This is a genomic window from Olsenella sp. HMSC062G07, from assembly GCF_001811895.1.
GTDB classification, from domain to species: Bacteria; Actinomycetota; Coriobacteriia; order Coriobacteriales; family Atopobiaceae; genus Olsenella_F; species Olsenella_F massiliensis.
The window spans coordinates 147,970-258,618 of the sequence record NZ_KV806951.1 but is presented as its reverse complement, the minus strand read 5'-3'; the positions used below and the strand labels follow the sequence as shown (position 1 = coordinate 258,618).

The 110,649-nt window shown below is 63.0% G+C and carries 99 protein-coding genes and 2 tRNA genes (1 of these 101 only partly in view); 23 read left to right on the top strand and 78 right to left on the bottom strand.

Features of this window, described 5'->3' with window-relative positions:
- Window positions 1–134 precede the first annotated feature (134 nt).
- On the top strand, window positions 135–1,289 hold the full coding sequence (locus HMPREF2826_RS04335; RefSeq protein WP_070639518.1) for a coiled-coil domain-containing protein: 1,155 nt from the start codon (window positions 135–137) through the stop codon (window positions 1,287–1,289).
- Between the two features lie 378 nt (window positions 1,290–1,667).
- Here HMPREF2826_RS04335 and HMPREF2826_RS04330 read toward each other — a convergent pair whose 3' ends face one another.
- The 5 genes from HMPREF2826_RS04330 to HMPREF2826_RS04310 form a co-directional block, all read right to left on the bottom strand.
- Complete coding sequence (locus HMPREF2826_RS04330; RefSeq protein ID WP_070639516.1) at window positions 1,668–2,426, bottom strand: amino acid ABC transporter ATP-binding protein; 759 nt, start codon at window positions 2,424–2,426, stop codon at window positions 1,668–1,670.
- A gap of 46 nt (window positions 2,427–2,472) precedes the next feature.
- Complete coding sequence (locus tag HMPREF2826_RS04325; RefSeq protein ID WP_070639514.1) at window positions 2,473–3,354, bottom strand: amino acid ABC transporter permease; 882 nt, start codon at window positions 3,352–3,354, stop codon at window positions 2,473–2,475.
- On the bottom strand, window positions 3,351–4,010 hold the full coding sequence (locus HMPREF2826_RS04320; RefSeq protein WP_058270712.1) for an amino acid ABC transporter permease: 660 nt from the start codon (window positions 4,008–4,010) through the stop codon (window positions 3,351–3,353). The genes HMPREF2826_RS04325 and HMPREF2826_RS04320 overlap by 4 nt, the downstream gene beginning before the upstream one ends.
- A gap of 334 nt (window positions 4,011–4,344) precedes the next feature.
- On the bottom strand, window positions 4,345–5,337 hold the full coding sequence (locus tag HMPREF2826_RS04315; protein WP_070639512.1) for a glutamate ABC transporter substrate-binding protein: 993 nt from the start codon (window positions 5,335–5,337) through the stop codon (window positions 4,345–4,347).
- A gap of 541 nt (window positions 5,338–5,878) precedes the next feature.
- Window positions 5,879–6,811: an undecaprenyl-diphosphate phosphatase gene (locus HMPREF2826_RS04310; protein WP_070639510.1), complete on the bottom strand. Its 933-nt coding sequence runs from the start codon at window positions 6,809–6,811 to the stop codon at window positions 5,879–5,881.
- A gap of 413 nt (window positions 6,812–7,224) precedes the next feature.
- Between HMPREF2826_RS04310 and HMPREF2826_RS04305 the strand changes: the two genes are divergently transcribed.
- Window positions 7,225–7,674 (top strand): universal stress protein, encoded by a 450-nt coding sequence (locus HMPREF2826_RS04305; RefSeq protein ID WP_070639508.1) that lies wholly within the window; start codon window positions 7,225–7,227, stop codon window positions 7,672–7,674.
- A gap of 12 nt (window positions 7,675–7,686) precedes the next feature.
- Here the strand turns inward: HMPREF2826_RS04305 and HMPREF2826_RS04300 are convergent, their stop codons facing one another.
- Window positions 7,687–8,580: a DMT family transporter gene (locus HMPREF2826_RS04300; RefSeq protein WP_070639506.1), complete on the bottom strand. Its 894-nt coding sequence runs from the start codon at window positions 8,578–8,580 to the stop codon at window positions 7,687–7,689.
- 228 nt (window positions 8,581–8,808) lie between these two features.
- On the opposite strand from HMPREF2826_RS04300, the gene HMPREF2826_RS04295 reads away from it, so the two are divergent.
- Window positions 8,809–11,805, top strand: a complete 2,997-nt coding sequence (locus HMPREF2826_RS04295; protein ID WP_083307253.1) for an insulinase family protein — start codon at window positions 8,809–8,811, stop codon at window positions 11,803–11,805.
- A gap of 66 nt (window positions 11,806–11,871) precedes the next feature.
- Here the strand turns inward: HMPREF2826_RS04295 and HMPREF2826_RS04290 are convergent, their stop codons facing one another.
- Window positions 11,872–12,702, bottom strand: a complete 831-nt coding sequence (locus tag HMPREF2826_RS04290) for a 4Fe-4S binding protein (protein ID WP_070639504.1) — start codon at window positions 12,700–12,702, stop codon at window positions 11,872–11,874.
- Window positions 12,703–12,872: 170 nt separating this feature from the next.
- Here HMPREF2826_RS04290 and HMPREF2826_RS04285 point away from each other — a divergent pair, with 170 nt between their 5' ends.
- Entirely contained in the window at window positions 12,873–14,339 is a 1,467-nt protein-coding gene (locus HMPREF2826_RS04285; RefSeq protein WP_070639502.1) for a glycoside hydrolase family 30 protein, read from the top strand.
- Window positions 14,340–14,465: 126 nt separating this feature from the next.
- On the top strand, window positions 14,466–15,233 hold the full coding sequence (gene gpmA / locus HMPREF2826_RS04280) for a 2,3-diphosphoglycerate-dependent phosphoglycerate mutase (protein ID WP_070639500.1): 768 nt from the start codon (window positions 14,466–14,468) through the stop codon (window positions 15,231–15,233).
- A gap of 101 nt (window positions 15,234–15,334) precedes the next feature.
- On the opposite strand, the gene HMPREF2826_RS04275 is transcribed toward gpmA, so the two are convergent.
- The 7 genes from HMPREF2826_RS04275 to HMPREF2826_RS04245 form a co-directional block, all read right to left on the bottom strand.
- Complete coding sequence (locus tag HMPREF2826_RS04275; protein WP_070639498.1) at window positions 15,335–15,739, bottom strand: flavodoxin domain-containing protein; 405 nt, start codon at window positions 15,737–15,739, stop codon at window positions 15,335–15,337.
- A 9-nt stretch (window positions 15,740–15,748) separates the two neighbouring features.
- A complete protein-coding gene (locus HMPREF2826_RS04270; RefSeq protein WP_070639496.1) occupies window positions 15,749–16,432 on the bottom strand; it encodes a DUF3793 family protein in 684 nt (227 codons plus the stop codon).
- A gap of 416 nt (window positions 16,433–16,848) precedes the next feature.
- The gene (locus HMPREF2826_RS04265; protein ID WP_070639494.1) at window positions 16,849–19,086 is read right to left on the bottom strand and encodes a DEAD/DEAH box helicase; all 2,238 of its coding nucleotides are present in this window, start codon (window positions 19,084–19,086) and stop codon (window positions 16,849–16,851) included.
- A gap of 42 nt (window positions 19,087–19,128) precedes the next feature.
- Window positions 19,129–20,550 (bottom strand): ATP-binding protein, encoded by a 1,422-nt coding sequence (locus HMPREF2826_RS04260; protein ID WP_083307251.1) that lies wholly within the window; start codon window positions 20,548–20,550, stop codon window positions 19,129–19,131.
- A complete protein-coding gene (locus HMPREF2826_RS04255) occupies window positions 20,547–22,442 on the bottom strand; it encodes a TerB N-terminal domain-containing protein (protein ID WP_148138332.1) in 1,896 nt (631 codons plus the stop codon). Before HMPREF2826_RS04255 ends, HMPREF2826_RS04260 begins: the two co-directional genes overlap by 4 nt.
- 105 nt (window positions 22,443–22,547) lie before the next feature.
- Window positions 22,548–25,040, bottom strand: coding sequence for an ABC transporter permease (locus HMPREF2826_RS04250; RefSeq protein ID WP_070639490.1), 2,493 nt, complete (start codon window positions 25,038–25,040; stop codon window positions 22,548–22,550).
- 7 nt (window positions 25,041–25,047) lie between these two features.
- On the bottom strand, window positions 25,048–25,806 hold the full coding sequence (locus HMPREF2826_RS04245; RefSeq protein WP_083307250.1) for an ABC transporter ATP-binding protein: 759 nt from the start codon (window positions 25,804–25,806) through the stop codon (window positions 25,048–25,050).
- A gap of 260 nt (window positions 25,807–26,066) precedes the next feature.
- On the opposite strand from HMPREF2826_RS04245, the gene HMPREF2826_RS04240 reads away from it, so the two are divergent.
- Both HMPREF2826_RS04240 and HMPREF2826_RS04235 read left to right on the top strand, forming a co-directional pair.
- Complete coding sequence (locus HMPREF2826_RS04240) at window positions 26,067–27,020, top strand: substrate-binding periplasmic protein (RefSeq protein ID WP_070639487.1); 954 nt, start codon at window positions 26,067–26,069, stop codon at window positions 27,018–27,020.
- Between the two features lie 24 nt (window positions 27,021–27,044).
- On the top strand, window positions 27,045–27,716 hold the full coding sequence (locus HMPREF2826_RS04235; RefSeq protein ID WP_070639485.1) for an amino acid ABC transporter permease: 672 nt from the start codon (window positions 27,045–27,047) through the stop codon (window positions 27,714–27,716).
- Between the two features lie 111 nt (window positions 27,717–27,827).
- Here HMPREF2826_RS04235 and HMPREF2826_RS04230 read toward each other — a convergent pair whose 3' ends face one another.
- Window positions 27,828–30,305 carry a phosphoketolase gene (locus tag HMPREF2826_RS04230; RefSeq protein WP_070639483.1) on the bottom strand — a complete coding sequence of 826 codons (2,478 nt, stop codon included), beginning with the start codon at window positions 30,303–30,305 and terminating at the stop codon, window positions 27,828–27,830.
- Between the two features lie 442 nt (window positions 30,306–30,747).
- On the opposite strand from HMPREF2826_RS04230, the gene HMPREF2826_RS04225 reads away from it, so the two are divergent.
- Window positions 30,748–31,767, top strand: a complete 1,020-nt coding sequence (locus HMPREF2826_RS04225) for a LacI family DNA-binding transcriptional regulator (protein ID WP_070639481.1) — start codon at window positions 30,748–30,750, stop codon at window positions 31,765–31,767.
- A gap of 19 nt (window positions 31,768–31,786) precedes the next feature.
- On the opposite strand, the gene HMPREF2826_RS04220 is transcribed toward HMPREF2826_RS04225, so the two are convergent.
- The 19 genes from HMPREF2826_RS04220 to gndA form a co-directional block, all read right to left on the bottom strand.
- Window positions 31,787–32,794 carry a LacI family DNA-binding transcriptional regulator gene (locus tag HMPREF2826_RS04220; RefSeq protein WP_070639479.1) on the bottom strand — a complete coding sequence of 336 codons (1,008 nt, stop codon included), beginning with the start codon at window positions 32,792–32,794 and terminating at the stop codon, window positions 31,787–31,789.
- 151 nt (window positions 32,795–32,945) lie between these two features.
- A complete protein-coding gene (locus tag HMPREF2826_RS04215; RefSeq protein ID WP_070639478.1) occupies window positions 32,946–34,562 on the bottom strand; it encodes a xylulokinase in 1,617 nt (538 codons plus the stop codon).
- Between the two features lie 88 nt (window positions 34,563–34,650).
- Window positions 34,651–36,147 carry an L-arabinose isomerase gene (gene araA / locus HMPREF2826_RS04210; protein WP_070639476.1) on the bottom strand — a complete coding sequence of 499 codons (1,497 nt, stop codon included), beginning with the start codon at window positions 36,145–36,147 and terminating at the stop codon, window positions 34,651–34,653.
- Window positions 36,148–36,229: 82 nt separating this feature from the next.
- Window positions 36,230–37,213, bottom strand: coding sequence for an ABC transporter permease (locus HMPREF2826_RS04205; RefSeq protein ID WP_083307248.1), 984 nt, complete (start codon window positions 37,211–37,213; stop codon window positions 36,230–36,232).
- Between the two features lie 12 nt (window positions 37,214–37,225).
- Entirely contained in the window at window positions 37,226–38,728 is a 1,503-nt protein-coding gene (locus HMPREF2826_RS04200) for a sugar ABC transporter ATP-binding protein (protein ID WP_070639474.1), read from the bottom strand.
- 12 nt (window positions 38,729–38,740) lie between these two features.
- Window positions 38,741–39,688, bottom strand: a complete 948-nt coding sequence (locus HMPREF2826_RS04195; protein ID WP_070639472.1) for an ABC transporter permease — start codon at window positions 39,686–39,688, stop codon at window positions 38,741–38,743.
- Window positions 39,689–39,770: 82 nt separating this feature from the next.
- Window positions 39,771–40,967: a sugar ABC transporter substrate-binding protein gene (locus tag HMPREF2826_RS04190; RefSeq protein WP_083307247.1), complete on the bottom strand. Its 1,197-nt coding sequence runs from the start codon at window positions 40,965–40,967 to the stop codon at window positions 39,771–39,773.
- 375 nt (window positions 40,968–41,342) lie between these two features.
- The gene (locus HMPREF2826_RS04185; protein ID WP_070639470.1) at window positions 41,343–42,512 is read right to left on the bottom strand and encodes a UxaA family hydrolase; all 1,170 of its coding nucleotides are present in this window, start codon (window positions 42,510–42,512) and stop codon (window positions 41,343–41,345) included.
- Window positions 42,509–43,654, bottom strand: a complete 1,146-nt coding sequence (locus HMPREF2826_RS04180; protein ID WP_070639468.1) for an HAD hydrolase family protein — start codon at window positions 43,652–43,654, stop codon at window positions 42,509–42,511. The genes HMPREF2826_RS04185 and HMPREF2826_RS04180 overlap by 4 nt, the downstream gene beginning before the upstream one ends.
- A 126-nt stretch (window positions 43,655–43,780) precedes the next feature.
- Entirely contained in the window at window positions 43,781–44,875 is a 1,095-nt protein-coding gene (locus tag HMPREF2826_RS04175; protein WP_070639466.1) for an iron-containing alcohol dehydrogenase family protein, read from the bottom strand.
- A gap of 57 nt (window positions 44,876–44,932) precedes the next feature.
- The gene (gene eda / locus HMPREF2826_RS04170; protein ID WP_083307246.1) at window positions 44,933–45,595 is read right to left on the bottom strand and encodes a bifunctional 4-hydroxy-2-oxoglutarate aldolase/2-dehydro-3-deoxy-phosphogluconate aldolase; all 663 of its coding nucleotides are present in this window, start codon (window positions 45,593–45,595) and stop codon (window positions 44,933–44,935) included.
- Between the two features lie 83 nt (window positions 45,596–45,678).
- Window positions 45,679–46,248 carry a hypothetical protein gene (locus HMPREF2826_RS04165; RefSeq protein WP_070639462.1) on the bottom strand — a complete coding sequence of 190 codons (570 nt, stop codon included), beginning with the start codon at window positions 46,246–46,248 and terminating at the stop codon, window positions 45,679–45,681.
- Window positions 46,249–46,262: 14 nt separating this feature from the next.
- Window positions 46,263–46,979, bottom strand: coding sequence for an HAD family hydrolase (locus HMPREF2826_RS04160; protein WP_070639460.1), 717 nt, complete (start codon window positions 46,977–46,979; stop codon window positions 46,263–46,265).
- Between the two features lie 95 nt (window positions 46,980–47,074).
- Window positions 47,075–48,055, bottom strand: a complete 981-nt coding sequence (locus HMPREF2826_RS04155) for a D-isomer specific 2-hydroxyacid dehydrogenase family protein (protein ID WP_070639458.1) — start codon at window positions 48,053–48,055, stop codon at window positions 47,075–47,077.
- Window positions 48,055–48,549, bottom strand: coding sequence for a PTS sugar transporter subunit IIB (locus HMPREF2826_RS04150; protein ID WP_070639457.1), 495 nt, complete (start codon window positions 48,547–48,549; stop codon window positions 48,055–48,057). Before HMPREF2826_RS04150 ends, HMPREF2826_RS04155 begins: the two co-directional genes overlap by 1 nt.
- 4 nt (window positions 48,550–48,553) lie before the next feature.
- The gene (locus HMPREF2826_RS04145; RefSeq protein ID WP_070639455.1) at window positions 48,554–48,970 is read right to left on the bottom strand and encodes a PTS sugar transporter subunit IIA; all 417 of its coding nucleotides are present in this window, start codon (window positions 48,968–48,970) and stop codon (window positions 48,554–48,556) included.
- A 10-nt stretch (window positions 48,971–48,980) separates the two neighbouring features.
- Complete coding sequence (locus HMPREF2826_RS04140; protein ID WP_083307244.1) at window positions 48,981–49,916, bottom strand: PTS system mannose/fructose/sorbose family transporter subunit IID; 936 nt, start codon at window positions 49,914–49,916, stop codon at window positions 48,981–48,983.
- 29 nt (window positions 49,917–49,945) lie between these two features.
- Window positions 49,946–50,740 (bottom strand): PTS mannose/fructose/sorbose/N-acetylgalactosamine transporter subunit IIC, encoded by a 795-nt coding sequence (locus tag HMPREF2826_RS04135; RefSeq protein WP_070639453.1) that lies wholly within the window; start codon window positions 50,738–50,740, stop codon window positions 49,946–49,948.
- 130 nt (window positions 50,741–50,870) lie between these two features.
- Window positions 50,871–52,301, bottom strand: coding sequence for an NADP-dependent phosphogluconate dehydrogenase (gene gndA, locus HMPREF2826_RS04130; protein ID WP_070639451.1), 1,431 nt, complete (start codon window positions 52,299–52,301; stop codon window positions 50,871–50,873).
- A 264-nt stretch (window positions 52,302–52,565) separates the two neighbouring features.
- On the opposite strand from gndA, the gene HMPREF2826_RS04125 reads away from it, so the two are divergent.
- Window positions 52,566–53,441 (top strand): MurR/RpiR family transcriptional regulator, encoded by an 876-nt coding sequence (locus tag HMPREF2826_RS04125; protein WP_070639448.1) that lies wholly within the window; start codon window positions 52,566–52,568, stop codon window positions 53,439–53,441.
- A 176-nt stretch (window positions 53,442–53,617) separates the two neighbouring features.
- On the opposite strand, the gene HMPREF2826_RS04120 is transcribed toward HMPREF2826_RS04125, so the two are convergent.
- Together HMPREF2826_RS04120 and HMPREF2826_RS04115 are read right to left on the bottom strand one after the other, a co-directional pair.
- The gene (locus tag HMPREF2826_RS04120) at window positions 53,618–54,289 is read right to left on the bottom strand and encodes a transaldolase family protein (protein ID WP_070639447.1); all 672 of its coding nucleotides are present in this window, start codon (window positions 54,287–54,289) and stop codon (window positions 53,618–53,620) included.
- A gap of 50 nt (window positions 54,290–54,339) precedes the next feature.
- On the bottom strand, window positions 54,340–56,754 hold the full coding sequence (locus HMPREF2826_RS04115; protein WP_070639445.1) for a glycyl radical protein: 2,415 nt from the start codon (window positions 56,752–56,754) through the stop codon (window positions 54,340–54,342).
- 351 nt (window positions 56,755–57,105) lie between these two features.
- Here HMPREF2826_RS04115 and HMPREF2826_RS04110 point away from each other — a divergent pair, with 351 nt between their 5' ends.
- Entirely contained in the window at window positions 57,106–57,816 is a 711-nt protein-coding gene (locus HMPREF2826_RS04110) for a DUF4125 family protein (RefSeq protein WP_168163979.1), read from the top strand.
- Between the two features lie 12 nt (window positions 57,817–57,828).
- Window positions 57,829–58,737, top strand: a complete 909-nt coding sequence (locus tag HMPREF2826_RS04105) for a glycyl-radical enzyme activating protein (RefSeq protein WP_070639443.1) — start codon at window positions 57,829–57,831, stop codon at window positions 58,735–58,737.
- A 437-nt stretch (window positions 58,738–59,174) separates the two neighbouring features.
- On the opposite strand, the gene HMPREF2826_RS09090 is transcribed toward HMPREF2826_RS04105, so the two are convergent.
- The 13 genes from HMPREF2826_RS09090 to HMPREF2826_RS04040 all read right to left on the bottom strand — a co-directional run bounded on the left by HMPREF2826_RS09090 (window position 59,175) and on the right by HMPREF2826_RS04040 (window position 70,987).
- Window positions 59,175–59,687, bottom strand: a complete 513-nt coding sequence (locus tag HMPREF2826_RS09090) for a DUF956 family protein (protein WP_168163978.1) — start codon at window positions 59,685–59,687, stop codon at window positions 59,175–59,177.
- Between the two features lie 128 nt (window positions 59,688–59,815).
- Complete coding sequence (locus HMPREF2826_RS04095; protein ID WP_070639439.1) at window positions 59,816–60,802, bottom strand: PTS system mannose/fructose/sorbose family transporter subunit IID; 987 nt, start codon at window positions 60,800–60,802, stop codon at window positions 59,816–59,818.
- A gap of 15 nt (window positions 60,803–60,817) precedes the next feature.
- Window positions 60,818–61,618 carry a PTS mannose/fructose/sorbose transporter subunit IIC gene (locus HMPREF2826_RS04090; RefSeq protein ID WP_070639437.1) on the bottom strand — a complete coding sequence of 267 codons (801 nt, stop codon included), beginning with the start codon at window positions 61,616–61,618 and terminating at the stop codon, window positions 60,818–60,820.
- Window positions 61,619–61,648: 30 nt separating this feature from the next.
- On the bottom strand, window positions 61,649–62,638 hold the full coding sequence (locus HMPREF2826_RS04085) for a PTS sugar transporter subunit IIB (protein WP_070639436.1): 990 nt from the start codon (window positions 62,636–62,638) through the stop codon (window positions 61,649–61,651).
- Between the two features lie 372 nt (window positions 62,639–63,010).
- Entirely contained in the window at window positions 63,011–63,934 is a 924-nt protein-coding gene (locus HMPREF2826_RS04080; protein WP_070639434.1) for a DUF4037 domain-containing protein, read from the bottom strand.
- Window positions 63,934–64,818, bottom strand: a complete 885-nt coding sequence (locus HMPREF2826_RS04075; protein ID WP_070639432.1) for a tetratricopeptide repeat protein — start codon at window positions 64,816–64,818, stop codon at window positions 63,934–63,936. The genes HMPREF2826_RS04080 and HMPREF2826_RS04075 overlap by 1 nt, the downstream gene beginning before the upstream one ends.
- Window positions 64,815–65,561: a DeoR/GlpR family DNA-binding transcription regulator gene (locus HMPREF2826_RS04070; RefSeq protein WP_070639430.1), complete on the bottom strand. Its 747-nt coding sequence runs from the start codon at window positions 65,559–65,561 to the stop codon at window positions 64,815–64,817. Before HMPREF2826_RS04070 ends, HMPREF2826_RS04075 begins: the two co-directional genes overlap by 4 nt.
- Before the next feature lie 147 nt (window positions 65,562–65,708).
- Complete coding sequence (locus tag HMPREF2826_RS04065; RefSeq protein ID WP_070639429.1) at window positions 65,709–66,182, bottom strand: hypothetical protein; 474 nt, start codon at window positions 66,180–66,182, stop codon at window positions 65,709–65,711.
- Window positions 66,183–66,434: 252 nt separating this feature from the next.
- Window positions 66,435–67,328, bottom strand: coding sequence for a PTS system mannose/fructose/sorbose family transporter subunit IID (locus HMPREF2826_RS04060; RefSeq protein ID WP_070639427.1), 894 nt, complete (start codon window positions 67,326–67,328; stop codon window positions 66,435–66,437).
- A 2-nt stretch (window positions 67,329–67,330) separates the two neighbouring features.
- Complete coding sequence (locus HMPREF2826_RS04055) at window positions 67,331–68,194, bottom strand: PTS mannose/fructose/sorbose/N-acetylgalactosamine transporter subunit IIC (RefSeq protein WP_070639425.1); 864 nt, start codon at window positions 68,192–68,194, stop codon at window positions 67,331–67,333.
- 98 nt (window positions 68,195–68,292) lie between these two features.
- Complete coding sequence (locus HMPREF2826_RS04050) at window positions 68,293–68,790, bottom strand: PTS sugar transporter subunit IIB (protein ID WP_058270666.1); 498 nt, start codon at window positions 68,788–68,790, stop codon at window positions 68,293–68,295.
- Window positions 68,791–68,876: 86 nt separating this feature from the next.
- The gene (locus tag HMPREF2826_RS04045; RefSeq protein ID WP_070639423.1) at window positions 68,877–69,302 is read right to left on the bottom strand and encodes a PTS sugar transporter subunit IIA; all 426 of its coding nucleotides are present in this window, start codon (window positions 69,300–69,302) and stop codon (window positions 68,877–68,879) included.
- A 194-nt stretch (window positions 69,303–69,496) separates the two neighbouring features.
- Complete coding sequence (locus HMPREF2826_RS04040) at window positions 69,497–70,987, bottom strand: tyrosine-protein phosphatase (RefSeq protein WP_070639421.1); 1,491 nt, start codon at window positions 70,985–70,987, stop codon at window positions 69,497–69,499.
- A gap of 579 nt (window positions 70,988–71,566) precedes the next feature.
- On the opposite strand from HMPREF2826_RS04040, the gene HMPREF2826_RS04035 reads away from it, so the two are divergent.
- A complete protein-coding gene (locus tag HMPREF2826_RS04035; RefSeq protein WP_070639419.1) occupies window positions 71,567–72,241 on the top strand; it encodes a Crp/Fnr family transcriptional regulator in 675 nt (224 codons plus the stop codon).
- Here HMPREF2826_RS04035 and HMPREF2826_RS04030 read toward each other — a convergent pair.
- A complete protein-coding gene (locus HMPREF2826_RS04030) occupies window positions 72,213–73,958 on the bottom strand; it encodes a DUF438 domain-containing protein (protein ID WP_210388967.1) in 1,746 nt (581 codons plus the stop codon). The two genes, HMPREF2826_RS04035 and HMPREF2826_RS04030, sit on opposite strands and share 29 nt — an antisense overlap.
- Window positions 73,959–74,150: 192 nt before the next feature.
- Entirely contained in the window at window positions 74,151–75,068 is a 918-nt protein-coding gene (locus HMPREF2826_RS04025; protein WP_070639417.1) for a serine O-acetyltransferase, read from the bottom strand.
- Between the two features lie 452 nt (window positions 75,069–75,520).
- Here HMPREF2826_RS04025 and HMPREF2826_RS09400 point away from each other — a divergent pair, with 452 nt between their 5' ends.
- The gene (locus HMPREF2826_RS09400; RefSeq protein WP_070639415.1) at window positions 75,521–76,369 is read left to right on the top strand and encodes a tyrosine-type recombinase/integrase; all 849 of its coding nucleotides are present in this window, start codon (window positions 75,521–75,523) and stop codon (window positions 76,367–76,369) included.
- 231 nt (window positions 76,370–76,600) lie between these two features.
- Here HMPREF2826_RS09400 and HMPREF2826_RS04015 read toward each other — a convergent pair whose 3' ends face one another.
- The 6 genes from HMPREF2826_RS04015 to HMPREF2826_RS09080 form a co-directional block, all read right to left on the bottom strand.
- Entirely contained in the window at window positions 76,601–77,503 is a 903-nt protein-coding gene (locus HMPREF2826_RS04015; RefSeq protein ID WP_083307241.1) for a dihydrodipicolinate synthase family protein, read from the bottom strand.
- Window positions 77,504–77,635: 132 nt separating this feature from the next.
- Window positions 77,636–78,550, bottom strand: coding sequence for a phosphoglycerate dehydrogenase (locus tag HMPREF2826_RS09085; protein WP_083307240.1), 915 nt, complete (start codon window positions 78,548–78,550; stop codon window positions 77,636–77,638).
- A complete protein-coding gene (locus HMPREF2826_RS04010) occupies window positions 78,551–79,444 on the bottom strand; it encodes a PTS system mannose/fructose/sorbose family transporter subunit IID (RefSeq protein ID WP_083307239.1) in 894 nt (297 codons plus the stop codon). It lies immediately after the preceding gene.
- A 1-nt stretch (window position 79,445) separates the two neighbouring features.
- Entirely contained in the window at window positions 79,446–80,201 is a 756-nt protein-coding gene (locus HMPREF2826_RS04005; protein WP_070639413.1) for a PTS mannose/fructose/sorbose/N-acetylgalactosamine transporter subunit IIC, read from the bottom strand.
- A 16-nt stretch (window positions 80,202–80,217) separates the two neighbouring features.
- Entirely contained in the window at window positions 80,218–80,712 is a 495-nt protein-coding gene (locus HMPREF2826_RS04000; protein WP_070639411.1) for a PTS sugar transporter subunit IIB, read from the bottom strand.
- Between the two features lie 5 nt (window positions 80,713–80,717).
- Window positions 80,718–81,131, bottom strand: coding sequence for a PTS sugar transporter subunit IIA (locus HMPREF2826_RS09080; RefSeq protein ID WP_168163977.1), 414 nt, complete (start codon window positions 81,129–81,131; stop codon window positions 80,718–80,720).
- 216 nt (window positions 81,132–81,347) lie between these two features.
- Here HMPREF2826_RS09080 and HMPREF2826_RS03995 point away from each other — a divergent pair, with 216 nt between their 5' ends.
- Both HMPREF2826_RS03995 and HMPREF2826_RS03990 read left to right on the top strand, forming a co-directional pair.
- Window positions 81,348–82,505 carry a helix-turn-helix domain-containing protein gene (locus tag HMPREF2826_RS03995; RefSeq protein ID WP_070639409.1) on the top strand — a complete coding sequence of 386 codons (1,158 nt, stop codon included), beginning with the start codon at window positions 81,348–81,350 and terminating at the stop codon, window positions 82,503–82,505.
- The gene (locus tag HMPREF2826_RS03990; RefSeq protein ID WP_070639407.1) at window positions 82,492–82,983 is read left to right on the top strand and encodes a PTS sugar transporter subunit IIB; all 492 of its coding nucleotides are present in this window, start codon (window positions 82,492–82,494) and stop codon (window positions 82,981–82,983) included. The genes HMPREF2826_RS03995 and HMPREF2826_RS03990 overlap by 14 nt, the downstream gene beginning before the upstream one ends.
- 83 nt (window positions 82,984–83,066) lie before the next feature.
- Here HMPREF2826_RS03990 and HMPREF2826_RS09650 read toward each other — a convergent pair whose 3' ends face one another.
- On the bottom strand, window positions 83,067–83,231 hold the full coding sequence (locus HMPREF2826_RS09650) for a hypothetical protein (RefSeq protein ID WP_246824684.1): 165 nt from the start codon (window positions 83,229–83,231) through the stop codon (window positions 83,067–83,069).
- Between the two features lie 804 nt (window positions 83,232–84,035).
- Complete coding sequence (locus tag HMPREF2826_RS09255) at window positions 84,036–84,284, bottom strand: hypothetical protein (RefSeq protein WP_148138331.1); 249 nt, start codon at window positions 84,282–84,284, stop codon at window positions 84,036–84,038.
- A gap of 590 nt (window positions 84,285–84,874) precedes the next feature.
- Here HMPREF2826_RS09255 and HMPREF2826_RS03975 point away from each other — a divergent pair.
- On the top strand, window positions 84,875–85,990 hold the full coding sequence (locus HMPREF2826_RS03975; RefSeq protein ID WP_168163976.1) for a tyrosine-type recombinase/integrase: 1,116 nt from the start codon (window positions 84,875–84,877) through the stop codon (window positions 85,988–85,990).
- On the opposite strand, the gene HMPREF2826_RS03970 is transcribed toward HMPREF2826_RS03975, so the two are convergent.
- Window positions 85,954–86,268, bottom strand: coding sequence for a hypothetical protein (locus tag HMPREF2826_RS03970; RefSeq protein WP_148138330.1), 315 nt, complete (start codon window positions 86,266–86,268; stop codon window positions 85,954–85,956). The genes HMPREF2826_RS03975 and HMPREF2826_RS03970 overlap by 37 nt on opposite strands.
- A 483-nt stretch (window positions 86,269–86,751) precedes the next feature.
- Between HMPREF2826_RS03970 and HMPREF2826_RS03965 the strand changes: the two genes are divergently transcribed.
- Both HMPREF2826_RS03965 and HMPREF2826_RS03960 read left to right on the top strand, forming a co-directional pair.
- Window positions 86,752–87,345: a tudor domain-containing protein gene (locus tag HMPREF2826_RS03965; protein WP_070639401.1), complete on the top strand. Its 594-nt coding sequence runs from the start codon at window positions 86,752–86,754 to the stop codon at window positions 87,343–87,345.
- Between the two features lie 96 nt (window positions 87,346–87,441).
- The gene (locus HMPREF2826_RS03960) at window positions 87,442–87,918 is read left to right on the top strand and encodes a hypothetical protein (protein WP_070639399.1); all 477 of its coding nucleotides are present in this window, start codon (window positions 87,442–87,444) and stop codon (window positions 87,916–87,918) included.
- Here the strand turns inward: HMPREF2826_RS03960 and HMPREF2826_RS03955 are convergent.
- Genes HMPREF2826_RS03955 through HMPREF2826_RS03940 form a run of 4 tightly spaced genes read right to left on the bottom strand, consistent with a single transcriptional unit; the run spans window position 87,905 to window position 94,671 of the window.
- The gene (locus HMPREF2826_RS03955; RefSeq protein WP_070639397.1) at window positions 87,905–89,503 is read right to left on the bottom strand and encodes an AlbA family DNA-binding domain-containing protein; all 1,599 of its coding nucleotides are present in this window, start codon (window positions 89,501–89,503) and stop codon (window positions 87,905–87,907) included. The genes HMPREF2826_RS03960 and HMPREF2826_RS03955 overlap by 14 nt on opposite strands.
- A gap of 36 nt (window positions 89,504–89,539) precedes the next feature.
- Window positions 89,540–90,937: a restriction endonuclease subunit S domain-containing protein gene (locus tag HMPREF2826_RS09250; protein ID WP_148138329.1), complete on the bottom strand. Its 1,398-nt coding sequence runs from the start codon at window positions 90,935–90,937 to the stop codon at window positions 89,540–89,542.
- A complete protein-coding gene (locus HMPREF2826_RS03945; RefSeq protein ID WP_210388966.1) occupies window positions 90,927–92,912 on the bottom strand; it encodes a type I restriction-modification system subunit M in 1,986 nt (661 codons plus the stop codon). Before HMPREF2826_RS03945 ends, HMPREF2826_RS09250 begins: the two co-directional genes overlap by 11 nt.
- Before the next feature lie 25 nt (window positions 92,913–92,937).
- Complete coding sequence (locus tag HMPREF2826_RS03940; RefSeq protein ID WP_070639393.1) at window positions 92,938–94,671, bottom strand: DUF262 domain-containing protein; 1,734 nt, start codon at window positions 94,669–94,671, stop codon at window positions 92,938–92,940.
- A gap of 410 nt (window positions 94,672–95,081) precedes the next feature.
- On the opposite strand from HMPREF2826_RS03940, the gene HMPREF2826_RS09645 reads away from it, so the two are divergent.
- From HMPREF2826_RS09645 to HMPREF2826_RS03925, 3 genes are read left to right on the top strand one after another with little or no spacing between them, the layout of a single operon-like run.
- Window positions 95,082–95,636 (top strand): hypothetical protein, encoded by a 555-nt coding sequence (locus tag HMPREF2826_RS09645; protein WP_246824683.1) that lies wholly within the window; start codon window positions 95,082–95,084, stop codon window positions 95,634–95,636.
- A complete protein-coding gene (locus HMPREF2826_RS03930) occupies window positions 95,521–96,693 on the top strand; it encodes a relaxase/mobilization nuclease domain-containing protein (RefSeq protein WP_371440584.1) in 1,173 nt (390 codons plus the stop codon). The genes HMPREF2826_RS09645 and HMPREF2826_RS03930 overlap by 116 nt, the downstream gene beginning before the upstream one ends.
- A gap of 29 nt (window positions 96,694–96,722) precedes the next feature.
- A complete protein-coding gene (locus tag HMPREF2826_RS03925; RefSeq protein ID WP_070639387.1) occupies window positions 96,723–97,256 on the top strand; it encodes a hypothetical protein in 534 nt (177 codons plus the stop codon).
- On the opposite strand, the gene HMPREF2826_RS03920 is transcribed toward HMPREF2826_RS03925, so the two are convergent.
- On the bottom strand, window positions 97,253–98,413 hold the full coding sequence (locus HMPREF2826_RS03920; RefSeq protein ID WP_148138327.1) for a hypothetical protein: 1,161 nt from the start codon (window positions 98,411–98,413) through the stop codon (window positions 97,253–97,255). The genes HMPREF2826_RS03925 and HMPREF2826_RS03920 overlap by 4 nt on opposite strands.
- 196 nt (window positions 98,414–98,609) lie before the next feature.
- Window positions 98,610–100,376, bottom strand: coding sequence for a VaFE repeat-containing surface-anchored protein (locus HMPREF2826_RS03915; RefSeq protein WP_070639383.1), 1,767 nt, complete (start codon window positions 100,374–100,376; stop codon window positions 98,610–98,612).
- Between the two features lie 124 nt (window positions 100,377–100,500).
- On the opposite strand from HMPREF2826_RS03915, the gene HMPREF2826_RS03910 reads away from it, so the two are divergent.
- A complete protein-coding gene (locus HMPREF2826_RS03910; RefSeq protein WP_070639381.1) occupies window positions 100,501–101,298 on the top strand; it encodes a helix-turn-helix domain-containing protein in 798 nt (265 codons plus the stop codon).
- A 151-nt stretch (window positions 101,299–101,449) separates the two neighbouring features.
- On the opposite strand, the gene HMPREF2826_RS03905 is transcribed toward HMPREF2826_RS03910, so the two are convergent.
- The 11 genes from HMPREF2826_RS03905 to HMPREF2826_RS03860 all read right to left on the bottom strand — a co-directional run bounded on the left by HMPREF2826_RS03905 (window position 101,450) and on the right by HMPREF2826_RS03860 (window position 110,146).
- Window positions 101,450–102,697, bottom strand: a complete 1,248-nt coding sequence (locus tag HMPREF2826_RS03905; protein ID WP_246824682.1) for a phosphopentomutase — start codon at window positions 102,695–102,697, stop codon at window positions 101,450–101,452.
- Between the two features lie 53 nt (window positions 102,698–102,750).
- Window positions 102,751–103,914: an alanine racemase gene (locus HMPREF2826_RS03900; protein WP_070639377.1), complete on the bottom strand. Its 1,164-nt coding sequence runs from the start codon at window positions 103,912–103,914 to the stop codon at window positions 102,751–102,753.
- Between the two features lie 18 nt (window positions 103,915–103,932).
- Window positions 103,933–105,039 (bottom strand): aminotransferase class V-fold PLP-dependent enzyme, encoded by a 1,107-nt coding sequence (locus HMPREF2826_RS03895; protein WP_070639375.1) that lies wholly within the window; start codon window positions 105,037–105,039, stop codon window positions 103,933–103,935.
- A 25-nt stretch (window positions 105,040–105,064) separates the two neighbouring features.
- The gene (locus HMPREF2826_RS03890; RefSeq protein WP_210388965.1) at window positions 105,065–105,415 is read right to left on the bottom strand and encodes a DUF2620 family protein; all 351 of its coding nucleotides are present in this window, start codon (window positions 105,413–105,415) and stop codon (window positions 105,065–105,067) included.
- Window positions 105,416–105,492: 77 nt separating this feature from the next.
- On the bottom strand, window positions 105,493–106,782 hold the full coding sequence (locus HMPREF2826_RS03885; RefSeq protein ID WP_070639373.1) for a YhfT family protein: 1,290 nt from the start codon (window positions 106,780–106,782) through the stop codon (window positions 105,493–105,495).
- Between the two features lie 14 nt (window positions 106,783–106,796).
- A complete protein-coding gene (locus tag HMPREF2826_RS03880) occupies window positions 106,797–107,249 on the bottom strand; it encodes a PRD domain-containing protein (RefSeq protein WP_148138326.1) in 453 nt (150 codons plus the stop codon).
- Between the two features lie 59 nt (window positions 107,250–107,308).
- Window positions 107,309–108,223: a GntR family transcriptional regulator YhfZ gene (yhfZ, locus tag HMPREF2826_RS03875; RefSeq protein ID WP_148138325.1), complete on the bottom strand. Its 915-nt coding sequence runs from the start codon at window positions 108,221–108,223 to the stop codon at window positions 107,309–107,311.
- Window positions 108,224–108,662: 439 nt separating this feature from the next.
- Window positions 108,663–108,739, bottom strand: a tRNA-Asp gene (locus HMPREF2826_RS03870).
- A gap of 74 nt (window positions 108,740–108,813) precedes the next feature.
- Window positions 108,814–109,479, bottom strand: coding sequence for a hypothetical protein (locus HMPREF2826_RS09575; protein ID WP_210388964.1), 666 nt, complete (start codon window positions 109,477–109,479; stop codon window positions 108,814–108,816).
- A complete protein-coding gene (locus HMPREF2826_RS09570) occupies window positions 109,428–109,934 on the bottom strand; it encodes a hypothetical protein (RefSeq protein WP_210388963.1) in 507 nt (168 codons plus the stop codon). Before HMPREF2826_RS09570 ends, HMPREF2826_RS09575 begins: the two co-directional genes overlap by 52 nt.
- Entirely contained in the window at window positions 109,910–110,146 is a 237-nt protein-coding gene (locus tag HMPREF2826_RS03860; protein WP_070639368.1) for an excisionase family DNA-binding protein, read from the bottom strand. Before HMPREF2826_RS03860 ends, HMPREF2826_RS09570 begins: the two co-directional genes overlap by 25 nt.
- A 93-nt stretch (window positions 110,147–110,239) precedes the next feature.
- On the opposite strand from HMPREF2826_RS03860, the gene HMPREF2826_RS09565 reads away from it, so the two are divergent.
- Window positions 110,240–110,649 (top strand): hypothetical protein (locus HMPREF2826_RS09565; RefSeq protein WP_210388962.1); only part of this gene is annotated, 410 nt, incomplete at its 3' end.
- Window positions 110,616–110,649, bottom strand: a tRNA-Met gene (locus tag HMPREF2826_RS09560); it runs 165 nt beyond the window's last position. The two genes, HMPREF2826_RS09565 and HMPREF2826_RS09560, sit on opposite strands and share 34 nt — an antisense overlap.

The following is a 110,649-nucleotide window of genomic DNA, read 5'->3' as shown; positions in this document are numbered from 1 at the left end:
GGCCGCCTGCCCGCGGGATGGCCGCCTGCCCGCGAGCCTCCCTTGGCCCCCGTGGCACGTGACGGCCCGCATCGGTAGAATGGTGCCGTCACGCACGCACGCCTGAGAGCAGGCATATCGCAAGGGACCCCGACATGACCGCCAACAGAACCCGAGTCCGCCGCCCCTCTCTGCTAGGTCGTGTGGCCCTGGTCGTCGCCTGCGCCTGCGCGGTCCCCGCCGCCGTTGCCCTGGCGGAGCCCGCCCGTCTTGAACAGGACGAGGCGGCCGCCCAGCAGCGGATAGAGGACACCGCCAGGGCCTATGACGACGCCACGCGGCGCGTCGAGGAGCTGCAGCGGCAGATTGACGAGAGTGCGGCGCACATTGACGCAATCAACTCCCGGCTCCCAGACGTGCGCAGAAGCGCAGCCGAGGGCCTGAGGGGCCAGTATCGGCTCCAGGAGGGGTCGCTTGACCTGATGGGGATGATTCTCGACGCCGACAGCCTGAGCGACTTCATCGAGTCAATGGCGTACGTCTCGTCCATCACCTCGCACAACGCCGCAAAGGTGCGCGAGCTCGTGGACCTCACGCACGAGATGGAGGCGACGCGCCAGGAGCTCGAGGACCAGCGCGCCGAGGCGAGCCAGCGGCAGAAGGACGCCCGCGATGCCCTCGACCAGGCTGTGACGGCCCGCAAGGAGCTCCAGAGGCAGGTCGAGGAGCAGCAGGCCAGGGAGGCGGCCGAGGCACGCGCCGCCATCGAGGAGGCGTCAGCCGCCGCCGCGCGGCAGCAGACCTTCACGAACGCCTCGGGCGCCGCCACCACCATAGAGGTCCCCCGGGACGAGCCCGCGCCCGGCCCCGACGCACAGGGAAATGGCGACGCGCAGAAGCCCAAGGTCCCCGGTGGCTCTGACGCCGCCGACGTGAGCTGGCCGGCGGACAAGGCCGCCTTCGTGGACCAGTGGACCGCCCGCATCGACGCATTCTTGGCAGGGTCGCCCCTGGCGGGACACGGCAGGACCTTTGCCGAGGCCGCCTGGGACAACGGCGTGGACCCGCGCATCTCGCCCGCCATATCAAACACCGAGAGCACGAAGGGGCGCTACTGCTTCAGGCCGCATAACGCCTGGGGCTGGGGAAGCTCGAGCTGGCCGGACTGGGACACCGCCATCCGCGCTCACGTGCGAGGCATCGCCCGGGGCTACGGCGGGTACCTGACGCTGGACTTTGCCCGCAAGTATTGCCCGCCCACCTACCAGTCGTGGTACGCGACCACGTTGTGGAGCATGCAGCAGATCTAGACCCGACGGCAGCAGCCTCGCCATCCGTTTTTACGGCCACGGGCCGACGTCGCATCGGTCGGTGTGCCCTTAGCCAAAACACGCGCCGCTGCCCTTAGCCAAAACACGACGCTTATATCAGAATAAGGGGAAAAATTCCATTTTATTGATATATATGTCGTGTTTTGGCTAAGCACGCGTCATGCTCAGCCGCAATCGCCTGATAATCGGCAATCTGGGGCGCCGACCAGCGCCAACCAGGACGCTTCACGACCGCAGCAACCCGCAGCCAGGACGCTTCACGACCGCGGCAGCCCGCAACCAGGGCGATTCGGGCACATGCGCCGCGGTCGGCCCCAGGCTCAGGGCGTCTCGCGCAGGCTCCCGGTCAGCTCCCGGTCAGTGTCCCTGGATGGAATCAATGAAGTCGCGAGCCCGCTCGGTCTGAGGACGCGTGAAGAACGCCTCGGGCGTGCCCTCCTCCAGAATCTGGCCGTCGGCCATGAAGACCACGCGGTGGCCGACCCGACGGGCGAAGCCCATCTCGTGGGTGACGACGACCATGGTCATGCCCCCCTGTGCCAGCCCCACCATGACCTCCAGAACCTCGTTGATCATCTCGGGGTCAAGGGCGCTCGTGGGCTCGTCAAAGAGCATAACCTTGGGATGCATGGCCAGGGCGCGGGCGATGGCGACGCGCTGCTGCTGGCCGCCGGAGAGTTGCGCCGGCACCTTGGCCGCCTGCTCGCGCACGCCCACGCGCCCCAGCAGCTCGAGCGCGTCCCTCTCGGCCTCCTTGCGCGGCACCCCCAGAACCTCCACCGGCCCCATGGTCACGTTGTCAAGGATCGTCCTATGGGCAAAGAGGTTGAAGCTCTGAAAGACCATGCCGATCTCGGCGCGCATGGCGGCGAGCGCCTTGCCCTCCTGGGGAAGTGGCGTACCCTCGATGAGAATCTGGCCGCCGTCGATGGGTTCGAGCCGGTTGATGGTACGACAGAGCGTGGACTTGCCGGACCCCGACGGCCCCACGACCACGACCACCTCGCCCGCGTGGACGGCAAGGCTGACGTCCTTGAGGACGTGCAGGTCTCCAAAGTGCTTGTCAACGTGACGCAGCTCGATGACCGGCGTCTGCTCGATGGTCTCAGGTGTCATGGCGCTCCTTTGCTTGCCCGGTACGACGCGAGGCGGGCGGCGCAGCCTACAGGGACGTCTCGCCGGCTCGCGTGACGAGCGTGACGCCACTTCGGGCGGCGATAAAGGCGGCGAGCTTGTTAATCAGGTAGTTGAGCACGACGTAGATGACGGCAACGACAAGGTAGACCGAGACGAGCGCCGTGTAGTTGTTGATGAGCACGCGGGCGTCCTGCATCAGGTCGGGATAACTGACCACGTAGGCCAAGGTGGTGTCCTTGACGACCACGACGAGCTGCGAGACGAGCGTGGGGATCACGAAGCGGATGGCCTGGGGCAAAAGAATTTTTGCCATGATCTTGCCCCTGCTCATGCCCAGCGAGAGGGCCGCGTCGACCTGTCCCTGGGGGACGGCGTTGACACCTGCCCGAAAGACTTCGGCCAGCACGCCCGAGGCGGCAAGTCCCACCGGAAGCGTGATCATCCAGAAGGACTGAAGCTTGACGCCATATTGCGGCACCACGAGAAAGAAGAAGTAGATTAGAAGCAGGCTCGGCACGCCGCGAAAGAAGTCGATGACCACGCGCGAGAGCACCTCGACGACCCGGACGCCGCAGGTGCGCCCCAGCATGAGGACAAGGCCCAAAACCAGGGAGAGGATGCCGGAAGCTGCGGCGACCTTCAGGGTCCCCACGAACCCGTTGGCCAAAAAGGCCCAGGTGGTGGAGCGCGTGAAGAAGAGCCAGTACCGCGGGGAGAACTGCCCCTTCAGATAAAACTGCCTGAGCACCACGGCGACGAGCGCCGCCACGAGGATGACGCCCACGACCGTGCAGACGCGCATGAGGCGTCGCGTCCGGGGGCCGGGCACCTCGAAGAGAACGTCGCGGATGGCCGTGGGGGCAAGTCCGGCGCTCCCGGGGGCGCGCCCCGTGTCCTGGGCGCTCATCGGAGTATCCTCACGCGCCGGTCTATGCGATTGCCCACCCAGCCGATGACGACGGACGTGAGCGCATAGCCGAGCGCGCTGATGGCGAAGGCGGCGATGCCGCCCGTGGTGTGCGTGTTGATGGTGCTCACGAGGCCCGTGAGCTCGTTGGGGCTCAGCGGCACCTGCGACCCGAGCGAGGTGGTGAGCATGACGGCGATGAGCAGGTTGGTCATGGGGAGCACGACGGAGCGCAGCGCCTGGGGAATCACCACCTGGCGCATGATCTGACCAAAGCCAAAACCCAGCGAGCGCGCCGCCTCAATCTGGCCCACCTGGATGGTGTTGATGCCGCTCATGAAGTTCTCGCTGCCAAACGCGGAGGCCACGAGCGATACGACCACGATGACGCTGGTGAGGTAGTCGAGCACCAGGCCCAGATGAGGCAGGGAGTACACCACCAGCACCAGCAGCGACACGCCAGGGATGTTGCGAAAGACCTGCACGTAGCCGTCGCCGAGCACGCGCAGGGGCTTGATGGGACACACGCGCATGACGGTGACCACCAGGGCAAGCGCCATGGCGACGAGGTAGGAGACGGCGGTCATGCCCCACGTGGTCAGCAGGGCCGTCAGATATCGCCCTCCGTATTGGGAGATGAGCTCAGCGAATCCCATATGTCACCTTCCCCCCGCCTCGTGTCTCTCGGCCCCCTTGGGACGCGCACCCGCACGCACGCGCCCGCACGGCGCGAGAGCTCGGGCGCCCGCAAGCGCGATCGGTGCCTTGGGCCACAGTAGCACGCCTGCCCCGCCGCAGCGCCCTTGCGAAGCAACAGCTCAATAGAACGTTACATAAGGGCGGCTCCCGCAGGTAGGTACGGGAGCCGCCCTCGCCACAGGCAGCGCGTTCAGACCTGTGCAGAGATGCTGCCAGACGGAACCAGAGCCAGGCGTGCGCAGAGCCGTCGAGCCTGCGCCGGACGCGCCCGCACGCACGCCATGCGCCGCACTAGGCGATCGCCGGGGGCTGCGGCGCCGTCGCCTGGCCGGTGCGGTTGCCGATGCAGATCTTCCACAGCTTCTCCCAGCTGCCGTTGTCCTCGACGTCCTGAAGGAAGGCGTTGACGAAGGCGACGCCGTCCGAATCGAGCGGCAGGCCGATGCCGTAGGAGTCGTTGGGTCCAAAGGGCTCGCCGACAAGCTTGAAGTCGTCCGGCTGCTTTGCGACGGTGCTCTCCTGCATGGTGCGATCGACGACGTAGGCGTCCACGCGACCCTGCATGAGGGCCTCCTGCGCCTCGGCGCTCGTCTTGAAGAGCTGCTGCTTGGCGTCGGGACAGGTCTGGGTCATGATGTCGGGACCCGTCGATCCGGACTGGACGGCGACGTTCTTGCCCGCGAGGTCCTCGACGCCGTTGATGTCGGCATTGTCCTTGGCCACGAGGATGCCCTGCCGCGAGTTGTAGTATGGGCCCGCGAACGAGATGACCTTCTTGCGGTCGTCCGTGATGGAGTAGGTGGCGAGCACGCAGTCAACCTGGTTGTTCTGCAGCACCGACTCACGGGTGTCCGAGGTGACCTTCGTGAGCTCAAACTTGGCCTGGTCGCCCAGGACGTAGCGCGCCAGAAGCTGGGCGAGGCCGGCGTCAAAGCCGTAGAGCTTGCCGTCCGTGTCGTCAAGCTGCGAGAAGAGCGTGGACGTCTCCACGCCGCCCACCAGGAGTCTGCCGCGGTCCTTGACGGCCTTGGCCCATGCGCTGGCCTCGACGGCGGAGGCGTCGGCGACGGTGCCGGCGTCCAGCAAGCTCGCGAAGGCAGCGGTGTCGATGGAAGTTGCCGCCGACGTGGTGCCGGCGTCGCCCGACGGCGCGGGGGCAGATCCGCCATCGCCGGAGCAGGCCGCAAGGGCGAGGGCCGCAGCACCGGTGAGGGAGGCTCCGACAAACGAGCGACGCGTGAGGGCAACGCCCGCAACGGAGGAGGGCTGGCTGTTCTTGCTCATGTGACACACCTCTTCTGTCGAGTCCAACACGGGAGCCAGGCATCGATCCCGGCAGCGACCGCCTGCTGGCAAACCCCGCCCATCAAGGCGTCAGCCTGTCGTCAGACGCGCGGGGGGCAGCCGACGGACGACCGCGTGATTTCCCGTTCGATACGGCGGATATACCCCCTCATGGCATAACCGATACAAAAAATCTCACGATTACGGGCAAACAACGTCACCCACATGGGCGTCCATGCGGACGACTCCCGCGCGAGCGCCTCCGCGGGCGCCTCCCTTGGACGCGCCCCAGGCCGCATGCTCATCGTGCCTTTCGGCTCAGTTTTGGCGCGAATTTCGGCGAAAAGCGAGTCAATTCGCAAGATGAGCGCCGCTGCGGGGCGCGCTGCAGGCGGAGGCGCCGCTGCGGGGGCGCGTCGCGGGCAGGCGCGCTACGGGCAGGTGCGGAGAGGAGCGCGGCATCGACGACACGGTAGTGCGCGAGACGTGCGCGACGTCGCCTTACGAGGCGTGCGAGCCCCCGTCCGGCGTCGCCGCACGGTCACGCCATCAGAAAATAGCCTATGACGGCCACGCCGAGAGCGATGCGATACCACCCGAAGGGCCTGAAGTCGTGGCGCTTGACGAATCCCATGAGGAAGCGAATGGCGGCAAGCGACACCAGAAAGGCCACAAGGCAGCCCACGAGCAGAATCAAAGTCTCGTCCGGGGCAAACCCGTTGCCCTTGAGGACATACTTGACCAACCTGAGCCCGCTGGCCCCTACCATGACGGGCACGGCCAAGAAGAAGGTAAACTCAGCCGCCACGGCACGGGAGCAGCCCAGAATGAGGCCGCCGATGATCGTGGACCCCGAGCGCGAGGTGCCGGGCACGATCGAGAGGACCTGGAAGAGCCCTATGCCGATGGCCGTGCCCCAGCCAAGCTCCTGAAGCGACCTCACGCGCGCGCGGGCGTCCGCAAGCTGCCCGGCGCTGGTCGCGTGGCTTGCGCGCGCACCGACGACGTCCGCGGGGGCCGCAAGGTGCGCGGGCGCAGGGCCCACGGGAAGCTTGGCCTCGCGAGCTCGACGACCTTCGATGACGATGAAGGCCACGCCGTAGACGATGAGCGCCGCCGCGATGACGAAGGGGCTGCCCAGGTGCCTCTCCATCCAATTGTCCAACGGTATGCCGATGACGGCGGCGGGCAGGCAAGCGACGACGATCTTCGCCCAGAGAGACCAGGTGAAGCGCCGCTCCTTCTTGCTCTTGTCCCCGGCAAGGGGGTTGAGGTCGTGAAAGAACAGGACGACCACGGCCAGGATGGCGCCCAGCTGTATGACCACCAGAAACATGTCCCAGAAGTCCTGACTCACACCAAGGCTGACAAACTGGTCAAGCAGAAGCATGTGCCCCGTGGACGAGATGGGCAGCCATTCTGTAACGCCCTCGACGACGCCGTAGATGGCGGCCTTGATGAGTTCGAGCAGCACGTATGCCTCCTAGCGGCGAAGATGCGGACGGCGGACAAGCAACGTCCCGGAGCGGCCCTTACGCCTCAGGCACGTCTTCGCAGGCGGAATGGGGCCTGCCGCCTCTCATGATGACGCTCGCCGCAGGTGCAGGCACGGGATGGCAGACACGCTCACAGCCCCGCCACATCGAACGAGGGAGCCCGCGACAGCGCCACAGACATGCGGCAGGGCCGAGCGCTCGCCCTGTCCGCCCGGACGTTCCCCGCCTGCCGAGCCCTGCCCGCAAAGACCCGTCCGCCGCTCGCGGAGGGAGGGCGGCGCGCCGGGGCGTCATGTGCCGGGGCAGGCGTCCCCATGGGTAGACTCTCCGGTAAGGCCGCTCCCTGGGAGGGTCTTGACGCGGCTGACGGATACGACCTCAGGAGGCTCGCATGACTGACTACAGGCGACTGGGCTATGACAAGATCTTCGTCACGCTGGACGGGACCGAGACGCAGGACAAGGTCCTTGAGCGCGCCGTCATCATGGCGGCAAACAACAACTCGGAGCTCTACATCGGCCACGTGATCGACTCCACCGCGCTCGAGACGGCCGGCACCTACCCCACCGAGCTCATCCAGGACCTCGAGAGGGGATTTCGCGACTCCATCGCCGACGCCGTCCGGCAGGCCGAGGACGAGGGCCTCATCAAGAAGGTAGAGGTCATCGTCAAGGCCGGACGCATTCGCGAGACCCTCAAGGACGAGATGATCGACGTGATCCACCCCGACCTCATCATCTGTGGGGCCCGCGGGCTCTCGTCGATCAAGTACGCGCTGCTGGGGTCCATCTCGACCTTCCTCACCCGTAACGCAAAATGTGACACGCTGGTCATCAAATAGGGATGCCATGCGCTAGGCGGTCAGGAACACCATGAGGATGATCATGGCAAACCCCACGAAGTCCGTGGGGAGAAACTGCGTGCCCACGATGAGCACCGTGCTGAGCGTGGCGACCACGGGCTCCGAGGTGCCGAGCATCACGCCCCTGACGGACCCCACCCGATTGACGCCTCCCAGGTAGAGCGAGAAGGCGCCAAAGGTGCCGAAGAGCATGGAGAACGCGACGATTGACCAGCCGACCAGGTCGAGGTCGGGCATGCCCTCCCAGGGACGCACCACCGGGCAGAGCAGGATGCCGCTCATGAGAAATGCCAGGCCGTTGACCGTGAAGTTGCCCCAGCGACCGATGAGCCTGAGCGGCTGAATGGCGAGAAACGTCGCGGCGAGCGCACACGCAAGACCCCAGAGCAGGCCGCCCAACGGCAGGTGCAGGGAGCCGGGGTTACCGCCCGTGGCCAGCAGAAAGGTCCCCCCAAAGGCGAGCGCGGCGCCCAGGGCCTCCCGTCGGCGCGGCAGACGCCGATTGACCAGGCAGACGTAGACCATGGTCAGAAGGACGCCCAGGTTCTGGAGGACCGTGGCCGTGGCCGAGTTGCTCGCGTTGATCGCCTGCATGTAGGCCACCTGCGAGAAGAGGATGGAGCAGACGGCAACTGAGAGGATGGCCAGCAGCTCACGACCGCTGTGCAGGACCTCCCCAACCTTGCCCGGCGTGCGCAGGTGGGCCAGCGCGAGGAAGAGCCAGCAGGCGGTCAGCTGCCGCACGCACACGAGCCAGAGCGGGCTCACGCCATAGCGGCTCATGAGGAGGCCCGAGAGGGTCCCGTTGAGGCCCCAGCAGGTGCCTCCCGCCAGCACCATCAGCGTTCCCATCAGCATCCGGCGCCCGTCGAACCTCGTCGCCACCGTCCGTCCCCCTCTCTCGTCCCTGACGCATGCCCGGCCCGTGAGCCGCTGATTATCCTACGTCGCGGACGGGCATCCTACAATGAGCGCACGAGAGATACGGACGATGACGCCTCTCTTGCCCCCACCCTGGCCCTGCGGCACCCGCGAGCGGACCTCACGAGCCCTTGCGCCCGGACGTCCCCGCGCCGGCGCCATCTTGTCACAGACTTTGCGAGAGGAACCCTCATGCCCCAGCACCAGCAGCCCCTGGACGTTCTGCACGCCCTGCCCGACCTCGCGGTGGGAACCCGTCACGCGGGATTCACCGTCACCGGCGTCGAGCCTCTCGCCGAGCTCGAGGGCACGGCCTACGTGCTGCGCCACGACGGCACGGGCGCGCGCCTCATGTGGATCGCGACGGCCGACACCAACCGCTCCTTCTCCATCGCGTTCAAGACGCCTCCCGCCGATGACACGGGCGTCTTTCACATCCTGGAGCACTCGGTGCTCTGCGGAAGCGACCGCTTTCCCGTGAAGGAGCCCTTCGTCAGCCTCATCAAGACTTCCATGCAGACGTTCCTCAACGCCCTCACCTTCCCGGACAAGACCATGTATCCCGTGGCATCCACCAACGTCCAGGACCTTGAGAACCTCATGGACGTGTACCTGGACGCTGTGCTGCACCCCGCCATCTACCGGCGTCCCCGCATCTTTGAGCAGGAGGGCTGGCACCTGGAGCTGGCCGGAGGCGCAGAGGGGGGTCAGGGCGACGCCGCAGTCGGGGGCGAACAAGGAGGCGCGATCGGACGCGAGCGTCTCGTGTACAACGGCGTCGTCTATAACGAGATGAAGGGCGCCCTCTCCGACCCCGACGAGGTCCTCATGGAGGCGCTCATGCGCCAGCTCTTTCCCCGGAGCGCCTACGGCTTTGAGTCGGGCGGTGACCCAAGGAGCATACCCGACCTCAGCTACGAGGACTTCCTGGACACCCATGCCCGCCACTACGACCTCGCCAACAGCTACACCATCCTCTACGGAGACCTTGACATCGAGCGCGAGCTCGCCTTTGTGGGCGCGCGCTTTGACGCGGCGACGCCGCGGGCGGCAGGCGCTCCCAACCCCCTGCGCATGCAGGAGCCCGTGGCCCCGGCGCCCCTGACGATCACCATGGCGACGACGCCCGACAACGCCTCGGTGGGCGTGGCCTACGTGCTGGGCACGGCGGCTGACCGCGAGCTCGTGCTGGCGACGAGCGTGCTGATTGACGCCCTGTGCGGCTCCAACGAGGCGCCCCTCAAGCGCGCGGTCCTTGACGCGGGGCTTGCGGACGACTTCAGGGCCATCCTCATGGACTCCCTGCTCCAGCCCCTCGTGGTCTTTGAGCTCAAGGGGGCGAGAAAGGGAGCGGCGGCGGCGTTCCAGCCGCTGCTCGAGAAGGTCTGCCGCGAGCTCGCAGAGGGCGGCATCGAGCGCGGGCGCCTTGTGGCCTCGCTCGCCCAGACCGAGTTTGAGCTGCGTGAGGGCGACTGGGGCTATCCCGACGGCGTCGCCCGCTCCATCCTCGCGATGGCGAGCTGGCTCTACGACGACGAGCGCCCGGTGGACTACCTGCGCTACCAGGACGCCATCGACGCCATGCGCGCCCGCCTTGACGAGGGCTACTTTGAGGGCGTGCTCCGAGGCCTCGTGCTCGAGAGCCGTCACCACGCCCAAGTCGAGCTGGTGCCCGTGGACGATGAGTCCGCAGGGGACGACGCCCGACGCCGCGAGGCACGGCTGGCAGAGCGTGCCGCGCGCCTGGGCTCCGACGAGCGACGGGCGATACATGACGAGGTCGCCGCGCTGCGCGCGGAGCAGGAGGCGCCGGACAGGCCGGAGGACCTCGCAAAGCTGCCGCGCCTGGGCATCAAGGACATCGCCGACGCCCCGCGCGAGACGCCCCCCGAGCAGGCGGACGCCCCCCTCCCCTGCCTGTACCACGACCTGGCCACGCACCGCATCGATTACGTCTACCACTACTTTGACCTGCGCCGCCTTGAGGCGGCGGACCTCCCCTACGTGGGCCTCCTCACGGAGCTGCTGGGAAACCTGGACACCGCCTCGCACACGGCATCCGAGCTTGACACCCTGGTCGAGGAGAAGCTGGGCAGCTTCTCGGTGTTCACGGACAGCTACGGCAGGGACGACGACCCGCTCTGCGCCCGCCCGGTTTTGACCGTCGCCGCGAGCGCGCTGTCCGAGAACGTCGGCTCGCTCGCTTCCCTGCCTGCGGAGATCTGGGGCACCACCTCGTTTGCCGACACCGGCCGCATCTTTGAGCAGCTGCAGCAGCGCCGTGTGGCCCTGGGGCAGTACTTTGCCTCCTCAGGTCACAGCGCGGCCCTGGCACGGCTCTCCACGCACTTCTCCAACGCCGCCAAGGCGACGGACCTCATGGGGGGCGTGAGCTACTACCTCTTCCTCAAGGACCTGCTGGAGGCGTGGGACGAGCGCAAGGACGCGCTAAGGGAGCGGCTTGAGGGGCTGAGCCGACGCGTCTTCACCTCCGACGAGGTGGTCGTAAGCTTCACGGGCCCGCGTGAGGACCTCGAGGCCTTCTGGGCGGCAGGGGGTGCCCTGGGATTGGCCCCCGCCGGCAAAAGCGCGGCGCGCCACCGTCTTGACCTGGGGAAGCCGCGACAGGAGGACGAGGCCGTGGTCATTCCCGCCAACGTCTGCTTCGTGGCCGCCGGCGCCCCCCGGGCCAGCCATGACGCCGTGAGCCTGGGAGCCTGGCAGGTCGCGGACAGGGCCCTCTCGTTTGACTACCTCTGGAACAAGGTTCGCGTGAAGGGCGGGGCCTACGGGGTGGGCTTCAGGCGGACGACGTCGGGGCTCAGGCAGTTCTGGTCGTTCCGCGACCCCGGCGTGACGGACACGCTCGCGCGCTACGACGCGGCCGGGGACTGGCTGGCATCGTGGGACGGCTCGACCGAGGAGCTCGAGGGCTATGTGGTCTCTTGCGTGGCCGGCCACGACGGGCCCCTGAAGCCGCGCCGCCTGGCACGCCGACAGGACGGCGAGCACCTCATGGGACGCCCCGCAGGCTGGCGCGACCGAATTCGCGCACAGATCCTGGCGACGCGCGCTGCCGACCTGCGCGACGCGGGAAGGGCGCTGAGCGACCTCAAGGACAGTCGCAGCGTGTGCGTGTTTGGCCCTCAGGAGGCCGTCGGGACGTTTGCGCGCAGGACCGTCATCTAGCGGGCATCGCATCCCTTCTGGCCTCGTCGGCCGCGGCAGGGCGCCTCCTCGTTTCACGCCCTGCCGCTATCCCGTGACGACGAGCGGCTCGGCGGTTCGCCGGTAGTTCCTCTCCAGGTACGCCCTGTGCGAGAGGAACGCCGCGTCCGTGAACGACTTTGCCCTCTGGGGGCACAGGCGCACGCAGGCCTGGCACTTGATGCAGACGCCCGCCGCCGCGGTGGGGTCCTGCGCCGGGATCGTGCCCATGGGGCAGGCGGCGGCGCAGATGCCGCAGCGGTCGCAGCGCCCCAGGTCGGTGACGGGCAGAGCCCTGAGGAACTTTGCCGGCGCACCGTCCAGGCCGAGCGGCACGTAGTAGGGTCCCACCGCGCCAAGCCCGACGGCGGACGCATCGAGCGTCCGCAGGCCCCTCACGGCGGCGGCGGCCCCCCGCACGAGCTCCTTGATCGCATCGTCGTCCGCCCGGGTGGGATGCTCAAGGCCGATGTCCGCAAAGGCATGGCGCGTGGGGATGGCGGCCGCCCCCGCCACGCAGAAGCCCGCCTCCTCAAGCACGCTCACGAGCTCTGCCAGAGAGCTGTCAAAGCTGCGGTTGCCAAAGGTCACGAGGGCGAGCGCGCGTGCCCCGCCCCCGTCGAGCGCGCGGCGCCAGTCCGGAAGGATCTTGTTGGGCACGCGGCCCGCGTAGGTGGGGCTCGCAACCACCACCAGGTCGTCTGCCGAGAAGTGACGGTCCCTCTCACGCTGGCGGGGCGTGGTGAACGAGTCCGAGATTGGCGCCCCCAGGCCAAGCTCGCCGGCGAGCGCCCTGCCAACGGAGAGCGCAAGCTCCCTGGTACCGCCCGTGGGACTAAAGAACAGGCAGGTCAGACGCTGCGGCTGTGCAAGGCTCATGGCTGCTCCCCCGAGGCTGGACGATGGGGTCGCGGCGCGGCGGCCCCTCTCGTGGCAGTGTAGCGCGAGCCTCTCACCCTCTCGGCGCGTCGTCGGCCGGCGGGGCTGCTACCATGAGCCTCAGGCCAACGCCCCGTGCCCCCTGCCCACGCTCGCCCCTTGGGAGTCACATGCGCCTCTTTCCTCAGCCGCCTGCGGCACCGACGATGCGCCGCTATCAGTCGCAACATGCCGACCACCTGCGCCCGTCCGCCCTCGCTCTCGCCCCCGACGACGGCACCGAGACCAACCTCATCAAGGTGTATCCCGACGTCCTGCGCCAGGAGGTCCTGGGCTTTGGCGTCGCCGTCACCCAGGCGAGCGCGCACGTCTTTGCCGGCATGCCCGAAGACGCCCAGGAACGGCTGCTCGACGCCTGCTTCGGCCCTGACGGCGCGGGCTACACGCTCTGCCGCACACCTATCATGAGCTGTGACTTCTCGACGGCGCCCTATGACTACCACAGCGGCCTGCTTGACGCGGGCAACAGGCGTCTGGACTTTTCCGCAGATGACGCGGGCATCGTCCCTGTGCTCAGACGCATCAGGGACAGACGGCCCGAGCTTGAGCTCGTCGCCACGCCCTGGAGCCCGCCCGCGTACATGAAGACCACGCTCAGGCGAACGTTCGGCGGTCGCCTGAGGCCTGCCTTCCATCAGCGCTGGGCAGACCTGATGGCCCGCTACGTGGAGCATATGGGCGAGCGAGGCATTGCCGTGACCCGTCTGACGGTGCAGAACGAGCCCGAGGCCGTGCAGACCTGGGAGTCGTGCCTCATGGACGGCCGCCAGGAGGCTCGCTTTGCGACGGAGGCGCTCCGACCCGCGCTGGAGTGCCGGGGCCTGGGCCGCGTTCGCATCCTGGGCTGGGACCACAACAAGCAGCGAGCCGTCGAGCGGGCGCGCACGGCCTTTGAGGACGCCGACAACCCCGACGCCCTTGACGGGCTCGCCCTGCACTGGTACGCCGGCGACCATTTTGAGGCCGTCCGTCACGTGCGTGACACCTGGCCGCACAAGGAGCTCCTCGCCACCGAGGCCTGCGAGGCCTTCCGCGGCTCCGGACGCGGGCTCTCGGCGGACGACGAGCTGTCCGCAGCCGAGCACTATGCCCATGACCTGCTGGGAGACCTCAACGCGGGCGCGGGCGCCTGGCTGGACTGGAACATGCTCCTCGACGAGAGGGGCGGGCCCAACCACGTGGGCAACTACTGCGCGGCGGCGGCGTTCTTCGACATGACGGGCGGGGGCTTCGGGGGCACGTGCGCGGACGGGCTGCAGCTGACGGACACGCTCGCCTGGGTCAGTCACGTGACGCGCTTCGTGAGGCCGGGCGCCCGCGTGGCGCTCGTCTCGCGCTGCGCAAACGACGTGGAGGCGACGGCGGCGGTCAACGAGGACGGTAGCCTCGTGGTGGTGCTTCTCAACCGCAGGGGGCACGACGCCTTCCACAAGCTCTGCATCGCCGGAACGCGCGACCTCCCCTCGCGCTGCGCGCCGCTGAGCCTGCCCGCTCGCTCGATCACCACGCTGGTGCTCGAGGGGGCCTGCGGCCCCGCGACGCGCGCCGCGTCAGGACCGCCCCCGGGAACGCGCTGATTCTCTGGCCCATGGGAGCCAAAAGGTGTTGTAATAGAGGCAGCATGCGGCTCTTGCCCGCCCGCCGGGCGAAAGCCTCAGACTCGACGGACTCAAGACGCGAGTTCCAAGACGAAAGGAGCCACCATGGCCGAGAACGATGGACGTATGCATCTGGTGATCGTGCGCCACGGCGAGAGCGAGTGGAACCTCAAGAACCTCTTCACCGGCTGGACGGACGTGGACCTCACCGACACCGGTCGCACCGAGGCGGCGGCCGGCGGCAAGGCCCTGCGCGAGGGCGGCTTTGACTTTGACGTGTGCTACACGTCGCTGCTCAAGCGCGCCATCCACACCCTCAACATCGTCCTTGACGAGATGGACCGCGCCTGGCTGCCCGTGTACAAGACCTGGCGTCTGAACGAGCGCCACTACGGCGCCCTCCAGGGACTCAACAAGGCCGACGCCGCCGCCGAGCACGGCGACGAGCAGGTCAAGATCTGGCGCCGCTCCTTTGACATCCAGCCGCCCGCGCTGAGCGCCGGCGACGAGCGCGATCCCCACACCCAGGCCATGTTCCGCGACGTCCCGCGGGAGGACCTTCCCTACACCGAGTGCCTCAAGGACACGATCGCGCGCGCCTGGCCGTACTTTGAGCAGGAGATCAAGCCTCAGCTCGAGGCCGGTAAGCGCGTCCTCATAGCCGCCCACGGCAACAGCCTGCGCGCGCTGGTGATGCAGTTTGAGCACCTCACGCCCGAGCAGATCCTTGAGGTCAACATCCCCACCGGCATCCCCTGCTCCTACACCTTCGACAAGGACTGGAACGTCATCGACAAGCACTACATCGGCGACCCCGAGACCATCGCCAAGAAGATCGAGGCCGTGGCCAACCAGGGCAAGGCCAAGAAGTAACCCTGCCGAGCGCATGTAGGCCACAGCGACAAGGAGGCCCCCGCCCACCGGGCGGAGGCCTCTCGCGTCATCTGACGGCTCGCGGCGTGCCGCCCACGCCCCTACCCCGCGAGGCGCCCGGCCAGCTCGGCAAGCTCTTCCAGGTCGTCTGCCTCGGGCTCAAGGTGCACGATGCAGCTTCCCACCACGTTGACCCCGGCGTCCTCCGCGCTCGAGACCCAGCTTTCCATCCATTCGCCGCACCCCCAGTCATAGCTGCCGAACAGCGCGACGGGCCGCTGCCCCAGGCGGGGGACGCAGGCGTCCCAGACCTCCTCGAAGTCGGGGTCCAGCTCCTCGCTGCCCATGGCGGGGCAGCCAAACGCCAGGGCGTCGTAGGCTCCCACCATGTCGGCCGAGAAATCCGCCACGTCAAAGACGTCGGCGGACGCGGCCTCGGCGAGGGCCTTGGCCATGGCCTGCGTGTTGCCCGTCTGACTCCAGTACACGATTGCCACCTTGCTCATGCTTCCTCCTCAGAACGACGTGCTGCCAGGTACATGCTTGCGAGAGGCAAGCAGCGTTGCCAATGAGGCGCCTGCGGCGTAGCGGCGCTTGAGCTGCGCCTCGCAGCGCTCCAGGCGCTCAAAGAGCCGACGGGCGGCGGCCTCGTCACCGTAGGCGCGCCAGGGGCCGCGGCAGGTCTCTTGACCGCCATGCAGATAGCCCATGACGTCTTCCAGCGGATAGCCCAGGACCAGGCCCAGCTCATGAGGAAAGTCCGTGCGCTCGCGCCGGTAGTAGGCGGCGAGCCGCCTGGCCAGCGACCCCATGAGGCCTGCGGGGCTCTGCGTGGGGTGACGGTACGCCGCAAGCAGCCTGCGGTTCTCGGGCCGCGTGAGCAGCTGGGCCACGGCACGCTCGCTGTAGGCCAGGAACATGACCCGGTCCCTGACTCGCTCCAGCGCGAGGAGGACCAGCCCGTAGCGCGCAAGCTCGCGCGCGTAGACGTCGATGACCTCGGCGAGCTCGCGGGAGGGCGAGGCCGCCGACGCGCTTCTCAGGGAGAACAGCGCCGCAGGCTTCTGCCCGCCTATGACGCCTGCGGCCGACCGGACGAAGGTGCGGGCAAAGGCGTGGCAGAGCGCGCTCTGAGAGGCGCTGCACCCGGCGAGCGGCATCGGCGTGCAACACACGGTCATGGCCTCGCGCCCGCTCATGTGACCTCCTCGACGTGACGCTCCCGTTTGGCGGGAGCCGTGGGGACAAGATGCGCCGCCAGCACGGGAGAGGGGGATGCTGGCGGCGCTTTGGGACCCGTGCGCAGCGGGGAGAGGGTCCGCCGCACCAGGTAGGGGAAAACGAGGTCGTAAAAGTTAACTACCATTTACTTACAAGACAAATGTAAACCATGACTTACTTTTTGCAAGCCCCAACGCCTTGCAGACGCCATCCCCTGCGTTTATCCATGAGTCCTCCACAACAAGGGGCGCCCGCCAAGACGGCACGCACGCGCCGATCGACTCCAAGGAGGCGCAGGGGGCGGGCACGTCTCGTCTTAACGTTCTTTGACGTCCGCGAGAACGGCTTCGCCTGGCCGCCTCGCGCTTTCGCCGCACGGGTCCGTCCGGGCCCGCTACCACCCCAGGACGCGCTCCCGAGCCCCGTTTACGTCCAAGACGCCCTCGGCAAACCCCTTGCGCACCAACTTTGGGGGAAGATGCTCGTCATACTTGTCAAAGACGGGAAGCTCACCGGGAAAGAGCAAACACGCAGGGTCGATAGTGGCCGAGAAGGCCTCCTGCAGGGCCCCCACGAGTTCATCCTTTCCTGCGGCTATCCTAAACTGCAGGTAGTAGGGACGGCAGGCGTCCACGCCCTTGATGCCCAGGCTGGTCGGCATCCTGAGCTTGAGCACGCGCTCCAGCGCCAGAAACGCGTAGGTTCCCAGCCAGGGGAAGAGGGCCCAGGTGTCGCCGCCCAGGTTGACGAGGGGGTGCTCCGCGACGCCGCCCTCGCGTGCCTCAAGGCGGGCGGCGCCCAGGCGTGAGCGCGCGTTGTCGCGCAGGTAGGCATAGTCGCGCGGCTCCCTGAGCACCTCCCTCATGCGTTCGAGGACGTGCGTGTGAATGTCGCCGGGGCATTCGCCAAAGTAGGCGGGGACCTTACCCTTGACCTCCGTCACGTACACCAGGCGCTTTTTGTGGTCGATCTCCTCCACGATCCAGACCCTGCCGGCAAGGGCGAGCTTCTCGCCTGCCGGCGGCGGCTGCACGACGGTGCCCAACTCCTGGGACTCCGAGCGCACGGCGTACTCCTCGCTCTCGACGAAGACGCCGTAGAAGCGAAAGTCGTTGACAACGCGCTCCCCGGCCAGCCCCACGATGAGCCCGCCGGTCTCGGTGCGCTCTATCTGGTCGGTGGAGACGAGATGGCGCAGCAGGACGCGATAGTCGTCAAGGCTGACCTTGGCAAACGGCGACAGCGAGAGGACCCGTGCCGCCAGGCTGGCGGGAGTCTGCTCGCCGTCTGCCGCCAGCGTCGCCATGGTCTGGTGATAGAGGAGGCTGTAGAAGCGTCGCCGCTCGCGGGGAGGCTCCACCCAGCGCTCTTCCAGATACAGCTGGACGAGGGCGATGCCCTGGAGCAGCTTCCATGGCAGGCGCTCGGGCAGGAGGCTGCGCGGCTCGTTTTGGTCCTCGCGCATGACAAACCACATCTCGGGCGGCTGGCCGCGCCGCCCCGTGCGCCCCATGCGTTGCAGAAAGGCCGAGACCGTGAACGGGGCGTCCATCTGGAAGGCCCGCTCCAGCCGCCCGATGTCAATGCCCAGCTCGAGCGTGGAGGTCGTGCAGGTGGTGAGGCTCAGGTCGTCCGCTCGCATGAGCTCCTCGGCAGACTGGCGAAGGCTAGAGGAGAGGTTGCCGTGATGGATCAGAAAGCGGTCGGGCTCGCCGTTTGCCTCGCAGTATGAGCGCAGGGTGGACGTGACGGCCTCGCACTCCTCGCGCGAGTTGGCAAAGACAAGGCACTTTCTGCCGCGCGTGTGCTCAAAGACGTAGGCGAGGCCAGGGTCCGCCAGTGCGGGCGCAGGGGGGCCGTCGACGTCGGGCGCAGGAGGTGCCGGCTCCCGCAAGATGGGCGCCTGACTGGCGGCCTGCGGGCCCGAGGTGTAGAAGTGCTCCATGGAAAGGCGCCAGGTCTGGCCCGCCTCGCGCACCTGGGGCACCACGGTGGGCCGCCCCGTACCCGCCCCCAGGATTCGCGCCGTCGCCTCGGCGTCGCCGATGGTGGCCGAAAGCCCGACGCGACGCGGGCTCACCCGCGCAAGGCGCGAGAGGCGCTCCAGCAGGCAGAGCGTCTGCGCGCCGCGGTCGCCCCTCAGCAGGGAGTGGACCTCGTCTATCACCACAAAGCGCAGGTCGCCAAAGAGGCTGGGGATGGCGGCGTGACGACGGAGCAGCAGGGCCTCCAGGGACTCGGGCGTGATCTGCAGGATGCCCGAGGGGTGCTTCATGAGCTTGGCCTTGTGCGAGGACGAGACGTCGCCGTGCCAATGCCACACGGGGACGCCGCCCTGCTCGCAGAGGTCCACAAGACGATAGAACTGGTCGTTTATCAGGGCCTTGAGCGGCCCCACGTACAGGCAGCCCACCGTGGGGGACGGTCTCTCCCAGAGCTGGGTCAGGATGGGAAAGAAGGCCGCCTCGGTCTTGCCGGAGGCCGTCGCGGAGGTGAGCAGCACGTTGGCGTCGGTGTTGAGGATGGCGTCGGCGGCGGCCACCTGGATCGCGCGCAGCGACTCCCAGTCGTGCTCGTACACGAACTCGCGGACGAACGGCGCGAGACGGTCAAAGATGCGAACGTCCGGCATGGCACGGGCCTTTCTGGTCAAGATGGGCGGCGATGATCCCCGCTAGATGGTAAACTCGGCGTAACCTGCGGCGGCACCCGGCCCGGCGACGTCCCTCTCGTCCGGGTTCGCCAGCGTTCTGAGGGCCCCCGACCCCAAAAGCCCCTCCACGGTCGCGTCGGCATCCTGGCACATGATGTCGAGCATCTCGATGAAGTCGCGAATGACCTCGCGCGGCGTCACAAGCGTCTCGGCCCCCACGCGCGAGAGCTCCACCTCGAGGAACCGAGCCAGGTCGTCCTCGCCCAGGCGCCGTTCGTAGCCAAAGAGCCCCGCATGAATGTCCGCGAGCTTCTCCACCAGCACCAGCAGCTCCTCGGGCGCGAGCGGCGTCAGCCGTATGACCGGCGCCATGAGGTCCACCCTGCCCTCCCGGCCAAGGCGGCCCTGAGTCAGGCGGCTGCGCAGCGCCTCGTACGAGTAGAGGCCGCGCCGGCGGTCCTCCACGCACTGGGGCGTGCCGCTCATGATGACGCCCAGGTGCGACGCCCGCCCCTGCAGCGTGTCGTTGTACATGGTCAGGATCTTCTCGTAGTTGTACTGGCGGCTGATGGCGTTGGGAATCTTGTACAGGTTGACCAGCTCGTCAACGAGCACCACCAGGCCCTCGTACCCCGCTTTGCGCAGGAAGCACGCAAGGAGCTTTATGTAGTCATACCAGTCGTCGTCGCCGATGGTCACGCTGACGCCCAGGTCGGCGCGGGCCTCGGCCTTGGTGCGGTACTCGCCGCGAAACCAGCGGACCACGTTGGCCTTGGTGTCGTCGTCCCCCGCGAGCTGGGCGTCAAAGTACGCCGCGAGTACCTTCGCGAAGTCAAAGCCGTGCACCATCTCGTGCAGCTGGTCCACCACCACGAAGATGCGCCTGCGCACCTCGTCGACAAAGCGAGGGTCGTCGGGCAGCGTGCCCGCGGCCGCCACCTCAGACTGCACGCCCGAGATCCAGCGGTCGAGGATGAGCGTCAGCGCGCCGCCCTCGGGCCGCGTCCTGGTGGACAGGTTGCCGATGAGCTCGCGGTAGGTGGCCAGCCCCTGACCCCTACCGCCCTGAAGGCGGCGCTCGGGCGAGAGGTCCGCGTCTGCCACGACGAAGTTTTTGCCCATGGCATGGTTGCGAATGGTCTGGAGCAAGAAGCTCTTGCCGCTGCCGTAGCGCCCCACCACGAAGCGAAACGAGGCCCCGCCGTCCGCCACGATGGCAAGGTCCCTGAGCAGGGCGTTGATCTCGGGCTCCCGCCCCACGGTAATGTAGGGCAGGCCGATGCGCGGCACGACGCCCCCCTTGAGGGAGTTGACGATCACCGTGGCTATGCGGCGGGGCACGCGGGGGTGTGCGGCTCCCGGCGTCGCGCACGTCGCCCCTGGCCCCCCGCCCCTGGTCGTCGCGCCCCCGGCGCCGAGCGTGACATCCTTGTCGCCCCTCATGACAGCAGCTCCCTCACCTCAACGACGTAGTCTTCCACGAGCCTGGGCGTGTCGTCCTCAAAGGCGACGACGGTGTCGCCCACGACGTCCAGAAACGCCTCGTTTATCGTATCAAGTTCGAGCGACATCACGACGCCCTCCCGCGCCAGCTCGCAAAGGGCGTCATCGTCGGGCGGCTGCCGAAGCAGCGCGCCCACGATCCGGCGCTGCGTGGGCGAGAGGGCCACGGCGCCGCCTTCGGGGGCGGCCGGCCTCGACGCGGTACCGAGGGCAGCCGGGCCGGAGGCGGCCTCGCTGGCGACAGCCGCTCTCGGCTCGTCGCCGAGAGCGGACGGGGCGAAAGCGGTCGCGGCGACCGGCCGTGAGGGGCCTTCCTCCCGCTCCTCGTCAGTCAGCAGCGCCTCTCTCGTCCGCCCCGCCGAGGCGCGAATCCGACCGAGCGCCCCGCGGTCGATCGTCACCCGAGCCGCACGGGCAGCGGCGCGACGAGAGAGGCAGGCGTCCATCTCGTCCTCGATGATCCTCTGCACGAACTTGGGCGTCGCCCTGGGCTTCGGGGCGGGAAGGTCGCCCGTCCTCTCGCGCAGGGCCACGTCGACGGCATGCAGGACCGCCCCCAGCCTGCGGCTGGGGGCGTGCGCCTCGCAGGGCCGTCGCAGCGTCCAGCGCCCGTCTTGGCACGCGAAGACCTCCCCCGACGGCAGGCTCACGCGCGCGTCGGGATGACGCGCGGCCTCCCAGAACACGGCCGCTGAGAACATGAGGTACGGATGCGTGACGGGCGCGCCGAACAGCCCCTCGACGAGGTTGGTCCTGCGCCTCACGCGACAGTGGTCCACCAGGCGGGCGAACACGGCGGGCAGGACGTCCGCCAGGACGTCGCCATGGAGCCGCATGGCCCTGGACCTGAGGATGTGGTAGGTGGACGCGGCGTCCAGCGCCCGTACCAGGTCATTCCGCGAGAGCAGCGCCCGGTCGGACGCGACGGCGCCCTGGGCACGCGCGACGTCGTCCCAGCCCACGGGTCGCCCGCCGCGCTCCTGCGCGAGCAGCGCCGACTGGGCGCGCGCCAGGACGCTCACGGATGAAAGGAGGCCTCGCCCCTCTCCCGTCACGCTCCCCAACGCCTCCGGGGTCAGGGCGGCGCGCACGTCCGCGGCGGACAGCTCGTGATAGACCGCGTAGTCTCGCATCCAACGCGGCAGATACCGCACGAGCGCCGCGCCCTCTGTCGCCTGACCATAGCCTTCGAACAGCCGTCCGAGCTCGTGCAGCGTCGCTGCGCCCGGGGCCGCCCCCACGCCACAGATGAGCTCGTAGGCATGGATGAACACGAAGGTGAGGGGCGCCCGGGGAAGCTCGCCTGTGCGAAAGAGCGCCCTCCAGGTGAAGTAGCCGCGCAGCACCGCGTCCGGCAGGTCCTCGTACGTGGGATAGTAGCTCACGAAACTGCCATGAAAGGGCAGGTCGTCCTCATAGGCCGCCATGAGGGCGGCCTGCCGGTAGAAGAGCGCGGCGCCCCCGTGGCAGCGCCCGTCCTGCCCCCGCTCGCGGGCAAGTGCGCGCATCCTGCGCAGGTCATCAGGCAGCTCGACCGACGGGGGCGGGGACGCCTGCGCAAACGGAGTCGCCAGCCACGACGGACGAGGCCTTTGGCCAAACGGCGCAGCGGCGCAGGCGTCGGCGGCGCCCCCTCCGCGCGTCCGGGGCGCGCGAGTCCCTCCCGCATCCTGCGTCGCGTCCCAAGACGCCCGCTCGCGGGAGGCCTTCAGCAGCTGCCTGCCGGTGCGGAGGATGGGCTCGTCCTGATAGGTCGGACCCCTGAGCACCTCCGCCTGCGCCGGCCTGAGGTTGGCCATAAGCTGTTGGATCAACTCGTCGGCCCGTGGCACGAGAGGGTCCTCTCCCTATACGTACGCATGTTCTGGTCAAAGTATAGAACATGCCGCGCCAGGGGGCGAGCTGCCGCGCGGATGGCCGTCGCGCGGATGGCCGTCTCACTCCTGCACCTTGAGCGCCTCCGAGAGAGGGACCCTTCGTATGTGCAGCACATGCAGGAGCACCACCAATGCGTACGCGACGAGCTCCATCCCCAGCGTGAGGGCGAGGACGGGCGGCGGCACCACAAAGGGCAGGTACCCGGGATAGTCCGCCAAGGCGCGGCGCATGAGACGCTCGGCCAGCCAGAGCGCGAGGGGCATCGTCAGGACGAGGGACGTCACGACCGCGATCGTGATGGAGCGCAGGTAGAGCCTGCGAATCTCGGACTCGTGATAGCCAAAGACCTTCATGTAGCTGATGTGGCGGGCGGAGCGGTCGATGACCGTCTTGGTGAGCAGATAGATGAGCAGCAGGGACACGACGACGGCCAGACCGGTGAGCATGCGCCCGATGTTTCCCATCGAGGTGACGATCTGATCGCCCACCTTGCGCGCCTGCGCGGGCGTCAGCTCGCCCGCCACATAGCGCTCGTCAAGCGACAGGCTCTCGTCGGAGGCGTAGCCGTTGAACTCGTCTTTGTCCCGCTCAAACGCCTCCGCCCAGGTTGACTGGCTCATGTACACGTTCATGTCCGTGTCGCTTCCCGCGATCACGTCGGGTGCGAGCGTGTAGGTCCTGTCGGCGTAGGGGTCCCTGAAGGTGTACTGCGAGCCAGGTCGAACGTCGCACTTGGACGCCAGGCCCCGCCCCATGACGATCTTTCCGCCGGACACGTCAAACTTCCAGTAGGAGGAGTTGACGCGAATGCCGTAGACGCTCACCTCCTCCTCGCCGGATGACCCCGCGCGCGGGACGCGCAGCGTCATCACCGAGAACTTCTCAGCCTCGCTGACGTCCTTTGGCGCGTTATGCCTGCTGTTGAGGGGATGGCCCGCCCGCACGCGCGGGTCGTCTGCGATGAGGGAGGCGCGGCGCATGAGGTCAAGGTAGCGCTCGCGGGACAGCTCGCGGGCCGGATCTTGAAGGTCCTGCAGCTCTTTGAGCGCAGCGGCGCCGTCCTGCTGCTCCTGGCTCACGTCTATCTCGAGCGGCGCCTTGAGCAGGTAGAGGTGACCTGCGGGAATCGCCCTGGCCGCCTGCTCGCCCGAGTACCTGATCGTGGGAAGCATCATGTTCCCAAAGACGAGCACGAAGCTCGAGAACAGGATGCCCCCAAAGAGCACCACAAAGTGCGAGAGGTTGCGCAGAAGGACGCGGGCGCGAAAACGGCTGACAAAGCCCCAGGCCCTGGGCAGCGGCAGGCCGCCGCGACGCGAGTTGTGACCCACCTCGCCGCGCAGAAAGGCCAGAGGCGTGGCGCCAAGCTTGCGCATGACCCCCGCGAACGTGATGACGAGGAGAATGGTCAGCGGCAAGACCGTCGTCGTCGCAAGCAGCTCGGGAAAGAAGAACGTCTGATACGGCGGCAGATCGTACGAGGTGTAGTACAGCGTGGCATACGGCCTCGCCAGAACGCCATAGCCCAACAGGTTGCCGGCCGCGGCGGCCATGACGCCCACGGCCATCGGCAGCGCAAGATAGTGGCGAACGAGCTCGCCCTTGCGATAGCCCGAGGCCAGAAGCGTCCCGATGACGGGTGCCTCCCCCTCGATGGTGGCGTCGGTGAGCACCGCGAAGGCAAAGCTCGCCACCACCAGCAGGATGACGCCCGCCGTCGCGTACATGGTCTGGTCGCCCACGAGGTCGTCGTCGGCATAGGTGAGCCCGGCGTTGTCCGTGCGGTCATGAAGTTCCGTCACGCGCGCACCGTGGTCGGACAGGGCCTTGGCCACGTCCCGCTCATGGTCGTCACGCTCCTTGAGCGAGAGGTCCCGCTCGTCAAAGATGCCGGCGTAGTGATAGGTGATCGACCCCTTGAGCCGATCGAACGCCTGAGGCGTCACCTGCGCGACCGTGAAGGTCAGGCCATCAAAGATCAGGTCGGTGTTCTTGACCATGAGCGCCTGGTAGTCAGGAAGCGCGACGAGGCCGCAGATGGTGAGCTCGCGGCCGGAGACGCGGACCGTGTCGCCCACGCGCAAACCGTTGTTGTCGCAGAAGGTGCGCGAGAGGGCTATCTGGTCGTCCGCGACGGGCGCCGAGCCATCGACGTAGCTGGCCGTGTCAATCTCGTCACGATTCTTGAACAGGCGCACGGTGGCCGAGACGTCCTTCGTGGCGCCCTCCTGGCGCGCGGCGGCGTCCCTTCCGGTGGCGCTCAGCGCGACGTCCGAATAGAAGCTCCGGTAGATCCGGCTGCCTGGGCCCACGTCCTCGGCGGCGGCCAGGGCCTCGTCAGACGCCTCGAACTGCGTGCAAAGGGAGTAGTCCTCGAGCCGGCAGCTCGCCTTGTCGTTGGCGAGGACGCGCTCGATGGAGCGGGCCGCCACCAGATACCCCGAGATGACGGCAATGGTGAGCGAGATGAGCAAAAAGAGCGCCGCATACTTGCCGGGGTTGTGCGCGAGCTCGCGGGGCAGGCGCTTGGCGAGGGGGGATACGGAGGCCATGGTCCGACTACCATTCAAGGTCGGCGGCAGGCACGAGCCGGTCGTTGCGCCGGTCGCTGGCGATCCTGCCGTCACGCAGGTGCAGGATGTGATGGGACATGAGACGTATGGCCTCGTTGTGCGTGACGATGACCATGGTGGTGCCGTAGTCCTGGTTGACCCTCTCCATGAGCTCGAGGATCTCCTTGGACGTCTTGTAGTCAAGGGCCCCGGTGGGCTCGTCGCACAGCAGGAGCCCCGGCTTCTTCACCAGGGCCCGTCCGATGGCGCAGCGCTGCTGCTGCCCTCCCGAGACCTGGTTGGGAAACTTGCCGCGGTGCTCCCAGAGCCCCAGTTTGCGCAGTAGCTCGTCAATGTCCAGGGGGTCGTCCGCTATGTGCGCGTTGACCTCTATGTTCTCGCGCATCGTGAGGTCGGGGACCAAGTTGTAGAACTGAAAGACAAAGCCCAGCTCGCGACGACGATACTCAAGGAGCTCGCGACTGGACAGCCGACAGATGTCTTGCCCCGCGACGTCGATGCTCCCCGCGTCGGCGCGCTCCAGGCCCCCCAGCAGGTTGAGAAAGGTTGACTTGCCCGACCCGGAGGGACCAAAGAGCACGCAGACCTCCCCGCGCAAGACGTCCACGGCAATGCCGTCGAGCACCTGCGCATGGGCGTCTCCCTGCCCGTAGCCCTTGGAGAGCCCACGCACGCACAGATAGCCCGCCGAGGGCCCTGCGGGGACGTCGCGCGACGCCCGCCCTTTGCTGACCTCACCTGTCATCTGCATCACCTGCCACCAAGACACGACGCGCCCATGACGGGACCGACGGCCATTGTGCGCCGCCCGAACATTTATTAGTCTAGGTTTACTTTATTGGGCGCAAATTGTAAAGCATGGCTAACTATTATTTTTTGCGTGCGGAAGAATCGACGTCCTTTCAAGAGGCTGGACATGCATGCCGCACACGTTTCTCCAGGGCCGCATATATGTGTAGACTAGGGTTGTCATCAATGGCTGCACAGCTTGGCAAGGAGATTGGTATGACCTGGAGCAATGGCGTAAGCGGATGCGAGACGCAGAACACGTGCGACGGGGGGCGCCGGCCCATGAGTCGTCGGTCCTTCCTTGGCCTCGTCGTGGCGGGAACGAGCCTTGCGCCCCTTACGCTTGCCGGGTGCGGCGGCGCGCAAGGCTCCGGCGCGGAGCCGCAGGGCGGTGCGGCGACGTCCTCGGACGTCTCGGGCCGACATCTGACCTTTGTGGGCGATGACGCCTTTGCGCCCTATCGTTACCTCAAGCTGCAGCAGGACGGCACCCAGAAGGTCGAGGGGCTCGACATCGCCGTGGCCGACGAGATGTCCAAGCGCCTGGGCTTCAGCTATGACTTCGAGGCGCAGGACTTTGCGGCGACCCTCGCCTCCGTGCAGTCCAGCGACAGCTCCTTCACCATGGCCATGTCCGCCAACGAGGAGCGCACGAAGACCTATGACTTCACGCGCGGATATTACCAGCCGCGGGTGGGCGTCCTTGCCAACGGCGACGCCGTCACGAGCATTGGCGCCCTCAAGGGCAAGAGCATCGCCTGCACCACGGGAACCGTGCAGAACAAGTTCGTGACCTCCGTCATGCCCGACGCCGACGTGCACACCTATGACGGGGGTGACCAGTGCCTGCAGGAGGTGCTGTCGGGCCGCATCGACGCCTACGTGTGCGACGGTGCCGAGGGCCAGGCGATGGTCAAGGCCAACCCGGGCCTGTCGCTCGGGCTCCTGGACCGCGCCGAGACCAAGGACTACGTGGGCGTCTATCGCGTCATGGCCCTCAAGGGCGCCTCGTTCGTCGAGGCGTTTGACGGCTGCATAGGCGACATGATCGCCGACGGCACGATCGACAGGCTCATCGAAACCTACGTGGGCGCCGACTTCACCTGGGGCGACGCGGCGCCGGACGAGATGGGGACATCGACCGTCGGCGGGTCCGGCAGCTCCAACTAGCCGCGCGGGCTCGCGACGACAGGCATGGACCTGACGATCCTACAGCCCTATGAGCCCCTGTTCGCACGCGGGCTGCTCGTGACCCTTGAGGTGACGGGCCTCTCGCTCGCGCTCGCCTTTTTCCTGGGATTTTGCATCGCGGTGCTCAAGGTCCTGCCGTGTCGCCCCTTGCGCCTGGCGCTGGACCTCTACACCTCCGTCTTCAGGGGCGTCCCCCTCATCGTGCTGCTCTTCATTGCCTACTTTGCCACGCCGCAGCTCACGGGATGCAAGATAGGCATGGTCGAGGCGTCCGTCCTCACGCTGGGGCTCAACGGCTCGGCAACCGTGTCCGAGACCGTGCGCGGCGGCATCGAGGGCGTGGACGCCGGTCAGTACGACGCCGCACGGGCCCTGGGCATGGGCTACGTGCCCATGATGATACGGATCATCATCCCCCAGGCGCTACGCTCCGTCGCCCCGGCCCTCGTGAACGAGGTCATCACCGTGCTCAAGGGCTCCTCGCTCGTTGCCACGATCGGCCTCATGGACATGATGCGCGCGGCCCAGAGCGTGCAGGCGCTCACCTACCGTGCGTTTGAGCCCTTTGTGGTGGTGGCGCTCGCGTATTACGTGATCGTGATGGCGCTCGTGGCCGCGAGCAGAGGGCTGGAGAGACGCCTTCAGGGTCCACAGGACGGGGCCGTGCGGGCATGACGCAAGGGGTCGCCGGGGACGTCAGCCCCGGCGACCCCTCCTCTGTTCAGGCTGCCCTCTGGTCAGGTTGCCTGCCGGCCCTAGGCCCCTCGCAGGGACCTCTGTCCGTCACTACTCGTTGTCGCCGCCCGTGGCCTTGGTGGCGCTCGTCACCTGACCGGCGTCGCTCGCGTCACGCCACTTCCAGTCGGTGAAGTCGGGGTGGTCATAGCCCTTGTCAACCGCAAACTGGAAGGCCTCCTGGCGGAACCGCTCCCAGGCGGCGATCTGGTCGGCCCAGCGCTCGGCGTCGAGGACGCGCAGGGCGTCGGCGGCCAGCGCCCAGCGGTCCATGTCGTTCAGGCGCAGCATGTCAAACGGCGTCGTCGTGGAGCCCTGCTCCTGGTAGCCGTGGACGTGGAAGTTGTCGTGGTTGGGGCGCTCCCAGATGAGGCGGCGCACCGTGCCGGGATAGGCGTGGAAGGCAAACAGGACGGGCCTGTCGGCCGTGAAGAGCCTCGTGAAGGCCTCGTCCGACAGGGCCTCGTCGTTCTCGGACACGTTCTGGATCTTGAGCAGGTCCACGACGTTCACCAGGCGGGCCTTGACGCCCAGGCCGTCCAGGAGGTCGAGCGCGGCCATGGTCTCCTGGGTGGGCACGTCGCCGCAGCAGGCCAGAACGATGTCGGGCTCCTCGCCGTCTGCGGTGTTGGACGCCCAGGACCACTCCGCCGCGCCCGCCGCGAGCTCGGCGCGCGCGTCGTCGAGCGACAGCCACGTGGGCGCGGGCTGCTTGCCCGCAAAGATGGCGTTGACGCAGTTGGTTGACTGGTAGGCGCGCTCGCCCACGGCAAGGAGGAGGTTGGCGTCGGCCGGGTAGTAGACGTTGACCACGTGGTCGTTGTTAAAGCTCTTGTTGAGCAGGATGTCCACGAAGCCGGGGTCCTGGTGCGAGAAGCCGTTGTGGTCCTGGCGCCACACATGACTGGAGAGCACCATGTTGAGACCCGAGATGGGCTTGCGCCAGGGAATGTGGCGCACCGTTGCCTCGAGCCACTTGCAGTGCTGGTTGACCATGGAGTCCACGATGTGGACGAAGCTCTCGTAGCTCGACCAGAGGCCGTGGCGCCCGGTGAGGAGGTAGCCCTCGAGCAGGCCCTCGCACTGGTGCTCGGAGAGCTGCTCGATGACATTGCCCACGGGCGAGATGTGCTCGTCGTTGGCGGGGTCGTCGTACACGCCGCCGCCAAACCACTGCTTGTCCGTGACCTGGTAGCTGGGTTGGAGGCGGTTGGACGCCGTCTCGTCGGGACCAAAGATGCGGAAGCTGTCACGGTTGGCGTTGATGAGCTCGGCCGTGTACTCGCCTAGGACCTTGGTCGCCTCCGTGGCACCAAAGCCATGGCCCTTCTCGGCCACGGGCACCTCGTACGCGCGGACGTCCGGAAGCTTGAGCTCGCCACGGATGACGCCGCCGTTGGCGTTGGGGTTGGCGCCCAGGCGCAGCTCGCCCGCAGGCATGTAGGCACGGACCTCGGGACGGATGGCGCCCGCCTCGTCAAAGAGCTCGTCGGGGCGATAGCTCTCCATCCAGCCCCGCAGGATCTCAAAGTGCGCCTGGGTGTCGCGCGCGGAGGCAAGGGGCACCTGATGGGCGCGCCAGCTGCCCTCGGTCTTCTTGCCGTCGATCTCCTTGGGGCAGGTCCAGCCCTTGGGCGTGCGGAAGATGATCATCGGGTAGAACGGGCGGCTCGCGTCGCCGGCGGCGGCGCGGCGCTTGATGGCGCAGATCTCGTCGAACACGGCCTCGAGGAGCGCCGCGAAGCGAGCGTGGATGGAGGGGAAGTCCTCCTCGTCAAAGCCCGCCACGAAGTTGTAGGGATGGTAGCCCATGCCGCGGAAGAACTCGTCGCGCTCGCCGTCCGAGATGCGCGCAAGGATCGTGGGGTTGGCGATCTTGTAGCCGTTGAGGTGCAGGATGGGCAGGACGATGCCGTCCGTGAGCGGATCCATGAACTTGTTGGTCTGCCAGGACGTGGCCAGAGGGCCGGTCTCGGCCTCGCCGTCGCCCACCACGGCGACCGCCAGGAGGCTGGGGTTGTCGAGCACGGCGCCATAGGCGTGGGAAAGAACGTATCCCAGCTCCCCGCCCTCATGGATGGAGCCGGGGGTCTCGGGCGCGTAATGGCTGGGAATCCCGCCGGGGTACGAGAAACGCCGGAAGAACTTCTGAAGGCCGGCCTCGTCGTCGGTGATGAGGGGGTAGGTCTCGGCATAGGTGCCGTCGAGCAGGCTCTGGGCGGTGCCGGCAGGCCCGCCGTGGCCGGGACCCATGAGGAAGACCGTGTTCTGGCCGTGGTCATGGATCAGACGATTGACATGACCAAAGAGGAAGTTGACGCCGGGGGTGGTGCCCCAGTGGCCCACGAGGCGGTGCTTGACGTCCTCGCGGGAGAAGTCGCCGCGCATCAGAGGATTGTCCCTGAGGTAGATCTGACCCACGGACAGGTAGTTGGCGGCGCGCCAATAGCGATTGACCCAACTGAGCTCGTCCGCGTCGACCGGCTCGTTGAGCTTGTGCCAGGGGGTCCCAAGAACGGGTTGTGTCATGCGTGTCTCCTTTGCTCTCAGCCCGCGGCGGCGCCGCGTGCGTGATGGTGGCCTGCGTATGCGGTGATCCTGCATGTCGTGACGGCGCGGTGCGCGCGACGTCCGTTTTGCGTTTCGCGTGGCGCCCGTTTCGCGCTTCGTGTGGCACACTGCCCGGTCGCGCGCGTGCCGCCGGCCCGCTTGCGTCGCCTCGCTTGTCGCCTTGCGCCGTCTCGTTCGTCACCAGTATAATGAGTAAAACGTTTTACTTACGTAAAAGATGAACCTCGCGCGTAATGAGTGAGTAAGGAGGATTGCCCGGCACGTGCGCCTTGTGCCCCTTTGCCGGCTCGCGCCCCCCCAGGGTCTCAGGCGGTTAGCTCGCCGCAGGGAGCCGCCGACGGTGCAGGTGCCGTCGCGTCGTCGTTACGTGCGCAGGCCCACCCAAGGAGGCGATGGCGCTATGGCAAAAGTGACCCTCAAGGACATCGCACGCGAGGTCGGGCTGTCTACCACCGCCGTTTCGCTCGTGCTCAACGGACGTCCCAACAGCCTTTCCGAAACGAGCCGCAGCCGCATCAAGGAGGTGGCGCGCCGCAAGCGCTACGTGCCCAACCAGATCGCCCGCAGCCTGGTGACGCAGCGCACGGACACCCTGGGGCTCATCGTCCCCAACATCCAGAGCCGGTTCTTCTCGTCGCTTGCCAGCAGCCTCGAGAGGCGCTGCCGCGAGCATGGGTATGCCCTCTTCATCACCAACTCGGAAAGCTCCGCGAGCGACTCCGAGCTCGTGAGGCTGCTCGTCAACCGACGGGTGGACGGCATATTCATCGTGGTGTCCGATGAGCTCTCGCCCGACGACGACCTCGTGTCATCCCTCTCGCAGCTGCCCATACCCTACGTGATGGTTGACCGCGTGGTCGAGGGCGTCTTGGGAGACCGGGTGCGCTTCAACAACGAGGCCGGTGGCCATCGGGCGACGGCCTACCTGCTTGACCAGGGGCATCGTCGCATCGCCTGTCTGGTCAACAAGCGATCCAACACGGGCCTCGAGCGGCTTGAGGGCTACGAGCGCGCCCTTCGCGAACGGGGCTTGGAGCCCGACCTTGCCCTGGAGCTCCAGACCGACTACTACATAGACGACGCGTTTCGCGCCGCGCGAAGGCTGGTGGGAAGCGACGTGACGGCCGTGTTTGCCAGCTCGGACAACATAGCCCTGGGACTGCTCAAGCGCCTGTATGCCTGCGGCCTGCGCGTGCCGCACGACTGCTCCGTCGTGAGCTACGACAACTCGGCGGCCGACGCCCTCTTTGAGCCCGCGCTCACGTCCATCGAGCAGAACGTGGCCGAGCTCTCCGACGAGGCCTTTGCCGTCATGCTGGGACGGCTCAAGGAGGACGGCGGCCCCGCGTGCGCCATCGAGCGCATCCTTGAGCCTCGACTTGTGGAAAAGTCATCGGTCGCCCCGCCGCGCAGGTGCTGACGACGGTCAGGGCGCCGCCCTACCCCAGCCGCTTGACGCTCTGACGCTCGATGAGCGTCGTGCCTATGTGCAGCACGTGCGAGTACGCGCTGGGTTTGCTGGCCGCATCGAGGAGGCGCTGCACCGCCATCGCCCCCATCTCCTGGTTGGGAACGTGCATCGTCGTCAGGGGCGGGATGGCGGTGGTGGCAAACGAGAGGTCGTCAAAGCCGACGAGCGACACGTCGTCGGGTATGGCGATGCCATGCTCGGCAAACGCGCGCATGCAGCCAAACGCCATGATGTCGTTTTCGGCGAAGAAGGCCGTGGGCAGCTTGGGGTTGGTCCTGAGCCAGGCGCGCATGCCCTCGTACGAGGTGCTCACCTTGGTGCCCACATCCACGCGAAACTCCGGCCGAATGGGCAAGCCCGCCTCGCGCATAGCCCGCCGCCATCCCCGTTCGCGCAGAGGAAAGTTCCGGATGCGATATGAGCCGGCGATGTAGCCAATTTCGCGATGCCCGTTGTCGATGAGGTGGCGGATGGCCCGGTACGCGGAGGTCTCGTTTGACATCACGATGGAGTCAAAGGGAATCCGGTCACTCGTCCCGTCCACGACCACCAGCGGTGACGTGGGGTTCTTGAAGAGGTCGTAGTCCTCCTCGCGCATCTCGGTGCCCAAGAGGATGACGCCCGTGGTGATGTCGCCGATGATGTCGGCCACCTGGGCAGCGGCGGCGGCGCGGTCGGAGAGCTCCAGCGTGGTGATGGACGCCTGGAGGCATTCCGCCTGCGCCTTGGCAGCGATGCCGTTGATGACGCCCGTGTGGAAGGTGCCCTCGTCCAAGACGTCGCCCGTCTTGCGGGCCATGACGAAGTTGATGCTGCTGATGTGGTCGTGCCTGCCTAGGCCCATCTCGCGCGCCGCGCGAAAGATCGTCGCCGCGGTCGCGGCGTTGACGCCGCGCTTGTGATTGAGGGCGTTGGACACGGTCGCGGGAGAGAAGCCCGTTTGCCGGCTGATCTCTCTGACCCCAACGTTCCTCATCACGTTTCCTTCCCACGCACGTATGAACAGCATACCTAACCATCTGGCGGCGCGTCGTGACAAACCGGACGCCGCTCCCATGGCACGCACGGGGCGCCGTGGGGCCGCGCGGCGCCCGTCGCCGTTCGGAACCGCAGGTCCCAGGGACGCCCTAGCCCTGGCGACCCTCGAGCGTCAGCTCCGCCCGGTTGGCCGCCTTGAAGCGGGCGAGGTAGGACCTGAAGCCCTCGACGTCGGCGGCGTCCGGCTCGACGGTGCTGGACCCCACGCCGGAGAAGACGCGCCGCGAGAGGAACTCGGCAAGCGTCTCGTGCTCCCCGCGGTTGAGCATGTAGGAGGCGGCCACCGCCTGGCCCCAGGCGCCGCCCTCCCCCGCCGTGTCCATGACGGTGACGGGGGCCTCGAGCGCGGCGGCGAGGATGCCCTGGGCAACGCCCGGGGTCTTGAAGATGCCGCCGTGAGCGTAGAGCTTGTCGATCTTGACACCCTCCGCCCTCAGCGCCTCGTTGCCCGCCGCCAGGGCCCCAAAGGCCGACATGACGTTCATGCGCATGAAGTTGGCCAGCGAGAGTCGCGCGGCCTGCTCGCGCACCAGCAGGGGACGGCCCGTCTGGACGCCCATGACGGTCTCGCCCGAGACGAAGGGCAGCGACACGAGCCCCCCGGCGTCCTTGTCACCCGCGAGGGCGACGCCAAACAGGCGGGAGAAGGCCTCGGGCGCGTCCACAGGCACACCCATGAGCTCGGCAAACTCCATGAGCAGGCCGACCCAGGCGTTAATGTCCGAGGTGCAGTTGTTGCAGTGGACCATGGCCACCGCGTCGCCGACCGGCGTGGTCACGAGGTCGACGAGGGGCGACGTGGCATCTCTGAGAGGACGCTCCAGCACCACCATCGAGAAGACCGAGGTCCCGGCGCTCACGTTGCCGGTGCGCGGGGCCACCGAGTTCGTGGCGATCATGCCCGTGCCGGCGTCGCCCTCGGGCGGGCAGAGCGGGCACCCCGGCTCAAGGTCGCCCGCGGGGTCAAGGAGGCGCGCGCCCTCGGGCGTGAGATGGCCGGCGCACTCGCCCGCGACCTTGACGCGGGGCAGGAGGTCCTCGACCCTGAGGGACACGCCCCTCTCGGCCAGGCGGGCATCCACGAGATCGAGCATGGCGCGGTCATAGTCGCGCGTCGTGGAGTCGATGGGGAACATGCCCGAGGCGTCACCCACCGAGAGGCAGCTCTCGCCCGTGAGCAGCCGGTGGGCGTAGCCGGCGAGCGTCGTGAACGAAGCGATGCGCGCAACGTGCTCCTCGCCGTCGAGGACGGCCTGATACAGGTGAGAGATGCTCCAGCGCTCGGGAACGTGAAAGCGCAGCAGCTCGGTGAGCTCGCGGGCGGCCGCGGTCGTGGTCGTGTTGCGCCAGGTGCGAAACGGCACCAGCAGCCTGCCCTCGACGTCAAAGGGCAGGTAGCCGTGCATCATGGCAGAGACGCCCAGGGCGCCCAGCCTGCGCAGGGTGACGCCGTAGCGCGCCTTGACGTCATCCTTCAGCGCCGCGTAGGCGGCCTGGATGCCCGCGACGAGCTGCTCCTGGGGATAGGTCCAGTAGCCTCCCTCAAAGCTGTTCTCCCAGTCGAAGATGCCGACGGCGATGGGCCTATCGCCGGCGTCGTCGAGAACGGCCTTGATGCGCGTCGACCCGTATTCAATGCCCAGGGTCGTGGTGCCCCCCTCGATGTCGCGGACCGCGTCCGGGCATGCCTTCTCAACCGTTCTCATTGCCGTCTCCAAGCTCTCGTCATGAACAGGGATGCCGGCCGCCCCGGCGGACGTGCGGGGCGGCCGGTCGCCCAGGCCGGGCAACGGCCTAGCGGTAGTACACCTCACCGAGCTTGAGCGCCTGCTGGAAGTCGCGAAGTCTGGTGTCGGCATCGATGACCACCGACTCGATGCCCATGGCGTCGGCCCAATCGACCATCTGGTCGGCCGTGAGGTCAAACGACATGGCCGTATGGTGCGCTCCGCCGGCATAGATCCAGGCGGTGGTCCCCAGCTTGAGGTTGGGGCGCGGGGTCCAGAAGAGGGTGCCGGTGGGCAGCAGCGGCATGGGCCTCTCGACCTTCTTGCAGTCCACGTCCTGGATTATCAGGCGGAAGCGGTCGCCCAGGTCGATGAGGGAGGTGGCGATGGCGGGACCCGTCTTGCCCGTGAAGATGAGACGCGCGGGGTCCTCGCGCTCGCCCATGGAGAGCGGCGTGGCGCGCATGGCGATGCGGCCGTCGGCCACGGAGGGGTCGACCTCGGCCATGTGGCTCTCGAGGATGCCCTCCTTGCCCGGCACGAGGTTGTAGGTGTAGTCCTCCATCATGGCGGAGCCCCTTGCGCCCTTCATGCCGGCGGTCATGACCTTCATCAGGCGCACCATGGCGGGCGTCTTCCAGTCTCCCTCGGGGCCAAAGCCGTAGCCCTTCTGCATGAGGCGCTGGACGGCAAGGCTCGGGAGCTGCCTGAGGCCGCCCAGGTCGCCAAAGTGGTCCGAGAAGGCGTTGTAGCCGTGCTCGTCCAGGAAGCGCTCGATGCCGATCTCCTGCGCCGCCTGGACCTCGACATGACGACGGAACTCCTCAGGGTCGCGCCCGTCCAGAATGACCTCGTACGTGTCGTAGTATTCGTCGGTAAGCGCCTTGACGTCGGCGGCGGCGACGCCCTCCACGTAGGGAGTGAGCTCGTTGACGGGCCAGGCGTCGACGACCCAGCCAAACTTGATCTGCGCCTCGACCTTGTCTCCGTCGGTGACGGCGACGTTGCGCATGGTGTCGGCAAAGCGAGCCACGCGGATGTTCGCGCTCTCCACGACGCCAACGGCCACGCGCTGCCAGGCACCCAGCTCGGCGCGGACCTCCTCGTCCTTCCAGTGGCCAAACACAACCTTATGCGTCCAGCGCATGCGCGCGAAGATGTGCCCCAGCTCGCGCTCGCCGTGGGCCGCCTGGTTCTCGTTCATGAAGTCCATGTCGATGACGTCGTACGGAATCTCCTCGTTGTACTGCGTCGCAAACTGGCAGAGGGGCTTCTCGAGCCGCCGCAGGCCGTGAATGTAGGACTTTGAGGGCGAGAAGGTGTGCGCCCAGGTGATGATGCCGGCGCAGTCGGGGTCGACGTCGGCGGCGGCGAAGGTGGCCGTGATGACGTCGTCGGTGAGCAGGTTGGGCTTGAGGACGACCTCGTACGGGATGGCCTCGGACGCGTTGAGGGCCGCCACGACCTCAGCGGCATGCGCAGACACGTGGGCGAGCACCTCGTCGCCGTACAGGTCCTGGGTGCAGGGGCAGAACCAGAACTGATACTTTCTGACCTTGAGCATGAGTGAGTCCTTTCTCGCAAGCGTGGGTGACGGGCGGGCGGGGGCCGCCAAGACGGCGAGCCGGCGCCGGCGGCAGGTGAGGCTACTTGATGACCTGCCCAAGGCTGCGGTCGGAGAAGAGCGCGACCATGGCGACAAAGACGACGCCGAGGATGAGCTGCTGAATCTCGGTTGCGAAGCCCATCATGACCAGGCCCTTCTGGAGCACGAGATACGACAGGACGCCGATGACGACGTTGGAGAAGCGCGCCCGCGCACCGCCGTTGATGGGCATGCCGCCGAGGACCATGGCGATGAGCAGCTGGGTCTCGAGCATGTTGCCGGCGGTCGAGGTCACGGAGCCGACCTTGATGGCGTTGACGAACGCGGCGAAGCCCGTGATGCAGCCGGCGACGACGTAGATGATGACCTTGGTCCTCTGGACCCTGATGCCGGCAAAGCGGGCGGCCTTCTCGTTGGCGCCGATGGCCTTGAGGTTGTGGCCCAGGGCCGTGAAGCGCGTCACGAGGTAGGTGATGACGAGAATGGTGACGGTCATGCCCATGAGCAGCGGCATGTTGTTGAACGTCGTGACATAGGACGCCGCGTAGACGGGACTCTCGGTGGTGATGAAGGCACAGATGCCTCGAAGCAGGAACATCATGCACAGTGTGACCACGAAGGAGAGTATCTGTCGGCGCACGTGAAAGTAGGCGTTGACGGCGCCGACGAGCGCGCCGGTCGCGACGCTGCCAAGGATGGCGAGCACGAGGTTCACCTGGGACAGCGCACAGAAGACCGCGCAGGCGACGCCCAGCATGGAGCCCTGCGAGAAGTCAAGGCATCCCATGGTCATGATGAGCCACACGCCGCAGGCGGCAATCATGAGCATGTAGCCGCCCGAGAGGATCAGTGTGATGTTCTTAGGCGTGAGGATGGATCCGTGGGTCGCCACGGCAAAGAAGCCGAGAATGACCACGAAGCCGATGAGCGGGAGAAAGCTGCGAAGCCGCGACATGAGGGCCTCTTTTCTCTCCCTTGTGCCCTGGGCGCCCGCGTCGAGCGCCGTGTCGTTTGAAGTCGTCATCAAGGGTCCCTCCTAGACCATCTTCGCGATGAGGTCCTGCTCGGACAGGTCGGGGTCACGCGTGAGCTCGCCGTTGATCGTGCCGTCCTTCATCACGAAGATCCTGTCGCACATGCCGATGAGCTCCATGATCTCCTCGGAGATGATCAAGATCGCCTTGCCCTCGGCGCGCATCTGCTCGAGCAGCGCGTAGATGGCCGCCTTGACCTTGATATCGATGCCGCGCGTGGGCGAGTCGAGCACCAGGATGTCCGACTGCTTGCCCAGCCAGCGAGCCAGCACGACCTTCTGCTTGTTGCCGCCCGACAGCGCCGAGACAAACTGCTTGACGCTGACCATCTTGGTGCTCATGAGCTTGGCGTACGTGTCGGCGAACTCGTAGAGGTGACGGTCCGAGAGGACGAGGCCCATGTCGCGCATCGAGGGAAGCGTGATGTTGTCCTCGATGGTGTCGTTGATGAGCAGCGACTCGTTGTCGCGGTCCTTGGACGCGTAGGCGATGGAGTGGTCGATGGCCGTGTTGATGTCCTTGACCTGGGTGCCGTCGGCAAGGCTCACCTCGCCGGCACGGTCAAAGGAGGCACCGAAGATGGCCTTGCCCACCTCGTGCATGCCGCATTCGGAGAGGCCGCCGATGCCCAGGATCTCGCCATGGTGCAAATCAAAGCTGACGTCGTCGATCTCGCCGGGAACCGAGACGCCCCTCAGGGACACCGCGACCTCGCCGGGGGCCTCCTTGGCGTAGTCGGGAAAGTCCGTGCGGTAGTAGTGGCCGTCCATCTCGCGGCCCACCATGAGGGTCTTGAGCCGGTCCTCGTCCACCTCGCCGCGCTCGACCGTCGTGATGAACACGCCGTCTCGCAGGATGGAGATGCGGTCGGACATGTCGAGGACCTCGCCCATGTCGTGCGAGATGAAGATGACGCAGTGCCCCAGGTCGCGTACATGACGCATGACCTCGAAGAGCTTCTGGCGACCGCTCTGCGAGAGCGCCGTGGTCGTCTCGTCGATGACGAGGACCTTGGGGTCAAACCAGGTGGACTTGACGATCTCGACGAGCTTGCGGTCCTCGAAGTCGTAGTTGTCGATGACGCTCGTGGCCTTGATGTGCCCGAGGCCATAGGCGTCAAGGAGCTCCTGGGCCTTCCTGTTCATGGCCGCGCTGTCCTTGATGCCTCCCCTGGCGAACTGGTCCTCGTCGCCGAGGAACATGTTCTCGGCGACGGTGAGGCCGCTGAGGGTACCCGTCTCCTGGACCACGATCGCGATGCCGTGGTGGTTGGCGTCCACCTGGTTCTTGGGCGCCACGTCCCCGCCGTCCAGGGTGAACGTACCCGATCCGATGGGCAGGATGCCCGTGAGCATGTTGGTGAACGTGGACTTGCCCGAGCCGTTCTCACCGATGAGCGCGTGAATCTCGCCCTCGTAGAAGTCGAGGGACACCTCGTTGACGGCGTGCGTGGGACCAAAGCTCTTGTCGATCTTCTCGGCGTGCAGCAGCAGCTTGTTGCTCATGGCGTCTCCCCCCTACTTGACGACGGCGCCGTTGACGCGCTTGACGGTCATGCAGACGATGGCAAGCAGCGTCGCACCCGTGACCACGTTGTTGATCGTGACGGGCATGCCCAGGGCGACGAAGCCGGCAAACATCATCGAGATGATGAACTCGCCGATGACGATGGATGCCACGGGATGCCCGTAGCGCTTGAAGGCGAGCCCAAAGAAGGTGCCCATGAGGGGCTTGAAGTTGAGCGACTGCGAGAGCATGCCGGTCATGGGCGTCTGGGCGGTGCCGTAGCCGATATAGAGGATGGACATGATGCCCACGAACAGCGAGCAGAGGACGAAGGCGAAAAACTTGTACCTGTCCACGTTGACGCCCATGTTCTTGGCGGTGGCCTCGTTGGCGCCGATGGCGTTGACGTACGTCCCGAGCTTGGTGTAGCTCAGGATGAACGTGCAGAGCCCAAAGGCAAGAAGCGCCAGGATGAGGTTGTGGGGATACGACCCGAACATCTTGTACGCGTCACTCAGGCGGGTGCCGTACGCATCGGCGGCAAAGACCGAGAGGCTCTCATAGATGAGCGAGAGGCCCACGGTGACGATCAGCGACGGAATCCTCAGCTTGATGTAGGCGAGACCGTTGGCGGCACCGAGCAGGGCCCCGCAGACCACGGGGGCGACGACGAGGCCAAACACGCCAAAGCGCTGCGCGAAGCCGATGGAGACCAAGGACGAGAGAACGAGGACCGAGCCAATGGAGAAGTCCCAGAGCCCCATGACGACGATGAAATACAGGCCGCAGCCGCCCACGGCGTAGATGAGGCCGGTCTGCAGGTAGGTGAGCATCTGGTCGGGGGCGCCAAACGTGGTGGGACACAAGAGCTTGAACGCCGTCCACACCAAGGCTGTGACGACGAGGAGCAGCCCCACGCCGTACCACTGGCTCTGCCTCGCCTTCTTGATGAGTTCCATGCACCAGTCCTTTCAGGATGACACGTCACGACGAGGGGGCGGGCCCAAGGTGGGCCCGCCCCCTGACGGGCGTTGCGGGCTCCTAGGCGTGACGCGTCTTGACGTCCTCGATGGAAAGCGACGTGGCCGACTTGTTCAGCTCGTCAAAGCCCATCTCGGCGAGCTTGGCAATCTCATCGTCGGTGTAGGGGGCGTCCTCGACGAAGTACTTCTCGTAGTCCTCGTACTCGGAGACGGACGAGACGTACACGTAGGGGAAGAGAATCTCGCGGCCAAAGGTGCCGACGGTGGGCTTGAAATCGGCGTTGCCCTTGCAGGCGGCGTAGACCATGAGGAAGGCGTAGAGCGGGTCGCAGAAGTGCCCGCCGGACTCGGCATACATGCCGCCGGACTCGAGCTGGGCCTTGAGGTCGTCCAGGAAGTCCGTCGAGGCGACGCGGATCTTGCCGGTGAGGCCCATGTTGGCCAGCTGGCCCACGGAGCCCACGAGCGGGTCACCGCCGCCGCCGGCGACGATGAGGGCGTCCATGGTGGGGTCGGTGTTGTAGAACTGCTGGGTGACGTTGGCGCCCTCCGAGGAGGACGTGTTGGCGTACACGGGGTCGGACAGGGCCACCTTGTCGTCGGGGTGGGCGCTGTTCCAGGCCTCGACGCCCGACTTATAGCCCTGCCAACGCAGCTGGAACGTGGCGTCGCCGACCGTCCAGGCCTCGAGCTTGATGTTGCGGGCGCCCTTCACGAGGCCCTCGTAGGCGTCGTCGTTGTCGGCCGCCAGGAGGCTGACGAGCTTCTCGCCGTTGGCGACCTCGTCCTCGTGGACGGCGCCGACGTAGTACTCGGACGCCTCGGCAAGCTTGTAGACGTCGGGAGAGGCGTCCTTGGAGATCATGCGGTAGAACTGGGCCAGGTAGACCTGGTTGTCGTTGCAGGTGTTGATGGCGGAGGTCATCTCGGAGTCAGCCGAGTTGCAGATGACGATGCCGTTGCAGCCTGCGGCGCAGAGCGTCTCGACGGAGGCCGTGACCTGCTCGGAGACGTGCCCCTGGTCAACGGTGGAGATCTCGACGCCCAGGATGTCGGCGGCCTTCTGGATGATCTCGACGGAGAGCTTGCCAAGGGCATCGGTGGAGCTCCAGATGGAGACGCCGATCTTGATCTTGTCGCCCGAGGAGGAGGCCCCGCCGGAGCCGGCGCCCGAGCAGCCCGCAAGGGCGCCCGTCCCCATCATGCCGCCCATGAGGCCGGCGTACTTCACAAAGCCCCTTCTTGAGACGTTCATCCTCACAACCCCTTCCATTTGTTTACACGGTAATGTTCACATTTTTTGTAACCATTACCACCTCATGCGAAGCAAGACACAAAGCCACCCCGCCTCACTACGGAACGAACCTGGAGTCCATTGCGCATCCTTTGCAACCGTGCAGGTAAACGTATGTGCAATGATGATGACGCACTACGGTTGGCGACTGTCTCTTGCTGCCATCTGTTCTAACAGCTTATAAACAGGTGCTGAACCGACCAGGATGTGAGTGGTCGTATTTTGACATTAAGCGGTATGTTAGCGGGAATGTTTATACCTTTTTGGCATGTTGGGCGCAGAAACGTTTAATAACGTTTATATTCATCGCGGACACCGCCACAGCGCGCGAGGCGGCTACAGGCAGCCGCACCACAGCTCGTCGTTGTGGTAGATCGCAAAGTCATCCTGCCCCAGGCGCTCGGCCTTGGTCGGCTCCCCGTTGCACACGCGCTCCAGCAGCTCAAGCAGCCACGTTCCCTCGTCCTGCACCGATGTCGCCCCGCCTATGGCGCCGGAGGCGTCAAAGTCCATGTTGTCTACCATTCTGCGATACGTGGAGGCGTTGCCCGTGACCTTTATGACAGGCATGAGCGGGTTTCCGATGGGATTGCCCCTGCCGGTCGAAAAGAGCAGGACCTGCGCCCCGCCCGCCGCCATGCCCGAGACGGACTCAATGTCATACCCGGGGGTGTCCATGATGACGAGGCCGCGTCGAGAGGGAATCTGCCCATAGGCCACGACCTGCGTGATGGGCGAGGTGCCTCCCTTGGAGATGCCGCCCAGCGCCTTCTCCTCAAGGGTTGAGAGGCCCCCCTTCATGTTGCCCGGCGAGGGGTTTGCGCCTCTGACGTCTATGCCGCGACGGACGAACTGCTCCTCGAGGTCGCGCACGATGCGCAGGACGTCCTGCCCCACCTCCGCGCTCGCGGCGCGCGACGCCAGGATGTGCTCGGTGCCTATGAGCTCGGTGGTCTCGCCCAAAAGCACCGTTCCCCCCGCGCCCGTCACGCAATCTGCCACCACGCCGATGGTCGGGTTGGCCGCCAGGCCGCTCGTCGCGTCGGAGCCGCCGCAGTTGGTACCCAGCACCAGCGTGGACAGGGGCATGTCCTCGCGCGGGACGAGCGTCGCCCGACCCGCCAGGTCGCTCGCGAGGCGCACGCCCTCCTCGATGGCCGCGAGCGTCCCGCCCGCGCCCTGGATGGTGATCACCTCCACGGGCTTCGCGCTCTGCTCGCCCAGGCGTCGGGCCAGCTCAAGAGGCTTGGTGGTCTCGCAGCCCAGACCCACGACGAGCGTCCCGAAGACGTTGGGGTTCAAGGCCAGGTTCACCAGGCAGCGGCGCATGATGGCAAGGCCCTTGCCAACCTGACCGCAGCCCTTCGCGTTTTCCAGGGCGACGGCGCCGGGCACCCTCTGGGCGATGGCGCGCGCCACATGGTTGGCGCAGCCCACGCACGAGAGCACCAGCACATGGTTGCGCACGCCCATCCTGCCGTCCGGTCGCTTGTATCCCCTGATCATGCGCGCGTCCTCACGCTCTCGACGTTATGGACATGCACCCATCGCCCCTGGGCAATGGGCGCGCTGGCGACGCCGATCACCTCTCCGTACTTGCGCAGGAGGTCACCCGCGCCGACGTCACGGCGGGCGAGCTTGTGATACTGCCCCACGCGCTCCCTCACGGCGAGATCGCAGACGTGGTGCCCGTCAAGGCCTCTGACTGCGGCCACGTCGCCCGCGAGCATGGCCCCCAGGCAGGTGACGACGTCGTCCTTTTCGTGCATGAGCAGGGCGGGAACCCGCCGTGGCGCCAGGATGTCCTCCAAAAGCGCCGCCACGCCCTCATGGTCGCAGTCAAGGGGGCACACCGTGTCTGCAAGGGCCCGCACCTGCGCGGGGGCGTCTGGCATGGCCACGCCGACGCCCGCCGCCTGGAGCATGGGTCCGTCGTTGGCGGAGTCGCCGAAGGCGATGACCTCCTCCGTCGGCACGCCCAGGCGCCCGCAGAGCCATCGAAGGGCGTTTCCCTTGCTGGCCCGCGAGCTCACGACCTCCATGTTGGCGGGCTGGGAGCAGAACACCGCAAGGCTCCCGCAGCCGTCGACAAAGCGGGACACGCAATCGCGCGTCGCGTCGTCCTTGGGGAAGATGGTGAGCCGCTCCACGACCTTCCCCTCCTTAACGATTCGCTCCAGGGAGCCATCCACCTCGTGGCGCACCGCGCGCATGTAGGCGACGTCCGCAGGCATGACGCCCAGACCCGCAAGCTTGTCCAGCTGGCCGCGGCTCACGAAGGCGACGCCCTCGCTGAAGAGGTCTATGTAGGAGTCCGTTTTCTCCACGAGCCTGATGAGCCCCAGCGTCTCGTCCGCAGGCATGTCATGCAGCCTGAGACGCACGAAGCTCCCCGAAACGTCGCCCGGCCCGTATATGGAGGCCCCGTCGGCCGTGATGGCATAGCGCAGCCGTGCCGCAGACGTCAGCTCGTCGGAAATGCCCTCGATGGACCGCCCCGTGCTGACCACGAATTCTATGCCCGCACGGTCCAGACGCCTCAAGACCCTGCGCGTCCGCTCTCCCAAGGACTTGTCACGCGCAAGAAGGGTGCCGTCCAGGTCGCAGAAGACCATGCTCGGACGCGCCTGGACGTGGGATGTCGCCATGTGTCCTCCTTCTGGCACGGGCCTTGCGCGGTGGAGCCTGCACGGAACGAGGTTGGCAGGGTGAGGGGTTTTCCGCCCTCAGGGTGAGGTCCCCGCCACCGACGTGAGGGGACCCTCGCCCTAAGGTTACGCCATCTCGTGCACGGCCTCGTGCAGACGCCGGCGGTCCGCCGGGTCGGTGCTGTTGTAGTGGCGGGAGTTGACGATGTACTCCTCGATGGCGTCAAGGTTCTTGTCCGTCGCCTTGATGCCAAGGTCCGGGAAGGTCAGCGGCATGTCCATGGCCCGCATGAGGTCGCGCAGCTCCTGCTCCTGGCCCTGCTGGCCATTGAAGTAGAGCTGGCAGAACAGTCCCACGCCCACGACCTCCCCATGGATGGCGTCCTGCCCCTCCTCGGTGAAGATGGTGCGCACGCCGTCATAGATCACGTGAGCGAGCTCGGACTGCCTGAAGCTCTTGGTGGTGTTGGCGATGACGCCGGTCACGGGCACGTTCATGAAGGCCATGTCATTGAGCGCCTTCGTCGCCTCGTGGCGGCGGTTGTCCTCGATGGCCCGCAGGGCGACGTCCTTGAGCACGCGATAAGTGTACTCGGCAACGCTGTACGCAGTGAAGACGTCAACGGGCGTGTCGTCAAGGGAGAGCGCGGGCTTGCCGTTGAGCATCTCGATCCGCTTGGCCATGGCGTCGATGATGCCCGCCGCGTTAAAGCGGATGGGACATGCGGCGATGACGTCCATGTCCATGAGGCAGGCGTCGATCTCGTGGTCAAAGCGCCAGCTGAGCTTCTTGCCGCCCTCTGCGGTGTACATCACGCTCATGCAGGTAAACGGCGCGCAGCTGGAGGCGGAGGTGGGAATGTTGACGGTACCCAGGCCGGCGGTCTCGCCGACGGCCTTGGCAAGGTCCATGATCTTGCCGCCACCCACGCCCACGATCTCGTCCGCCCCGTGCGCTCGCGCCGCCTTGGCAAGGTCCTCGGCGGCTTCAAACGAGCACCAGCCGTCAAAGACCTCTACCTTGGGAGCCAGTCCGGCCGCGGCGAAATCCTCCAGGAGCGGCTCCCCGACGGCGGCCCAGGAGTTTGGTCCCGTGACGACCAGGGGCCGCGTGCCAAAACGGGCCACCTCCTCACCGCAGCTGCCGATGAGGCCTCGTTCCTGACGATAGCGTCCGGCGCCAAACTTTATTGCCGTGTCAAGCTTGCTGGTGTCTGCCATAAGAGAGCTTCCTCCTCGTAATGTGGGCCAATGTGGCCCTGCCCTGCGCCGTCTGAGCTACCCACGCACGTCTCGCACCGCGCAGGCGGCTTCGCCTGCCAGGCGCTCCACCTCCGTAAAGTCACCGTCGGCAAAGAGCGACGGCTTGACCATCCACGTGCCGCCGCAGGCCATGACCGACGGAAGCGAGAGGTACTCGCCAAGGTTCTGTTTGCTCACGCCACCCGTCGGCATGAACTTGTGGCCGATGAAGACGGACGCCAGCGCCGATATGGCCTTGACGCCCCCAAAGACGGCGGCCGGGAAGAACTTGGTAAGGCCGATGCCCTGACCCCTCAGCCAGCCGACCTCGGTGGGCGTGACGCCGGCGGGAACGATGTTGACGTGGTTCTGCAGCGCCCAGCAGAGCGTCTCCCTGTCGGTCCCGGGTGACACCAGGTAGCGGGCGCCCGCGTCCACGGCGCGCTTCGCCTGCTCTACGTTGAGCACCGTTCCGGCACCCACGAGCACGTCAGGGCACTGACGCGCGATCCTCTCGATGCATGCGGCTGCCGCCGGCGTCCTGAAGGTGACCTCAGCCGCCGGAAGTCCCCCACGTTTGAGCGCCTCTGCCAGAGGGACCGCGTCCTCGACCTTGTCGAGCACCACCACGGGCACGACCCCGCAGGCCTCTACCGCATCGTAGAAGCCGTTTGACTCCATGTACTGTCCAGTTGCCATGAGAAGCCTCGCTCGCTTGTCGGTGTTGTGGGACGGCTTCTAGTATAGCGAATTTATTTTCTTTTTTTATAAGTTTTAGTATTTTATTTTTTCTTTTTACGGGCATGCGCCTTCAGGGGGTCCTCAAAATCCTTGAAGATAATGTCGGGGTTGTGGGGTGCGCCGAGCCGTCTGATGTCCGCAAACGCGCGTCGCAGCCGCGAGCGTGACACCCACAGCCCTGAAAGCTCCTGTAGAACGTAGGCCTTTCCTCCGGCGTCCGCGAGCGCCTCGCGCTGCTCCTGGCTTAGATTTTGCATCTCGTCGGCGATCTTGTAGCCCACGACGTCCAGCATAAGCGCGTTGCTGTTGGATGCCTTGAGCTCTACGAGCTCTATGCGCTCCCAGGGCATGAAGAGGACGTCGTCGTCCTTGGTGTAGTCAGTGATTCCCCTGTCGTCAGCCACAAGGAGCACCTTTGCCGCCCTGGTCTGCCGCATGTTGTGCACGATGCCCCCGACCAGGGGCAGCGCCAAGGCGACGCATAGCACCCGCAGGCCCAGGGCGATATCCAGAGCGACCCCCATCCCTATGAGCACGGCAGCAAGCATGAGGTACCCCACCGAGACGGTGGCAAGCTTGCGAGCGTCTGTGGAAACGATGACCTTGTCCATGGGGTGTCTCCGTCCTAGGCGTTGAGCTGTTCGATGATGGGGATGACGCCCGCGAGGTCCGCGGGAGCAAAGCGCGCAAGCCGGGCAACGCCGCGCGGGTCCTCAAGCTCCATGAGCACCTTGCAGGCACCATCCACCCTCCCCTCCTGGGACATGTCGTCGTGAACGAACACAGGTATGAAGCCACCGGCGACGGCGGCCCTCACGCCGGCGGCACTGTCCTCGAGCACCAGGCAGCGAGAGGGCTCCACCTGCAGCAGGGCGGCGGCTCGAAGGAATGCCTCGGGGTCCGGCTTGCTGCGCCTGACCATGTCCCCCGTAACCTTGACGGGAAACGCGTCCACCAGACGCTCGCTTGCCAGGGAGTCATGCACGAGACGCGCCGAGGAGGAGCTTGCGAGCGCATGGGGGATGCCGCGTCGCGTCAGAAAGGAGAGAAGCTCCACCACCCCCGGCCTCTTGCCCGCCCGAAGGCCGCGCTCCCTCAGGACCGCAGCCTTCTGTCCCACGATGAAGCGGCGCCAGGCGATGACGTCCTTGTCCGGCCCATACAACCTCCTCAGGCCGCTGATGACGGCGTCCTCCGTACGACCCGCCAGATACATGTGCACGCGCTCGTCAAACGTAAAGTCAAAGCGGCGCGCCGCCCTCAGGTACGCCTCATAGCAGATGCTCTCGGTATCCAGCACCAACCCGTCCATGTCAAAGATGACGGCGCCGACGCGCTCCATGACTCCCCTTTCCGACAAGGGGTCGCCCCGGCAACAGCCCGGACGACCCCCACCACTGCCCCGCCTAGAAGGCGAACGGCGTCTATGGGCGTCTTCTAGTTCTTGGCGTTGACGGGCTCCTCACCCCGCGCCAGACGCTCCACGTCCCCCGTCACCTTGTCGCCCATGCCACGCAGGCATTCGGCGGTATAGGCCGAGATGTGCGTGGTCACCAGCACCTTGGGATGGTTGAAGTAGGGGTCGTCGGGTGCCGGGGGCTCGTCGTGCATCACGTCGAGCGCCAGGCCCGCGACCGTGCCATCCTGCAGGGCGCGCAGCATGGCCTGCTGGTCAATGAGGTCCGCCCGGGCGGTGTCCACCACATACACGCCCCGCTTCATGAGCGAGAGGGCATGCTCCCCGATGATGTGCAGGGAGCTGGGATTGAGGTCCGCATTGAGGGACAGGACGTCACAGCCAGAGACGACGGTGTCCACATCCGCGTACTCCACGCCCAAAACGTCCGCCCACTTCTCGTGACGCACCGGATCGCAGGCAAGAACACGCATGTCAAAGCCACGGCTCAGAATCTCCACCACGCGCGTGCCGATGTTGCCGCACCCCACGATGCCAAGGGTCTTGCCGGATAGCCCCGCGCCGATGAACGAGGCGCGGTCGGCCCAGCGGCCCTCGTTGGCGGCCACATGCGAGTCGCTGACGCGTCTCATCAGGCTCATGAGGGTCGCGACGGTACCCTCGGCCACGGCGTCACGCTCCACCTTGGGGGGAACGGTCGTCACGAGCGTGCCTGCCTTGGTTGCGGCCTCGACGTCAACGTTGTTGAAGCCAATGCCATGGCGGCTCAGCAGCAGCAGGTCGCGCTTGTTGTCAAAGAACTCCGCGTCAAAGAACGGGGTGACCGACGCAATGACCACGTTGAAGTCGCGCAATGCGTCCGCAAGCTCCTTGCCGTGCGCGTCACCTGCGACACGCACGCGCTCGACGCTGCCCAGCGCCTTGAGGCGCTCCAGATGCTCCGGGAAGTACTGTCCGAAGGAGGAGGAGTTGACGATGGCGATGTTGTAATGTGCTGTCATTATTTCCCCATCTTCTTTAGGGCCTCATCCAGAGAGACCTTCTCGCTCGATGGAATGTTCTGGAAAAAGACCTCGATACCGGCATCCTGGACGGCCTTGAGCAGCTGGGCGTCACGTTCGTTGAGGCCGACGGACGGAATGATGCGCGTCGAGCCCGGCTTGATGGCAATGCCTCCCACATCGACGAAGGGAAGGGGGACGCCACCGTCAACGGACTTCTTGACGTAGGCAGCGCTCTTGTACACCAGCATGAGCCTGTAGTCGCCAAACTGGTTCTTGTTCCACTCGTCCACGATGCCGTCGGATGAGAACACCTTGATCTTCATGCCTCCCGTGGACTGGGTGGATTCGTAAATCTCCTTCATGAACTCGTCACTGGCCGTTGCGTCGTCCACCACAAAGATGGCATTGGTGCCGTGGCCCTTGGACCAGACCTGCATGACCTGGCCATGGATGAGACGGTCGTCTATGCGGGCAAGAGTGATGGTTCCCATGTTCCTATCCTTTCAACAGGGTGGCCCTGTCCTTGATGACAAGACCCGTGCGTCCGGCCTCCACGGCACCTTGAACCAGCTCGTCAACATCATCGACGTCATTGACGTTCTGAATGAGTTCGATGAGGAACGGCATGTTGACGCCCAAGACCACCTTGCAGTCAATCTTTCCGAGGCAGGAGAGGGCAACGTTACTGGGGCTGCCGCCCAGCAGGTCACACGCAACGATGGTCTCGGCTCCCGCCTGCTCGTTTTGCGCGATGGCATCGAACGCCTGCTGGCGAAGCTCGTCCACCGACTGGCCGGGAACCAGGCCCATGGCCTTGATGAAGTCTTGCTTGCCCATGATCATCTCGACGCTTTTTACCAGCTCAATGCCAAAGTGGCCGTGGGTGATGACAAGAATCCTTCTGTTCTTCACGCATACCTCCTTACAGAACGTGAAGCAGGCCAAGAACGACAAGCACGCCCGTGTAGATGAGCATCGCCTTGGTGATCTTGAGGCCGTTCTTCTTGAAGTAGAAGTACAGGGCAACAACGGCCACCAGGGGAATGACGCCCGGCAGGATGCCATCAAGGATGGTCTGGATGGCAAAGGTCTTGCCGCTAAGCTCAAAGGCGAGAGGCGATGACAGCTTGACGTAGCTTGCCGCAAGGATGCCCATCATGAAGAGGCCAAGCACGCCGAGCCCGTTGATGATGGTGCGGATGCGCTCGCCCTTCATGACCTCCAATGCAGCACGACGACCAAGCTTGTGTCCCAGCCGCACAAAACCGAAGCCATAGAGGAACGTCACCGCCGTGAAGCAGAGCCAGGGAAGCAGGGCGCCAGCCGCGCTGCCAGCCTGGGCCAGCGGCAGGAACATGGCGATGAAGATGTACTGGACGGTTCCAGAGTCAATGGAGTCGCCAATGCCGGCAAGCGGTCCCATGAGGCCGACTTTGGTGCTGTTGATGATCTCCGGCGTGATTGCCTCGTCAGCCCTACCCTCATGCAGCGCCTTTGCACGCTCCTCCTCAAGGGAGGCGGTTATGCCTGTGATGAGGCCCTGCCCCCAGATCGCCTGGGTGTTAAAGAACACCATATGCCGCTGATAGGCCTCGCCCAGCATGACCTTGTTCTTATAGAGCTTCTTGAGAACCGGCATGAGACCAAACAGGAAGGCGGGGGCGATCATACGGTCAAACGAGTGGGGAACCTCGTTTGCCCACCAACCACGGAACCATGCCTTAAGCAAATCGCTGTTGGTAATTTGCTCCGGAGCGTTCTCTTCTCCCAGCATGAGGGATGGGTCTCCCTCGATGACACCCTCGTCGTTCAGATAGTCCTTATAGTTGTCAGAGAGGACGATCTTCTCTTCGCTCATGACTCAAGCCCCTTTCTGGCCGGCATGCCCTACGCTTCGCTCTTCTTGGTGGTGAACAGGGTATAGAGCAGCGCGATGATCACGCCAAACACCGCCCATGTAACCGTGGTGATAGCGGGAACGACGATGTCGGCCTTAGCAAGCGCCGCAATGAGAGTGTTGGAAGTCACGACCAAGAAATATGCCAGGAAGAAGAAGGGAAGTAGGCTGCGATTGCCGATGACGTGCATGGTCACGGCGATGCCCAGGGCCGCCAGGCCGCCGCCGACGGTACTCAGGACGTGCAGGGCAGGGCCGTTGCTGATGGAGCCCATGAAATCCGAGATGACGGGGGCGCCGAGGTACAGTGCGACAAACATCAGCGGCACAAAGATCGCAAAGGAAATGAGGGTGGGGATGGCGCCGATCCAGAAGCCGAGCTTGGCGCTGTCGCCTTCTGCCGCGTACTGGTCCATCTTACGGATGGCAAAGGTGTTGAGGAAGAAGCGGAACTGATACAGATAGCTGCCGAGCAGGCCGACGGGCACAGCGATGGCGACGGCGGCGTTTGCGTCAAGGTTGCCGATGACCGCCGCAGAGACGGCGACGGCGGCAGAGATGGAGGGCTCGGAGGGAAGAGGGCCGCCTGGTGCGACGACTCCCATGTAAATAAGCTGAATCGCTGCGGTGGTCACCATCGCCAGAGGCATGTTGCCCAGGATGAGACCAACCCACATGCCCGTCATGAGCGGGGAGAAACGCATGGTGAGCGTTGTGTAACCCAACGCACGGGACTCAATTGCTGCTACGAACACTGCGATGAGCAGCGCTTGTATGACACTCATGTTGCCACCTTTCCTAGAAGCTACCCAAAGAGCTGCCATGCCGGCAGAAAACCCAGGATTTCGTCGCGGTCCTATTGCGTGCGACCCCCCTTCCCCCAAGAGGAGATTCCCCTATGGACATGCCCCTCGTCTAGCCAAGCTCCTCCCACGGGTGATGGAACGAGAGGTCATGGGGCTGGTCGTCACGACGGTAGGTGTGCGCCCCAAACCAGTCTCGCTGAGCCTGGCAGAGGTTGGCCGGGAGCTTCTCGCTCGTGTAGCCGTCAAAGTACAGCAGCGAGTTGGCGATGGTGGGCACGTAGAGGCCGGCCTCGATGGCCTTTGCCACCACGCGACGCCAACCGGCGACGGCCACCCTGATCTCCTCCATGAACTCGTCGGTGAGCATGAGGTTCTGGACCTTGCCCTGGCTGTTGTCATAGGCCGCCTTGATGCGTCCCAGGAACTTGGCGCGAATGATGCAGCCCTCGCGCCAGAGCAGGGCAATGTCGCCCAGCTTGAGGTCCCACCCATATTCGTCGGACGCCTTCGCAAGCAGCTGGAAGCCCTGTGCGTATGACATGATCTTGCTGGCATAAACCGCCTGCTCAAGGTCCTCGAGCAAACCCCGCTTGTCCTGGACATCACAGTGGGGACGCTCGGGAAAATGTCCGGCGGCAATGACGCGCTCGCCCTTGACGGCAGAGAGGTTGCGGGCAAAGACGGCCTCGGCCATGGTAGGTATGGCCAGGTACATCTTGAGGCCCTCGATGGCAGTCCACATGCCCGTGCCCTTTTGGCCCGCCTCGTCCAGGATGTGGTCTATGAGGTCATCGCCAGTCTCCGGGTCCTTCACGCGCAGGATCTTGTAGGTGATCTCCACGAGGAAGGAGTCAAGGCGACCGTTGTTCCACTCCTCAAAGGTGTCGGCCATCTGGGCGTTGGTCATGCCCAGCATATGCTTCATGATGAAGTAGGCCTCGTCGATGATCTGGATGTCACCGTACTCTATGCCGTTGTGCACCATCTTCACGTACTGGCCCGAACCCTCCGGTCCAATGTAGTCGCAGCAGGGGCTGCCGTCCTCGGTGTGGGCCGATATGTCCGTGAGGAGCGTGCGCAGGTGCCGATCGTAGAGGTCGCGGTCGCCGCTCGGCATGATGGAGGGCCCCAGGAGGGCGCCCTTCTCGCCTCCCGATACGCCCATGCCAAAGAAGCTGACGCCAAGCTCCTCGTAGTGCTCCATGCGACGCTTGGTGTCCTCAAAGTAGGAGTTGCCCGCGTCGATGACGATGTCGCCCTTCTCGAGATACGGCAGAAGGCTGTCGGTGACCGCATCCACCACGGGACCGGCCTTGACCATGAGGATCACCTTGCGGGGCGCGTCCAGCGACGCCACAAAGTCCTTGAGCTCATAGGCGGCGGTGATGTTGTCATGCCCCTTTGCGCGCGTGTCCATGAAGTCCTTGGTGACCTGCCCATGGCGGTTGTACACGGAAACCGCGTAGCCATGGTTCGCAATGTTGAGGGCAAGGCTCTGACCCATGACCCCCATGCCGATGACGCCAACGTAGTTGCCCATCGCCCTTCCCTTCTTGGCTTCCTGGCCTCACGTGCTCAGGTTGTTTGAACACAATGTCCACACGAACTGTGGATGTTCTGTATACATTTTAGCTAACATTTTTCTTTTTTCTAGTGCCTTAACAAAAATTTTTTTGTTACTTTTTCTATGGCCCGCCGTGTGGCGTCCCCCCCAGGCGCACATCTGGTCGTACCATTTACCTATCTACCTATGCCTGCGTGGGGTTTCCCACAGGTCCAGGCGGCACGAGAAGGGGGAGTCCATATGTCCACGAGCCCGACGGCGGTGTTGCTCAAGATAAAGACCTCCTCCTCCACGTTCACCCGCAAGGAGCAGTCAATAGCCCAGCTCATCCTCTCCGACCCCGTACGAGCGTCGCGCATGACCATCAGCGAGATGTCTGACGAGCTTGGCGTCGCGGATTCCACCATCTTCAAGTTTGCCAAGCATCTGGGCTATCAGGGGTTCAGGGACTTTAGGGACGACCTTCTGGCAGACGCCTTTGACCCACAGGTGTCGGTGCATGAGAACATCAGCGAGAGGGACGACATCTCCTCGGTCGCGCAGGCGGTCTTCCAATCGAGCATCAAGTCACTTGAGGACACCCTGCGACTCCAGCAGCGGGATGCGCTCGACAAGGCCGTGCAGATACTGCTGTCGTCCAAGCGTGTTTCGTTTCATGGGTGCGGGGGCTCAAACGCCGTGGCGTACGACTCCTATCAGAAGTTCCTGCGCTCCCCCCTGCAGACCGTATTTGCCCAGGACTATCACCTGCAGCTGATGCAGGCGTCCCTCCTGGGGCCCGAGGACTGTGCGATCGTCATCAGCCACACGGGCCTCACCAAGGAGATGGTCCGCCTGGCGGGCATCGTCAAGAAGGCCGGCGTGCGCACCATCGTCATCACCAGCTACCCGTCCGAGCACCTGCAGGCATACGCGGACGTCGTGCTCGTATCCGTCTCCGACGAGACGGGCTATCGCTCCGAGTCGCTGTCGAGCCGGATCTCGCAGCTTGCCCTGGTGGACACCCTCTATACGGCCGTCATGTTTCATGTGCCCAACGTCTCCGAGACCTTGCACAAGATGCGCCGCGCCATCGCCACGACCAAGCTGGACGACACCGGACGGCCCGTGGCGTAGCGCCGCGACGTGTCACGGGGACGCCGCATGCAAGGGGAGGGCGCCGTCGTGGCACCCTCCCCTCTTGCGATCGTCTCTGCGGCGCCGGAGATTCGCGCGACCGTTCGCAGCCCCTTCTCCCCTGCCCGGCAACGGGCGGGCGTCCGGTGCGAACGGACCGCCTCCCTGGGCCTTGGCTATGCCCTCAGGGTCGTGCGACCGTAGGCCTTCTGCCAGTTGGCCGTGAACTCGTCCACGGCGATGGCGGTGCCCGGATGGTCGACCATGGCCCTGATCACGTCGGGGGCCACCGTGACGGCAGGAGTGCCGGCCGCCAGGAGCTGATGCACCTGGTCCACGTTCTTGAAGGACGCGGCGCAGACCTTGGCGTCCAGGCCGTAGAGGGCCAGCGTGTCAACGAGCTCGACGACCTGGCCGACGCCGTCGCCATAGTTGCACATGCGGTTGACGTAGGGCGCCAGGTAGTCCGCACCGGCCTTGGCGGCCCAGAAGGCCTGGTCGGCAGAGTAGATGCCCGTGGCCAAGACGCCAGTCCCCTCCGCCTTGAGCACCGGGATGGCCTTGAGGCCCTCGCGCGAGACGGGAATCTTCACCAGGACGTTCTTGCCGCCGCGCAGCGAGGCGATCTCGTGCGCCTCCGCGAGGATGCCCTCGTAGTCCGTGGCAATGACCTGGGCAAAGATCTTCTGGTCCTCGCTGAGCACCTCCGTGAGCTCCTCAAGGACCTCTTCGGGCTGCCTGCCCGACTTGGTGATGATCGTCGGGTTGGTGGTCACGCCGTCAATGGGAAGAAACGCGTTCAGCTCCTTGATGGCCTCAATGTCCGCGCTGTCGATGAAGAACTCCATGATGCCGCCTTTCCTCTGGCTCCCGCCGGTCGTGTCTGCTACCCACCAGTCTACAGGGTTTGCTCCGTACGACCGATGATGTCGTCCTGGGTCGTCTTGGACAGCACGTTGAAGAAGGCGCTGTAGCCGGCGACGCGGACGACGAGGTCCTTGTGGGCCTCGGGGTGCGCCTGGGCATCCAGGAGGGTGTCGCGGGAGACCACGTTAAACTGGACGTGGTACCCGTGCAGGCGGTTGAAGAAGGTCCTGAGCATCATCTCGAGCTTCTGGCGGTTCTCCTCGCGCTCGAGCATCATGGGCGTGACCTTCTGGTTCAACAGCGATCCGCCCGTGAGCTTCTCGGTGCGCAGCTTGGACACCGACTTGAACACGGCCGTGGGACCCTGCTTGTCGCAGTTGTGCGCCGGACTCGAGCCCTCGGCGAGGGGCTCGTGGGCCTTCCGGCCGTCGGGCGTCGCCATGGTGCCCATGCCCTGCCCCACGTTGGCGCTGATGGAGCTCGTGCCGGAGTAGCGGATGCCGCCGATGGGCCCGCGGTCGTGACGCGTGTTGGGGTACTTCTTGATCTCGTCGATGTAGGAGTCGTAGGCCTCGACGACCAGGTTGTCCACGTAGTCGTCGTCGTTGCCGTACTTGGGGGCGCCGTCGATGAGCAGCTGCTGGACGCGCCGGCTCTCCGGGCTCTCAAAGTTGTCGAGAATGGCGTCCCAGAGCTGCTGCTGCGTGATCCTCTTCTCCTCGAACACGAGCTTCTTGATGGCGGCGAGGGAGTCGGCCATGTTGGCGATGCCCACCTGAAGACCGCTGATGAAGTCGTAGACCGCGCCGCCCTCCTTGATGGTCTTGCCGCGCGCGATGCAGTCATCGACGAGCGTGGAGCAGAGCACGTCGGGAACCTCGCGCTCGGAGGCCTTGTCGATGGCGTTCTCCACGATCACGGAGTAGCGCGTCATCTCGCGGATGGTCTTGTCCCAGGCCGCCACGAGCTCCTCGTAGCTCCCCATCTGCGTGAAGGTGCCGTAGTCCTGGGTGAAGCGCCTGCCGCTCGTGAGGTCGATGCCGCCGTTCATGGCGCACAGGAGCAGACGCGGGAAGTTGAGGTAGCTCATGCCCGTGCAGCGATACCCCCACTTGCCCGGCACGGCCGTCTCGACGCAGCCGATGGCGGAGTAGTTATATGCATCCTCCTTGGCGACGCCCCAGTTGATGAACGAGGGGATGATGACCTCGTCGTTGTTCATGGAGGGCATGCCAAAGCCGAGCCTCATGACCTCGACGCACTCGTCAAAGAACTTCTTGTCGATGTTCGCGTGGTAACGGACGGTGAGATTGGGCTGGGTGAGGCGGGTCTGCGCGACGGACTGCAGCACGAGGAACGAGAGCTCGTTGACGGCGTCATGACCGTCGGTGGTCTGGCCGCCGATGGTGACGTTCTGGTACATGGGCGAGCCGGCCGACGAGAGCGTGTGCGCCTGGCTGCGAATCTTCTGGATCGTGAGCGTCTTGATCCACAGGTTGGTGAGAAGCTCGAGCGCCTCGTCGCGGGTGATCTCGCCGTTGGCGAGGTCGGCCATGTAATAGGGATAGAGGTACTGGTCAAAGCGGCCAAACGAGACGGAGTGCCCGTTGGACTCGATCTGAAGGAGCACCTGCGAGAACCACACGGACTGGATGGCCTCACGGAAGGAGCTCGCGGGTTCGTAGGGAACCTTGGAGCAGATGGCGCTCATGCGCTCGAGCTCCGCCTTGCGCGTGGGGTCGTCGCAGGTGGCCGCAAGCTTGGCGGCCAGCTCGGCATAACGCAGCGCGAAGCGGCGGGAGGCGTCGATCACGACGAGGACGGCCTTGTAGAACGCGTACTTGTCCACGGACGCGGGATCGGTGAGGTCAAGGGCGGCCTTCGCAGCGCGGGCGCGCTCCTCAAAGCCGCGCAGGCCCTCGCGGAGCAGACGGTCATGGTTGACGGCAAGGTGGGCGTCGCCGGCGTTGAGCTTTCCCTCCATGCCAAAGACGCCCGTCTCCATGAAGACGGAGACCTCGTCGGGCAGAAGCTCCATGCCGCGAGCACGAAGGTTGTTGTTCTCCCAGAAGGGGGCGATGTCGCGGATGCGCTGCTTGTCCTTTTCGGTCATGTAGAACACGTCACCGTCGCGCTTCTCGAACGTGTCGAGCTCGTCAAGGATGAAGCCCAGCGTGTACTCGGGAAACACGGGCGCGTTGCTGTTCTTGGTGGCCTGGTTGCCGGCGATCTGGGTCTTGTCCTCGATGTAGATGGTCATGTTGTCGAGGATGTGCGCGAGCGAGAGGGCGCGGCGCATGACGGGCGGCTGGTTGAGCGTCTGGCGGTAGGACTCCGTGCACAGCACGGCGCGCTCCGCGTCAACAAAGGGCTTCTCGTTGAGGACCTCGTCGCGGAAGGCTTGCATGACCGGGGTCAGCGACCCAAAGTGCTCCTTGTTCTCCATGTTTTTCTCCCTTGCTGACAAGCTGGACGTATGAGCTGGGCGATGACGTGAAACGTTCGTATGTCATGGGCTGTGAATCGTACCGTTACTTCGTAAATAAGCTATAATTATTTCGTTCGTAATATATTGTACGACGGTGCCGGAGCACTGTCAACGAGCGTCCCTGAACTGGCGCGTACGTACAGAACATACATATGCTCCTGACACACGCGTCGCGCAGGGGTCCCGATGGGGTACTCTGTAGATACCCTTGGAAGAGGATTTTGTTTCGTTCATAAGCTCAAAAACATGTGCGCGAGGTCTCAGGCTGTTCCTCGCTCGCACGATGTCGACAGGGGAAAGGGCGGGCGTATGGGCACTATCATCGGACACGAAACCACCGAGGGTGGACGGGCCTCGCAAGGCGGCGACGCGCTCATGGACGAGCTCGTCGAGCGTGAGTGGGCGATGTTCTCCACCGTCAACGAGGGCCACGAAAAAGTGACGTGCCAGGAGCGACCACAGACCTTTGATCAGATGCGGCGCGCCCAGTTTGAGAGCTGGCCAACCGAGGCCCTGGAGAGCTACCTTCACGACCTGCGCGACGCCGAGCAAGAGGGACGCAACCTCGTCACCGAGAAGTACCTGCACATGATGCGCGCCACCGAGCCCGAGAGCTACGAGCGCCTGGGCCAGGTGGCGCCGGCGCCTTCCCCGCGCGCCTCTCAGCTCGTGGACGAGCTGACCTTTGCGATGGTGCGCGACACCGACGAACTCGCCGAGAGCTACCCCTATCTCAGCGTCTTCATCCGTCCCGCCACGAGCGCGGGAGACTCCTCCGTTGACACCTCGTTCGAGACGTACACGAGAGGCGAGCTGATGACCTACTCCGAGCGCACGCTCGAGGCACTGGTCCGCCACCAGCACGAGCTGGCGGCACAGGGGCGCTCCATGACCCGTGAGGCATTTCAAAATACCCTGCGCTACCAGGGATTCTCAAGTCTCGACGAGGCAGAGGAGGAGGCGCGGCGCCAGGTCCAGACCCTGGGCGGCAACGAGGCCTGTCCGGACTGCGCCGAATGAGGAAGGGTCGCCATGCAGCGCGCGACGGTGTTCAACATGCAGAAGTTCAGCCTCAACGACGGGCCGGGAATACGCACGGTGGTGTTCCTCAAGGGATGCCCGCTGCGTTGCTTCTGGTGCTCCAACCCCGAGAGCCAGCGACGTGAGCCCCAGCTCGAATGGAAGGAAGGCGCCTGCATAGGCTGCGGTCACTGCATCGAGCTGCTGCCCCATGCGGGGACGTCCGTCGTCGGCGGCAAGGCCCACGTTGACGTGCGTCACGCGGACGCGACGACGAGCGCCGCCGAGAAGGCCGTGGAGGAGTGCCCGGGCAAGGCGCTCTCCATCGCGGGCGAGACCAAGACCGTCGATGAGGTTCTTGAGTTCTGTCTGCAGGACAAGCCGTTCTACGAGGAGTCCGGCGGCGGCGTGACGCTGTCGGGCGGCGAGGCGATGCTGTGGCCCGAATTTGACATCGAGCTATTGAGTCGCCTGCACGAGGAAGGTGTTGACACCTGCATCGAGACGGAGGCATACGTGCCGACGGAGACGTTCGTCGCAGTCGCCGAGCACCTGGACCACATGCTGATCGACATGAAGCACGGGGATGACGCGGCTCATCGGCGCGGCACGGGCGGCGGCATAGAGCTTATTCACGCAAACATCCGCGCGGCCGTGGAGATGGGCAAGGACGTTCTGGTGCGCACGCCCGTCATCCCCGGCTTCAACGACAGGACCGAGGACGCCCGTCTGATGGCGCGCACCCTGCGCGAAATGGGGCTTTCACGCGTTCAGCTGCTTCCGTTCCACAACTACGGCGAGAACAAGTACCGGCTGCTCGAGCGCGACTATCCCTTGCATGGCGTCACCGCGCTAAAGCCCGAGGACCTATCTGACTACGCGTCGGCCTATCATGACGAGGGCATCGAGGCGTTCTTCTAGGCTTGCCGCCGCCGGGCCGCCGGCGGCCCGGACATGACGACCGCTCAGACGGATTTGGGATGCGCGGGCGCGCCTGGCAGGCGCTCCGGCAAAGGCTTGACCCGTGCGGGAGCACCTGGCGCGCACAAACGCGCATGGATTATGCAGCTGATACTTCACATGCCCCGCAATAAATCGCATTACTCGGGCAAAATGGCCTCAAAAGGGTCAAAAAGGCCGAGTAGTGCGATTTTTGGGCGTGCCCACTTAGGTAGCAAAGCATACTGATTCTCAAAATATGCATCATGCCGTACAGAGGCGCCCGAGGGGACATACCTCTGGATGTCGGCGTCCACCGTCTTGATCCGTAGCGTACAGAAGCGCTCGCGGGGGCATGCCGTGATTCGGGTCCGAACCCAAAGTTGGACCCTGAGCCGCCACAAACGTGAGGGCAAGGCCTAACGCAACGCCACGTTATGGCGCATCGAGACAATCCGTGTTCGCCCCAGGTGAGCATGGATGACGCGCAGCACCTCATGGCCCCGCGACAAAACGAACGGTATCGCACGCCCATCGGCGGTGACCACCTCGATGCCTCGGACGTGCTTGCCGTAGACGTCAGCGCGTACCTTCTGAATGCTTGGCCAGGGAATCGCAACGAACCCACGTCCCGACGCCGCGATGAAGTCTATGCCTCCGTCGCCCAGCATGATCGTTCCCGGCTTGGGGGCAAGTCGACTCAGGAAGCAGTTTGCCTTGGTACCAAGCTCTACCTCGCTGTTTACCAGCATTGGCCCCTGACGCGCAGAATCTTGACCTTCAGGCTCAGCGCTCGTGTGGTCAGCGCTCAAGTGATCTGTGCACGCATGACCCTGACATACGTGACCTTGCCCGTCGGCATCTGCTCCCTCATGAAAAACACCTCTGACAACCTTTTTGACAATGCCAAGCGCGTCAAGCATGTCAGTCATGAAACGCTCCCTTTGGCCTCGCAGTCGCATATGAGAGGACCCCGGAACCCAGAGGTGCCGGGGCCTCGTCACGCCAAACCATCAGACGCACCACCATCAGTCGCCCAACTTCCAGACGCCTAGAAAACTCAGAAGATGCCGACGAGCGCGCCCAGGATGCCCACTGCAAACAGCGCGAAGATGATCGTGATGGGGCTCACGCCCTTCTTGAGCAGGCGGATGCACAGGAAGGTGAGGCCCAGCGGCAGCAAGGCGGGGAGCAGCTGGTCAAGCACGGATTGCAGCGTAGTGGTGCGCACCACCTGCGCGACGCCGTCAATCATGCTCACCGTGTCGGTGCTGGCAAGGGTGCCCACCGACCTCACGCCCTGGGTCAGGCTCTCGGCGTTGACCGTGCCGCCGTTGATGGCGTCGGCAAGGCCTGCGATGCCCGGGAAGGTGTCGGCCGCGTTGCTGAGGGCCGCCTTGGAGAAGACGACCTTGGACATGGGCATGGAGGTCCAACGCGGTATGAGGACGCCCATGATGAACATGCCCAGGATGGAGGCGCCCATGGTGATCTTCTTGAGGAAGCCGCCCGAAAGGTCCTTGGTGATGTTCATGCCCTGCTTGTAGCCAAACTCCTGCGTGTACCACATGAAGGCGAGCCTGACGAGGTTCCACACGATGAAGAACACGAAGGCACCGGCTATGGAACCCGAGAGGGCCAGTGACGCGCAGAAGGCGCCAAGGACGGGGCGAATCGTGCCCCAGAAGATGGGGTCGCCCACGCCGGCAAGCGGGCCCATCATGCCGATCTTGACGCCCTGGATGGCGGCGTCATCGACCTCGACGCCGGAGGCGCGCTCCTCCTCAAGCGTCATCTCGACGCCAAAGATCGGGCTGGCCAGGAAGGGCTGGGTGTTAAAGAACTCAAGGTGGCGCTTGAGGGCCTGGGCCAGGTCATCCTTGTCGGGATAAAGCTCCTTGAGGGCGGGACCCATGCCGTAGCACCAGCCCAGCGCCTGCATGCGCTCGTAGTTCATGGAACCCTGAAGGAACTGGCTCTTCCACCACACCTTGCGACGGGTGGCCTCGCTCAGGCGGGTCGGGGACACAGCTGCGTTGTCTGTCATGTCTCTGCTCCCTTGTTACTCGTAGTCGTTCATGATCATGTCGAGCTGGTCGTCCACGGAGTCACCCCGCGAGGAGCCTCCCCCACCGTTGAACTCGGGCTTGAGGTTGATGTAGATGAACGCCAGGCACACGCCCAGAATGCCCATGCCGATGAGCGTGATGCCCGAGAGGACCGACAGCACGAAGCCAATGAAGAAGAACGGCCAGAGTTCCTTGGTCGCCATCATGTTGATGACCATGGCATAGCCGACGACGACGATGAACCCGCCGGCAGCGGCGAGCCCGCCCGAGATCCAGGCGGGAATGACCTCAAGGGCGGCCTGGACGGCCTCGGCGGGAACGGCGATGACGAAGGCGGCGGGGATGAGGATGCGCAGGCCCTGCAGTGTCAGGGCGGAGAGGTGAAGTCGGTTGACGCGCGCGAGGTTGCCCTGGTCGGCAGCCGCGTCCGCCAGATGGATGATGCCGACGGTGATGGTGCGGATGAAGATCGTGAGGACCAGCCCGGCGACGGCGAGGGCCATGGCGGAGGCGACGCCGTCCGCGACGGAGGCGCCCTTCATGCAGACGAGGATGGCGGAGGCGACGGAGGCCAGTGCGGCGTCGGGCGCGACGGCGGCGCCGATGTTCATCCAGCCAAGGGCGACCATCTGCAGGGTTCCGCCCAACAGGACGCCCTCCATGGGGTGACCCGTGACGATGCCGATAAGCGTGCAGGCGACGATGGGCTGGTGAAACTGCCACTCGTCCAGGACGCCCTCGAGGCCGGCCAAGAATGCGACGACGAGCACGAAGATGATGGATACGACGTTCATGTGGTTCCTTCCCTATCGATTGAAGAGGACCTACTTGTTCAGACCGGCCTTGACCACGAGCCCCCAGACGTCCTGCGGCTTGTCCGTAGGGACCTTCTGGGCAAAGAGCTTGAGGCCGCGCTCGTGCAGGGTCCGGACGGCCTTGACGTCGTCGGGGCCGACGGAGAGGGTGTCGTTGAGCAGCACCTTGCCGGCAGAGTGGGCCATGGAGCCAAAGTTGACCTCCTTGAAGTCCACGCCCCCGTCTATCGCGCGCACCACGTCCTCGGGGTTCTCAAACAGGAAGAGGGCCTTGGTGCTGCCAAAGCGCGGGTCCCCCCAGATCTCGACGAGCTTGGAGACGGGAATGACGTTGGCGCGCACGCCCGGAGGCGCCGCCTCGGTGATGAGGGTCTTGCGCATGGGGTCGCGGGCGACGCCGTCGGACACGACCACGATGCGCGTGGGCGAGACCTGCTTGGCCCACGCGGTCGCGACCTGGCCGTGCAGCAGACGAGAGTCAATGCGGACCAGCGCCGTCTGGATCTTTCCATCGCCCAGGACCGTGCCGGGCGCCAGCGTCAACTTAGACTTGCCCGCCCTGGTCGCCGGCGCGGCAGTGACGATCGCCTCGGGAGTGAGGCTCTCGGGCACGACGTTGACGCTCACCTTGGCGCCTTGGTAGACGCCCCGTGCCACCTCTGCGGCAGTCTGCGCCTCGACGCGCGACTCATAGGCCGAGAGCAGCATGGGAAGGCTGAGGCCCGTGACCGCGACCCAGTCGTCATGCTCGCCCTCCCCAAAGAGCGTCACGGTCTGGTTGTAGGGAGTGCCGCCCTTAAGATCGACAAGGAACAGCACGTGCTCCTGGTCGGACAGGGTCGAGACGGCCTCGACGAGCTTGGCCTTGAAGTCGTCGGGCCCCATGTCGGGGGTGAGAGAGACAGTCGCGACGTCATCTTGGGAGCCAAAGATCATGGCCCCGGACGACAGGACGCCCTCCGCGAGCCCACCATGGCTGGCGAGAACGATTCCTACCACTGCTGACCTCCATTCCATTCTGTGAGAAGAAGCGATGCGTGATCCGTGCGTGAAGCGTGTGTGCGCATGTTGTGACGACTGCCGCGGCGCTTGTCGTCAGTTCATGCTTCGTAATCATAAAATGTTTCGTTCATAAAGTCTATACATTTCGCTAGGAATTATCTGAAGAACGGCAAATTGCAGCCCAAACGTGGGGATACACCTGAGAACCAACGGATGACGATATGTCCCATGGCCGGCGGGCGGTGGGAAATCGTCTTTGAGCGGCATGATGGCACGTCCTGTGCCTACGTTTGCAGACGTGCGACGGGGGCCCGCAACGCACCGCGAGACCCGTCGCCGTCGCGACGCTAGGCGGCACGGACGCGCCCGTCAGTCGTACTGGGGAGGCACCGCCCGCAGCACCGGGTCATCGATGAGCCCCTGGAGCTCCGCGCCCGCCGTCGCCAGGAACCAATCGCCGGTCGTCACCAGGCCCTGGCGTCGCAATTCGCCCAGAAGCAGCGCGCAGACCTCGTCCACCAGGCGCTGCCGGCCCTCCCGGTCGTCAGCCGCCCCCACCAGGCGCCGCAGCAGCTCCCCCACTTGGGGCCCCAGCTCCGGCAGCTCGCACAGCATCCGCCAGGCCCACTTGTAGTAGGGCCGATAGGCGCGATTGAGCAGGAACGTCAGCTGCTCCGCCTCGTCGATGAAGCGCGCCAGCGTCTGGTTGACCGCCACGACGTCGCCGCGCGCCGCCATGCGCGCAAGATTGTACTGACCCGTCTGGGCGAGCGCCATGCATCGCGCCGCCATGCGCTTGAGCCAGAGGTCGCGCGGGTAGTAGCCCAAAAGCCCCCTGCGCACGGCCGAGAAGGTCCCTGGACCGTCAACGAACACCGCCCCGTTGGTGGCCAGCAGGAGATTCTCCTCGGGAATGTCGCGCCACGACCTCCAGCCCACGGGAACGTCGGCGCGCCCAATGAGCTCCGTGTAGAATGCGGACACCGTCATGACGCGCGGCCCCACCCCAAACTCGGACGTGGTCCGCACATGCGCGGGGGGATGCTCGCGCATCAGCTTGGCTTTGAGGCGCTCAAGGCGAGGGAGCTGGTCGGCATCCTCGTCGAGGACCCAGAGGTAGAAGTCAATCCCCCAGTCGTGGTCGCGCGAGAGGCCGTCGTCAAGGCCCAGGCATTCCGACCCGTTGCCCACCAGGCCGCAGGCGACGCGAGGCCACAGGTCGGGCGCCGCGGCCGCAAGGGCCGGCGCCGCCACTCGCTCGACATAGGCGCGCACGTCGTCCAGAACCCCCATTATGAGAGACCCTCTCGCACGTTGCTCATGACCGCGTCGCGCTCGGCCCGGGCGGCGTCAGCCTCACCGGCGCGTCCCAGGTCCTCGAGAAGCGCCGCCATCTCTCCCATCACGGCAGCGTAATCCAACGTCCGTCCCGCACAGCGCAGCAGCGCGTCCCGGGCACGTTCAAGACATGCCAGCGCCGACGCACGCTCACCCAGGACGCGCAGGGCCCGGCCTTGCGCCTCAAGCGCCGAGGCATAGTGCGTCCCCAGGTCACCCTGCCCTTCATACCATTGTGCTGACGTCCGAGCCAGCTCGAGGGCGGCGGGAGCGTCCCCGGCCGCAAGCAGCAGATGCGCCACGTTGCTCTGCGACGTGGCAAGCTCGGCATCATGGCCCGGGAGCTGGGCAATGCGCCCCATGGCCTGTCTGGCGACGTCGAGCGCCCGGAAGACCTGCCCGTCGTCATGAAGCGCGAGCGAGAGGTTGTTGAGCGCTCCCACATGCTCATAGGCATAGGGGTCGCCGGCGTCGGCCAATATCGCAGCAGCCTCCTGAAACGCCTCGATGGCCTCCGCGCGGGCGCCCCGGAGCCGGTCAAGACCCGCGCGGTTGAGCAGGACGATGGCATACTGCGGCGTGCCGCCCATGCCTTCCGCGCGCAGGACCTGCAGCGTCCTGTCGAACACGGGAAGCGCCTCTCCCAGGCGGCTTGCGTTCCTCAGGTGGCAGGCGAGCTGATTCAGCGCCGGCACGCGGTCGAGGGGGGACTCGCCCGCCCCCAGGGGGCGCTTTGCCTCATCTCGCAGGAAGGATTCGACCGCCATGAGGTCGCCTGCGGCGTACAGGGCGTCGAGCCGCTCGTAGAAGCCTTGCTCCGTCCCTGCCGCGCCCGTCATGCCGTCGACACCCTCACGCCGGCGCCCTCGAGGGCACAGCGATATGCATCGGATATGCCCGCGTCCGTATACAGCAGCACGTCATGCCCCGTCAGGCGTAGCGGACTCGAACCGTGCTGACCGAACTTCTCCGACTCCGTGAGCACCACGACCTTACTCGCTGACGTTGCCATGCCGCGCACGGCATCGGCCCGCATGTGGTCGCCGTTGGTGAAGCCCACCTCGGGCGCCCAGCCGTCCACGCCCACGAACAGGTAGTCAACGAGAAACTCGCGTGCGCACAGCCGCACAAGCGGACCCACCATGACCTGCGAGTCGCGCTGCACCACGCCGCCGAGCAGCGTCGTCTCGACCGAGACGCTGTCGCGGATGTAGCTCGCGATGAAGGCGCAGTTGGTGATGATGGTCACACCCTGCCTGGTGTCGGCAAGCTCGCGGGCAAGAAGCGCGCAGCAGCTGCCGCTCTCGATCATGACCGTTGACCCGTCGGGAACGAGCTCTGCGGCCTTTCGTGCTATCCGGCGCTTTTCCTCGTAGTGGTACGCGAGACGCCCACCAAGGTCATTGGGATTGGAGAGGAGCGCAAAGCCATGTTCGCGCTTCACGAGGCCCAGAGCCTGAAGGGCGTCGAGGTCCTTTCGCATGGTGACGTTCGAGACGCCAAGACGTTCGGCAAGGGCCGTGACCTCAAGTCGCTTGTCCTTGGTGAGCATCTCGAGTATCTGGTTGTCCCGCCTGGACATGCACCCTCCGCTCGACGCGCAACGTTTCTAATGAAGCCACTGTAGCGCTTTCCGTAACGTTTTTTGCGTAATAATTTCGTACGTAACGGAAAACGTAATGGAAACGTGCGAGTAAGGGAGGGGGCCTTTCTCACGGGGCTTGTCCCGTCACTTCTTCTTTGTGCCAGACGGCCTCTCCAGGCTCACGCCCGCCGCCATCATCATGGTCCTGACGTTGGCCTTGCCTCGCTCCACCACCATGTACAGCATGACCGAGGCCAAGGCAGAAAGGACGAACGTGCTCATTCCCACGACGAGCGCCCAGGCGGGACCGCCCTGATAGATGTTCCAGTAGGCGAGCAGCGCCCCCACGGCCAGCAGGGAGTAGGCGATGCGCTTCCACACCTCCAGGTTCATGATGGCGCGCGTCTGCACGTCCGCCTCGCGGATGAGGGCCTCCCTGCGCTCGGGCGAGACCCGCTTTCCCGTGACCACGTGGCGCGCACCGGGCGCAAAGCCTCCGGGGACCGTGACGGGCGTCGGCTGCGCATCGGCCGCTTTGGTCGCGTCGGTCGCGCCTGCCGCCGTTGTTGCCGTGGCCGCCTCCTCGCGTCGCGTGAGGTCACTCTCGCTCGTGTGCATGGCTGCGCCTTTCTGTCCTGCGGACGATTGTGCAAGGGGCAAAGGCGACCCAGCCGCCAGGCCCCTGGCCGCCGGGCCGACAGGCCGCGTCAACGCCTGCCACCCGGTCGCGTCGACTGGGCCGCGTCGTCCGCAAAGCTTACGAACGGGGTGGGGCCGCCAGTGGGCCCCACCCCGTCTTTCACTATGCCGGCTGTGCCGGACTCGCGGGAACCAGCGCCCCATCCGGGAGCCGGCACCCCACCCACGTGCCTAGTAGGACAGGCCGGGGTTGAAGAAGCCCACGAGCACGCCCACAAAGGCGACGGCGACCAGGATGAGCATGACCGGAATGACGCCGATCTTCTTCTTGGTCATCATCCACCAGCAGAGATACACGAACACGAAGTTGAGGAGCTTGGGGAAGATGCCCGAGCCAAAGACGTTGAGCGACACCGCACCGGTGGCGTTGAGCGCCTCGGCCGTGACGGTGGAGCTGCTGGACCACAGGACGTTCTCGAGCGGCCCGACGCCCGGCAGAACGAGCGCCGTGCTGATGGAGACCCAGGTGGCGGCAACGGCACCGATGACCATGGCGCCCACCATCAGAATAGCGCTGCGCAGGGCCTGGGACTCGGGACCAACGAGAGCCTGGACGGCGGAGCCGCCGAGCTCGTAGCCGCGGTCATAGGCGAGCTTCATGCCAAAGTACATGAGGACGTTCCACGCGACGATGTAGAACAGGGGACCCAGGACCGAGCCGCCGGCGGACAGGCCAAGGGAGATGCCCAGCAGGATGGGGATGAGCGTGCCGACGATGATGGAGTCGCCGAGGCCGGCGAGGGGGCCCATCAGGCCGGCGCGGATGCCGTTGATGGTCTCGTCGTCGATGGCCTCGCCGTTGGCGCGAGCCTCCTCGAGGCCGACCGTGAGGCCCACGACCATGGTGCCGATCTGGGGCTCGGTGTTGAAGAACGTGGTGTACGTCTCAAGCGCGCTGACCTTGTCCTCGTCCTTGTCGTAGAGCTCGTCCACGATGGGAAGCATGGCGGCAAGATAGCCAAACGTCTGCATGTGCGCCTGGGAGAAGCAGGTCAGGTTGCCGTAGGCCCAGTTCCTAAAGGACTTCCTGCGGGCACCGGTGGAAATCTTCTTGGTCTCGGCCATGATTAGATGTCCTCCTCTTCCTCGTCGTCGGAGGCGCCGGCGCCACCGGAAATGGCGGGACGGGCGACCTTGGCCTCCTCGATCTGATACTTGATGAGCGCGAAGAACGCGGCCACGACGGCGCACGCGATGAGATTGAGGTGCAGGCAGGCCGCGAGCGTGAAGCCAAAGGCAAAGGTCAGCCAGTCAAGAGGCTTGTTGATGACCTGCTTGCACAGGATGGCGATACCGACGGCGGGAAGAAGGGAGCCGACGGTGAACAGTGTCTTCATGGCCAGGCCGTCCATGGGCATGTAGTCCTTCATGAGCTGGACCATCTGGGAACCGGCCATGCAGATGATGAACGTGGGGATGAAGGAGAACAGGACGTGCGAGATCCAGGGATAGACAAAGTCGACGAGCGGAATCTGACGCTTGATGGTGTTCCAGTCACGGGTCTCCATGGCCTTCCAGCCGATGGACTGCCACACGAGGTTGAGCGTGGCGGTGCCATAGAACAGGACGGTGCCGAGGGTGCCGACGGCGGCACCGAGGGCGGCGGCGAGCGACGCGGCGGCGGCGGAGCTGGGGTCGAGACCCTGGGCGTGAATGGCCAGGATTGACAGAGGGATGCCGATGTAGGTTACGGCGCGCACGTCGGCGGAGACGGTTCCGCCGGGGGTCACCAGGGCGATGTAGACGACCTGGATGGCCGCACCGACGATGATGCCGGACTGGACGTCGCCAAGGATGAGACCGACGACGAGGCCTCCGACGAGGGGGCGACCAAGGGTGTAGTTACCGATGGTCGTGCCGCCCATGCCTGGCAGGGAGGCCAGGCAGGCAAAGAGACCCAGCAACGCGGCCTGAAGTGCATTGATTGCCATAACGCATGCCACCTTTCTTACCTAGATGCTCCTCCGCCCTCCAAGAGGGGGCGGATCGACTATGTCGAGGGGCCCTCGCACGAGAGGCCCCGTGGTGCCTACTGAAGGTCGAAGCGACTGCGGAACTTGGACCAGTTGCCGATGGCGTTGTCCTTGAGGAGCGCGAACTCGACGCTGTAGCCCGCCTTGGTGATGTCCTCGATGGCCTGGGCCTCCTCGGGGGTGATGGACTGGTTGTTGCCCAGCTTCACGGCGCCGGGACGGTCGTTGCACGGGCCCACGATGACGGTCTTGATCGAGGAGGGCTTGAAGCCAAAGTCCACGAGGATCTTCTTCATGTCCACAGGGTTCTTGGTGATGAGGAAGTAGTTCGTCTTGCTCGCGAGGACCTTCTCCATGCTCTCCTTGAAGTGGTCGAGCGTCCAGACGAAGGTCTTCTTTTCGGGCGCGGCGCCCTTGTAGGCGGCCTTGAGGACGGGGTTGTTGGCTGCCGCGTCGTTGACGGCGATGATGCCGTCGCAGGGGAACTCCAGAGCCCAGCGGGTGACGGTCTGGCCGTGAATCATGCGGTCATCGATACGAACGAATGAGATCATGGGGACGCTTCCTTTCTGGTTGATAGGAAAACCTGCGATGCGCCGCTGCGCGACGCGGGGACATTGGCTTTCGCACGAAGCGTGCCTCAGAGGTCCTCGTCCTCGTCGCCGCCCAGGTCGAGCACAAACTCACGGATGGCGGCCTGACCCTCGGCGATGACGCGCTCCTTGAGGGTGGCGTCGTCCTCGTCGGCCTCCATGGCAGCCGTGATGACCATGGGAAGGTTGGCGCCGCCAAACACGGTCAGACGCTCCATGATGCCCTTCTTGGTGAGGACGTTCATGGCGTTGGTGAGGGGGGACCCGCCTATGACGTCGCCAAACAGGAAGACGGAGTCGTCGGCGCCGATGGGGGCCACCGTCTCCTCAAGCTTCTGGACATAGGCCTCGGCGCCCATGTCGCTGGTCATGCAGCAGTCAAGGACGTCATCCCTCTCGCCCACCAGCATGTCGAGCACGCTATGCAGCCCGGGAGCAAACGTGCCATGACTCACGATCAACAGATAGCGCATGCGGTCTCCTTCCATAGCGACATGATCGAACCCGCGCCCGCACGGATGCGAATGTGTCTTGGCGGCCTCGGGACTTCGCAAACCCAACCGTCAGTATACCGTGTTATGGAGGAGATGTGTCCAAATTTCTCTGAAACGGTGAAGACGTCTCTTTGTCCTGCACGTTTTTTGTCGCCGGGGGCCGTTGCGGCCCCTCACTCCCAGGAGATCGAGGCGACCTCGTCGCCCACCTGGACGCTGCCGCTGTCGCGGATGTCCAGGCGGGGGAACTCGCTCGAGTTGGTGACGATCATGAGGACGGGGCTCGACGCGTCCTTTCCCACCAGGGTGGGGTCCCACGACAAAAGCGGCGTGCCGCGGTGCGCCGAGTCGTTCTGCCACACGTGCTGGCGGAAGCCTCGCCTGCTGGCCGACGCCGTTGAGGAGGCGACGACGATGAGGACCTCGATGCCGTCCTGGGTGAGCACGCCAATGGCGTGACGCGTGGGAACCTGTACCGTCACGCGACAGGCGGCGGGCGCGTACACCGTGTTCCCGCTTGGGACGATGGCCACCCCCGCCCCGCAGGCGCCGCTCGCAAAGTACGGGTCGTCCACGTCGGACAGCGCAAGGAGCTCCCCCGCCACGGGGGCGAAGAGCTTGCCCCTCTCCTCGAGAGGCACCTCCAGGGTCACGTAGTCGTGGTCGTGGAAGGAGCGGTTGCGCTGGTTCTCGTCGATGCGCGCCATGAGGTCGCGCGTCTTGTCGCTCATGTAGTAGAGGTCTGCGGTCACCTTGTCGGGACGCTCGTAGGCATGGACGAAGAAGGTCGTGTTTGCGACGGGCCCCGGGATGTCGCGATGGAGCAGCTCGGCGCTCGAGACGAGCGTCTCCTCGGCGGGCATGCGGTAGCGTCCTGGAAAGCGGCGCAGCAGAAGCGCCCGCACCTGGGAAATCTCGGATTCGCGGACACCGCAGGACCTCAGGAAGCCCTCGTAGCCGCCAAACGCCTCGTGGATGCGGTCGTGCACGAGCGAGACGGACGCGATTCTCGTCCTGAGCTCGCCGCGCACCTGGAGCGTGCGGGCGCCCTCCTCCACGTGCTCAAAGATGGCTGCGTTGACCTCGGGGATGTAGCCAAAGGAATAGACGTAGTCGGCCACGAGCTGGCGCCTCTCGACGCCTGCGAGCCCCAGGAGCACCAGGGAGAGAAGGCCCGTGCGGTCGCTTCCCGCGCCGCAGTGGAAGAGCGTGCACGCCGAGCGCGGCGCGTGCGCCAGGAAGGTGAAGATCTGCCGGAAGGCCGCGCGGTTCTCGAGCATGGAAAGGAGGCTCTCGGTAAGATAGCCGCCCACGTCGTCCTCGTGCGCGAGCACGCCCGCCGAGATGTCAAAGTCGTAGAGCGGCACGTTGAGGTACTCGACGTTGCGCAGAGACAGCAGGCTCTCGGGGCTGTTGGTGACCTCCTCCTTGCCGCGCAGGTCGAGGATGCGCCGCACGCCGTAGTCAAAGAGCTCGCGCGCGTCGGAGGGGCTGATGCGCGCCGTGGAGCCAGAGCGCAGGAAGCGCCGATAGCGCGTGGTGCCCGAGGGCGTGGGAAAGCCGCCAAGCTCGCGGACGTTGATGCCCGTCGCGATGTCGACCCGACCCGTCTCATAGCCGCGACGGGCGGCGCCCCGCTGCCGGCCTCTGCCCAGAAGGCGCATGCCATCACCCGTTTCGCTCGCACGGTCCTGAGCTCATCGTAGCAGCCTGACACGTGTCCGGCCAGGTCGCTCGCCGCACGTCCTCGCATTGATATGTGGTGGGTCAATGAGGCATGTTTGACGGAGGCCTCTCCGAGGGAAATTGATTGAGCTCATAAACTACATCATCACGATGGGTCGCCCGGCGCGGCGCCGTATCTGGGATTTTCTGGGCCACAACTATCACGGGAAAACACGAATGGTTTGTTATCCAGTGTGCCCCCACAGGTATCAGGCGCTTCTTGGCGCATAATTCAAACTAATGGATGAGATGCCCTTACAAGCACATTGCTGACGTGTGGCACATCTTTTCGCCCCTCTACAGACCGCATTAGTCGGCCTTTTTGGAGTTTTGAGTCCAAAAAGGCCGACTGATGCGGTTTGCGCGAACGCCAGACATGCTGCACGTAGATGCAGGGCAATGTATCAAGACCCAGAGCCCTGCGTTTTTGTTGCTGCAACAACAAAGGCGGGTACAATGAGTTGACGTACGCGCCACCATCCGCCTGTCCGTTTCCGCGCCGCCGCATCGGAGACCCCATGAACTGCCAGTCGCTCTCGCACACGCAGCTCTTCCTGGGTATGTCGCCTCAAGACATCGAGGAGGTCCTTCCCTGCCTCGGCGCCCACGAGCGCTCATTCGCCAAGGGCGAGGCAATTCTTCGCGCCGGGGACGTCACCAGGGAGATCGGCCTCGTCGAGAAGGGCAGCGCCAACGTGGTGGTCAACCTCTATTGGGGCGAGACGCGCATCTTTGGGCACATCCCACGAGGCGACATCTTCGCACAGAACTACGCCGCCCTCCCTGATCAGCAGACGACCTGCGACATCGTGGCCGTCGAACCCGCTCGCGTGCTCTTTGTCTCGCTCGAACGGCTGCTCACCACCTGCACGCGCGCCTGCGGATACCATCACCAGCTCATCTATAACCTCGTGCGCATCTCGGCCGAGAAGAGCCTGGGCCTCTCTCGACGCATGATGCACATCGCCCCCAAGACCATCAGGGGGCGTGTGCTCTCGTATCTCTCGGAGCTTGCCGCACGGCAGGGCGGCCCGCGCGTCAGAACGCCCTTCTCGCGCCAGCAGCTTGCAGAATACCTGGGCGTCAACCGCAGCGCCCTCTCAAAGGAGCTGGGCAAGATGCGGCAGGAGGGCCTGCTGACCTATCACCTGAGCGAGTTCGTCCTCAGCGACGACGCCCTGCATCAGGCCTGACGCGCGAGAAGTGCTCCTTGGCGAACTCCATGTCCTGCACCGTCTCGACCGTGCCGACGTAGGAGCCTCCCCCATCCCGAACGGCCCAATAGGTTACGAGCATGGTGCGCCCGCCCTTTTCCATCCACACGGGCACGCTGTCCTTGGTGCCGTCGCGGAAGCTTTCGATGATGGCTCGGACCATGGGCTCCACCTTGGGCGGGTGGCAGGAGAACACATCGCGGTCGATGGCCATGCCCGCGCGCTTGAACACCTTTGGCCCCTCGTTGAAGAAGCGGTTGATGTTGTTCGCATCCACGAACGTAATCTCAAGCGGGAGCGTGTTGAGCATGGCCGTGAGCTGAGGAACCGTCAGATGTCCGCCCGGCATGCGAACCTCCTCCTCCACGCTGGCGCCCGTCGTGGCGCCTGACGCCTCGTGGGCGAGCGCGTCCTCGGCCTCCTGCCACACAGACCCCTGGACACCCAGGCAGCTGGCGTAGTCCTTGGCATCGTGATAGACGCCCACCCACTCGTCATCCCCAAAGGTCTCGGCGCAGACGGGAAAGAGAATGTTGCGCTCCTTGTAGACCATCTCGCTCGCGCGACCGACGACCGCCCGCAGACGGGAGAACCACACGGCGCTGCGGTCCTGGTCCCTGTAGAGCGCGGACAGCTCATCGCGAATCTCGTCGTCAACGGTCCACATGACCATTGCCGGGCCCGTGATGTTATGCCTGGTTCTGAGCTGCGGATAGAGGAGGTCGCCCTTCTTGGCGTAGTGGATGGCCACCTCACGCAGGCGCGCGAGCAGGGCCGAGGGGTCCTCCCCTGCGTCCAGAACCTGCAGGAGCTCGGCAATCAGCGCCTCGATGCGCTCATTCTCGCGAGAGAAGGTCTGAAGGGGGTGTCCCTCCACGGTCTCGAGTGACGCCGTGGAAGAGGCGCGCGTCGCCGTGAGAGAGGCGGATCCTGCTTCAGGAGAAGCGGAAGCCGAGGCCGGCGCGGCGACATCGGAAGGGGCGGCGGCAGGCGGGTTTGCTGCCAGGGCACGCGACGCGCGCTCGAGGGCCGACTCGTTGCCATGGGAGACGGACGCCGCAGCCTCAGCCTCGGCATGGGCGAGGCGCTCTTCGAGGGTCGAGCCGTGAAAGAGCGCGGAGTGGACGTCGCAGAGGCGCTGCACCTCGTCAAGCGGGGTCCCCTCGCTCAGGATCTCCTGTTCGGCGCGCATGATCTCCGAGGCCTCAACATCGCTGAACTCCCTCGCGAAGTCGCCGCGGACCGCCTCGAGATCCTCGCCCGCACCCAGTCGGCGCAGATAGCCCTTGATCTGCTCCGTGCGATTTGCCGCCCGTCCGAACGGGGCCGACGGCGCGGACGAAGCGGGCGGCGCGGACGGATTCTCCGAGAGGGACGCTTTGGGCGCGGCCGGCGCGGTCCCAGACGCCGATGTCGCTCCGGGCGCCGCAGGCGCGGTCCCCGGTGCCCCCACGACCGTGAAGCCACGCGCCTCAAGGCCGCGGACCACGTCATCCAGGGGGATTCCCTTGATTCTGGCACCCTTGGGGATGGTCATGACCCGACCTGCCGAATGAAGTATCGCGTTGTTATCTATCTCGGAAAACCCAAGCTCAGATAGGATGTGAGCCAGCTCGGGACGTTCGCTTACAAGGTCGAAGACCGTGCGAGAGAGATCGAGCGTCTTATTGCCGCCGACATTGCCGTTGTCCATCATGGTCGCTCCTTTACGTTGGCGTGTTAGCTGCAGCATAGGAGCACATGAGCGCAATGTATGTGGTTATGGCAATAAAAAGTTTGACTTGGTTATCAATTTTTGTCACGGGGGGCGAGCTGCTGTTTTATCGCGGAGAGCGGCCTGTTCGCCGCCGTAACGGTCGGGCAGGCGACGGCCTTCGCGCGCTCCCCCCTATATGACGTAATTCCAGGCAGGCTCGGGCTCGCCCGGATGATGGACGATGATCTCCTGATCCTTGAGCTTGACGCGGGCGTGCTCGGGCACCGACTCGCACACGAAGGCGCTGCCGCTCACCACCGACCCGGCGCCGATGTGCGTCTCGCCGCCCAGGATGCTCGCGTTGGAGTAGACGGTCACGTAGTCGCCGAGCGTGGGGTGACGCCTGACGCCCGAGAGCCCCTGCCCCTTCTGCGTGGAGAGCGCGCCCAGGGTGACGCCCTGGTAGATCTTCACGTGATTGCCAATGACGGTCGTCTCGCCAATGACCACGCCCGTGCCGTGGTCGATGAAGAAGTACTCGCCGATCTGGGCGCCCGGGTTGATGTCGATGCCCGTCTTGCTGTGGGCGTGCTCCGTCATCAGACGAGGAATCAGCGGCACGTCAAGCTCATAGAGCACATGTGCCAGACGATAGACGAAGATGGCATAGAGCCCGGGGTAGGAGACGAGCACCTCCTCGTAGCTGCGCGCCGCGGGGTCACCGTCAAAGAGCGCCTGAATGTCCGTGAGCAGCAGGGCCTGGACGTTGGCGAGCTCGTCCATGAAGGTGCTGGCCAGGCTCGTCGCCCGCTCGCAGGCGAGCTCAAGCGCGAGCGAGCCGTCGCCAAAGATCAGCGCGTCGCGAATCTGGCACCTGAGCACGCGCTCTATGTGCAGGAGACGCTCCCCTATCAGCAGCTCCGAGCTCGTGCCGGCGGCGCTGTCGTTGTCAAAGTAGCCCGGAAACATGAGGCCGCGGATGTCCCCCAGGAGGCTGATACAGGCGCTGCGGCTGGGAAAGCGCTTCTTGGGCTCCCCAAAGAGCGCCGCCTCGGCCTCATAGCCACGCCCAAACGCGGCGATGCGCCTGTTGAGTGCGTCTTCCTGCATGCGTGCCTCCCTCGCTGAACCGGCAGAGGCGCGGCGTGCGCCTCGTGATTGGTCCCACAGTGTAGCTCATCGAGGAGAACGGGGCCTACGCGGCAGGCATCGGCGCAACCGAGCCCAAGGCGTGTGCGGGGCAACGGCGCCGAGATAACAAAAAAGGTCAGAAGCGACGAGGCTTCTGACCCGAGCGTTTGGTTGCGGGGGCAGGATTTGAACCTACGACCTCCGGGTTATGAGCGAGTCAAGCTGGAGGTTCCGTAAATTCTCCCGCGTCTACCTCGTCTGGACGCACTGCGCTGAGCAGGCGTTTTGTGTTTTTTCGCGTCTCCAACGTTCTGTAGGAATCTGCTTCGTCTGCATCTCCAACCTCGTTTTTGCGGTCATTTGGCGGTCACTTTGGCGGTCACAATGTCGGTCAGAAACGGCTGTTGAAAACCGAGTGGAAGGAAGTGGAGATGCAGAACCTTACCTACACCAGCCGTGGCCTGAGGAGACGGATAAACAGCGACCGATGGGAGGCGGTCCTCTCGCATACCAACCCCGTGACGGGCGAGGTCGTGAGGACGTTCCATACGGTCGAGGGAAAGACGCGCCGGCAGGCAGAGCGCGCACGCGACGCGCTCATCTTGGAGCTCGAGCGCAAGGGAGGAGCCGTCGGCTCCTCGATGAGCGTGCGTGAGTTCATGGAGCAGTTCCTCGCCTACAAGGAGGGCTCGGGCACCATAGAGCCCTCGACGGCGCGCAGCTACCGCGCCGAGGCGCGCCAGATAGACTCCTACATCGGGAACGTCCGCCTGGCGGACCTCTCAGTGGAGGACGTGTCGGGCTGGATGCGCGACATGAGCGCCGACGGCTACGCGCCGAAGAGCGTGTCGAAGCCCTTCCGCCTGCTCAAGCAGGCGCTCAAGTGGGGCATGGCACAGAACCTCATCACCAAGAACCCCTGCGACTTCTGCAAGCCGCCCAAGCGCGTGAAGACGCCCATCAACGCCCTGCCGCGCGAGGAGCGCACCCGCATGCTGGAGCTGGCGAGGCGCGCGCAGCCGGCGCCTTTGGGCATAGCCATAGAGCTCGTCCTCACCACGGGCATGAGGCGCGGCGAGGTCTGCGCGCTCAAATGGTCCGACCTCTCCGATGACGGCACCATAACCGTGAGCCACGCCCTGGGAAACGGCGACGCCATCATGGACAACGTCCTCGGCGCGCCCAAGCGTCGCAAGCGCGCGCTCAGCTTCTCGGTTGACCAGCTCAAGGCAATGCTCCCCGCAGCAGAGGAGAAGGAGACAGGCAATGGGCGTCTTTAGGCTCGTCTGGCGCTTCGTGCGTTGGCTCTTCCGCGCTGTATCACGGTGGATGTAATACACTGTAATCAATAAACTTGCTTGGCCTCTGCTTTCGAGCATGCACACTGGCGGGTCTTCTTTAATAAAGAAATATTATCCAGACCCTGTGATAAATCAGAAGTCAAATACGAGGACCCTCCGTTCGAATAAGTCGAGCGGAGGGTCCTCGTAAATCAAAGCTGCTTTCTCCATCTACACAGAATGTGCAATTCCGTAGAACTTGAGCATCTCGTCAATCTCCTCAACCACATCTGGCGCGGGCATACGAACTGGCGTGCGAGTGATGCCAGCACGTACACCCATCATGTTAAGAGCCTGCTTCATTACTGCTGGAGCTACACATTTCTTCAGCGTCTTCCGCAACGGGTCCATCATCTCTCGCCCTATTTTTGCCTCATCCAGCCTGCCCGCAAGGAAATCGTTATAGAGTTTGACTTCAACCTCAGGGATGATGTTTGAGGTAGCCGCCACACTAGCTGATGCGCCAGCCTCAAACGCTCTGAGCATGAGAGAGTCCGATCCATTAAGTACAGCAAACCCGCTGTGGGATTTTGAAGATTCAATGTAAGCAAGTTGAGTATCGAAGTCCCCACCGCTGTCCTTGATACCTACGATGCCGTCAACTCCAGCCAAACGATCAACCGTTTCTGGTTCGATTTTGCAACCCGTCTGACCTGGGATGTTATACATGACCACAGGGGCGTTCACTCTCTCAGCAATACGCTCGTAGTGAATGTAGAGATCATCCTGATTCGGGACCAGATAGTATGGTGTCACAACGGACAGTACATCAGCCCCTGCGTCCATCAAACGAAGTCCGAGTTCAATCGTATGCAGGGTACTACAGCATCCTGCACCCGCAATCACGGGGACGCGGCCATCCACTGCTTTGACCACAGCACGCGTCAGACAGACCTTCTCGTCATCATCCATAAGGTGAAATTCACCATTGGTGCCAGCAATGAATATTCCGTGGACCCCGCGCTCTACAAGCCAGTCCGCCATGAATGCTGCAGCCCCAGCATCAAGGGACTCATCCTCGGCAAACGGAGTAACCATTGCCGTGATAATGCCCTTTAGGTCAATTTTTGACATTTCTCTTCCTTCTTGCCTAGCGCCGAATCGCCAGCTATCGGTTAGTTGTTGTAATCATTTCAAGCCCACCAGAACGACCGAAAAGCATCCGAGGGTTCCGTCCAAGTCAGTGGGCGTTACGCATGCGTGCGCTTAACCTATTACTGAACGGACATTTCTCACACAGGCAGCCATGGTCTTCTCGTCTGCTTCGAGAGTAAAACTTGCGGCATGAGGTGTTATCAGGTAGTTCTCAAGCGCCAGTAGTCTCGCCGGACGCTCCGCAAGCTCCACATCCTCAGCCGCGAAAGCGAGCTTGCCATCCTTGAGTGCACAAAATAATGATTCGGTGTCAACAAGCCCAGCGCGCGCAGTATTCACAAGTATGGCCCCATCACGCATTTGCGAGAGGAAATCCTTGTTGACTAGTCTCTCGGTGGAGGGAAGCAGAGGAAGGTGAAGTGAAACGACGTTACTTCGGGCTAAAAGTTCATCCCGTCCGACAAGTCGCACATCTTCTGGAACCGACTCAGGAGTGATTTTTGGATCATACCCCAGAACACACATCCCCAGCGAGTGGGCAATCCGCGCAACTAGACAACCGATGGCACCAACCCCCACGATACCAATCGTTTTGCCTGCAGCCTCATGTCCAGTTACGCGTTCGTTGCAGCCCGCCTTTCCATTCGAGGCCAGCTCGTAGAATCGTCGAAGTGCAGCGAGCATGAGGAGGACGGTATCTTCGGCCACCGAGGTTGAATTGGCACCAAGAGCTTTCATTACTTCAATACCATGCTGCTCGCAGAAGCACACATCAATGTTGTCGAGACCAACACCATATTTTGCTATTACTTTCAGTCGCGGGGCACACTCTAGTATCTTTGCATCCAAGGGATCGTTGCCAGAAATAATTGCATCTGAATCGGATAGCTCGCTGACGAGCTCCTCGCGTGTAAAACGTCTCCCTAAATCATTTACTACAACTTCATGACCCGCATTGCGCAACTCATTAATCCAATACTGGCCTTTCTGAAAAAATGGGCGCGGGGTCACCACCACTCGTGTCACCTAGAGCACCCCCAGAAATGAGAGCGCAAGACTGCCAATAACCACAGCGAGCAAAATGCGCAAATAATGAGGTCCACGCTTACTAATGTAGAGATAGATGGCAAAAACGACCGCAATCGGAAGCAGACCTGGTGCAATCTTGTCTAACATTTCTTGAATAACGATTGAGTTGCCGCCATCGGTCGCAATTACCAGCGGAGTTGCCAGCTTCACGTATGTTGCAGACAGAGCTCCCATCATAAATAGGCCGAACATTCCAAAGCCGTCAATAATCCGCTGCATCTGTCCGGAATGAAGGATATCCATGATGGATTCCTTGCCCTTCCGATAACCAAGGCCCATCAGGGCTCTACCGCAGAAGAACATGTAGGTCACTTGGTAAATAAGGGGAATAAACGCTGCAACAACTGAGCCACCCATAACAAAGGGAATACAAATACCCATGATGATTGGGCGAAGCGTACCGAAGTCTAGTGTGTCACCTATACCAGCAAGCGGACCCATAAGACCCGCTTTAAGGCCTGTAACGAGTTCGGCAGTCTGCTCCTGATTCTCGGCATCCTGCGTTGATGCGCCTTCTTCCAGAGCGATTGTGATGCCGTTAATGATAGATCCCCAGTTGGCTTGGGTGTTGTACATCGCGAGATGGCGTTGCAAGGCCTTGGAAAAGTCTTCTTTTTTTGGATAGAGCTCCCTCAGAATATCAATCATCGAGTTGCAGTATCCCAGCGCCTGCAGTCGCTCAAAATTGAGAGATGTCTCGGAAAAAGCATGCCACCAGAGGAATGATCTGAAAATATCTTTCTGGGTGATAGTAGCAGCAGAGGAGGATGCGACTATGCCCGAATCAGTTCCCTCGAGGTCTTCGGTCTCCGTAAGCTTTGGCGTATTCATGCTATGCCTCCTCAGAAGACTTATTGTCAGAAAGGCTCAGGAAATACATCACCATGAGCACAATTACAGCCCCAAAAATTGCAACGCCAATAGTGCTCAAGCCGGTGTAGGCCACTAGGAAGAAACCGCCTACAAATAATGGGAGGTACTGCTTCTTCCCAATGACGATCATCGTGATTGCAAAGCCGAGAGCAGGAAGAATATTGCCGGCTGTGGCCAGACCGATCGTGGCCCACTGCGGAAGCATGTTCACGAATGTCTGGATTGCATCTGGACCAAAGAGGCATCCTACGAACACAGGTACAAACCGCATTGGGAAGGCAAGGAGAATCGGATAGAGTGTTGCACAGAGGCGCACGCCTCGACCATTACCCTCAAGCGCGTACTCGTCAGCCTTATGCACAAATATTGTGTTAAGAGTCTTTCGCACGTTCTCGAGAACGACCCCGAGGAGCCCCAATGGGATTGCAAGTGAAATAGCAATCGTAGGCTCGATGCCTGCAGTTATTGCGATTGGAATAGCAACACAGGATGCAAGGCCCTCGTCAGCTGGTGGGTTTCCACCCGGAGCAATGGAACCAATGTAGACCATCTGAAGTGTAGCTCCAACTTTCAGAGCAGTTTCCATGTCACCAAACATGAGACCAACAAAAGGAGCGATACAAAGCGGCATTCTCATGATTGAGAAGCCATACCAAACCTTCGCCTGGGATATCCAGTAGAGCAGCGCCAGTAGCGCCGCCTGAAGAACAGTCATTCTTGGCTACCTTTCTCTATGCGAGCTTCGCTGACACCTTTTCTAGGCTCTCTGGCTCTTCTCCTGGGACCGTCTGGAAGTAGACCCGTATGCCAAGGGCATCGATGGAAGCAAGCTTATTCGCATCTTCGGAGTCGAGGGAAATCTGGTTATGTACAATTTTTCGGCCCGGCTTATTCTCAAGCCCGCCTACCTGAAGTTCGCTAAATCTAATCCCCGCTTCTACTACAGCCTTTGCCATTTCTACGGTCTTAAAGAGAAGGAGAATCGGCGCATCTCCATAAAAACTGTCTGTCTCCCACTTCGAAGATGCCGTCGCAACACTTATGATATCTACCTCGATACCAGTGGGAGCAGCCATCTTGTAGACCGCTGACAGAAACTCGTCTTTGGAAAGCTTGTCGTCAATGATAATGATTTTTGTGGCACCGCACTGTTTAAGCCACTTCGTAATGACTTGTCCATGAATAAGGCGATAGTCGACGCGCGCATGTACAATCTTTTTTGCCATGCCTGTCACCTCCCCTCGTAGTCGTCATAAGTGAACGAGCGGCATGCGGCAGAACCTGCAGACTGAGCAATACGCTGTAAATCGCGTAGACTGAGGTCATCCGATGAACCGCGCATCATAAGGACTTCAAGTAACATCCCAAGATTGAGCCCGCTCACACACCGAACCTCGTGTGACTTCGAGAGCATCATGGCAACGTTGGCAGGGGTTCCGCCAAACACATCAACAAGTACCAATGCTGGCCCACCTACAATCTCTAGGAGATGCGAAGCTTTCTTAGCAAGTGATTCCACTGAGGCCCCCGGATCCAGTGATAAAGCACTGAGTTTCTCCTCGTGGCCGACAATCATCTCGCTGCTGGAGATAAGTGCTTCACCTGCATGTCCATGGGTCATAAGAAGAATGTATGGCGTGCCCACTATTGTCTCCTTTTTACTCAATATGGTGACGTCTTTGGTGCTATTCCGCATACCATCGCAAAGCATTCTATGGAGCGCCTCACCTGATTGGTATGTCCACCGAATCCAAACCCCACTCCTCCTTTTGTGTTGCCAATACAGACCCCCTAGTCTTGGGATTTCTCAGGTAGCGCTTATCATGAGGATTGCAGAACAAAGGCTGGGCACTATTCATAGATGTACAGAGGGACACACTGGGGGTGCATCATTCTCAACGAGACAATTGCGAAGGATTTCATCGATGCGCTCGGACAGTTTTCTGCCTATCGCATTAGCATCTATGACGATCGAGGTCGACTCATTTTCAGCACAAGACCCGAAGGCATGGGTGCAGCAAGCAAACGAGCTGCGACTGTCGCCACAATGGGAATGTCAGATGAACGATTCACAAAGGAGGGGGTAACGAGTGTCGCGCTTCCCATTGACGATAATGGACGACCTCTAGGATGCATCGAACTGGAAGGCATTGGTTCGGACATTCATGCTGTTGCGGCAGCGCTAAAGATGAGCTTTGAGATACGACTCAAGTTTGATGCTCTCGAGGAGGCTCAACGGAAAGCGATAGACAAGAACGAGGACCTAATTAGGCGCCTTATCTCTTCTCCCGCTGCTGCAAAATCCAGTACGAGTGAACTTGAGGGGGCTTTCTATCGTGCTGGCTTCTCTCATCTTGTACCACGCCAGATGCTTATCCTCAAGTCCGCCTCTTCGGGCTTTCTTGAGCACTTCTCAAGCGTGAACATTGCCTATGACTCGTCAGAGGATATCGCGGCGGCGATTGACGGCAGGGTCGTTATTCTCAAGGATACTTCAGAGGCTGCTGGACAGCCCAAAGAATACCTGGAGGGATACATCGCGCACCTCAGAGAGGACACGCCTTTCGTCGGAACAGTATTTGCAAACTCTCTCCGAACGACAAATTCTCGCATGCCACATACATACGGCATGCTTAGTTGGCTTGAAGCCAACACAAACTGGCTCGCACCTGAGAAGGACACGCTGTTTTTCTCGGACTACGTAAGCGAATACTTCATGTCGATGGTACCCAGCGATACCTATTCTGATGTTTTCAGCGACCTCGCAAGCGCTTCTCACATCGATGCAGAGGAGTTCATCACACTTTCCGATGCGCTCTCCGAAAGCAACTTTAACCTCGTTAAGGCAAGTTCCCGACTCTTCATGCATAAGAACACGCTCATTTACAGGCTCAACAAGTACAAAAAAGCGTTCTCCATTGACCCAATGAACTCGGCGACTGATAGGGACCTGATGCGCTATCTCGGATTTTATCTTAAGCAGTTGGAAGCGCGGGGAGATACAGATGAGCGAAATTAAGCTCGTGCGTGTCGATGACCGCCTCATTCATGCTCAAATTCTTCTTATCTGGCTGAAGGCGCTGAACATCAACACCATCCTTCTAGTGGACGATGACACGGCGGACAATGTGTTCCTGTCCGAAATTCTTAAGCTAGCCATGCCCAGTCACATAAGGCTGCACATTCGCAGTGTTCAGGAGGCTGTCGAATACGATTTCACAAGTTCCTCTGAACTTTGGGAAGATCGACGAACTCTAGTGTTGATGAGAGACCTTGTCACTGCCCAGCGTCTTAGCGAGCTTGGATTTATGTTTGATGAAATTCAAATTAGCGGAAGTCTTGTAGAGCGGGGGCTGGATAGACATCAGCTCCTTGATAATCTTCTCAAGACCTATCACCAACAGCTATCCCATCTACTTAGTCAGGACACTTCCATCTACTGCCAGGCAACACCCCAGTCTCCGCGTATCTACCTCAACCGGGCTGTAAACCGCTAGCCACGGATTGCGAGCGTTTTACGGCCGTGAACGGCGCAGAATCAGTCGGAATCCGTGCATTCGGACTGTGCCGCCGCTACCCGCTACTTGCCGGTCTCCACCTTGGGCTTGCCGAACCTATCCCGAGGCTTCGGTCCTATGATCTGGATGAAGATGACGAGGATGAGAATGGCGCCTTTTATGGTGTCGTTAATCAGGAGGTCCGTCTTCAGAGCGATGATGACCTTGTCGATGACGGTATAGGACATCGCGCGCCGAACAGGACGCTAAGGCGCTTGTCGCAGCCTCCGCTCATCGAGATGTCACTAGGGACAACGGCTGCAATCACGTACGTCTCATAGCTTTTGCCGGTGGTGGCTGGATCAGATCTGGCGTTCATCGCTATCCAGAGAAACGCCACAAGACCGATGTAAGCATGGTCGCGAGCATGACGATGAAGGAGGGCATCTCCACGATGCCCACGAGAACGCCGTTGAACAGCCGCAGAGTGCACCAAGCGCAATCGCAAACAGCAGGATGAGCAGGATCGATCCCTGCGTTTGGTTGAACACCACTACGGCGAAGCCTGCCGCGAAGGCGAGCATGACCCTACGGAGAGGTCTATATCACCGGTCAGACAGATGATTCCCGTGTCCCTGCGATGATTCCGATAACCGCGCCGTGACGAAAGACGTTCATGGTCGCACCCAGCGTCAGGCCGCCGCTGACGGCAACGTAGACGGCGAAGATCGCCAGGAACCTGATGATAAAAGCTATGCCTCTTGATTGCGCTGAGAACCGATGCCACACTCCTACCGGAGGCATTGGCACGCGAGACTTCTCCTGCCATCGAAAGCACCGGCCTTTCCTCTATCGCCCTACGCTGAGGCAATCGCCCTGGTAGAGTAGAGCATCATCATCTGCTCGTCAATCTATCGTGCGGCAGTGCCTTCACAATCTCGCCGTCATAGAGCACGTACCAGCCGTTGGCACCCACACGGCCGCGCGCCATCACATTCGCGACCTCCTAGGGAAGCGTCGTGTAGCGTCTGGGATTGAACCTCGCGAAGGATTCACCCGAATCCGCTACCTTGTTTCCGTGAAGCAGCATATAATGGCCTGCCTCTTGAACTGCTCATCGATGAAGCGCTCGCAAGCCGTGGTGCTCGTCCTCCATGAGTTCCTGATGCAAATGCCTTGAACTCAGCATTCATGACGAGCCTGAGCACCGTGGCATATGAGACATGAAGGATCTCTTCCACCTCCGACAGCGTGATGGCGCAGCCCTCTTCCTCGCCTTCCCTTGTGTTCACGTTCTCCATAGGCTTTCCTTCGTTCTTCGACTTCACGCAGAAGCTGGCGGGAGGGCTTTGGGGCTGGTGGACTCCACTCGAAAGCCGGGCAAACTTAATGCATCTGCGAGCGCCAAGGGTGGGACGCCGCACTTTCGGGCCCGCTCGGAGATTTTTTATAAAAATAGATAAGGGAGATGAGAGGGACCGCTACAGCAAGAGCAAGCCGCCTGAAGCTACCACCAGGGCAGTACACAGGTTTTGCCAAGGCGGTAGCTACGCCGTTTTCTGAGCGGTTTTTGGCGTGCAAGAAAAAATTTTTGGTAGTCAAAGAAAACCCCAACCTGTTTTCACAGGTCAGGGCTTTGATTTTGGTCGCGGGGGCAGGATTTGAACCTACGACCTCCGGATTATGAGCGAGTCCGGGGCGATTTCATATCGAATCCAGCGGTGCTGCAGCGACGGAGAACGGCGTCTGACCTGTGGTTTTTCTAATCCCTGCAATCTGAGCAATCCTGATTTTCCACGTCTCCATCTTCGGTTTGGTGGTCATTTGGTGGTCACTTTGGTGGTCAGAATGGTGGTCACAAATGGCTGTGGAAAACGAGGATTGGACGAACATGGAACTACATTACACGAGCAGGTCGCTGCGCCGGCGACGCAACACCGACCAGTGGGAGTGCAGTCTCTCCCACGTGAACCCCGCCACAGGGGAAACAATCAGGACTTACCACACCCTGGTGGCCAAGACCCAGAAGCAAGCCGAGAAGGCCCGGGACGCGCTCATCGTCCGGCTTGAGCTGGAGGGCGGCGCCGTCGGGATGGGCATGCCGCTGCGGGAATTCCTCAACGCCTTCTTGCGCTACAAGGAGGAGTCCGGCACCATCGAACCCTCCACGGTGCGCAGCTACCGGGGTGAGGTCAAGCAGATCTGCGCCTACCTGGGCAACGTGAGCCTCGACGAGCTCTCCGTTGGGGACGTGAACAAGTGGATGAGCGACATGACGGCCGACGGCTACGCTCCCAAGAGCGTGGACAAGCCGTTCCGGCTGCTCAAGCAGGCCCTCAAGTGGGGCATGTCGCAAGACCTCATCCGCAAGAACGTCTGCGACTACTGCAAGCCGCCCAAGCGCGTGAAGACGCCCATCAACGCGCTCAACCGCGAGGACCGCACGCGCATGCTCAAGCTCGCCATCGCGGCCGAGGCGGAGAGCCCGCTCGGCCTGGCCATCGAGCTCGCCCTCACCACGGGCATGCGCCGCGGCGAGGTCTGCGCGCTCCGGTGGAGCGACTTCGACGAGAAGGGCACCATCACCGTGAGCCACGCGCTCGGCAACGGCCCGGGCGGCTTCTACCTCAAGGAACCCAAAACGGGCAGCTCCGCGCGCACCATCCCCCTCACCAGGCACACCGCCGCGGTCCTTAAAGCGAAGCGTTCCGACACCTGGCGCGTCATGGGCGAGATGGGCGTCGACCCCGGCGACCCGTACATCCTGGGTACTCAGGTGCCGGAAAGCCGCCCCTACAACCCCACGCAGCTCGGCAAGGACTTCGCGGCGTTCTGCAAGATGAACAGGTTCGACTGCACCTTCCACGACCTGCGGCACACCTTCGCGACCATGATGATCGGCAACGGGTGCGACGTGCGCACCGTGGCCAGCTACCTCGGCCACGCGAGCGTCTCCATAACGCTCGACATCTACGCCGACGTGGACCCCGAGAAGCCGCCGTCGTAGAGCGCGTCAGGAAGCACGCCCGGCGCGGTGCACGTGAGGTTCTCGCCCAGGAACGTGAGGTCGCCCGAGTCGCCCGACCACGTGCCCTGCAGGAGCCGTTCAACATCCTGAACCTGCTCGAACTGTCCTGCATCCATGTCCTCGGAAGCCGAAGTGCCACGCGAGCAGCCCCCGTAGGTCCCTCCCAGGCCCAGCACGGCCAGCAAGACGAGCGCTCCTACCAGCACCGCCGCCTGCTGCCCCCTGCCCATGAAGACCCCCTCGAACGCTCCCGCCAAGACGATTCCAGCCGTCAAAAGCGTGGCCGATTCCCAGCGCCCAAGCAACGTGAACAGCGGCTTCTCCCGCCAACGACCCCCGGGTTGCCAGCCCAGAGGTCGTAACGAGCCCATCCACAGCAGCCGCCCGTTCGGAAACCACGCTCTCCACGCTTTCCACGGCGGAAATGAGGCGTAGGGCCCCTCAACCGGCCCGAAGCCGAGCGGACGCGGTGGTAAGGGTGGTGAGGGTCACTGTCCCGCACGCCGCCCTCCGAGCACGGTCCTCCCGTTGGCTCTCCTTGGACCCTTCAGGGTCGTCGGGAACCGCGGACGACGCAAGGGTCGCGAAAACTTTTCCGAGGGGAAGGCCATTTCCGATTCCCCCGGAAAACTCAGGCCCTGGCAGGTTTCGCTTCCTCCCCTGCACCGCCCGCGAACCCCGGCGGCCCCTGGGCCACAAGGGACGCCAAAGGGGCGGACCGCAAACTTCGGGAGGTCATCATGGGAAACAGAGCCGTCATCACCACCAAGGACCACGACCTGGCGCTCTACCTGCACTGGAACGGGGGCCGCGACTCCGTCGAGCCGCTGCTCCGCTACTGCGAGCTGCAGGGCTACCGAGCACCTAGCTCCGACTGCTACGGATGGGCGCGCATGGCCCAGGTGGTCGGCAACTTCTTCGGGGGGTCGCTCTCGGTCGGAATCGACCGCTTCAGCCGCCTGGGCGACCAGGGCGACAACGGCATCTACGTCATCGACGGCTGGAGGATCGTCGGACGCGAGGGGCTCTACGACGGCTTCACCGAGCAGCAGGAGTACCCCTTCGACGAGATGCTGCACGTCTACGACGACGCCATGCCCGAGGGCGAGCGGCTAGGGAAGTTCCTCGACGCCGTGGAGGTGCCCGCGAGCGAGCTGACGGTCGGCGACCGCGTCTGGATACGCGGATTCGACGGCTGGGAGTCCTACTCCGTCGCCGGCTTCAAGGACGGGCGCGCCTACACCGCCCGCTTCGAGAACGGCGGCAACTGGACGGGCAACCCCAACAACTTCGTCCAGGGCGAGACGGCCTTCATCGAGCCACGCGAGAAGTAGGCCGATAGATACACCCGGCGCGCCCATCGGCTTCGGCCGGCGGGCGCTTCCGTGCGATAATGCCTGCTAGATGCAGCTGAGGCGGAGGAGGCCCGCATGGCCGTCGAAAACCCCGTCGAGAGAGCGCGCAGACTGGCCCGCGAGACCGCCCACGAGATGGAGCCCACAGCCACCGAGACCGACCAGGCCACCGAGGGCATGTACGAGCTCGACGGCATCATTATCGACAAGAACGATTACGACGTGGTGAACGTGCTCATCATGTACGACGAGGCGACCGACCGGTTCGCCCTCGTGGACGAGACGCGCAACGACCTGGAGGAGAAGGCCGCGCTGGCAAAGGCGGCCGAGCTGGAGACCAAGAGGGCTGCGCTCCTGCAGGAGATCGAGCTCAAGGTCATGATGGCCTTCCGCACGTGCGAGGACGAGAACGAGGCTGCTGCCACCTGGGCCGCGATCGACTCGACAACCGCCCAGTCCGCCCGCCTGAGGATCGCCGAGACCGGCGGCGACGTCGACGCAGTCAAGCAGAGCATCGACCGCTTCTTCCTGGAGCACCCTAAGTCGCAGTAGCTGCCCAGCCCGGAGGCGAGGCGCCGGCGTCCCTCGCGATATGAGCCATCACCAATTTGGCTGCCGCGAGGGACGCCTTGCGCAGCATTTGCTCTTTCGCAGGATGCTCTGCCAGGAACGCCCCTATTGCTCCTGACGGGTCTGCCCCCCAAAAATATTTGCTCTTGCTCATAGCCTCGTTGCTAATCAGGTGATACAGCTCTCGCAACCCGGCAGCAATGTCGTCATCGGAATAACCAGGAAGAAGCTTTTTTCTTGCCCCTGCATCACCGAAAATCTTAGTAGAGACATAGCGAATTCTATCTTCGGAGAAATCGACGCAGGACGGATAGGCTCCAGCCTGCTGCTTGCCGGCGACAAAGACGCAGAGACAATAGAGGAAGTCAAATCCACAAAGAAGGTCCAGGACCGCTTCACCGTCGTTGCCCATCTTCCCGTCGATTGTCATTGGGTTGAGTGCGTATTCTGGGAGGATAGAGGGATGGCCGGCAAGATGATTGAGAACCAGGGAAATCAATGCTCCGTCGCTTCCATGGCCGTACTCCCCCGCGTTTATTGCAGCCACTTGGCAGTCTCTGAGCCAGGACGAATAGATGTACTTGCGACCAAAGCTGGGTGACTCGCGATTTACAAGGGGCGAAACCAAGTCCCATCGTCTTGCTCGGACAATGGCCGCGCCAATCTCATAGCACGAAATCAGCAGCGCCGTCTTGGTCTTCTCGGTGCTCTGAGAATATGGATCTACACTTATGTACCTGTCGTAAAGAGCGCTCGCGGCGTGGCCGTATACCTCGTCGTTGTGATAGGAAACGGCCGCCGAGGCAATGGCCGTCAACGGGACAGATGCAGAGTCAGAGCGATTGAATTCGGCGCTTAGCTGGTCGATGAAGTTGAGTAGCTTGGGCGTCTCCATCTGGTCAAAGCACGCAGCCAACGCGGAAGACAACGCATCTTCGCCCATGCCGATGACAAGTGGGGGCGTCTTCCCCTTGGCGCCAAGGGCCTCAGTGATTCTATCAATGAGATTGTTAATGCGCTTGGACTCGTCCTCACGTATGAGGCGTTCAAACGGAGCGAGAATCTCTCCCCATTGCGAGTACTCTATTACTTTGTTTCCGGCTCCATCCCGCCTCGTGATCTCGCCGGGCCTAAAGACGACTTCTTCCTTACCTTGTTCGTTCTTGAACTGGCCCAGCTTCGTGAAAGGCACGGGTAGGCCATCCGACGGACTCATGAAGCAAATAAGGCAGTATGTATGCCCCTCCAGCTCATGCACTGTCGATATAGGTCGCAAAGGCACCGCGACGTATTTATTAAGCTTGTCGGATAGTCTTGCTCCGTCGAACTGCTTCCAATCAATGCCTTTGCAAAGGTCGGATGGCTCCCCCTCGTTGGTGGCGCCTACGATGATGTAACCACCTGGGTAATGGTTGAACATTGAGACGGCATCTTTCACAAAATGCAGTTCGTCAGCTTTCGTGCTTAAGTTGAGGGTCTCCTTGAAGTCGAGCTCGGTGCACTCCGTACCTGTGCGCAGCAGCTCCTCTAGCTTCTCAATATCGGTACGACCATCTACGACAATCATTCATTGCCTTTCACAACGAGTATTGATGCACTCGCATTAAAGATGTGCAAGTTCAGAATCAATCTGAGCCTGTGCAAGTCGCGTAGCCTCATTCTCCATACGATCGGCTTCTGCGGACTTATTCACACTTTGGTCCATAGCTTCAGCTATGAGGTTTTCTTTCTCTTTATCAAGACGGGGCACTTGTAGAGAACGGATATCACCTATATCGAGGTGCGGAACAGAAGTGCCGTATGCGTTGCGCACAACAGACGGCCTCCCGATGGCAGGATCATTCAAGATGGTGAGCAAATATCCAGTACGAATTTTTTGCTCGTCCGGAACAATCCGAATCGGATCGTCGCTTCCGAAGATTCCCCTGTGGTTCTCCGTAAGTAGCATTGTTCTACCTATGAGACCATACTTTTGCCCAGAGCGCACCATCAGCATCTCACCGGGCTTAAGCATAAACTGCTGATAATTCGGAATTAGTTTTGCATAAATGTGTTTTGTTGGTTTTGCATTCACGTCGAACAACTCACTGGGAGATGCGAAAGGAATCCCTCCCTCACCATAGGTGCGCGGCACTCTCGGTGGAAGGTAAACTTTTTTGATGAGAGATTCCAGCCTTTGACAATGCAGTGACCCTAGGAACCTATCCGCAATGTCTGCGGCACCACAATATGAATCTGCATCCAACCTTGAACGACGAGCCAGTATTTGAGAAAGACTGACCTCACGATTAGTAGGGGTTTCCGCATATGCTGTCATCTGATCATCGAACCCAGCAAAAGACTCGAAGAGATCGAAAGCTTTATCACGTAACCGCCAAGCCTCAGTACGCAAAGAGATGGCCTGCTCAGCAATCTGAGCAATCGATGTCCTTGTCTGATTATCAGGCATGATGACAGGGAACTCATTGGCGTGCTCAACTTCGATATGTTTAATCATGTGGCCATACTGCGCCGCGGCTGCTATCTGTTTAAAGAAATCAGTTCTCATATACGCATAAAGCCACCCGTATTCGGCCTCATCTTTCGGAACGACACGGAGCAGGTCATGAGTAATTATCTTATTCAGGTGATGCGGGTAGACAGCGGTGACACGCCCTACGACACCTGAACAGGATAGAAGCAACCAGCCTGTACCAACTTTGCGGCTTTCCGCCTGAGGCACGAAAGGGGCAGCCAGCCACTTTCTGACCCGAGGAAAGTCCTCAAAAACCTGTCCTGCAGTGAAAAAAGGCAACCCTTTCCCAGGTTCCACCATGTATCCAGCAAGTCTGCTTGGCTGCCAAATGTCCGCCAAGTCGCCAAGCCGAACGTGGTGGGGACTTTGGTTTGCGAGGCGAACATATCCGTACCCTTCGCGCAAGTATGTAGAAGCCTCAAGCCTGTTGTCCCCACCCAATATCGTGGAGAGACGGACGCTCTTCGCCAGCGGTTCATTCCCCATTGTCGAGCCTCCAGTCGTGGAAGGCGTCGGCAATCTTCATAGTCTCGTCGTCGACAACGCGCTCCTTTGACGAGTGCTCGCTTTCCTTATCCGAGGCGACGATGCCCGTCACGGCTGTCGTCTGCTCGCGCACTATCGGGTAGCCCTCGTCATCACGCACGTAAGTGGTCTGGCCACGTTTGTCATGGCCAACATGGTCGCAAATCGCCATGAATATCCTGTAGTCCTGGAAGGTGCCATCTTTGCAGTAAGCCTCTTCCTCCGCGTCCCACCTTCGCAGCACGAGCACAGAAGTCTGCACTCCCACGTTTGGTTGGAAGGCATCGGGGTGCATATCGACCGAGGCGAGCACCTTGGCATGCCGCAAAATCCACTGTCGGACGTAGCCCAGCCCAGGATTCCCCAGAATGCCGTTGGGAATGACGATCGCAGCGACTCCCTTGCCGGGCTCAAGCAGCCTTACGCAACGCTCGATGAAAAGAATCTCCGGCGGCCGGGAAGTGGCAAGTTTCCCGTCCATCTTCCAATCAAGCGAGCTGTCGTCGTACGTCCAGGAGTGCCCCAAGTCGAATGTCTCAAGTATTGATGGATCGTCGATGGGAATCTTGGAGCCAAAGGGGGGATTGGTCATGATCGCCGTCACCCCGTGGCCCTCTGCGCATGCCCTGTTCTGCTTGACATCGTCGCTGTCGAGCCTGAGAGCCTTACGCAGGTCGGCAGAAAACTTCGCAAAAGGCTCCAAGAAGTTGGCGTGGAACAGCTGACCGGTCCCGTCGTTGTTCATGACCATGTTCATCTTGCTTGCGCGAACGAGAATCGGGTCAAAATCGACGCCCACGATATGATGGGTGAGGAAGTCCTCCTTCCTGCGGCTGAGAGCCTGCTGCTTGGCAACTTCGGAGCGCCCGCTGTTTCCGACCGATTCGCGGATTTGCTCCAGAACGTAGTTCATAGCAGTGACAAGGAAGCCGCAGGTGCCCATGGCGGGGTCAAGGATGATGTCGTCTTCGGCAGGGTCGACCATACGGACCATCATGCGGCACATGTTGCGGGGCGTGAAGAACTGTCCCTTGTCGCCGCGAAGGTTCGACCCGACGATGGTCTCATATGCGTGGCCCTTTATGTCCACGTCGCTTTCGAGAAGCGAATACATCTGCAGCTGACCAACGATGTAGGCGAGCACATCGTCCGTCAGCTCTATCGACTCGTCGGCTTTGAAAATCGTCTCGTAGGACTTCTTCACGCTGAAAAAGAGCTTTTCTATTCGCTTACGGCATTTCTTCTTGCCTAGAGGACTGTGCCGCTCCGACGGCGTGATGTAGAAGGTTGGCGTCTCCGAGTCGCGCTCGTCTTGGATTTTGCAGAAAATAATCTTCAGCAGCTCAAGAAAGGCCTCTTCCTTCTTAATGCCCTGGTTACCCGCGATGTAGTTGTGGCATCTGCGGAACGAGTAGAGGAGCGAGTCGCTTGCAGCGGGCCTGAGCTGGTCGAACTTGGGAGCGTCGTCCGGCACGTCCGACCCCGCGTAGGGGAGGTCGGGGACCGCCTCATGAACCCTCTTTCCGCTTTCATCCACAAGGAAGCGGAAAGCGAGCAGCTCGTCGCCGTTTGTCCACATGCTGTACTGGACGTTGGCGCATGCGGCGGCGTACGAGATCATCTGGTCGACGCCGTCCTTCTTGCCCTTGCTCTTCGTCTTGGGATCCTTGCATTCGCAGATAATGTAGATGGTCTCCTGCTTGTGCTCGACGCCAGGCTGCCAAATGGCAACATCTACGCCTTTACGGCTGCTGCCGAACTTTATCGAAAATTCAACGGATATCTGATCCTTCTTGTACCCGTACTCTCGCACAAGCGATTTCAAAATCTCCTGTCGTACCCTCTCCTCGGGGGTGTCCCTCCGTTGGGTTACTCCATCGATGAAGTCCAGAATTGTTTCCGGTTGAATCACGGAGTTCTGGTCCACTGCTGTCACGAGAAAGCCTCCTATACATGGGTGCTTACTGCAGCAGCCCGTTGTTTCCCAAGTAGTCTACGAACGCGTCGATGATCTTCCCCGTCCGTTCCTCGATATCGCTCTCAGTGAAATCTTGCGTATTCTGCGCAAGCTGACGCAATTCGCGAATCCCCGTACCCTGCCTGACCACGCCGCTATCTGTCGTGTACCCCAGGTAATACTTCTTCTTGTCGAGAAACCGATAGTCGGATGCGCGGATATTTATTCTTTTTTCAAGCATCGCCTTGTTGCCAAGAGCCTCAAGATTCGCCTTGTTCGCCAACGGCATCATCTGGTTGCGCTTTCGTGCGTAAATATGCTCGACTTCCAGCACCGTGTCCGGGCTCAAAAGCTCTTGCTCGTCGTCCGAATAAGCCCACCAGACCAGCATAGACCTCGTGAATCGCCGCTGATTGGTGAAGGCGAAGGCCTTGAAGCGTGCTGTGATGTCGTCGCGATCGAATTTATAAGAATCGAACGTCACGGGTTTGTGGTCCACTATGTTCTCCATCTGCGGATACACGGGGCTGCGCAGCGCGTTAACGCCGGGACGTTCAATCGTGTACGCGAAGATAAAAGCGGTGATGAGGTTGAGGAAGCTGTAGAGACTCGGTTCGTCCAGATTGTGGTGCTCGTCTTGGTTGGCCAAGAACCAGACCGAGAGCAGATATGTCCACATGCTGTTTGGCGCGTATCCGAGAACGAAGAGCCTGCGCAGTACTCGATCGGAGAAGCCCTCTTGGGCGTCCACCCTGGCCCAGAAGTCCAGTAAATCCTCCAGGTCTACGAGCGCCTGGTCGTCTTTTAGCATCCTGTAGCTGTCGGTGCTGAAGAAGTCGCGCAGTGACTGCGTTGTGGTGTCGTGAATGTGCAGGCAGGCGCGCCTGTAGTACATGTATCGCGTGAAGAGCTCGTCCATGGGCGTTCCGGTGCCGCTGCGGAATATCTTCCCTGACGTTTCCTCCAGCCTCTTCCATCTTGCGACGAAATCGTCCTTCCTGCCCTCTGCGGAAAAGTGCTTGTAGAACTGGCTCTTGAAGATATCCGCATCCGCCAAGGGCAAGCCCCGGTCGTTCAGCGTGGAGAAGATGCGGAGGGCGGTGCCCTGCGATTCCGCCTCAATGGGAAGCAAAATCACGTTGTTCAAAATGCGCGTAGCGAAGAGCGCGACATAGGTGCTGAACTCATCGGTGAACTTATCCACACAACCTTGGAAGAACAGGAAATTCTCCGCATACGCGCTCTTCGACCCGCTGGTCACGGCTCCCTTCTTCAGGATCGAAAGAAACTCGCCTTTGTCATCGTCGGAAGCCACCTCGGAGTCAATCTTGAGCTGCTCCATATCCCCGTCGCCGAACTCGTCGGTTTTCCATATGCAGGAGGAGATCATCTTCCGAACGTTTACCGTCTTGCTGTCCTGCGCGTTTTTGAATTTATCGTAGAAAGCCCGCAAAAGCAGGAGGATGGTTGTCAATCGCTGCTGCCCGTCGATAATCTCCTGCTGTCCCGTGTCGTTCTTGAAAGTCACGATAGGGCCCAGAAAATATTCATCCGTCGATGGGTCGAACTTCTCGCTGTTGTTGTCGGGGAAAGCGAAGCTGCGCAAATCATCCCATAGGGTTGCGCATTCGTCCTCGCCCCAAGCGTACGGGCGTTGATAGTCGGGAATAAGAAAATCGGCGTTCTTTCCGGCGAGAAGGTCCTTTACGGTCTTCTGGTCGATATTGAGCTTTGACATATGCACGTCCCGTTATCTATCTGAGTCCTTATTGCAACCATGATACCAGCGGATATTTCACCGGAGCATTACTTGCTGAGGAATGGGCATGCGAGACCCCCGACTACATTTACCTTTTCCGGTGTGCATCTGAAAGGTGGCCAACCGATTCTCAGAGAAGCAAGCAGCCTATTTTGTGTACCAGAGGCACCCAAAACAGCGCTTGCCGCCCTCCGGCGGGGTGATGACTATGACGGTCGGGGGATGTGCCGCACCAACCGTCATTACCGCCATAAGTGTCATCGCATCCGAAGCGCCCCGCCGTGCGGTACACTTCTCTGCGGGGGATCCCCCGCGCCCCTAGGGACGGCCCAGGCCGTCCTGCCAAGCTCGCGCAGCACTGTTGCCGCGCTCAGAGCGAAGGGGAAGCCATGGGCGAACCCAAGACCAGGCAGTTCCACGCGAGGGTCTCGGAATCGGACTACGAGCGGACCGTCAACCTCGCAAAGTCACTCGGCATATCCCAGGCGGAACTGGTCCGCCTCCTCATGCAACTGCCGATTGAAGATATCGGGCAGGAAAACGTAAACAAGTTCGTGGTGCTCGACCTGGCCACGGCCGACAGGATGTACCGCGAGATGCGGCACTGGGGCTACCAGCGCAACCAGGGCATGCACGCCCTCAACAGCATCGCCTACTACCTGCGGCTGAACAAGCTGGACGCGCCCGACGTGATGGACGGCTACGTCCTCGTGAGTGAGCGCTTCGACGCAATCGAGCGGACCGCCAAAGAGATCGCGCTTAAGATAGATGCCCTCGCTCAGGCCCGCTTCCTGTTCAGGCAGGCGCGCCATGCCGATCGTCAAACCGATATCCGGACACACCTCCTGCAAGGGCATCTACCGCTACCTCACCAAGGACGGACGCGCACTCGCCTCCGACTACCTGAACCTCGACATCCCCGAGCACGAGGGCACCGCCTTTGACTGGGCGGCCGCCATGGACGACACGCGCACGCGCTGGCGAAACGACACGCCCTGGGGAGACAGGCCCTGCCGCACCTACAAGCACTACGTACTCTCGCCGGACCCGAAGGACCACGTGAACCTGGACGCGCTCCGAGAGCTCACCATCGCTTGGGCGCGCGAGCACTTCGGCGACTTCGAGGTGGCCATCGTCTACCACGACGACAATGCTGGCCATATACCTCATGCCCACGTGGTCGTGAACAACACCAACATCGTCATGGGGCGCCGGCTTCAGGATCACGACCCCAAGAAGCTCAAGCACTCGCTTCAGCCCATGGCTAAGGAGCGCGGACTCTCGGACTTCGACAGCGTCGAGGAAAGGGCGTCCGTGCGCGGGCGCATGCGGCCCCGCACGCTGCAGGCAGAGCACGTGCGCCGTGCGGAGCGAGAAATCGCCGAGAAGGGCGGCTACTCCTGGGTGGCGGACATCCGCGCCCGCATCCGCGTAGCGCGCTCCGTCACGAGGAGCGAGGACGAGTTCAGGGAACTCCTCAAGAGCCTAGGCGTAGAGGTCGAGGACAATTCCGCCAAGGCAAGACGCCATGACTGGGTCTTCTCGTTTTCCGGGCACCCCACCTGGCGCGTCTCGGGCGAAAGCCTGGGTCTCGGCTACGGTCGAGAGTCACTCATGCGCGGATTCTCGCTGGGGGCGGCGGGGCATCTCGCGGATGCAGGCGAGCGCAGGGCTGCAGAGCTCGCGCGTTCCGCCGTTGAGCTTGGCGACCTCTCGGAGCTCGAAAGGCTCTCCGAGGCGCTCGCGTGGCTCAAGGACAACCGCATCCACACGACAGCGGACCTCGCCACCAAGGGCGCAGGCAACCCCGATATGGCCGCCTACGTGCAAAGCCTCGGCATTCTCAAGGAGGGCGGCACAGGGCGACGCTATGCGTCGAGACCGTCGAAGCCCTTCTCCCGCGCCCAAGGCGCAAGCGCGCAACGTGGCAACGCCCCAGAACACGCAAGCGAACACCAGCGCGCACGCCAGCGTGATGACGGAAGGGAAAGCCAGCGATGATCGTGAAGACCTACTACTAGGACGGGCGCATGGATGCGTTCGACACCGCCAACCTCACCGACGCGAGCATGTACCGCGGGAACGTCGCTACAAACTGGTCGCTCGACCTATCCGGAGCCATGCGCGATGGCGGCATGCTGCTCCTCTCCATGCGTTGGTACCCCGCGCCGGGCCAGGACGCACCCGCCGGGCCGGAGGGCCTCCCCATAGCCCGCAGGCTCGACGGGCTCTGCGTCGTTATGGCGGACAGCGAGGACGTGCCGCAGCTGTCCATGGTGACGGTGGACGGCGAGTTCGCGCTCCTGCGCGTGGGGGACGGCCTCGTGGACTGCAACCGCTTCTCATGGGCGTCGCGCATCGCCGACGGCCTGCCCGTTCAGGCGGTCTCGGCACATCGCGTTCTTAGCATGCTTGTTGGCGATAATGCAGACGGCACCGATGTGGAAGCGGAGGTCTGCCGCCTGATGGGCTTCGACCCCGCAACGTACGCGCTTGTGGAGGAGCTGGTAGAGGTGAACGCGGAAGAAGCTCTGAGAATGAGACCTCAGAGCGTTTCTAACTAGTCGTTATGCGGGTTTTCATCCTTGCCTTCGGAATTCTCATCCTCTGGTTTTTCACTACTATCGACCTTTGGAGGATTGCCACTGATTTCCGTCTGCGTGTCTTCCGAAGAAGAAGCATCTCCAATGTCAGCGGGGTCTATCGCGTCTTCCGGAATAGTAATGTTGCCATGTAGGCTGTCAAAATTGATGCCTGAAGCAATACCGGTTGATATTGGTGTTTTATACAAAGTTTTATATAAATTACTGTATTGATGAGCTATGCCTGAAAAGCTCGTACTATAGGCCTGCTGTAGTGTTTGAAGCGAGCGGGTTATCCCACCTAAATCTATCTGAGCCATAATCTTTGAAATCGACTCAGCAAGTCCAGATACAACTTCGCTAAAACTCGTAAAGTCAACGTGAGCGCTGCGAATATAGATTACCCTGCCCATCTCCTTGTTTGCCTTCTCTACAAGCGTTCGAGCACGTTTGTAATCTTTGTACGACATCCGATGTACATGCATCACATCGTTGCGGAAGACTCTGATGATTTCGTGCTCTTCTGTAACGGTAGATAGCCGGTCGTTATTGAAATATTGAGACCAAAGGGTGTCTTCCTCCATCTGACCAATGGTCTTGGCAAGATCCCTTTTTTCAAAACGTCGGGAGTTCTTATCATTGACCACGCTTTTGACTTTGTTGTTGAACTCCAGGTCAGTGAAAACGATCTCGAACAACTCACCTAGGTTCTTTTTCTCAAGCTCCCCAATTAGCTTGTCATCTAATGAACCCTTTTCATTGCATATGCTGACGATGAGCAGTTCTCTAAATCTACGTTCAAAAGTCGCAATCAGCTCAAAGAGAACGCGATCGAATTTCTCTGACGGTCCGTCTTCCAGCATAAGAGCGGAATCGCTGTGCTCTTTAAGCACGTCATCTCTTATCCCAGATAAGACTTTTGCAGCGTCTATGCTGTCCGAATTGACTGAGATAGTGACAACATACATGTCCTCTTGGTTGGAGAATTGCTCGATGATTTTCTCTATCGGCTTATTGAGCGAGGTATCAGACTCATCGGGGCTAGGCATTACATCGAATGCCTTCTGCGTTTCTTCTCCTTTGATAAGAAACTTCACACATATCTTATGTGTATTCCGACTCGACTTGCTCCGTGCCATGGTTCCTCGTTCGTCATATAAGTCAGCAGCTGCTCCTGATAGCAGCTGTCACCTGTTTCCAATGCATATTTTAGAGAAACTCATGTTCTCTATCGATGCGAACTCGGGCGCACAGAAGCGCCCTCCCGTCAGTATCCACGGAAGGGCACTTTTTGATCGATCCCGTTCCTCCGCCCGCGACGCTGCGCCGGACGCCCTACAACAGGCGTAGGCGGCGAGCGTCACGAAGCCGGAGAGGAAGCCGGCTATGCAGGCGACGATGCCATCCATCCTCTCCCTCGTCCTCCTCGCGGCGCGGGCCGATGCTGCGCGCGATGCCGATGACGGTGGCGGCGCAACCCGCCGCAACCAGGGCGCAGATGCCCACTATCGGCAGCTCGTCTCCCGTCTGGGGAAGCTTGCCGCCGGGCGTCGGTGCCTCGGGGGTATCGGGGGTATCGGGAGTTCCGGGTGGCACGAGCTCCACGGTCTGCCCCTCGTCGTTCACGTCGGCATGGGACGCAACCTCCTGGCCGTCCAGGACGAGAGACTCGAAGGTCACGACCGTGTGCCCTGAGAGCTCCGCGCCGTCGAAGGTGAAGGCGACCTCCTGCGTGTCGTCCGCCGCGTCGGGCACGAAGGCCACGGTGGAGGTGACGGCCTTGCCGTCCGAGCGGACGGGCTCGCCGGTCTCCTTGTCCACGAGGGTTCCCGTGAGCGTGTACTCCTTGCCGGGCGTGAGCCCCGTGCAGGAGACGGTGTCCACGATGGTCACCGAGTCGTCGGCCACGGCCTCGTGGTCGCCGTCGTCCGCGTCGGTCGCCTCGGTGCACACGCCGGGCGCGGGAGGCGTCTCTGAGGGCGGTGCGTCGTTCGTGAGCGTGCCCAGGTCCACGGTCACGCCATCGCGGTAGACCGAGACGTCGAAGGCCGGGATGAGCGCGCGGTCGGCGTTGGCCTCTGAGGGCTGCTCCTCAACCGTGTAGGTGCCGTAGGGCAGCGCGCCCTTGGCGTCGTCGGGGTCGGAGCCTCCGAACCACACGCCGGATTCCGCCGTGCCGCCGTTGGTGTCCGTGGTGTGGGCGTTCCAGCTGGCAGCCGTGGAGGCCTGGCCGTTGCCGTCCGTCACGATGACATGGGACTCGCCCGTGGTCTTGCTGGTGATCTTGAAGGGCACGCCCGCGAGTCGCTGCTGGGTGCCGTCTGCCACCTTCACGAACGCGAGGTCGCCGCGCACCACCTGCTCGGTGAACTCGCCCTCGGGCGTGAGCTCGAAGACGGCAAAGTCGTGCCCGACATCCTCGGCAGTGACCGTGAAGACGTGCTCCTCCGCGTCGGGGAGGTAGCCCGTGGGAGGCGTGACCTCACGCACGGAGATGCGGCCCAGCGGGATGCCCTCGAAGGTGACCTCACCGTCCTTTGTGGTACCCCTGGCCGTCTTGGTCTCTCCGTTATGCTCGAACGTCGCCTCGTAGACGGCGCCGTCGAGCAATGCCGCGCCCTGGGGCGTCGCCTCGCCGGTCTCGGCGTCGGTCTTCTTGAGGCGGAAGGTGACGGTCACGGGAACGTCTGACGCATCCACCACGGCGTCGTGGCCGGAGACGGTTACCTCGTACTCCACGCTTGAGAGGACGTAGCCTGCGGGAGCCTCGATCTCGCGCACGGTGTAGATGCCGTCGGGCACGCGGACGTCGGTGCTGCCGCGCCCGTCCTCGCCGATCGTGATGCGCGCCACAAGATCGTCTCCCTGGTAGACACCGTAGACGGCGCCCTCGAGGCTGTAGTTCCCGTCGCCCCCGGTGACGAACTCGTCCGCGGAGGCCTTGGCGAGCCTGATGCGCCCGCCGCCGCTCGCGGTGAGCATGGACTGCACGGCGGGCTTGCCGGCCACGGTGCACACGATGCCGCGCCCGTCGATGGTAGCGTCGCCTCCCTGGTAGGCCGCTGCCTCGTCCGCGAGCCGCCGCGCACTTGGATTGCCCAATCCGTACGCGTTAATTGTGCGAGTAGGGGAGGTTGGGGCTCAATTGGCTAGAACTCCTCTTCTCTTATTTAAAACTTTGGTGCTACGATTGGTTCCATACAAGGTACTAGAAGGGAAGCCGCACATGGCCATCGAGGCATGGGAGTGGGAAGCTATCAACCGCATCACCACCTTAATCTACACGTCGAGCACCTATCCCGACCTACTCGAGATCACACGCGAGCTGCGCAGGCTCGTCCCGTACTCGCACTCCATAGCATGCCTTGTGAGCAACCGCGACGAGCGCGTGGGGTTCTTCCACTACTCGAGCGATGACATTCCCGCCGAGCAGCTGCGCGCCTACCAGGAGAAGTACGTCTACTACGACTTCATCCTGTGGTATTGCGCCGCACCTGAACCGCATGTGTTCCGCGAATCCGATATCATTGCCGAAAAGTACATGCTCGACTCGGTCTTCTTCAAGGAGTGGTTCGCGCCGCTGGGCATCCGCTACGGGGCGGGCATCGATATCGCGGGCGGCGGGCACGCCTACGGCAACATCTGCCTGTACCGCTCCGAGGCGGAAGGCGACTTCACCGAGCACGACATGCTCATCCTCAGCACCGTCAACCAGCACCTCTGCATCTACTTCTGCAACCGCTATCCCAACGGGCTCAGGGAAGAGGGCAGTTTCGCCCAGGAGAACCTCCTCGCAGGCGTCTACCACCTCACGCCGCGCGAGATGGAGCTAGCGCGGCTCGTGCACACGGGAGTATCTCGGCGTGCGTTAGCCGAGGCCGCATACCTCTCGGAGAGTACCGTCAAGAAGCACCTCAACAGCATCTACCGCAAGACGGGGACGGCGGGCTACGACGAGCTGATCAGGCTCGTCTCACCCGAGGTGATGCTGCCGATGTCGATGCCGTGGCGTGGCGTGGATTGACTACGCCGCATGCAAGCAGTCTATGCCCGGCTTCACGAGCGGTATCGATGAGATCGGGTCCTTGTTGCCCTCCGTCGCCGCCTGCACGGTGCACTCGAGCTTATGGGCATCGGAGCTCGAGACGGGGTGCCTCTCGAGCGGCTTGCCTGCCCTACCCCTTGACCTGCAACCAAAAGCTCGTGCCATTCTGCGGCGCGCGCACGCCGAAGTAATCGGCGACCGAGGCCCCAATATCAGAGAGCGTCGCCCGCTCCCCTATGAACCCGGATGGCGCTCCCTCATGCGCCACGAGCAATGGCACGTGCTCACGCGTATGGTGCGGGTGACCGATCGTGGGGTCGTTGCCGTGATCGGCCATGACCACGAGTACGTCGGCAGGCCGCATGGCCGAGCGGATGCGCCCGATAAGCTCATCGGCCGCGCATAGGCGGTCGGCATAGCGCGCCACATCCTCACCGTGCCCCGCAAGGTCGGTCTCTTGGACGTTCGCGCAGATAAATCCTTCGGTGGGGCCTGCCACCAGCTCCAACGTGCGCTCGAGGACCTCGCGGGTGTCCACGATCGACTCCGACTCGCCGAAGCGGTTCGCGCACACATCGGCAACCTTGCCGAGAAGGTGGACATCGTTTCCAGCCTCGCCCAGGATATAGGGCACCTGGACCTTCTCATCGACGCCATAGCCCATATGAATGCAGTGGTAGTCGTTGTCGTACACGCCCGAGGCAGGTGCATCCACACCAATGAAGCCGTCGTGCTCCCTCACAGCGGCGAGAAGGTCGGCGAGGTGAACGCCGCGCCCGCCGAAGGTGATCACACGCGGTGTCTTGGCAATCTCGCGTACGATCCGACCGATCTTGAGCTCCTCCTCGAAGTCGAGGTCGTCGATCGCAGCAGTCACGTTGAAAGCCTGCCCGGGATCGCACTCCACGTTGTCGGCTACGGTGCAGGCCCCGTCAACTATGAGAAAGCGCAGCCCCGAGGAGGACGGGGAGTAGAAGCTCACCTCGTGGCCGGCCATCGTGAGCGCATGGGCGATCTCGTCGAGTGCGCCCTGTATGGGCTCGGCAAGCGGCACGGGTGGCTTGGTGCCCATGATCTCCTGGTGCCCGTAGAAGGTATCGGCCCCTTGATGGGCAAGCGCACCCCTCCCCCATGTCGCGCTGGGCGAGAAGGGCAGCCCTGCGAACTCCTTGCCGCAGGCGTTGGCCAACCCCATGCTCGCAAGCACAGGCAGCTCAAGGCCCGGCGTGCTCTCGAATATATGGACGCAGGTATTGGCACCAAGATCGGCCGGGCGGACGCGGGGTACGTCAGCCATTTGGCCCACGCCGAAGCCATCGAGCACGATTACTATAAAGCGCCCGGTCTCGGATCTGCTCGTCAGATTATTATTAGCCAAATCTAACTCCTTCTCCATCCAAGGACGACTAGGCGGCCCGCACCAAAAACGCGCTACCTCAGCCGATGGCCTTGGACATCAAAGATTCCCTCGAGCGCAGGCGCGCCGGAAGAGAGGCCGCTCACCACCGCCACCTCGCTGCGCGTCACGAACATCTGCGTACGGAAGCACATGAGCACCGGATCGCCCACGGGTGCTGGTTCCGAGAGCTCAAAATGGTAGTCAATGCATTCGGCCGGAGGCACACCCACCCCCATGCGGCGCGCGGCAGCGAGGTTCGTGCCCACGAGGGCGTTTGCGGCATGCCCCCGCCGGTAATGGCCGCCTGCATAGCAATACGAGCGACCGCCCAGATTATGGCTCACCTCGCTCACGTAGGCGTAGGCAACACGCTCGGGGACGTCGATGCCTGCAGCGGCATGCCATGGGGTCGTGCCCGTGAGGCCGTGACCGGGCTCCATGTGCGTGCCGCCGAGGGCGGCGACCACGCCCACAGCTTCGACGCAGCTAACCGACGGCATGTTGATTTGCAGATCGCAGTAGCCGCGCTCCCCAAGCAAGGTTGCGGCCTCGAGCACGGTCTGCACATTGGGCGTAGGCTCGATTTTGCCCGACGCCTCGGAATAGAGCAGGCACGGAAACGAGCATACTCCCGCCACACGCACGCCCTCGATCTTCTCGAGCGCGCAGAGGGCGGCGTCCAACCCGTCAAGCTCAAAGCCGCCATATTGGCCCTGGTAGAGCATGTCGTGCGGTCCCAGTACACGCAACATGATGGGCTGCACGAAGCCTTGATGCTCGGCCTCGGCCCCAATCTGGGCGGCCTTCTCGACCGAATAGACGGTCATTATCTGGGGCCGTGCTGCAACGATCCGGGCCATCGCTGCCCGCGGGACCTGCACGAGATGTCCCACGTTGCCCAAGGGGAGGTGCGCCTCGATCATGGCGAGCGTCTCGCGGAAGTCAACGCACACGGCACCGTCGTAACCCAGCTCGGCAAGACGCCTGCCCACGAGGGGGTTTCTCCCCAACTGCTTGAGCATGTAGTAGAGCCTTATGCCCCGGGAGTCGGCGGTGGCCTTGATGGCCTCAGCGTTCTGCGTGAGGGCGTCGAGGTCGATCAGATAGGTGTCGGGCAGGAGTGCGCCATCTCGCTGCCACGAGAGCGCGAGCTCCGCCAACGGGCGGTTTGTCTTGAGCAGCCTATCCAATAACATCTTCTCGCCCCCTAACCGCTAGCTACCTGAATATACCTCGCCGATAAGCTCGCGCAAGATGCGTATCACCGTATCCGGCCCGGAGCGCATGACGTTGATCCGGATCATGCGCCGCTGCCAAGTCGGATCCTTGGCACGGAACGTCGCACTGATACGGTAGAACATGGGCACAAACTCATAACGGCTCTCGCAGCCCACCGGATGCGGCGCGGCCCCATGGGCAGGCGCAAGCTCGAGCAAGCGCCCCGCTATGTCGTCATCGAACTCAACGAGCACGGCTTTGCTCTCGGCGTTCGCCACATAGGCGGCGCGCACGTGCTCAAGCTCGCCCGCATTCAGACGATCGGCAACCTCGTGGCAGACAGCCCCTGTTATGCTGAGCGCAACCGGCGCGTAGATCAGCCCACGCAGGGCCGCCATGGCCTCATGCCCTTGAACTTGGCTACCGCCCGAATACTGCATCTTGCGAATCTGGCCCACAAGAGCGCGCCTGCCCACGGCCACGCCCACGCCTTCGGGTCCTAGGAGCTTGAAGCATGAGAACGTTGAGAGGTCCGCGCCGAGCTCGCAGCCTATGGGCGTCTTGGTGGCGGCATAATTGTCATCGGTGACGATGGGCACATCGCCCAATGCATCGCGAAGCGTCTCAACCACGTGGCGCAGCTCGTAGGAATCATCGGGCGTTTGACGAGAGTGCTGGATAAGCGCGGCTTTGATCTCGCTTTTATGAGCGGCGCAGGCTGCGGCTATACTCGCGTCATCGTTGAAGTCGGCCTCGACGATGCGCACGCCCATAGTGTCAAGCGAGACTTTGGTCGTGGGATAAATGGGGGCATCATGCACGAGCACCGTCTCGCCGGGCCTCAAGGCAGCGACAATCGCCCACCGCAGGGCACCTGTCCCCGCCCCGCGCACGAGCACAGCGTCCTCGGCGTCGAAGACATCTGCAAAAACCCTCTCCACGCGAATCGTTTGGAGCGGGCGATTGGTACCCGCATGAACGCCCAGGTCGCCGAGGTCGAGCGTATCCTGCCCGGCGAAATGGCGCGTAGCGGCATCCACGACCTTGAACTGCAGATCGCGAGCCTCTTCGAATCTGCGCGAGTAAAGTGGATAGGTTTTCATATCGCCCCCTAGCCTTAGCGCAAACTCATTTGCGTCCAGCCATTTCACCCACGAGCAGCGGGACGACCTGGCTCGTCAGCTGCGGCGTGAAACCAAAAGCCTTCACTCCCGCATCGAGCGCAGCCTTTATGGTCGCTTCGTCCGCCTCCGTGAGCGCCCTACACTTGCCATAGCCCAGAAGGGCGATCGCCATGGCCAGCGCGCCTCCGCCTCCCGTAAGACAAGCGCCCAGGTAATAGTCGGCACGACCGGATTGGATGTCCATGGTCGCCTGCATATCGTCCAATATCTCCACCTCTACCCCGGGAAGGTTGAGCGAGCGAATGCACTGCTCGATTTCTTGCTTCCCGAGCTGCCCGCCGATCACGATTCTCATGATTACTCCCTTCGGGGCCTGCCGCCAGTGGTGTGCGCCAACCGTAGGGGTCGGTCGGCGCACGAGGCGCAAAACGGCTAAGCCACAGTGTACAGGCCAATCGCAGCAAAGACGTTCACAAGGATGCCCACGGCTATGATCGCGATCGGGCCCACCGCCATGCGCGTGATCGGCTTCTTGAAATACTCGTTCATGACGAAGAGGCCGCTCACGGTCAAAAAGCCAAAGCCCGGAGCCATGCCCTCGGCCGCAGCCATGGAGCCGACGAGGATGGCGACCTCGAGCAGCTTCGTCATGGCAACGCGGATATTGTCGGCGGAGTTCCTGATCGCCGGGGCCTTATCGAACACCTTGGCCACGAGCGAGAGCGAGAGAGCCTCGGCCGACATGACAACGGCGCCGAGCAGCCCTGCGACGACCGCGTTAGGGGCGAGAATGCCCACGACAGCCGTGAACCCAAAGCCATCGGTCACGAATGTGCCGGTAGCAAGCGAGGTCAAGCCCTTGAGGGGGATGAAGGAGATGGCGCGCGCCGTCGCAATGCTCGCTGCCGCAGACACGTTGCCATCAATAAGCGAGGTCAGCGACTGCGGGCCTTCCATGAGAAGGTGAATGTTGCAGGCCACGCCATAGATCGCACCCATGACGGCGATCCATATGATGTTCTTCCGGATGTTCTTGACGCGATCGGCGAAAACGTCGGCCATGTTGACCTGCGCCTCAGGAGCCTTGGCGCTGAAAGCGAAGATTATGACGAGTAGGAGCCCGGCGAGAAGGGCTATGCCGTCGGCGATATCGCTCAAGCCGGCCGCAACAAGGACCTGCCGCACGACCACCGTGAACACGAGGCTCGCCAGGCCACGCCGCCAACCGTAATCCATGGTTATGACCACGCAGGGAAACGCGATGAAGGCCGAGATAACCGGACCAGAGATGTTCTGCCACGCATCGAAGATGTTAACAGGTAGGCTTTGCATGAGGTCGACGAGACCTTGAAGGCCGGCAAGAAGGGCGACGCCGTAAAGACCACCGACCGCGAACGACCCGACCGCTCCGAGCAAGCTCTCTTTGTCTTTCCACCACTCATCGGCATTCTTAGCCGGGAAAATCGCGCCGATGATATCGGTGCCGAGCCACAACGAATGGACAAGGATAATCGGTGACATTATCGAATATGGAATGCCAAAGCCAATCACCAAGCCAAAACTCAGCGCGAAGGTCGTGGTGAAGAACTCGGCCCTTGACATGCGACCCTCGCGATACTCGGGCACGACAGGCCTCACGGCATCGTTGAAGACCGATATGCCGCGGTTAGCCAACAGGGCACCCATGGCACCTGCTAGGAAGATGACCAGGTATCTTTCCATTTCTCCTCATTTCCTCATTTCCTCAATGCGCCCGGCGCGCGGCACAACCCCGCCGCCATGTCTGCGCAATACGCACCTTCTTCTTGCTCCCCCTTCTCTCCGTCTGCCCGAAGCGCGATGAGCAGAGCGCTGACATGTACGAGCACATAATCCATTTCGGTATCCGGAAGCTTCATCTTGACCGCAGAGAGGACCCTCTCTGCAATGAGGGCCGCGTCCGCCGACACAGGGCTCGCAAGCACGTCTGCAAGGATCGAGGGGTCCAAGGGAGCAACGCGCTCGCCTCCTGCGATGCGCTTGAGCGCTGCAGCCAGATGGGTCGCGAGGGACGCCACGCGGGCATCGTCTCGGCTAATCCCGCATTCCTCGGTGATGACGAGCATCGCCGCCTCAAGACCGCTCCGCCCCGCGGCGTCGAAAAAGCCCGCCCGTTGAAGGGCGTCTAGCCGCGCGTCCAACGAATCCATCTCGCCTCTCTCGCATCCCGCCCGCTGCCGACCCGCAGGTTGCATCAACATCCCTGGTGCTAATAACGCGCCGGCAACTCGTTTTCCATAACCTTCCGCTGAATGGAGCGCACTTGCTCGCACGTTGCAAGCCTGCGAATCAGACGCCCCATAAGGGCGTCATCCTTACGAACGACCACGATCGCATGGGTGTTGCCATCCTGCGCAGCCATGCCCTCGAGCCGGCTCGTTGCCACGCTCGCAGCGCGCACATGTAGGTCATCCTCGTTCCAGATACCCGCGTCGAGGGCCCCGGTCTTGAGCATGTCCACTATGTGGGTATACTGGACGTCCACAAGCTCCACATCCTTGTCGGCGAAATAGCGTGCAGTGAGGGTACTCTGGTCAACCGAAGAGCGGTCGACCCCCACGCGCGCACCCGACCAATCGCTGCGCTTGGGGTCGCGCGTGAGAAGCACGTGGCGACCAACATAGCTCAAGGGGCCGCAGTCGAGCGCCTCGACAAGGGGGTAGCCACGCCCCAAATAATCGTCGAGCGCCAAACGGCTCATGACGCAATAGTCGGTCGAGCCATCGAGCAGCGTTTGGACGCGGGCCTCAGAGCCGCGCTGGAAGGTGATGTAAGCACGTATGTCGCCTGTGTTGAGAAGAGTGAAGAGCGCGGTCGCAAGCCCCTCGTAGCGCAAGGTGTAGGGCAGCGGCATAGCTCCCGTTATGTGGTCGACGCCGCACGCGGCGGCAAGCGCAAGGTAGTCTATGCCGGTGAGCAGCGTCCCATTCTGCCCGTGCGCCTCGAGAGCCACCGCCCCGCCCTCTTTGAGGTTCACAAGCGCTTTCTGTATGTTGCCGCGCGAGGCCCCGCAGCTCCGCTCAAGCTCGGAAACCGTGGGGATACGTTCGCCAAGGGGTATGGAACAGAGCTCGCGCGCCACGCTGCAGGTGGCGAGGCCTTCTTTGTTGAACAACTCCGGCATGTACACCCCCAAGATTGACAACGAGTAAAATACATCATTTTGTATATTCAAGTTCTATATAAAATAGTGGCTCATCCCGTGGAGAATTCAAAGCTCTGTTCGTTTAAGCCCCTGCAAGCGGTTTATTTTGGGCCGCCAACGGAGATCTGTGCAGAAGATCTCGGCACTCGAAGCGTGACGGGGGCAGCGTCGCGTTTGCAATCTGCATCGAGTTTGCAATCTGGGGCCGATAATCGCAAACTCAATGCAGATCCCCGGGAGCCCATCTGGGCTTTTCCGCAAAAGGCCCCATTGAGTTTGTACAGAACTGCAAACTCAACTGCAAACTCAATGGGAGGCCACCGCCTCAACGGGGCAGGATCCCCCGAACCGCGTGCATGGCCTATCCTGCTGCCGCACCTGTGAAAAGCGCCTCCCGGATGGGAGGCGCGAAGTATTCTGGCGGGATGTAAGGGACTTGAACCCTCGACCTCCGACGTGACAGGCCGGCGCTCTAACCAGCTGAGCTAACACCCCGAAACAAGTGCATAGGTTACTTCAGCGAAAAAGAACCCGCCTGTAAAGGGCAAATCGGATCGTCGCTGCATTTTCTACAGCGCGATACGCGTGGTCGATCCTGCCGCATCAACCACAACGAGTTCGGAGCCATCCAGGTATGCGTCGTCAATCTCAGCATCGCCGTGCACGGGTGCGCCGTCCACCATGATCGGACCAGCTTGCGACTCGCCATCCACCACGTAGGAGATCACATCCCAGCCATCATCCAGGTTCTCGGGAACCAAGATGATGCCGTTGTAGAGAAGCAGGCCCGTGGGAACGCCGCTCAGCTTGAAGAGCGTGCGCTGATTGCCCGCCTTATCGGTGGCGACCACCGCAGCCGATCCCTCGATGTTGACCATCGAGAAGGTCTCATCCAGGTAGTCGATGCTGCCGGAATCGACCGCCCCCGTCTGCATATCAACGCTCACCGCAGCTGTTTGCTGCTGCTCGGGCTGCGCGGCATCGGAGCCCTCTCCCACGCTCGTAGGCGGCTGGCCGATAAGGGCCTTGAAAAGCAGGAAGCCCCCTGCGATGACCAGAAGGGCGGCAAGGGCTACACCGACCATCACCGCGCGCGGGTCGTCGCCGTGCTCCTCTGCCCAGGCGCGCCTCGAAGCCGAAAGCGCGTCCTTGATCTCTTGCGGCATGACCTTCACCACGTCCCTCACGCGCTTGCCGTCAGCGTCGGTGACGGGACGGCCCTCCGGGTCGAGCACCGACCTCCTGAGCCACACCTCGCGGTCCGCCAGAAGCGGGATGTCGCGCCACTCAGGCCCCTTGAAGCGCGACACGTCCACGAAGAGCGGCTGAACTCGTAGCGCACGACATGGCCGTAGTTCGAGCGGTCCGGATGGCGGTAGCCCTCGGCGTTGGTCCTGATCACGGGGGCGATGATTCCCTTGTCGCGCAACTCGGTCATACCGCGCGCCACCTGGTACTTCGTGAGTCCCGTGCGCGCGCAGACCTCGTTGCTCGACATGACGCCTATCCTGCCGTCGGAAAAGATGGCATGACAGAGCGCCGCCATGACCGCCCAGCCGTTCCTGCCGACCTGCCGCTTTACGAGGACGCCCACGAGGGCGTCGGGCAGGATCGTGAAGCTCTGCTTGGCGTACAGGGCGAAGGTGCTTTCCTTCCTCGCCCCACCTAGCCCTCTTCTACCGACTTGCATATCACGGCCTGGTCCGCGAATTGCCGCTTTACGAACTCATCGCAGGCGCCGCTGCTCGTGCGCCACGCCTTACGGATCCTGAACGCGCGCAGCTCGCCGCTGTTGACCAGCCTGAGCACCGTGGAAAGCGAGGCGTTCAGGTACTCCGCCGCCTGAGCCAGGGTGAAGATCTCTCCCTCTGGGCTTGTCCTTGCTTCGCTCTTTTCCTCCATGGGAATCCTCCCGTCTCTGTTGCTTCTGATTCGTCTCTAGCGGGCACGCTATGTCAGAAGGCAGGCGATGGGCGGGAATCGCTGCAAATTAGAGTGAAAGCGCTTCGATATGATGCGATGGGGAATTTTGCGACACCTGTTGAAAACTCGGGTGGTTTTGGGGCTTCTCGGGCCATTTCTTTTTATAAAAATTCAAAGATAAGTTCAGAACGGTTGCGCCAGAGCGCAAATTCGACCCTCGTTGCTTGCACCAGGGCGCAAAAGAGGTTTCTTTCTGCCGCAACCATATTTGCGCCAGGGCGCATGTTAATAACTACTGCTTGCGCCACACCGCAACCAGAGGCCCGTTTTCGCGGCGTTTTTGGCTACCCGCGAAAAATTTTTGGCGGTAAAATGTCGGTCGGGTTGGCGGTCAGATGTTGGTCAAAAGAAAACCCTGACCTGCTTTCGCAGGCCAGGGTTGCAGTTATGGTCGCGGGGGCAGGATTTGAACCTACGACCTC

Bases quoted from the DNA above. Each gene is read 5' to 3' on its own strand.
- HMPREF2826_RS03910 (WP_070639381.1), top strand. From the start codon at position 100,501: ATGGCCATCGAGGCATGGGAGTGGGAAGCTATCAACCGCATCACCACC.
- HMPREF2826_RS04155 (WP_070639458.1), bottom strand. From the start codon at position 48,055: ATGACAGCACATTACAACATCGCCATCGTCAACTCCTCCTCCTTCGGA.
- gndA (WP_070639451.1), bottom strand. From the start codon at position 52,301: ATGGGCAACTACGTTGGCGTCATCGGCATGGGGGTCATGGGTCAGAGC.
- HMPREF2826_RS04115 (WP_070639445.1), bottom strand. From the start codon at position 56,754: ATGGAGAACAAGGAGCACTTTGGGTCGCTGACCCCGGTCATGCAAGCC.
- HMPREF2826_RS03890 (WP_210388965.1), bottom strand. From the start codon at position 105,415: ATGAGAATCGTGATCGGCGGGCAGCTCGGGAAGCAAGAAATCGAGCAG.
- HMPREF2826_RS03960 (WP_070639399.1), top strand. From the start codon at position 87,442: ATGGCCGTCGAAAACCCCGTCGAGAGAGCGCGCAGACTGGCCCGCGAG.
- HMPREF2826_RS04030 (WP_210388967.1), bottom strand. From the start codon at position 73,958: ATGATGGACAACGGCAATGTCGGCGGCAATAAGACGCTCGATCTCTCT.
- HMPREF2826_RS04240 (WP_070639487.1), top strand. From the start codon at position 26,067: ATGACCTGGAGCAATGGCGTAAGCGGATGCGAGACGCAGAACACGTGC.
- HMPREF2826_RS09570 (WP_210388963.1), bottom strand. From the start codon at position 109,934: ATGCAAGTCGGTAGAAGAGGGCTAGGTGGGGCGAGGAAGGAAAGCACC.
- HMPREF2826_RS04330 (WP_070639516.1), bottom strand. From the start codon at position 2,426: ATGACACCTGAGACCATCGAGCAGACGCCGGTCATCGAGCTGCGTCAC.
- HMPREF2826_RS03920 (WP_148138327.1), bottom strand. From the start codon at position 98,413: ATGGCACGGAGCAAGTCGAGTCGGAATACACATAAGATATGTGTGAAG.
- HMPREF2826_RS04335 (WP_070639518.1), top strand. From the start codon at position 135: ATGACCGCCAACAGAACCCGAGTCCGCCGCCCCTCTCTGCTAGGTCGT.
- HMPREF2826_RS04075 (WP_070639432.1), bottom strand. From the start codon at position 64,818: ATGACGGGCGCGGCAGGGACGGAGCAAGGCTTCTACGAGCGGCTCGAC.
- HMPREF2826_RS04120 (WP_070639447.1), bottom strand. From the start codon at position 54,289: ATGGAGTTCTTCATCGACAGCGCGGACATTGAGGCCATCAAGGAGCTG.
- yhfZ (WP_148138325.1), bottom strand. From the start codon at position 108,223: ATGCCGGAGTTGTTCAACAAAGAAGGCCTCGCCACCTGCAGCGTGGCG.
- HMPREF2826_RS04080 (WP_070639434.1), bottom strand. From the start codon at position 63,934: ATGGGGGTTCTGGACGACGTGCGCGCCTATGTCGAGCGAGTGGCGGCG.
- HMPREF2826_RS09090 (WP_168163978.1), bottom strand. From the start codon at position 59,687: ATGACTGACATGCTTGACGCGCTTGGCATTGTCAAAAAGGTTGTCAGA.
- HMPREF2826_RS04090 (WP_070639437.1), bottom strand. From the start codon at position 61,618: ATGAACGTCGTATCCATCATCTTCGTGCTCGTCGTCGCATTCTTGGCC.
- HMPREF2826_RS03860 (WP_070639368.1), bottom strand. From the start codon at position 110,146: ATGGAGGAAAAGAGCGAAGCAAGGACAAGCCCAGAGGGAGAGATCTTC.
- HMPREF2826_RS04220 (WP_070639479.1), bottom strand. From the start codon at position 32,794: ATGAGGAACGTTGGGGTCAGAGAGATCAGCCGGCAAACGGGCTTCTCT.
- HMPREF2826_RS04315 (WP_070639512.1), bottom strand. From the start codon at position 5,337: ATGAGCAAGAACAGCCAGCCCTCCTCCGTTGCGGGCGTTGCCCTCACG.
- HMPREF2826_RS04105 (WP_070639443.1), top strand. From the start codon at position 57,829: ATGCAGCGCGCGACGGTGTTCAACATGCAGAAGTTCAGCCTCAACGAC.
- HMPREF2826_RS04215 (WP_070639478.1), bottom strand. From the start codon at position 34,562: ATGAGAACGGTTGAGAAGGCATGCCCGGACGCGGTCCGCGACATCGAG.
- HMPREF2826_RS04025 (WP_070639417.1), bottom strand. From the start codon at position 75,068: ATGCAGGAAGACGCACTCAACAGGCGCATCGCCGCGTTTGGGCGTGGC.
- HMPREF2826_RS04060 (WP_070639427.1), bottom strand. From the start codon at position 67,328: ATGGCCGAGACCAAGAAGATTTCCACCGGTGCCCGCAGGAAGTCCTTT.
- HMPREF2826_RS04285 (WP_070639502.1), top strand. From the start codon at position 12,873: ATGCGCCTCTTTCCTCAGCCGCCTGCGGCACCGACGATGCGCCGCTAT.
- HMPREF2826_RS04160 (WP_070639460.1), bottom strand. From the start codon at position 46,979: ATGGAGCGCGTCGGCGCCGTCATCTTTGACATGGACGGGTTGGTGCTG.
- HMPREF2826_RS04245 (WP_083307250.1), bottom strand. From the start codon at position 25,806: ATGACAGGTGAGGTCAGCAAAGGGCGGGCGTCGCGCGACGTCCCCGCA.
- HMPREF2826_RS04070 (WP_070639430.1), bottom strand. From the start codon at position 65,561: ATGTCCAGGCGGGACAACCAGATACTCGAGATGCTCACCAAGGACAAG.
- HMPREF2826_RS04270 (WP_070639496.1), bottom strand. From the start codon at position 16,432: ATGAGCGGGCGCGAGGCCATGACCGTGTGTTGCACGCCGATGCCGCTC.
- HMPREF2826_RS04055 (WP_070639425.1), bottom strand. From the start codon at position 68,194: ATGGCAATCAATGCACTTCAGGCCGCGTTGCTGGGTCTCTTTGCCTGC.
- HMPREF2826_RS04230 (WP_070639483.1), bottom strand. From the start codon at position 30,305: ATGACACAACCCGTTCTTGGGACCCCCTGGCACAAGCTCAACGAGCCG.
- HMPREF2826_RS04040 (WP_070639421.1), bottom strand. From the start codon at position 70,987: ATGCGCCTTCTGGGCAGAGGCCGGCAGCGGGGCGCCGCCCGTCGCGGC.
- HMPREF2826_RS04290 (WP_070639504.1), bottom strand. From the start codon at position 12,702: ATGAGCCTTGCACAGCCGCAGCGTCTGACCTGCCTGTTCTTTAGTCCC.
- HMPREF2826_RS04190 (WP_083307247.1), bottom strand. From the start codon at position 40,967: ATGAACGTCTCAAGAAGGGGCTTTGTGAAGTACGCCGGCCTCATGGGC.
- HMPREF2826_RS04325 (WP_070639514.1), bottom strand. From the start codon at position 3,354: ATGAGCGCCCAGGACACGGGGCGCGCCCCCGGGAGCGCCGGACTTGCC.
- HMPREF2826_RS03885 (WP_070639373.1), bottom strand. From the start codon at position 106,782: ATGGAAAGATACCTGGTCATCTTCCTAGCAGGTGCCATGGGTGCCCTG.
- HMPREF2826_RS04195 (WP_070639472.1), bottom strand. From the start codon at position 39,688: ATGGAACTCATCAAGAAGGCGAGGCAGAGCCAGTGGTACGGCGTGGGG.
- HMPREF2826_RS04305 (WP_070639508.1), top strand. From the start codon at position 7,225: ATGACTGACTACAGGCGACTGGGCTATGACAAGATCTTCGTCACGCTG.
- HMPREF2826_RS04110 (WP_168163979.1), top strand. From the start codon at position 57,106: ATGGGCACTATCATCGGACACGAAACCACCGAGGGTGGACGGGCCTCG.
- HMPREF2826_RS04175 (WP_070639466.1), bottom strand. From the start codon at position 44,875: ATGGCAGACACCAGCAAGCTTGACACGGCAATAAAGTTTGGCGCCGGA.
- HMPREF2826_RS03895 (WP_070639375.1), bottom strand. From the start codon at position 105,039: ATGAAAACCTATCCACTTTACTCGCGCAGATTCGAAGAGGCTCGCGAT.
- HMPREF2826_RS04095 (WP_070639439.1), bottom strand. From the start codon at position 60,802: ATGACAGACAACGCAGCTGTGTCCCCGACCCGCCTGAGCGAGGCCACC.
- HMPREF2826_RS04065 (WP_070639429.1), bottom strand. From the start codon at position 66,182: ATGCACACGAGCGAGAGTGACCTCACGCGACGCGAGGAGGCGGCCACG.
- HMPREF2826_RS03965 (WP_070639401.1), top strand. From the start codon at position 86,752: ATGGGAAACAGAGCCGTCATCACCACCAAGGACCACGACCTGGCGCTC.
- HMPREF2826_RS04035 (WP_070639419.1), top strand. From the start codon at position 71,567: ATGAACTGCCAGTCGCTCTCGCACACGCAGCTCTTCCTGGGTATGTCG.
- HMPREF2826_RS04150 (WP_070639457.1), bottom strand. From the start codon at position 48,549: ATGGGAACCATCACTCTTGCCCGCATAGACGACCGTCTCATCCATGGC.
- HMPREF2826_RS09650 (WP_246824684.1), bottom strand. From the start codon at position 83,231: ATGTCCTATACCGTCATCGACAAGGTCATCATCGCTCTGAAGACGGAC.
- HMPREF2826_RS03940 (WP_070639393.1), bottom strand. From the start codon at position 94,671: ATGTCAAAGCTCAATATCGACCAGAAGACCGTAAAGGACCTTCTCGCC.
- araA (WP_070639476.1), bottom strand. From the start codon at position 36,147: ATGCTCAAGGTCAGAAAGTATCAGTTCTGGTTCTGCCCCTGCACCCAG.
- HMPREF2826_RS04265 (WP_070639494.1), bottom strand. From the start codon at position 19,086: ATGCCGGACGTTCGCATCTTTGACCGTCTCGCGCCGTTCGTCCGCGAG.
- HMPREF2826_RS04135 (WP_070639453.1), bottom strand. From the start codon at position 50,740: ATGAGTGTCATACAAGCGCTGCTCATCGCAGTGTTCGTAGCAGCAATT.
- HMPREF2826_RS04185 (WP_070639470.1), bottom strand. From the start codon at position 42,512: ATGATCAGGGGATACAAGCGACCGGACGGCAGGATGGGCGTGCGCAAC.
- HMPREF2826_RS09400 (WP_070639415.1), top strand. From the start codon at position 75,521: ATGCAGAACCTTACCTACACCAGCCGTGGCCTGAGGAGACGGATAAAC.
- HMPREF2826_RS04010 (WP_083307239.1), bottom strand. From the start codon at position 79,444: ATGAATACGCCAAAGCTTACGGAGACCGAAGACCTCGAGGGAACTGAT.
- HMPREF2826_RS03925 (WP_070639387.1), top strand. From the start codon at position 96,723: ATGGATGCGTTCGACACCGCCAACCTCACCGACGCGAGCATGTACCGC.
- HMPREF2826_RS04260 (WP_083307251.1), bottom strand. From the start codon at position 20,550: ATGAGGGGCGACAAGGATGTCACGCTCGGCGCCGGGGGCGCGACGACC.
- eda (WP_083307246.1), bottom strand. From the start codon at position 45,595: ATGGCAACTGGACAGTACATGGAGTCAAACGGCTTCTACGATGCGGTA.
- HMPREF2826_RS04200 (WP_070639474.1), bottom strand. From the start codon at position 38,728: ATGAGCAACAAGCTGCTGCTGCACGCCGAGAAGATCGACAAGAGCTTT.
- HMPREF2826_RS03880 (WP_148138326.1), bottom strand. From the start codon at position 107,249: ATGGATTCGTTGGACGCGCGGCTAGACGCCCTTCAACGGGCGGGCTTT.
- HMPREF2826_RS04250 (WP_070639490.1), bottom strand. From the start codon at position 25,040: ATGGCCTCCGTATCCCCCCTCGCCAAGCGCCTGCCCCGCGAGCTCGCG.
- HMPREF2826_RS04140 (WP_083307244.1), bottom strand. From the start codon at position 49,916: ATGAGCGAAGAGAAGATCGTCCTCTCTGACAACTATAAGGACTATCTG.
- HMPREF2826_RS09255 (WP_148138331.1), bottom strand. From the start codon at position 84,284: ATGGAGAACGTGAACACAAGGGAAGGCGAGGAAGAGGGCTGCGCCATC.
- HMPREF2826_RS04275 (WP_070639498.1), bottom strand. From the start codon at position 15,739: ATGAGCAAGGTGGCAATCGTGTACTGGAGTCAGACGGGCAACACGCAG.
- HMPREF2826_RS04125 (WP_070639448.1), top strand. From the start codon at position 52,566: ATGTCCACGAGCCCGACGGCGGTGTTGCTCAAGATAAAGACCTCCTCC.
- HMPREF2826_RS04180 (WP_070639468.1), bottom strand. From the start codon at position 43,654: ATGGCGACATCCCACGTCCAGGCGCGTCCGAGCATGGTCTTCTGCGAC.
- HMPREF2826_RS09250 (WP_148138329.1), bottom strand. From the start codon at position 90,937: ATGGGGAATGAACCGCTGGCGAAGAGCGTCCGTCTCTCCACGATATTG.
- HMPREF2826_RS04000 (WP_070639411.1), bottom strand. From the start codon at position 80,712: ATGGCAAAAAAGATTGTACATGCGCGCGTCGACTATCGCCTTATTCAT.
- HMPREF2826_RS03995 (WP_070639409.1), top strand. From the start codon at position 81,348: ATGTACAGAGGGACACACTGGGGGTGCATCATTCTCAACGAGACAATT.
- HMPREF2826_RS04295 (WP_083307253.1), top strand. From the start codon at position 8,809: ATGCCCCAGCACCAGCAGCCCCTGGACGTTCTGCACGCCCTGCCCGAC.
- HMPREF2826_RS03990 (WP_070639407.1), top strand. From the start codon at position 82,492: ATGAGCGAAATTAAGCTCGTGCGTGTCGATGACCGCCTCATTCATGCT.
- HMPREF2826_RS04005 (WP_070639413.1), bottom strand. From the start codon at position 80,201: ATGACTGTTCTTCAGGCGGCGCTACTGGCGCTGCTCTACTGGATATCC.
- HMPREF2826_RS04235 (WP_070639485.1), top strand. From the start codon at position 27,045: ATGGACCTGACGATCCTACAGCCCTATGAGCCCCTGTTCGCACGCGGG.
- HMPREF2826_RS04015 (WP_083307241.1), bottom strand. From the start codon at position 77,503: ATGTCAAAAATTGACCTAAAGGGCATTATCACGGCAATGGTTACTCCG.
- HMPREF2826_RS03955 (WP_070639397.1), bottom strand. From the start codon at position 89,503: ATGATTGTCGTAGATGGTCGTACCGATATTGAGAAGCTAGAGGAGCTG.
- HMPREF2826_RS03975 (WP_168163976.1), top strand. From the start codon at position 84,875: ATGGAACTACATTACACGAGCAGGTCGCTGCGCCGGCGACGCAACACC.
- HMPREF2826_RS09645 (WP_246824683.1), top strand. From the start codon at position 95,082: ATGGGCGAACCCAAGACCAGGCAGTTCCACGCGAGGGTCTCGGAATCG.
- HMPREF2826_RS04205 (WP_083307248.1), bottom strand. From the start codon at position 37,213: ATGACGACTTCAAACGACACGGCGCTCGACGCGGGCGCCCAGGGCACA.
- HMPREF2826_RS04050 (WP_058270666.1), bottom strand. From the start codon at position 68,790: ATGATCTCATTCGTTCGTATCGATGACCGCATGATTCACGGCCAGACC.
- HMPREF2826_RS03900 (WP_070639377.1), bottom strand. From the start codon at position 103,914: ATGTTATTGGATAGGCTGCTCAAGACAAACCGCCCGTTGGCGGAGCTC.
- HMPREF2826_RS04225 (WP_070639481.1), top strand. From the start codon at position 30,748: ATGGCAAAAGTGACCCTCAAGGACATCGCACGCGAGGTCGGGCTGTCT.
- HMPREF2826_RS04320 (WP_058270712.1), bottom strand. From the start codon at position 4,010: ATGGGATTCGCTGAGCTCATCTCCCAATACGGAGGGCGATATCTGACG.
- HMPREF2826_RS04165 (WP_070639462.1), bottom strand. From the start codon at position 46,248: ATGGACAAGGTCATCGTTTCCACAGACGCTCGCAAGCTTGCCACCGTC.
- gpmA (WP_070639500.1), top strand. From the start codon at position 14,466: ATGGCCGAGAACGATGGACGTATGCATCTGGTGATCGTGCGCCACGGC.
- HMPREF2826_RS04045 (WP_070639423.1), bottom strand. From the start codon at position 69,302: ATGCGCTATCTGTTGATCGTGAGTCATGGCACGTTTGCTCCCGGGCTG.